Source organism: Desulfonatronum parangueonense (assembly GCF_054656975.1).
In genome coordinates this window covers 1597935-1713277 of record NZ_BAAHXH010000003.1, presented here as the reverse complement: position 1 = coordinate 1713277, position 115343 = coordinate 1597935, and the positions used below count along the sequence as shown (strand labels likewise).

At 56.3% G+C, this 115343-nt stretch carries 98 protein-coding genes and 1 pseudogene (1 of these 99 only partly in view); 37 read left to right on the top strand and 62 right to left on the bottom strand.

Going from position 1 to position 115343, the window contains the following annotated elements; translation table 11 throughout:
- The first annotated feature begins 787 nt into the window (after positions 1–787).
- The 5 genes from ACYQ15_RS07825 (at position 788) to tnpC (ending at position 4274) form a co-directional block, all read left to right on the top strand.
- Positions 788–1147 carry a ParB N-terminal domain-containing protein gene (locus ACYQ15_RS07825; protein ID WP_487247222.1) on the top strand — a complete coding sequence of 120 codons (360 nt, stop codon included), beginning with the start codon at positions 788–790 and terminating at the stop codon, positions 1145–1147.
- A gap of 80 nt (positions 1148–1227) precedes the next feature.
- Positions 1228–1980, top strand: a complete 753-nt coding sequence (locus tag ACYQ15_RS07820) for a hypothetical protein (protein ID WP_459936964.1) — start codon at positions 1228–1230, stop codon at positions 1978–1980.
- Positions 1920–2267 (top strand): IS66 family insertion sequence element accessory protein TnpA, encoded by a 348-nt coding sequence (tnpA, locus tag ACYQ15_RS07815; protein WP_459936963.1) that lies wholly within the window; start codon positions 1920–1922, stop codon positions 2265–2267. Before ACYQ15_RS07820 ends, tnpA begins: the two co-directional genes overlap by 61 nt.
- A complete protein-coding gene (gene tnpB, locus ACYQ15_RS07810; RefSeq protein ID WP_459935681.1) occupies positions 2264–2617 on the top strand; it encodes an IS66 family insertion sequence element accessory protein TnpB in 354 nt (117 codons plus the stop codon). The genes tnpA and tnpB overlap by 4 nt, the downstream gene beginning before the upstream one ends.
- 70 nt (positions 2618–2687) lie before the next feature.
- Positions 2688–4274: an IS66 family transposase gene (gene tnpC / locus ACYQ15_RS07805; RefSeq protein ID WP_459936962.1), complete on the top strand. Its 1587-nt coding sequence runs from the start codon at positions 2688–2690 to the stop codon at positions 4272–4274.
- 41 nt (positions 4275–4315) lie between these two features.
- Here the strand turns inward: tnpC and ACYQ15_RS07800 are convergent, their stop codons facing one another.
- From ACYQ15_RS07800 to ACYQ15_RS07790, 3 genes are all read right to left on the bottom strand, one after another.
- Positions 4316–4912 (bottom strand): nuclease-related domain-containing protein, encoded by a 597-nt coding sequence (locus tag ACYQ15_RS07800; protein ID WP_459936961.1) that lies wholly within the window; start codon positions 4910–4912, stop codon positions 4316–4318.
- 437 nt (positions 4913–5349) lie between these two features.
- Positions 5350–6531: an AAA family ATPase gene (locus ACYQ15_RS07795; protein WP_459936960.1), complete on the bottom strand. Its 1182-nt coding sequence runs from the start codon at positions 6529–6531 to the stop codon at positions 5350–5352.
- Positions 6528–7028, bottom strand: a complete 501-nt coding sequence (locus tag ACYQ15_RS07790; protein WP_459936959.1) for a hypothetical protein — start codon at positions 7026–7028, stop codon at positions 6528–6530. The genes ACYQ15_RS07795 and ACYQ15_RS07790 overlap by 4 nt, the downstream gene beginning before the upstream one ends.
- Positions 7029–7106: 78 nt before the next feature.
- On the opposite strand from ACYQ15_RS07790, the gene ACYQ15_RS07785 reads away from it, so the two are divergent.
- Complete coding sequence (locus ACYQ15_RS07785) at positions 7107–7385, top strand: hypothetical protein (RefSeq protein WP_459936958.1); 279 nt, start codon at positions 7107–7109, stop codon at positions 7383–7385.
- Between the two features lie 49 nt (positions 7386–7434).
- Here ACYQ15_RS07785 and ACYQ15_RS07780 read toward each other — a convergent pair whose 3' ends face one another.
- The 10 genes and pseudogenes from ACYQ15_RS07780 to ACYQ15_RS07735 all read right to left on the bottom strand — a co-directional run bounded on the left by ACYQ15_RS07780 (position 7435) and on the right by ACYQ15_RS07735 (position 12230).
- Positions 7435–7734, bottom strand: coding sequence for an AbrB/MazE/SpoVT family DNA-binding domain-containing protein (locus tag ACYQ15_RS07780; RefSeq protein WP_459936957.1), 300 nt, complete (start codon positions 7732–7734; stop codon positions 7435–7437).
- Positions 7735–7859: 125 nt separating this feature from the next.
- Entirely contained in the window at positions 7860–8141 is a 282-nt protein-coding gene (locus ACYQ15_RS07775; protein WP_459936956.1) for a hypothetical protein, read from the bottom strand.
- Between the two features lie 40 nt (positions 8142–8181).
- The gene (locus tag ACYQ15_RS07770; RefSeq protein ID WP_459936955.1) at positions 8182–8610 is read right to left on the bottom strand and encodes a PIN domain-containing protein; all 429 of its coding nucleotides are present in this window, start codon (positions 8608–8610) and stop codon (positions 8182–8184) included.
- A complete protein-coding gene (locus ACYQ15_RS07765; RefSeq protein ID WP_459936954.1) occupies positions 8600–8812 on the bottom strand; it encodes a hypothetical protein in 213 nt (70 codons plus the stop codon). The genes ACYQ15_RS07770 and ACYQ15_RS07765 overlap by 11 nt, the downstream gene beginning before the upstream one ends.
- 15 nt (positions 8813–8827) lie before the next feature.
- The gene (locus ACYQ15_RS07760) at positions 8828–9082 is read right to left on the bottom strand and encodes a hypothetical protein (RefSeq protein WP_459936953.1); all 255 of its coding nucleotides are present in this window, start codon (positions 9080–9082) and stop codon (positions 8828–8830) included.
- A 59-nt stretch (positions 9083–9141) separates the two neighbouring features.
- Positions 9142–9375, bottom strand: a complete 234-nt coding sequence (locus tag ACYQ15_RS07755; RefSeq protein ID WP_459936952.1) for a DUF2442 domain-containing protein — start codon at positions 9373–9375, stop codon at positions 9142–9144.
- A gap of 139 nt (positions 9376–9514) precedes the next feature.
- A pseudogene (locus tag ACYQ15_RS07750) lies at positions 9515–10768 on the bottom strand (restriction endonuclease); the annotation flags it as partial.
- Between the two features lie 152 nt (positions 10769–10920).
- The gene (locus tag ACYQ15_RS07745; protein WP_459936951.1) at positions 10921–11232 is read right to left on the bottom strand and encodes a hypothetical protein; all 312 of its coding nucleotides are present in this window, start codon (positions 11230–11232) and stop codon (positions 10921–10923) included.
- Between the two features lie 180 nt (positions 11233–11412).
- Positions 11413–11763: an Lcl C-terminal domain-containing protein gene (locus ACYQ15_RS07740; protein ID WP_487247219.1), complete on the bottom strand. Its 351-nt coding sequence runs from the start codon at positions 11761–11763 to the stop codon at positions 11413–11415.
- 107 nt (positions 11764–11870) lie between these two features.
- Entirely contained in the window at positions 11871–12230 is a 360-nt protein-coding gene (locus ACYQ15_RS07735; RefSeq protein WP_459936949.1) for a hypothetical protein, read from the bottom strand.
- Between the two features lie 1257 nt (positions 12231–13487).
- Here ACYQ15_RS07735 and ACYQ15_RS07730 point away from each other — a divergent pair.
- On the top strand, positions 13488–13739 hold the full coding sequence (locus tag ACYQ15_RS07730) for a LexA family protein (protein WP_459936948.1): 252 nt from the start codon (positions 13488–13490) through the stop codon (positions 13737–13739).
- 573 nt (positions 13740–14312) lie between these two features.
- Here the strand turns inward: ACYQ15_RS07730 and ACYQ15_RS07725 are convergent.
- A complete protein-coding gene (locus ACYQ15_RS07725) occupies positions 14313–14696 on the bottom strand; it encodes a hypothetical protein (RefSeq protein ID WP_459936947.1) in 384 nt (127 codons plus the stop codon).
- Between the two features lie 399 nt (positions 14697–15095).
- On the opposite strand from ACYQ15_RS07725, the gene ACYQ15_RS07720 reads away from it, so the two are divergent.
- From ACYQ15_RS07720 to mtgA, 4 genes are all read left to right on the top strand, one after another.
- Positions 15096–15476, top strand: coding sequence for a LexA family protein (locus tag ACYQ15_RS07720; protein WP_459936946.1), 381 nt, complete (start codon positions 15096–15098; stop codon positions 15474–15476).
- A gap of 120 nt (positions 15477–15596) precedes the next feature.
- Positions 15597–16337 (top strand): imidazole glycerol phosphate synthase subunit HisF, encoded by a 741-nt coding sequence (gene hisF / locus ACYQ15_RS07715; RefSeq protein WP_459939556.1) that lies wholly within the window; start codon positions 15597–15599, stop codon positions 16335–16337.
- Between the two features lie 1403 nt (positions 16338–17740).
- Positions 17741–20140 (top strand): PAS domain S-box protein, encoded by a 2400-nt coding sequence (locus tag ACYQ15_RS07710; RefSeq protein ID WP_459936945.1) that lies wholly within the window; start codon positions 17741–17743, stop codon positions 20138–20140.
- A 599-nt stretch (positions 20141–20739) separates the two neighbouring features.
- On the top strand, positions 20740–21516 hold the full coding sequence (gene mtgA / locus ACYQ15_RS07705; protein WP_459936944.1) for a monofunctional biosynthetic peptidoglycan transglycosylase: 777 nt from the start codon (positions 20740–20742) through the stop codon (positions 21514–21516).
- Positions 21517–21591: 75 nt separating this feature from the next.
- Here the strand turns inward: mtgA and ACYQ15_RS07700 are convergent, their stop codons facing one another.
- Positions 21592–22053, bottom strand: a complete 462-nt coding sequence (locus ACYQ15_RS07700; RefSeq protein ID WP_459936943.1) for a peptidoglycan-binding domain-containing protein — start codon at positions 22051–22053, stop codon at positions 21592–21594.
- A gap of 387 nt (positions 22054–22440) precedes the next feature.
- Here ACYQ15_RS07700 and ACYQ15_RS07695 point away from each other — a divergent pair, with 387 nt between their 5' ends.
- Complete coding sequence (locus tag ACYQ15_RS07695) at positions 22441–23490, top strand: GNAT family N-acetyltransferase (RefSeq protein WP_459936942.1); 1050 nt, start codon at positions 22441–22443, stop codon at positions 23488–23490.
- A gap of 56 nt (positions 23491–23546) precedes the next feature.
- Here the strand turns inward: ACYQ15_RS07695 and ACYQ15_RS07690 are convergent, their stop codons facing one another.
- From ACYQ15_RS07690 to nifH, 13 genes are all read right to left on the bottom strand, one after another.
- The gene (locus ACYQ15_RS07690) at positions 23547–23735 is read right to left on the bottom strand and encodes a hypothetical protein (protein WP_459936941.1); all 189 of its coding nucleotides are present in this window, start codon (positions 23733–23735) and stop codon (positions 23547–23549) included.
- A gap of 515 nt (positions 23736–24250) precedes the next feature.
- Positions 24251–24718: a hypothetical protein gene (locus tag ACYQ15_RS07685; protein ID WP_459936940.1), complete on the bottom strand. Its 468-nt coding sequence runs from the start codon at positions 24716–24718 to the stop codon at positions 24251–24253.
- A 638-nt stretch (positions 24719–25356) separates the two neighbouring features.
- Positions 25357–25626, bottom strand: coding sequence for a HipA domain-containing protein (locus ACYQ15_RS07680; protein WP_459939555.1), 270 nt, complete (start codon positions 25624–25626; stop codon positions 25357–25359).
- 318 nt (positions 25627–25944) lie between these two features.
- On the bottom strand, positions 25945–27222 hold the full coding sequence (locus ACYQ15_RS07675; RefSeq protein WP_459936939.1) for a radical SAM protein: 1278 nt from the start codon (positions 27220–27222) through the stop codon (positions 25945–25947).
- 319 nt (positions 27223–27541) lie between these two features.
- Positions 27542–28912 (bottom strand): nitrogenase component 1, encoded by a 1371-nt coding sequence (locus ACYQ15_RS07670; protein ID WP_459936938.1) that lies wholly within the window; start codon positions 28910–28912, stop codon positions 27542–27544.
- Complete coding sequence (gene nifE, locus ACYQ15_RS07665) at positions 28909–30300, bottom strand: nitrogenase iron-molybdenum cofactor biosynthesis protein NifE (protein WP_459936937.1); 1392 nt, start codon at positions 30298–30300, stop codon at positions 28909–28911. Before nifE ends, ACYQ15_RS07670 begins: the two co-directional genes overlap by 4 nt.
- A 33-nt stretch (positions 30301–30333) precedes the next feature.
- Entirely contained in the window at positions 30334–30789 is a 456-nt protein-coding gene (locus ACYQ15_RS07660; protein ID WP_459936936.1) for a GNAT family N-acetyltransferase, read from the bottom strand.
- A gap of 27 nt (positions 30790–30816) precedes the next feature.
- A complete protein-coding gene (locus ACYQ15_RS07655) occupies positions 30817–31116 on the bottom strand; it encodes a (2Fe-2S) ferredoxin domain-containing protein (protein ID WP_459936935.1) in 300 nt (99 codons plus the stop codon).
- Positions 31117–31198: 82 nt separating this feature from the next.
- Positions 31199–32578 carry a nitrogenase molybdenum-iron protein subunit beta gene (nifK, locus tag ACYQ15_RS07650; RefSeq protein ID WP_459936934.1) on the bottom strand — a complete coding sequence of 460 codons (1380 nt, stop codon included), beginning with the start codon at positions 32576–32578 and terminating at the stop codon, positions 31199–31201.
- A gap of 122 nt (positions 32579–32700) precedes the next feature.
- The gene (gene nifD / locus ACYQ15_RS07645) at positions 32701–34308 is read right to left on the bottom strand and encodes a nitrogenase molybdenum-iron protein alpha chain (RefSeq protein WP_459939554.1); all 1608 of its coding nucleotides are present in this window, start codon (positions 34306–34308) and stop codon (positions 32701–32703) included.
- 58 nt (positions 34309–34366) lie between these two features.
- Complete coding sequence (locus ACYQ15_RS07640) at positions 34367–34741, bottom strand: P-II family nitrogen regulator (protein ID WP_459936933.1); 375 nt, start codon at positions 34739–34741, stop codon at positions 34367–34369.
- Entirely contained in the window at positions 34738–35097 is a 360-nt protein-coding gene (locus tag ACYQ15_RS07635; protein WP_459936932.1) for a P-II family nitrogen regulator, read from the bottom strand. Before ACYQ15_RS07635 ends, ACYQ15_RS07640 begins: the two co-directional genes overlap by 4 nt.
- A gap of 56 nt (positions 35098–35153) precedes the next feature.
- Positions 35154–35978, bottom strand: a complete 825-nt coding sequence (gene nifH / locus ACYQ15_RS07630) for a nitrogenase iron protein (RefSeq protein ID WP_459936931.1) — start codon at positions 35976–35978, stop codon at positions 35154–35156.
- Between the two features lie 582 nt (positions 35979–36560).
- On the opposite strand from nifH, the gene ACYQ15_RS07625 reads away from it, so the two are divergent.
- Entirely contained in the window at positions 36561–37700 is a 1140-nt protein-coding gene (locus tag ACYQ15_RS07625) for a LeuA family protein (protein ID WP_459936930.1), read from the top strand.
- Between the two features lie 789 nt (positions 37701–38489).
- Complete coding sequence (locus ACYQ15_RS07620; RefSeq protein ID WP_459936929.1) at positions 38490–40061, top strand: sigma 54-interacting transcriptional regulator; 1572 nt, start codon at positions 38490–38492, stop codon at positions 40059–40061.
- Between the two features lie 344 nt (positions 40062–40405).
- Here ACYQ15_RS07620 and ACYQ15_RS07615 read toward each other — a convergent pair whose 3' ends face one another.
- A complete protein-coding gene (locus ACYQ15_RS07615; RefSeq protein ID WP_459936928.1) occupies positions 40406–40786 on the bottom strand; it encodes a hypothetical protein in 381 nt (126 codons plus the stop codon).
- 17 nt (positions 40787–40803) lie between these two features.
- Here ACYQ15_RS07615 and ACYQ15_RS07610 point away from each other — a divergent pair, with 17 nt between their 5' ends.
- Positions 40804–42129, top strand: coding sequence for a glutamine synthetase family protein (locus tag ACYQ15_RS07610; RefSeq protein ID WP_459936927.1), 1326 nt, complete (start codon positions 40804–40806; stop codon positions 42127–42129).
- A gap of 724 nt (positions 42130–42853) precedes the next feature.
- Here ACYQ15_RS07610 and ACYQ15_RS07605 read toward each other — a convergent pair.
- Positions 42854–43927: a KamA family radical SAM protein gene (locus ACYQ15_RS07605; RefSeq protein ID WP_459936926.1), complete on the bottom strand. Its 1074-nt coding sequence runs from the start codon at positions 43925–43927 to the stop codon at positions 42854–42856.
- A gap of 1189 nt (positions 43928–45116) precedes the next feature.
- Between ACYQ15_RS07605 and kaiC the strand changes: the two genes are divergently transcribed.
- The 6 genes from kaiC (at position 45117) to ACYQ15_RS07575 (ending at position 53412) form a co-directional block, all read left to right on the top strand.
- Complete coding sequence (gene kaiC, locus ACYQ15_RS07600) at positions 45117–46832, top strand: circadian clock protein KaiC (RefSeq protein ID WP_459936925.1); 1716 nt, start codon at positions 45117–45119, stop codon at positions 46830–46832.
- Positions 46829–47137 (top strand): circadian clock protein KaiB, encoded by a 309-nt coding sequence (gene kaiB / locus ACYQ15_RS07595; protein ID WP_459936924.1) that lies wholly within the window; start codon positions 46829–46831, stop codon positions 47135–47137. Before kaiC ends, kaiB begins: the two co-directional genes overlap by 4 nt.
- 5 nt (positions 47138–47142) lie before the next feature.
- Positions 47143–47496 carry a circadian clock KaiB family protein gene (locus ACYQ15_RS07590; RefSeq protein ID WP_459936923.1) on the top strand — a complete coding sequence of 118 codons (354 nt, stop codon included), beginning with the start codon at positions 47143–47145 and terminating at the stop codon, positions 47494–47496.
- 843 nt (positions 47497–48339) lie between these two features.
- Positions 48340–49647 carry a PAS domain-containing sensor histidine kinase gene (locus ACYQ15_RS07585; RefSeq protein ID WP_459936922.1) on the top strand — a complete coding sequence of 436 codons (1308 nt, stop codon included), beginning with the start codon at positions 48340–48342 and terminating at the stop codon, positions 49645–49647.
- Between the two features lie 36 nt (positions 49648–49683).
- On the top strand, positions 49684–50580 hold the full coding sequence (locus ACYQ15_RS07580; RefSeq protein ID WP_459936921.1) for an alpha/beta fold hydrolase: 897 nt from the start codon (positions 49684–49686) through the stop codon (positions 50578–50580).
- 81 nt (positions 50581–50661) lie between these two features.
- Positions 50662–53412, top strand: a complete 2751-nt coding sequence (locus ACYQ15_RS07575) for a PAS domain S-box protein (RefSeq protein ID WP_459936920.1) — start codon at positions 50662–50664, stop codon at positions 53410–53412.
- Positions 53413–53486: 74 nt separating this feature from the next.
- On the opposite strand, the gene ACYQ15_RS07570 is transcribed toward ACYQ15_RS07575, so the two are convergent.
- From ACYQ15_RS07570 to ACYQ15_RS07520, 11 genes are all read right to left on the bottom strand, one after another.
- Positions 53487–54623: a sensor histidine kinase gene (locus tag ACYQ15_RS07570; RefSeq protein ID WP_459936919.1), complete on the bottom strand. Its 1137-nt coding sequence runs from the start codon at positions 54621–54623 to the stop codon at positions 53487–53489.
- Positions 54624–54626: 3 nt separating this feature from the next.
- Complete coding sequence (locus ACYQ15_RS07565) at positions 54627–55262, bottom strand: cobalamin B12-binding domain-containing protein (protein ID WP_459936918.1); 636 nt, start codon at positions 55260–55262, stop codon at positions 54627–54629.
- A 121-nt stretch (positions 55263–55383) separates the two neighbouring features.
- Positions 55384–57447 (bottom strand): sensor histidine kinase, encoded by a 2064-nt coding sequence (locus tag ACYQ15_RS07560; RefSeq protein ID WP_459936917.1) that lies wholly within the window; start codon positions 57445–57447, stop codon positions 55384–55386.
- 536 nt (positions 57448–57983) lie between these two features.
- Complete coding sequence (locus ACYQ15_RS07555) at positions 57984–58277, bottom strand: hypothetical protein (RefSeq protein ID WP_459936916.1); 294 nt, start codon at positions 58275–58277, stop codon at positions 57984–57986.
- 186 nt (positions 58278–58463) lie between these two features.
- Positions 58464–60074: a citramalate synthase gene (cimA, locus tag ACYQ15_RS07550; RefSeq protein ID WP_459936915.1), complete on the bottom strand. Its 1611-nt coding sequence runs from the start codon at positions 60072–60074 to the stop codon at positions 58464–58466.
- A 16-nt stretch (positions 60075–60090) separates the two neighbouring features.
- Positions 60091–61308: an aspartate kinase gene (locus ACYQ15_RS07545; RefSeq protein ID WP_459936914.1), complete on the bottom strand. Its 1218-nt coding sequence runs from the start codon at positions 61306–61308 to the stop codon at positions 60091–60093.
- Positions 61296–61844, bottom strand: a complete 549-nt coding sequence (tsaE, locus tag ACYQ15_RS07540; protein ID WP_459936913.1) for a tRNA (adenosine(37)-N6)-threonylcarbamoyltransferase complex ATPase subunit type 1 TsaE — start codon at positions 61842–61844, stop codon at positions 61296–61298. The genes ACYQ15_RS07545 and tsaE overlap by 13 nt, the downstream gene beginning before the upstream one ends.
- Positions 61845–62009: 165 nt before the next feature.
- A complete protein-coding gene (locus ACYQ15_RS07535) occupies positions 62010–62480 on the bottom strand; it encodes a CBS domain-containing protein (protein ID WP_459936912.1) in 471 nt (156 codons plus the stop codon).
- 66 nt (positions 62481–62546) lie between these two features.
- Complete coding sequence (locus ACYQ15_RS07530) at positions 62547–64091, bottom strand: NAD(P)H-hydrate dehydratase (RefSeq protein WP_459936911.1); 1545 nt, start codon at positions 64089–64091, stop codon at positions 62547–62549.
- Positions 64092–64105: 14 nt separating this feature from the next.
- The gene (locus ACYQ15_RS07525; protein ID WP_459936910.1) at positions 64106–64480 is read right to left on the bottom strand and encodes a holo-[acyl-carrier-protein] synthase; all 375 of its coding nucleotides are present in this window, start codon (positions 64478–64480) and stop codon (positions 64106–64108) included.
- Positions 64481–64489: 9 nt separating this feature from the next.
- Entirely contained in the window at positions 64490–65215 is a 726-nt protein-coding gene (locus ACYQ15_RS07520) for a pyridoxine 5'-phosphate synthase (RefSeq protein WP_459936909.1), read from the bottom strand.
- Between the two features lie 428 nt (positions 65216–65643).
- Here ACYQ15_RS07520 and ACYQ15_RS07515 point away from each other — a divergent pair, with 428 nt between their 5' ends.
- The 3 genes from ACYQ15_RS07515 (at position 65644) to ACYQ15_RS07505 (ending at position 69830) form a co-directional block, all read left to right on the top strand.
- On the top strand, positions 65644–67506 hold the full coding sequence (locus ACYQ15_RS07515; protein WP_459936908.1) for an SLC13 family permease: 1863 nt from the start codon (positions 65644–65646) through the stop codon (positions 67504–67506).
- A gap of 18 nt (positions 67507–67524) precedes the next feature.
- Positions 67525–68736 (top strand): response regulator, encoded by a 1212-nt coding sequence (locus ACYQ15_RS07510; RefSeq protein ID WP_459936907.1) that lies wholly within the window; start codon positions 67525–67527, stop codon positions 68734–68736.
- Positions 68737–68963: 227 nt separating this feature from the next.
- Entirely contained in the window at positions 68964–69830 is an 867-nt protein-coding gene (locus ACYQ15_RS07505) for a competence/damage-inducible protein A (protein ID WP_459936906.1), read from the top strand.
- A gap of 382 nt (positions 69831–70212) precedes the next feature.
- Here the strand turns inward: ACYQ15_RS07505 and ACYQ15_RS07500 are convergent, their stop codons facing one another.
- The 17 genes from ACYQ15_RS07500 to ACYQ15_RS07420 all read right to left on the bottom strand — a co-directional run bounded on the left by ACYQ15_RS07500 (position 70213) and on the right by ACYQ15_RS07420 (position 92803).
- Complete coding sequence (locus tag ACYQ15_RS07500; protein WP_459936905.1) at positions 70213–70764, bottom strand: ferritin-like domain-containing protein; 552 nt, start codon at positions 70762–70764, stop codon at positions 70213–70215.
- Between the two features lie 504 nt (positions 70765–71268).
- Complete coding sequence (locus ACYQ15_RS07495; protein ID WP_459936904.1) at positions 71269–73509, bottom strand: chemotaxis protein CheA; 2241 nt, start codon at positions 73507–73509, stop codon at positions 71269–71271.
- Positions 73506–74654 (bottom strand): Hpt domain-containing protein, encoded by a 1149-nt coding sequence (locus ACYQ15_RS07490; RefSeq protein ID WP_459936903.1) that lies wholly within the window; start codon positions 74652–74654, stop codon positions 73506–73508. The genes ACYQ15_RS07495 and ACYQ15_RS07490 overlap by 4 nt, the downstream gene beginning before the upstream one ends.
- Positions 74655–74676: 22 nt before the next feature.
- Complete coding sequence (locus ACYQ15_RS07485) at positions 74677–75414, bottom strand: ATP-binding protein (protein WP_459936902.1); 738 nt, start codon at positions 75412–75414, stop codon at positions 74677–74679.
- 2 nt (positions 75415–75416) lie between these two features.
- Positions 75417–76541, bottom strand: coding sequence for a PP2C family protein-serine/threonine phosphatase (locus ACYQ15_RS07480; protein WP_459936901.1), 1125 nt, complete (start codon positions 76539–76541; stop codon positions 75417–75419).
- A gap of 309 nt (positions 76542–76850) precedes the next feature.
- A complete protein-coding gene (locus ACYQ15_RS07475) occupies positions 76851–78095 on the bottom strand; it encodes a DUF1015 family protein (protein ID WP_459936900.1) in 1245 nt (414 codons plus the stop codon).
- A gap of 54 nt (positions 78096–78149) precedes the next feature.
- Positions 78150–79709 (bottom strand): murein biosynthesis integral membrane protein MurJ, encoded by a 1560-nt coding sequence (gene murJ / locus ACYQ15_RS07470; RefSeq protein ID WP_459936899.1) that lies wholly within the window; start codon positions 79707–79709, stop codon positions 78150–78152.
- A 42-nt stretch (positions 79710–79751) separates the two neighbouring features.
- The gene (locus ACYQ15_RS07465; protein ID WP_459936898.1) at positions 79752–81005 is read right to left on the bottom strand and encodes an amidohydrolase; all 1254 of its coding nucleotides are present in this window, start codon (positions 81003–81005) and stop codon (positions 79752–79754) included.
- 308 nt (positions 81006–81313) lie between these two features.
- Positions 81314–82234, bottom strand: coding sequence for an AAA family ATPase (locus ACYQ15_RS07460; protein WP_459936897.1), 921 nt, complete (start codon positions 82232–82234; stop codon positions 81314–81316).
- Between the two features lie 265 nt (positions 82235–82499).
- The gene (locus tag ACYQ15_RS07455; RefSeq protein ID WP_459936896.1) at positions 82500–84197 is read right to left on the bottom strand and encodes an NAD+ synthase; all 1698 of its coding nucleotides are present in this window, start codon (positions 84195–84197) and stop codon (positions 82500–82502) included.
- Between the two features lie 190 nt (positions 84198–84387).
- The gene (gene ybeY / locus ACYQ15_RS07450; protein WP_459936895.1) at positions 84388–84792 is read right to left on the bottom strand and encodes an rRNA maturation RNase YbeY; all 405 of its coding nucleotides are present in this window, start codon (positions 84790–84792) and stop codon (positions 84388–84390) included.
- 28 nt (positions 84793–84820) lie between these two features.
- Positions 84821–87145, bottom strand: coding sequence for an HD family phosphohydrolase (locus tag ACYQ15_RS07445; RefSeq protein WP_459936894.1), 2325 nt, complete (start codon positions 87143–87145; stop codon positions 84821–84823).
- The gene (locus ACYQ15_RS07440) at positions 87099–88076 is read right to left on the bottom strand and encodes a PhoH family protein (RefSeq protein ID WP_459936893.1); all 978 of its coding nucleotides are present in this window, start codon (positions 88074–88076) and stop codon (positions 87099–87101) included. Before ACYQ15_RS07440 ends, ACYQ15_RS07445 begins: the two co-directional genes overlap by 47 nt.
- Before the next feature lie 350 nt (positions 88077–88426).
- Positions 88427–89470, bottom strand: a complete 1044-nt coding sequence (gene moaA / locus ACYQ15_RS07435) for a GTP 3',8-cyclase MoaA (protein WP_459936892.1) — start codon at positions 89468–89470, stop codon at positions 88427–88429.
- A 46-nt stretch (positions 89471–89516) separates the two neighbouring features.
- Positions 89517–91046, bottom strand: a complete 1530-nt coding sequence (locus tag ACYQ15_RS07430; protein WP_459936891.1) for an NFACT RNA binding domain-containing protein — start codon at positions 91044–91046, stop codon at positions 89517–89519.
- A 165-nt stretch (positions 91047–91211) separates the two neighbouring features.
- Positions 91212–91574, bottom strand: coding sequence for an RNA polymerase-binding protein DksA (gene dksA / locus ACYQ15_RS07425; RefSeq protein ID WP_459936890.1), 363 nt, complete (start codon positions 91572–91574; stop codon positions 91212–91214).
- A gap of 245 nt (positions 91575–91819) precedes the next feature.
- Entirely contained in the window at positions 91820–92803 is a 984-nt protein-coding gene (locus tag ACYQ15_RS07420) for a Tim44 domain-containing protein (protein WP_459936889.1), read from the bottom strand.
- Positions 92804–93002: 199 nt separating this feature from the next.
- Here ACYQ15_RS07420 and ACYQ15_RS07415 point away from each other — a divergent pair, with 199 nt between their 5' ends.
- The 3 genes from ACYQ15_RS07415 to ACYQ15_RS07405 all read left to right on the top strand — a co-directional run bounded on the left by ACYQ15_RS07415 (position 93003) and on the right by ACYQ15_RS07405 (position 97612).
- Positions 93003–94697, top strand: coding sequence for an FAD-dependent oxidoreductase (locus ACYQ15_RS07415; RefSeq protein ID WP_459936888.1), 1695 nt, complete (start codon positions 93003–93005; stop codon positions 94695–94697).
- A gap of 355 nt (positions 94698–95052) precedes the next feature.
- Positions 95053–96513: a threonine synthase gene (gene thrC, locus ACYQ15_RS07410; protein ID WP_459936887.1), complete on the top strand. Its 1461-nt coding sequence runs from the start codon at positions 95053–95055 to the stop codon at positions 96511–96513.
- A gap of 118 nt (positions 96514–96631) precedes the next feature.
- Complete coding sequence (locus ACYQ15_RS07405) at positions 96632–97612, top strand: HD-GYP domain-containing protein (RefSeq protein WP_459936886.1); 981 nt, start codon at positions 96632–96634, stop codon at positions 97610–97612.
- Positions 97613–97960: 348 nt separating this feature from the next.
- Here the strand turns inward: ACYQ15_RS07405 and ACYQ15_RS07400 are convergent, their stop codons facing one another.
- The 4 genes from ACYQ15_RS07400 to ACYQ15_RS07385 form a co-directional block, all read right to left on the bottom strand.
- Positions 97961–99742, bottom strand: a complete 1782-nt coding sequence (locus ACYQ15_RS07400) for an aldehyde ferredoxin oxidoreductase C-terminal domain-containing protein (RefSeq protein WP_459936885.1) — start codon at positions 99740–99742, stop codon at positions 97961–97963.
- Positions 99735–100169, bottom strand: coding sequence for a 4Fe-4S dicluster domain-containing protein (locus tag ACYQ15_RS07395; RefSeq protein WP_459936884.1), 435 nt, complete (start codon positions 100167–100169; stop codon positions 99735–99737). The genes ACYQ15_RS07400 and ACYQ15_RS07395 overlap by 8 nt, the downstream gene beginning before the upstream one ends.
- A gap of 410 nt (positions 100170–100579) precedes the next feature.
- Positions 100580–101107: a DUF6691 family protein gene (locus tag ACYQ15_RS07390; RefSeq protein WP_459936883.1), complete on the bottom strand. Its 528-nt coding sequence runs from the start codon at positions 101105–101107 to the stop codon at positions 100580–100582.
- Entirely contained in the window at positions 101104–101619 is a 516-nt protein-coding gene (locus ACYQ15_RS07385; protein WP_459936882.1) for a YeeE/YedE thiosulfate transporter family protein, read from the bottom strand. Before ACYQ15_RS07385 ends, ACYQ15_RS07390 begins: the two co-directional genes overlap by 4 nt.
- A gap of 945 nt (positions 101620–102564) precedes the next feature.
- On the opposite strand from ACYQ15_RS07385, the gene ACYQ15_RS07380 reads away from it, so the two are divergent.
- The 10 genes from ACYQ15_RS07380 to ACYQ15_RS07335 all read left to right on the top strand — a co-directional run.
- Positions 102565–103365 (top strand): FadR/GntR family transcriptional regulator, encoded by an 801-nt coding sequence (locus ACYQ15_RS07380; RefSeq protein ID WP_459936881.1) that lies wholly within the window; start codon positions 102565–102567, stop codon positions 103363–103365.
- A gap of 217 nt (positions 103366–103582) precedes the next feature.
- Positions 103583–105244: a choline dehydrogenase gene (betA, locus tag ACYQ15_RS07375; RefSeq protein ID WP_459936880.1), complete on the top strand. Its 1662-nt coding sequence runs from the start codon at positions 103583–103585 to the stop codon at positions 105242–105244.
- Between the two features lie 196 nt (positions 105245–105440).
- On the top strand, positions 105441–106385 hold the full coding sequence (locus ACYQ15_RS07370) for an ABC transporter substrate-binding protein (RefSeq protein ID WP_459936879.1): 945 nt from the start codon (positions 105441–105443) through the stop codon (positions 106383–106385).
- A gap of 337 nt (positions 106386–106722) precedes the next feature.
- Positions 106723–107178 carry a 4Fe-4S dicluster domain-containing protein gene (locus ACYQ15_RS07365; protein ID WP_459936878.1) on the top strand — a complete coding sequence of 152 codons (456 nt, stop codon included), beginning with the start codon at positions 106723–106725 and terminating at the stop codon, positions 107176–107178.
- Positions 107171–109030 carry an aldehyde ferredoxin oxidoreductase family protein gene (locus tag ACYQ15_RS07360; protein ID WP_459936877.1) on the top strand — a complete coding sequence of 620 codons (1860 nt, stop codon included), beginning with the start codon at positions 107171–107173 and terminating at the stop codon, positions 109028–109030. The genes ACYQ15_RS07365 and ACYQ15_RS07360 overlap by 8 nt, the downstream gene beginning before the upstream one ends.
- A gap of 100 nt (positions 109031–109130) precedes the next feature.
- Positions 109131–111446, top strand: a complete 2316-nt coding sequence (locus tag ACYQ15_RS07355; RefSeq protein WP_459936876.1) for a CehA/McbA family metallohydrolase — start codon at positions 109131–109133, stop codon at positions 111444–111446.
- Between the two features lie 392 nt (positions 111447–111838).
- Positions 111839–112432: a four helix bundle suffix domain-containing protein gene (locus tag ACYQ15_RS07350; RefSeq protein ID WP_459936875.1), complete on the top strand. Its 594-nt coding sequence runs from the start codon at positions 111839–111841 to the stop codon at positions 112430–112432.
- 145 nt (positions 112433–112577) lie between these two features.
- Complete coding sequence (locus tag ACYQ15_RS07345; RefSeq protein WP_459936874.1) at positions 112578–114023, top strand: DUF3375 domain-containing protein; 1446 nt, start codon at positions 112578–112580, stop codon at positions 114021–114023.
- A 40-nt stretch (positions 114024–114063) separates the two neighbouring features.
- Complete coding sequence (locus tag ACYQ15_RS07340) at positions 114064–114714, top strand: DUF4194 domain-containing protein (protein WP_459936873.1); 651 nt, start codon at positions 114064–114066, stop codon at positions 114712–114714.
- Positions 114704–115343, top strand: the 5' portion of a protein-coding gene (locus tag ACYQ15_RS07335) for an ATP-binding protein (protein ID WP_459936872.1). Its footprint extends 2801 nt past the window's final position; the window shows 640 of its 3441 coding nt (coding positions 1–640); the start codon lies at positions 114704–114706; its stop codon lies beyond the right edge, outside the window. Before ACYQ15_RS07340 ends, ACYQ15_RS07335 begins: the two co-directional genes overlap by 11 nt.

Sequence of the window (115343 nt, the reverse complement as noted above, 5' to 3'; positions counted from 1 at the left end):
AAACTTCAACGCTCAGAGATTTGACCCACCTACCTTCAACTACCTTATAATTGACCCACCCTTTCTGCCGCTGTCCGGCATCGCTCTGCCTCTTTTCCCTTGGCCGATCTCGCAGTTCGCATCGTTTCATCCTTCCTGTCAGATTGTAATTTCCTGTCGTCCTGATCATTTATATTTCATAAGCCACCAGCATCGTCCTTTTCAAAGAAGATGGCCATGAGACAGAGGCATTCGTGCAAGGAATGCCTACGACTATTCACGCCCTCGCCCCGGCGTCCTGACCAACGGTATTGTTCCCGGGAGCGATGCCAGAATGCCGCAAACGGTACTGGCAGCGGGAAAGGCTCAAGACTCACGAAAAGTATCGAACAATCAGCAAGCGTCTCAGAACGCGTGGCATTAGAAGAACCCTAACTACTGGGCCAAGTACAGCCAGAAACATCCAGGGTATGCTCAGCCCAACGGGAAAAGCAGCGGGAGCGCGGCATCTGGCGGCGGATTGCAAAGATGGATGTCTTACCCCCCCCAGAAAGATTATTTGAATCAGGCACATACATAATTATTCCTGCCCAGGGGGCGATTGCAAAGATGGACGTGATATTCGCTAAAATCGAATTGGTTTCAGCATGTTGCGGATGATGCGATGATGATTGCAAAGATGGACGTTATAGGCATCGACGCATTTGTTCTGCTATGACCTACACATGTCCACCAAAATCATCGAACGCTTCCAGATCATCCCCCGTTACGCGCATACGCGCATGGCCAGGGCTAGGCGTTGAACGCGATGGTCGCCTCCATGAGCCGGTTTGGGCAGAAATCTCCGGTCCTGGTGACCAAGGAGAAACAGGGTTTCGTGCTCATCGACGGCTATTTGCGCCTGCAAGCCGTCAGAATAATCGGGATGGACGTCGTGCGCGCCGATATCCGGGAGGAAAGCGAAGCCGACATGCTGGCCATGGTCTTGAACAAAAGCCAGGAGCGGCAGTGGGAGTCCGTGGAACAGGGGTTTCTGATCAGAGACCTGACGAACCGCTTCGAGTGGAGCATCCTGGATTCCCAAACATACATAACTATGAATTCTTTAAATCGTTTATTTATAAAGCTTTTTGCAAACGGAGGTAGCCTGAATGCTCGTTATGTGTGAAAACACCTAACGAGCAAGATTCACTGTTAAATCAGATGGTTAATGTTGTCTCGTCATGTGTTTCCGGGAATCCAGGGAGCATGGCTCAGGTGGCCCGGAAATTGGGATGCGATCCCAGTTGGATCAGCAGACGCTTGGCATTGGTCAACGTCCTGCCCGAAGAAGACCTGTACGCCTTGTGTAAGGCCCATGTCTCCACATGGGCGGCTGGTCGGATCCTGGCACCCTTGGCACGCGCCAACAAGGACCATGCCGTCAGGTTGACCGGCGCCTTGGTCGAACAGCCTCTGTCCGCAAGAGATCTGAACGTGATTTGGCAACATTACGCGAAATCCAACGCCAAGGTCAGAGACAATCTTGTGGACAATCCGCACCTGTTCATCAAGGCTCACAAGGCTCAGGCTGACAGTGAACAGGACCAGGCTCTGGCCAAAGGGCCGGAAGGCGAATGGGGCAAGGATCTACGTATCATTTGTAGTATTCTTCGGCGTCTGAAACGCAATGCCGGCGTCGTTCTTTACGGAGGCCAGGAGCAGCGAAAGCCGCATCTGCAGGCATTGGAGCAAGCACGCACATTATTTGATGAACTGCAAGCCGCGGTCATGGAGGTTACAAATGGCCAAGCACGAACAATGCACGGCGGTACTGGAAATGCACAAGGCCGGAATGACGATTCGAGAAATCGGAGTAAGCGTCAAAACAACTACTTCTTACAGCATGCCTCCATTTCTGCCATAGGATTCTTCTCATCAACCTTTGAGGAGGAATCAAAATGGCAATCAGCAATCGTAGGTCAGATCCCGAGAAGGCCAATTTCTGGCGCGAGCATGTAGCCAAGTGGCGGGCAAGCGGTTTTTCTCAGGCGGAGTACTGTCGGCAGAACTGCGTTTCCATCAAATCAATGGGATATTGGAAGCGCCGGTTCGAACGTGACCGACAGCCTTCTTTGCCTCCTGTCATAGTTCCCGTCCCACGGCAGCACCTCGTCCCGCCCAGCCCTCGGCAAGATGAGGGGGCTTTGCGTGTCCACCTTGGTCATCGCTTCACGGTGGAGATCTGCGGAGACTTTAGCGTGCCAGTACTGGAAAAGCTTGTTCGCACCTTGGAGCAGCTCCGATGACGCTTCTGGGATCGGCAACCACGGTCAACCTGGTCCTGGGAGCGACGGACATGCGCAAGTCCATCAACGGCCTCTCGCTAATAGTGGCAGACCACTTGGAGCGAGACGTCTTCTCCGGGCATCTCTTCGTTTTTTGCAATCAGTCCAGAACCATCATCAAAATCTTGTATTGGGACCGCAACGGGTTTTGTCTCTGGCAGAAACGACTGGAGATGCACCGTTTCCACTGGCCCAATTCCGAACAAGACGTCCTGGAGATGGAACCTCGCCAACTTCAATGGCTGCTGGACGGACTCGATCTGAAGCAGATTTCTGGCCATCCAGAGCTGAAATATTCAAATTTAAGCTAATTTCTGAATTATATAATAGTTAGCATAAATTTATTGACATTTATAGAGATTTTATCTATTTATCTAGGCCATGGACGCAGTTTCATTGCCAGATAACCTTGATTCACTCAAGGCCATCATCGCGGACAAGGACTCCTACATCTCCCAACTCGAGGAGCAAGTCCGCCTGCTCAAATCGCTGCATTACCAATTCAAATCCGAAAAAGCCAAACTCCGCAACAGACAGGGCCAGCTCAGCTTGTTCAATGAAGCGGAGCTGGTCGCATTGGAACTCGAAAAGCAGGCCGAGGAAAGCTCAGCTGCTGAAGAATTGGAAACGGTCGATGCGCATACCCGCAGAAAAAGAGGGCGCCGTCCTCTCTCCCCTGACTTGCCTCGGCTCGACCGGGTTCACGACATTGCTGATGATGCGAAAATCTGCCCCTGCGGCTGTGCCCTGAAAAAGATCGGTGAAGAGGTCAGTGAAAAGCTGGACGTCATCCCCCAGAAAATCCAGGTCATCCGTCATATCCGACTCAAATACGCCTGCCCGGCCTGTGAAGGAGTCGAAGACGACGGTCCCACCGTAAAAATAGCTCCCATGCCCCCGCAGATCATCAATCAGGGCATCGTCACCGCAGGGCTGTTGGCCTACATCTGCGTGAACAAATTCGTGGACGGCCTGCCTCTGTATCGCCAGGAACAAATATTCGCCCGGATCGGCGCGGCGATTTCCAGAGCTACCATGTCGGGATGGATGATCCTTGCCGCGAATGCCTGCAAGGTGCTTATGGACATGATGATCGAAGAGCTCCGATATGGCGACATCCTTAACATGGACGAGACCACCGTGCAGGTGTTGCGCGAACCGGAACGGGAAAACACCGCCAAATCCTTCATGTGGGTGGCCAGGGGAGGGCCGCCGGGAAGCCCAATTGTCACCTTTCACTATGACCCAAGTCGAGGCGGAAAAGTCGCCGAGTACATCCTGGGTGACTTCAAAGGCTATCTGCAGACCGACGGCTACGCCGGCTACAATGCCGTGGGGGCCAGACCCGGCATCATTCATGTTGGCTGCATGTTCCACGTGCGCAGCAAGTTCATGGACGTGATCAAGGCAGGAGCCAAAAACAAAAATGGAACCGCTGTCACGATCATCAACCTGATCGGCAAGATCTATAAGATCGAAAAGCAGGCCCGGATAGACAAGTTGAACCCGGATCAGATCAAGGCCTTGCGTCAGGAGCACACCAAGCCGATCATGGATAAAATCAAGGCCATCCTGGATGAACGGGTCCTGACTACCCCGCCCAAAGGCCTGCTGGGGAAAGCCATTACTTACGCCCTCGGCCAGTGGAGTCGCGTCGTGGTTTTCCTCGAAGACGGACGCCTGCGGCCTGACAACAACCTTGCGGAAAACGCCATCCGGCCCTTTGCCGTAGGCAGAAAAAATTGGCTCTTCGCCGGATCCCCTACAGGTGCACATGCCAGTGCGACCATCTATTCCCTCATCGAAACCGCAAAAGCCAACGGGCTCAATCCCTACCTCTACCTCCTGCACGTCTTCACCTCCCTGCCCCAAGCCAAAACCAACACTGAAATCAGACAGCTACTCCCACAAAATCTTACACCTCAAAAACTTGAAGAATTGACTGCTGGAAATTCTGTCCCTTCATAGTCCGCATGACTTGGCAGGAAAAGATGTAGGCGTTCTGACGCTTACTTTTCTCCAGCCGGGACGTACGACGGGATAGCAAGTCGTTCTACGATGAATTCAATATCTTTAACTGAAAGGTCTATCGCTCGGCTGGTAATCTGCGATAGCCTTTCCGCAACATGAGCTAGATCTACCACGTGGAACCACGGCGAGATCGTCCTTGGAATCTGAGTATCGTTGAACTCGATCGTTTTGTGGAATACCGTAATCCCTGATATGTGTCCGTAGTTCGGGTTTCTCCCCGACGGAAGCGTGTCGAGCGCTTTTAGGAAATCGAGCAATGAGAATTTGTTATCACGGATTTGTAGATACGGATTGCGCTTATTGCCGCCCTTGATCTCAACGTCATTCGCGTACCAGCGTCCGTTCTCCGAGAACAAAACCTTTCCTTCGTAGTCTTTGAGATCAAGAACTGAGATGCTGTCATGCTTCAACACGGCAGCGTCAATTTCTGAACCCTGGCAGTAGAAATTCCCGAGTAACACTACCAATTCTTCGGATTCTTGCCAGACTCGCTTGAGTTCCCCATATAACTCATCGAAAGCACGATTTTCATGCGTAGTCTGGAATGGAAGTGTTCGATAAGCTCTTACTGGCATGATTGGGCCTAAACTGCCACCTGTTGAATGCAGGTGGGTTTAAGTCAGCGGACTGAATGTCCAGATAAAAACGGCAGGCTTCACAACTGGTAATGACTTACTTTTATACGGCTCCACCTTGTATGGCTCTCGGCATGGTAAATTTCGTAAAGTAAACGGTGCTTTGTCGTATCCAATCACATTGAAAACTAATCTAACCAAACCGAAAAAAAGGATGGCTCAGCATAAGTGAATGATCTTAAATAATTGCATCATTCCGTATTGAGGAGAAAGGTTCTTAAGTTCAAGCCATGATTGGTGTCACTTTTTTTCATACTATGACAAGTTTTCCCTTCATCCCTATCTTTGGCAATAAGGTCAAGTACGAGTGGTGGATTAGAACTTAAACCACGGGAAGCCCTCCAACATTTAAGGGCTTCCCCTGGCCAGCTTCTCGCTTACGCCGCCTTCCGGAAATTCTCCAACGCCGCGAAGTAACCAGTCAACTGCTTGAGCATTTTCGCATCCCTCTTGCACCGGCTCAATGTGATGAACTGCTCACTGATCTCGCCGGGCGTCAAATCCTTCGAACCGTGACCGTACTTCTTCACGAGGTACATCTCGTACAGCTCAACCTGATCTCCGAGACCCAAGGTCCGCAGAACACCGTACAGATCTACGACCGTCGTGCCGCTGTCCGTCCTCGGGATAGGCTTTGATGGCGGGGGGATCTGGACCACCGTTGGCTTGGACTGCGCATTGACGGGCTGATCACTCCCGTTTCCGTTGGCAGACTCGCCTGTCAGCCAGGCCATCAGACGCTCGCCGGTGGCCTTGCCAGGGGTAAAGTAGGAACCGTCGAACAGACCCGTTCGGTCCTTCGTCGCCGTGGCGATATGCCCGTCCACCGACAGTTCCAGGACCGTCGTGAATTCGTACTCGAGCCCGTCTCGCTGGACAGGAGCCAGACCGATCTTGACAGGCCGGGTCTTGCCGGTCCGCTCGTCTTTCTGGACATCCCAAGCCGTCTTTGACCTGATCGTCGCGATGATGTGTAGGGGCGCTCCGAGCATGGCGTCCACAAGCTGGTTGTGCTTCGGGCTGGCTTCCCTCCATGCGGCGAAATTGTTCTTCACTGCCTGCGTCGCCCGATCCACGAATTCCAGGATACCGCCTTCGCCGGCCCAGGCGTGTGTCAGGGAGTCGATGATCAGCATCTCGTATCCGGCCTCTGCCGCGCCCTGAATGGCTGGACGTAGCGGCCGGGGTCGTATGGGGGTGTGAGTTCGGCCACTCACCACTTCCACATCAGGTTCGCCGAAGACCACGAACAGGTTGCCCTTGCCGGTATTTTTCAGGTCGTCGGCCATGTGCAGGTCCGCGTTCATTCGGGCCTTGAGAACGGGGATGCGGCCCAGCTTGGTGAAGTCCGCGGAGTGGGCGTCGTAGTTGAAGGCGCAGGCGATCAGGGCGTCGAACCCGGCGTCTCCGGCCTCGCGGGCCGCGGCCACCAGATCGGGTCTGGAGACGGTTCCGAATTCCGGGCCTATGAATACCGCTGCGCGTTGAGTGGTGGTTTGTGGTTGGTGACTTGTGTCTTGTGAATGTGATTTGTGACTTGTGGATTGTGGATTGTTCAAACCACCAGCCACTGAACACAACTGTCCAGTGATTTGTGACTTGTGCCTTGTGTCTTGTTCAAACCACCAGCCACCAGCCACTGATCACTGGCCTCAAAGAGGCCCTCCGCGTGCTGGTAGAACTCGGTCTTGGCCGCTTCGTCGGCAATGCCGTTGAAGTCCGCGAACAGGCTGAATTGGGTCTGTTTTGGAGGGCGTCGTCCTTCGCGTTCCCGGACCAGATCGTCGATAAGCACCTTGGGGTGGACCTTCTCCTGGATGTACAGGGGCGGAGCGTGGACCACCAGGTCGGACCAGTCCTGTTCATCCTTGCCCCGCCAGACCAGCTGTGGGTCCAGGTCACGGTTGCGGCGCTCGTATGCCAGACGGATGGGACTCTGCTCATCCTTGCGCATGATGGACTGGTATTCCGCCGTGGGGATGTTCACCCGATTGGCGTCCGGATGGGTGATGGTCTCAATGGTCTTGTAGGCTGGTTCGGTGTTCTTTTTGGGCATTTATCCTTTCCTCGAAAGATATTCCCTGGCAGTGCAGATGGTAACGCCCAAGACAGTGTGTCCATAATAGGCGCTAAAATGTCTGAAATCACCGGCCAGAAAGAAATCAGCCCGGGCTGTCGCCGCGGCCATGAAAACCGGTTTGTCCTTGGGTGGCAGGGCAATGGGACAGGAGAGTTCCGGATCTGGTTCGGATACAATCCGCAGGTGAACGAGGATGTCTTGCAATACGGCGAGATGTCCGGGATGGGTGAGGTTTCTCCTGGCTTCCTCGATAACGTACCGCGAAGCCAGCAGACGGCACAGGCCAGCCGCGTCACGATCAAGAAGCCGCCACAAAGCCCCTTGCTGCCATAACTGATGGAAAAGAGGATATTGGCATCTAAAAAGACACTTTCCCGGCCTTTCATGCGCTGAGCCGCTGGTGGGGGATCAACTCCGGATCAAGACCCATTTCGCGGATCTGCTTAACTGCCTCGATATAATCTTCGTGGGTAACGGCGTTGTTCAGTAAAAACTCAGCCTTTCGTTCGGGGGTGTACACCTCTACCGGCAAGGTGACCACCGGTTGCAGAAAAACACCTTGCTCGGTGGGTTGCACAAGAATCCGGGTTCCTTCCGAAAAACCATACTGCTGCCGAATGGCCGCCGGGATAATGATCGCCCCGCGTTTGCCAATTTTTATTGTTTCTGGCTGATGAGGCATGACACAACTCCTTGAAAGTAAAAATCGGAATATCTGATATTCAGATTAGGGCGTGCATGACGCGTGGTCAAGCATAACCCTATCAGCAGGTTGGCGCCCATTCTTCGGCCCTTCGGTCACGATTTTCATGGAATCAGTAGATTTTGGGCATGCTGAGGTCGGTGCAAAAAGTCCCTGGGCCGAAGCCAACGCCCCAAGACCTTCCGGCAACCTCCTGTTTTACAAACCACAAGCCACACGTCATTGACTACTGCCGAGTGCAAAAAGCACTTTTTGCACTCGGTTTCTTGCTCATCCTTGCGCATGATGGACTGATATTCCGCCGTGGGGATGTTCACCCGGTTGGCGTCCGGAAGGGTGATGGTCTCAACGGTCTTGTAGGCTGGTTCGGTTTTCTTTTTAGGCATTGGAGATTGTCCAGTTTGGCATACGCGGAATCATGATGCTTCATGAAAATGGATTGACAATTTTTGTGTTTTTGATCCTGAAGTTGTTTTGCATATCTTCAGAGTAAAGAATATCTGCCTTTGCGTAGACTGCACAAGACGCAACGATACTATCCCAAAAAGAAAATGAATGATTCTCTCTCAATATTGAGGCATTTGAAAGGACTTTATTTTCAATGTCAATTACTTCATATTTTTTATAAAAATTGTCAATCAGCCTTCTTATGCTGTCCTCAGAAAAATTAGCCTTCCTTATTAGGTTTATGCAAACTTCATTGATTATTTGACTGCTAATCAAAATAGAGTAGCTGTCATTTGTGATAATTGATTTTGCAATTTCGCTTTTTCTTGGTTCTTGTGCTTTAATAAATGCGTATAACCAAACATTGGAGTCAATGAAACAGGATATTATTGTATTTTTATCTTTCATATATTGCATCCCTTTTGAGCGGAACAAAGCTATTCAGCTTGATTGGATTTTTGATAATTTCATCTATAAAATCCATATCATCATCCATGGTTTGTTCTGTCAGCAATATGACTTTTACATTTGAACTGATTTTATTTTTGTATCTTTCAGGAATATATATACAGCCATCTTTTATTTTTGTCTTAAATTCAATTGCTTGCATATTAATCTCCTTTTCTCAAAGCATAATGGACAAAACCTTACTCGTTCTTATTCCAAACCACCAGCCACGCATCACCGTCTGACACCGCCACAACCATTTCAATGAATCTTCCCGCACTTTGGCGCGAAAATAAACCCGCTCTTGATGAGGCCACTGCAAAAGTTTGTGGACTGAATCCACAACTCTGTGAGCTTCACGCAACATGTTGATTTTACTGACCACTAACCACTGATCACTGACCACTGCTTGGTGCGAAAAGACTTTTTGCACCAGCTCCTTGACCGGCTTTTTCTTTTGCTAGCAGCAGAAAAAACAATACTTGTATGCAATCAACAGGGGATACTCTCATGATATACGGTTTCCGGCGCGATATCGATGCCGTCCGGCCATGTGACGGTTCCATAGGCCACTTTTGCCAGGGAGAAAAAGCCGGGGTTCTCCAGTCGACGATAAACCGGATAGCCAAGGTAGGGTCGCATGTCGAAACGTCTGGTCTCGCCAGTGTTGAATCCAACAACAAGCTCAAACCCATGAGATGCTTGGACAGATGTAATTTCGATCATGTGAATTACCTCTTAACGTAAAGGCTCAATGGGGAATATGGGCTCGCCGTTCACGGCCAGTGTCCAGTTGGCCATAAGTTCTTCTTCATGGATGGTAAATAGTCTTTCTCAACTATCTTTACAAACCACCAGTCGCCCATTACCGCCCACCAACCACAGCCACGATCATCTCGTTAAACCTTTCTCGGACCTTGGCCGCGAAATCCGTTTCGATCTTGTATACCTCGGTGAACTCGGCGCTGGTCCAGCGGCCAAAGCGGCCGTCGTTGTTCACGCCGGGCACCCAGAAGGTGTCCAGGGCCAGCTTCTTGTTCTTGGCGTCTTCCCCGCGTCGGCCCTTGATCTCCACGATCAGGTGCAGCGGGTCTTCCTGCCCATCGTCCACCAGCACGATGAAGTCGGGCCGGTAGCGGTGGGCTGTGGAGCCCTTGCGGTAGGGTACCTCGAAGCCCAGGTTGTGGTTCTTGACGTAGGCCCGGATCTGAGGATGCTCCTCAACGACCCGGCAGAACTCCGCCTCCCAATCGCTGTCCAGGATCATCCAGTTGACGTGACAGCGCCGGGCGTCGGTCTGCCAGCGGTCACGTTTGGAGGTGTTGAAATTGACGTGCATGGTGGAGCCGATGGGCGTGAACGGGTCCAGCGTGACCTTGATTGGGCGGTCGCCGATGTGGGCCAAGGTGATGGCCGCGGTGATCCGCTCGCAGGCCATGTCCGACAGCTCCTGGTACATCAACTGGCCTGGATAGGTACCGCCGGAGCAGTTCAGGCAGGTGTCCAGCCACTGCTTGGCAATGCGCTTGAGTTGCCCGAAGAGGTAGAGTTTGGGCTGCTCGTCCGGATCTCGCCATTTGGTCTCCACCAGACGCTGGGTGAGATGATAAAGCAGTGTGGATCGGCGCATGTCCTGGAGGTGTTCCAGGGTCAAATTCACGCCCTCGCCGATAATGCCCTGGTTCTTGGTAATGGACGGGCCGACCAGTTCCGGGGTCAGCTCCAGGATGGAGTCGTCGGTGAAATGGGCGGTCAGGCGCTCTTCGGGCAGCTCGATGCGGTAGCCCTGGACCCGGGGGAAGCGGATTTCCAGGTGATCGCGGTCCGGTTTGACGGCCTTGACCTGGATGGTTTCCCGGGGCGGCTGGGGCGGGGCGATGACCGGCTTGGCCGTGAAGTCGAAGGGAATGCCCAGAACGTCGGCGTATTCGACATTGAACAGGCCCTGTTCGTTGAGGTCGTAGGACTGACGGCGCAGGGCGCGGCCAATGACCTGTTCGCAGAGCAGTTGGGAGCCAAAGGCCCGCACGCCCAAGACATGGGTTACAGTGTTGGCGTCCCAGCCCTCGGTGAGCATGGACACGGAAACCACGCAGCGGATGCTTTCCCCCAGCCCGACACTTAACCCCTCCCTATCCACTCTCTCCCTAAGGCCCGCCTTCACCGGCGGGCTTTTTTTGCGTCCATGCCGCAGCCTCAAAAAAACGCTTCAACGAGTGGTGGCCAGGAGGCTAAAACAGTGCACAAAAGGGACTTTTCAGCGGGAAGGGATCAGCCGGTTGTCAGTGTACGGCACCGTTGTTCGGCGGCGGCTTCCAGCCGTGCAAGGCGTTTTCTGAAGCTGGTTCTTGCACGGCTTTTCAGGTTGGACAAGTCCTTGCCGGTCTTCCCCGGCCACAGCTCGGCGTCTTCGTCCGTTCGATTGTCGAAGGCGGCCAGTTCGCGGCGGAAGGTCAGCGGGTCCAGGTGGCGACGTTCGTTCCAGGTTTTGACGGTTGGCAGGTCGGTTCCGGCGGCATTGGCAACAATGCGGATGACCCTTTTACAAATATCAGGAAACTTGGTCAGCGTTACCTCTGTCACATGGCTGCCGTTTTGAGTTGTACCGGTCGACTTTCAGCAAGGTTGTGTTCATGTCCGCATATTCCAGTGGATTCCCTGGCAGGTCAGCGAGTAATTCCTGGCTTCCGAAGCCACAGAGAGAGGAGTCGGCCAGTTCCAGAAACATGGCTTTTTCCCCGTCGACCAGACGAAAGTGGATTTTCATTCACCATCCTCGGCGGCTTTGCTCTGGTCAAAGGGGATCACTTTACCTGCTGTCTTCGCTGCCTTTGCGGCAGCTTCCAGTCTTTGAACAGCTTTTTGCGCAGCTCCAGGCACAAGATGGCTGTACCTTTGAGTCATGACCATAGTTTTGTGACCCATAAGTTTGCTCGGCAGACGCCAACCGCCAATTCCGGAGATGCTGAAAGAGCTGCATCTCGCCATGGCATCATGCCAGTTCAACTTTCCAAACGGATTGGCATCCTTGGTCCACATCAGCCCCCTCACCGTATCCGTCACCGTACCGTTCCCATTGTCCACGAACCTTTGGGCCTGGGCTTCTCCGGACATGACCACCCGGTCAGGCAGAGCATGAAGGCCAGGGCTGCTATTGTGGAAAGCTTTCTCCACGTTTTCCGCATGACGTTCTTCCTTTTCGGATGGTTGATGGCAAAAGCCTAATAAACGTGGCAATCAAGGCCACAGCTTAGGGACTTTGTCAGACCCGGTTGCGGGCCGCCGGCCTTCCAGTTCGGGCAGTCGAAATGCCGCGTGTCCTTCATGAGGCAATCGTTTCTGTTCATCACGCACACATCGAGACAGTCCATGTTCCCCGGAGGGCACAGGGCCTCGCACTGGTTCCATTTCGCGTTGCAGGACTCCAGGATGCTCATGAAGTGTGAGTTGCAGCAGTTGGTGCAGTCGATCAGGTCGGGGCAGCCGTGGATGCAGTCGATATAGGTGCCGATTGCGGCGTGAAGGTTGGGGGTTGCCATGAACAACAGAGCCAGGGAAGCGGACAGGATGAGTTTTCGCACTTTCAATCTCCTCTTGTGAGTTGAAGGTCTAATTTCGATGATGTTTCCTTGTGAGCACGATACATGCCATGACAAAAACAACACAATACCAGCATGTTATTAAATCATCTCAACCAATCAAGCCTCTGCTGTTTGCGCCAATTCCGTTGGCACTGCCAACACTTTTGGCAAAAAGTAAGCTGCCCCCATGCCGTTTGCCGGCCGCACCGGGGTGGTGTGACTTTTGGGATGGATGTGAATATCAGTGTACAGATGGTGGGGCAATGCGGTGAGGCTGGCTTGTTCCCGCAACTGCTTCCAGCTATCAGTAGATCAAGGATTTCCACATGACATATCATCCAGCGAAATATCGACCGGCTCATCCAGGACGCCTCACCAAGAGAACAGTCAGTCTGCCTCTCTACCTCTGTCCGGTAGCAGCGGGCTTCCCATCTCCTGCCGACGATTATCTGGATAAGCGGGGAGCATTACGCGTTTCTGTAAATCGGGATGCGCAGCATTACGCATTTTTTGATGAGCTTCACCCATTTAGATCACCCCTTCAGGGCTGGATAAACTAACTCATTGATATACAAGGCGTTGCCCTGGGCTATATTTGCCCCTCCTTCGGAGGGGTGCCCGTAGGGCGGGGTGGTTTAGGTTGAAAAGTAAGGACATGTAGCGTTTTTGCACTTCTCTTCGGCACCACCCCGTCAGGCTTCGCCTGCCACCCCTCCAAAGGAGGGGAATTCTTGACCCCGTGCCCGTAGGGCGGGGTGGTTTTAAATTCCCCTCCTTCGGAGGGGTGCCCGTAGGGCGGGGTGGTTTAGGTTGAAAAGTAAGGACATGTAGCGTTTTTGCACTTCTCTTCGGCACCACCCCGTCAGGCTTCGCCTGCCACCCCTCCAAAGGAGGGGAATTCTTGACCCCGTGCCCGTAGGGCGGGGTGGTTTTAAATTCCCCTCCTTCGGAGGGGTGCCCGTAGGGCGGGGTGGTTTAGGTTGAAAAGTAAGGACATGTAGCGTTTTTGCACTTCTCTTCGGCACCACCCCGTCAGGCTTCGCCTGCCACCCCTCCAAAGGAGGGGAATTCTTGACCCCGTGCCCGAAGGGCGGGGTGGTATTAAATTCTGTTTCGCCCTTTCAGGGCTTGATTTCAGCCCCAAAGGGGCGACATGTTATAGCCCAGGGCAACGCCCTGGGACAACGATGGGAAAGCGAAAGAGCCCTGTAAGGGCGACATACCTCAGCGAACGTAGAATTGTGTCATAAACGCGTAATGCTCCCAGATAAGCGCCTGGACATCAACGAGCACCTGGTCCGGAACCCGGCGGCGACGTTCCTGGTCCGGGCTGCTGTCGACTCGATGAAAGATGCCGGGATTTTGGACGGGGATATGCTGGTGGTGGACAAATCGCTCCAGGCCATCGACGGCAAGATCGTGATCGCTTTGATCCACGGTGAGTTCACGTTGAAGACGCTGAAGCAGCGTGACGGAAGCACGTATCTGGATCCGGCCAATGCCAGCTAACCAGTGATAGAGGTGACTCCCGAGATGGAGTGCGAGGTGTGGGGGGGTGGTGAGCGTGATTAGGGAGTTGGGGTGTGGAGTAGCGGGAATAGGAGTTTCGGGAGGATCAACCCAAACATGCCAAAAATGTAATTGTCCCTCCCGTGTCGTGGATTCTACCTTAGAATACTGTCCAGTTTTTGGTGACTTCATATCGGCCTATGTAATAGGATGCAATCCTGTCGATGACATTCAGTTCAAGGTTGAAAAAGAAGGTAACTACTCAGCACACGTTCTTTCTGCGGTAATCGGTATCGGGGTGGGGTCGGAATCGGTTCAAAAACACGGAATGCCCCTGTACATGGCTTCCGATACCGACCCCGATACCGAATCCGATTCCGAGCCAAACTCGGCAACGGCATTAGGTTGCTGAGTAGTTATTCAGCACATCCGTGTTTAATCATTCACCTGTACTGGATTCCGGCTTTCGCCGGAATGACATATCGTACCAAATCCTTTCCAAGTTCAGTCATGCCGGCGAAGGCCGGTATCCAGTCCGATTTTGCTCAGATGAGCTGAGTAGTTACCTTCCAATTAGATTTCAAAACACACGTCTTTAAAGTAAATGAAAGGACAGATTAAAACACTTTTGCTCAACCTCGACCGCGGAGCGACCTCCGTCCACTCTGGGCAATCGAAATCCCGCATGTCCTGCATGAGGCACTCGCTTATGGCAAATATGCATTCGTCGAGACAGCCCATGTTTCCTGGAGGGCACAGGCTATCACACTGGTCCCACTTCGCTTTGCAGGTCGCCAGGATGCTGCTGAACGTCTCGTTGCAGCAGTTGGTGCAGACGATCAGATCCGGGCAGCCGTGCATGCAATCGATATAAGTACCGCTGGCGGCGTGAAGGTTCAGCGTTGCCATGAGCAGCAGGGCCAGTGACAGAGTGGCGGACAGGATGATTTTTCGCATTTTCAATCTCCTCTTGTGGGTTGAAGGTTTGATGTTGTGGGTGTTAACCTGCTACGAAGCACGATACGTGCCATGACACAAATACAATAATCCAGCGTGTCGCAAGTAATTGCCAAACAGTAAAACCTCCACTGTTTGCGCCCATTTTGTTGGCACTGCCAACACTTCTGGCAATCATCAAACGCCCCATGCCGTCTGCTGACGCGCTGGTGGTATTACTTGTCGGCTGGATGTGGATATCAGGATGCAGATACTGAGACAATGGGGGCGCATGGTGACGCTGGCTTGTTCCCGCAGTCGTTTCCGGCTATCGGTTTAATCAAGGATTTCCACATTACATATCATCCAGCGAAATACCGACCTGCCCACCCAGGACGCCAAACCAAGAGAACAGTCAGTTTGCCTCTATACCTCAGTCCGGTAGCAGCGGGTTTCCCATCACCTGCCGACGATTATCTGGATAAGCGCCTGGTCATCAACGAGCACCTGGTCCGGAACCCGGCGGCAACGTTCCTGGTCCGGGCGTCCGGCGACTCGATGAAGGATGTCGGGATTTTCGACGGGGATATGCTGGTGCTGGACCGGTCGCTCCAGGTAGCCGACGGCAAGAACGTGATCGCTCAGATCCACGGCGAGTTCACGGTGAAGACGCTGAAAATGCGAGACGGAAGGACGTATCTGGTCCCGGCCAATGCCGTCTACCCGGTGATAGAGGTGACGTCCGAGATGGGGTGCGAGGTCTGGGGTGTGGTGGTGAGTGGTAAGGGAGTTGAGGGTTAAGGTTGCTGGAGGGGGCGTTAAAGGAATGAAGTCGATCTCCTTTTTGGAGCATCTGCTGAAAATTGACGTTCCCAACACGATATTGAAACAAAATAGGAGGTTGTGGTGAGCGTTAGGATCATGCCTTGCTTGGACATGCGTAATGGGCGCGTGGTTAAGGGAGTTCATTTTGTGGACATCAAAGATGCCGGGGACCCGGTTGAGTGTGCACGAGCCTACTGTGCAAATGGGGCGGACGAGCTTGCATTGCTGGATATCACTGCAACGGTAGAGGGCAGGGCCACAATGCTGGATGTAGTGAGGCGTGTGGCTGAAGTCACGTCCGTCCCCTTCACTGTGGGCGGCGGCATCGCTGATGTGTCCTCTGCTGCAGCCGTGCTTGAGGCAGGTGCTGACAAGATTTCCATAAGCAGTGCAGCATTTCGTAAACCTGAATTGATTCCGGAGCTTTCCAAGGCTTTCGGTCCGGAAAAGCTGACAGTTGCTATTGATGTGGATCGCAATCAGGCCATGCCTTCCGGCTATGAGGTGTACGTCGACGGCGGGCGCACGGCCACGAATCAGGACGCTGTGGAGTGGGCAAAACGGGTGGATGGATACGGTGTGCCGGTCATTCTGCCAACCAGTAAGGCTGGAGACGGGGCACAAACAGGTTATGACCTTCCGGTAATCCGTGCTATCAAGGCAGCTGTTTCAGCGGAAGTCGTCGCTTCTGGTGGAGCCGGGAAGCTGGAGCATTTCTTCGACGCCGTCCAGGCAGGAGCATCAATTTTGCTTGCCGCTTCCGTGTTTCATTTTGGAATGATCCGCATCAGCGACCTGAAACACTATCTTCGGGTCCAAGGGGTAAAGATTACCTGATCAATGGAATCGTCCGTCAGGCTGCCGTCTTTCTGGAACTCTTCATCCCTGTGCGACATGATAAACACGGTCCGTCTCGATCGTCTTCGCCCTGTTGGACTGAAACAATTTCTATGCCTCCTGCTCCAACTTCGCCCCAGGGTTTTTCGGTGGTGATGGTCGATTTAAGGGTGGACTTGGGCGGTAGTCATTGCCGCCTTGCGGTAAGGCTTCAGGCCGTGGCTCCTCTTTCGTCAAATCTGCCTGTTCCGCTGCAGGCAGATATACCTTGAAGATCGTCAGTACGATGGGGAGATAGGATTGGGAGCAATGCAGAGAAATGGGGATTTACTGGCACAGTATTAGGTCAACATGCATACGGATTGTTCATATTGAGATAAACTTTCTCCCTTTCCCCCATAGCTGGCTACAAGGTCAAGCATCAGTTTCAACCAAGCCCATAGCCGGAGAAACCCTCAAGCTTTCAGGATTTTCCCGGCCAACTCACTCGCCTATGTTTTTATTGGCACTGCCGACACTTCTGGCAATCATCACAGCGCCTCATGTCGCAGGGCTGTCTGTGCTTCGGCAATCCTGGCCTGGAGTGGCATTGTCGGGAGCAAGGCATTCAGACTGTCCTGTATTCATTTGGGGACTTCGCCGAAGGAACGGGCGCGGAACAAGACCGTGATGAACATTATGGGCCGGGTGAACGGCAAACAAGGCGCATGTGGATATTTGGTTTCCCGAAAAGGATATCGCCAAGAGGGACATGTATGATTCCTTCCGAAATACGTTGATGCATTCCGTCAAGGCATCAGGGATGTCTTGCCAGTGGGCTGCAGTATTTCACCGAAGAACAGATGCCCAATGCAGCAGGGGAGTCACGACTGCCGTCCATCAGCACAACGTCATGATTTGTGGTTAAAGACGATGTTGAGTATGTTGTTTGCACTGTCGAGGATATCACGGAACGCAGGTGTGCTGAAGAGGAACTCAGGAGTAAGACTGTCCCTCTCGAGGCTGTCCTGCACGACGCCCCGGATATCAGTGCGTTAAGCGTCCTGACCTGAGACTTGGTGCGCTACAATAAGGATGTTACGCTCGTCCCGGACAAATCTCAGGAACAGATTGAAGGTTGCAAGTAATGTCGGCTCATTAACCCTCCGCGAATCCACACCCCCTGGAGCCAAGAAGGACATCCCGATCATGACGCATAGCGCAAAAGACAAGATGTTTCCATGACATCAAGTTCTGGCCAACCCAAACGCTGTCGGTTCAATGGCAACACTGTCACGCAGAATGCAGACAGCAAGCTGTCCAGCTTCAGCAGGACATGCTGCCTCCTTGTTTTTCTGCTTACATTCATCCCTTTGCATGCGCGAGGCGCCGATGAATCAGCGGCAAACGGGACAATGAGGCAGTTGGGGACCGAACAAGTGCTGGCCAACATCCTCAAGACCGCCCCGACCGGCATCGGCTGGGTGCAAAACCGCACCATTGTCGAAGTCAACGACTACATTCTGAACCTGACAGGTTACAGCCGGGAGGAACTCATCGGACAGAATGCAAGGATGCTCTACCCGGCAGAAGAGGATTTCGAATTTGTGGGCCGGGAAAAGTATCGCCAAATAGCTGAAACCGGGACAGGGTCAGTGGAAACCCGCTTCCAAACCAGGGACGGAGCCATTCGGCATGTTGTTCTCTCTTCCACGCCGCTCGACCCCGACGACCTCTCCATCGGCGTCACCTTCACGGTGCAGGACGTTACGGAACGAAAACATTCCGAGGAACACTTTGCCAAGGCGTTTGGTGCAAGTCCCGCCCCTTTGGTGATTTCTGAAATCGAAACGGGCCGCTTCATTGATGTCAACGATCGCTGGGTGGAAATGCTCGGCTACACCAGGGAAGAACAGATCGGACGGACTTCCAAGGAGATCGGTATCTGGTCCGATCCTGATGTCCGGGACCGGTTGATTGGCAAGATCAAGGGGCAAGGTTTTTTCAAGGACGAGCCGATTCGCTTTCTGAACAAATCCGGCGAGAACAGGTTTGCCTTGTGGTCTGCCGAAGTCATCACGCTGGAAGGGCGAGACGTGCTGCTGTCCCTTCTGCTCGACGAGACCGATCGCAGGCAGGCTGAAGCAGCTTTGGCATCCCGATCCCAAAAATTCCTGATCGCACTGACAGGTTTCATTGTCGTGCTCCTGATGTTGATCACATGGCTGTTCGCCATCCTGCGACAACGGAACAAAGGGGCAGCGGCCTTGCGGGAGAGCGAGAAAAAATATCGGGAACTTTTTGAAAATGCTCCTGTTGGTGTTTTTCAGGTTACTCCCGAAGGACGTTACCTCTCGCTGAATCCGGAATACGCTCGAACCTTCGGGTATGCCACGCCTGGTGAGATGATCGATCAGAAGAAGACAAGCGCCACGCAGCTCTATGCCCGCCCAGAGGAACGTGAGCACTATAAGGACCATCTGCACCGACACGGGTATGCGAGGAATTATGAGGTTGAGCTGAAACGTGGCAACGGCGAGACCGTTTGGGTGTCCATGAATACCAGTGTTGAAAAAGGACCTGGTGGCGAGATCGTATACAGTGGTTTTCTTGTTGATATCACCGAACGGAAGCAGGCGGAACAGGTGCGGGAAAAGCTTCAAGGCCAGTTGCTCCAAGCCCAGAAAATGGAGTCCATGGGCATCCTGGCCGGGGGCGTGGCCCATGACTTCAACAACCTGCTCCAGGTCATGGGCGGCAACATCGAACTGCTCCTGCATGACAAGCCGTCGGATCATCCTGACGCTTCCCGGCTGCGGAACGTGGCCAAGTCCATTGACCGCGCGGCCCAATTGGTGCGCCAGCTGCTACTCTTTGGCCGCAAGGCCGAGTCGCGCAGGGTGCGGTTTGACCTGAACCATGAAGTGCAAGAAGCGGTTCGCATTCTTGAGCGGACCACCCCGAAGATGATCGCCCTGGAACTGCATCTTGATCCTTCAGCTTGGCCGCTCTTGGCCGACCCGGTGCAGATCGAGCAGATCGTGCTCAACCTGGCGGGCAATGCCGTGGATGCCATGCCGGATGGGGGAAAGCTCGTCATGGAGACAAGCAACGCGCTTCTGGACGAGGCTTTCACAAGGCTCCATCCGGGCGCTTTCGCAGGACGTCATGTGCTCTTGACTGTCACGGACACTGGTTATGGCATGGACAAGGAGGTGATGAAACATGTTTTCGACCCATTTTTCACCACCAAGGATGTGGGCAAGGGAACCGGCCTGGGACTGGCCTCGGTTTACGGGATCGTCAAGGCCCATGGCGGGCATATTCAGTGCTACAGCGAACCGGGCCTGGGTACGACGTTCAAAATATACCTGCCGGCCGCTGAACAGGAAGAAGGCTCCATGAATGAAGATACCCAGGAAACAGCTCTTCAGGGCGGCAACGAGACTGTTCTGGTGGTGGACGACGAACCGGAAATTCGGGAACTGACCAGGGAAGCACTTCAATCTTTCGGATACACGGTTTACAGCGCCTCCAACGGGGAAGAGGCCTTGGCGTTCTACCAGGAAAACAGTCAGAGTATCGACCTGATTTTGCTGGATTTGAACATGCCCGGCATGGGGGGACACCAATGTCTGCGGGAACTGTTGCAGATCAACCCTTCAGCCAAGGTGATCATCGCCAGTGGCTACTCGGCCAACGGTCATGGCAAGGATACCCTGGCTTCCGGGGCCGTGGGCTTCATCGGCAAGCCGTATCAATTGAAGGAATTGGCGGCTGGAGTCAGGCACGCACTGGATAATGGCGAAACGTCAAGCACCTGATGATGGTTCGGCCCCCTGGATGACAGAAGATACAGTATACGCAACCATTCAGCGCGTCCGGATTGTCTCGTTTTTCGTCATCGCAACAGCCTTCGCGGATATGACTGACTCGGTGACGGCATTAAAAAGTCATTCCCGCGAAGGCGGGAATCCAGATCATGCTTGCCACAATTTTCAATAAGTAACCTTTTCCGTAACTGCTCAATAACTCCGGGCCACTGACCCACACCAAAACACCTGGACCCCGGCATGCGCCGGGGTGACGACCGAGAGAACTCGCTATCGAGGCACTCCATTCCGTCATACCGGCGCAGGCCGGTATCCAGCAGAACGGATCCGCGGTGGTTGGTGCCCTGCCTTATTGAGCAGTTATCCTTTTCCTGCCTTGAAGCTGAGTAACGAAGGTTTCAAAGTAACTACTCAGCAGAGCCAGAAAAGACCCGGATACCGGCCTTCGCCGGTATGACTAGCGTGGTAAAGGCTTGCCCTGATACGTCATTCCGACGAAAGCCGGAATCCAATGCTGGAGAATGATCATGCACCGTATGTGCTGAGTAGTTACGTTTCAAAAAGCATTTAGACAATCAACAGGTAACCTCTTGATTTTCAGAAAAAAGAACGCAGTTAAAAAGAAGATTTCATCAAAACCAGGGAAACGATCATCTAACTTTATAAGAACCATCGCAAAAATATTTATCTTTGCGATGCTCTCTTTTGTTGTTGCCACCGTGCTCCTGGTAGGAATTCTTCGTTTTGTCTCCCCACCAACAAGTGCGTTCATGGTCAAAAGACAATTGGAGGGCTTATTTCAGAAGGACAAATCGGCAAGAATCCAGTATCAATGGATAGACTGGGAGTTCATATCGCCATACATGGCCCTTGCCGTTGTCGCGGCTGAGGACCAGAAATTTTTAGACCACAGGGGCTTCGATTTTCAATCTATCAGTGAAGCTCTGGAAGAGAGGCGCACCAAGGGGCGGGTGCGTGGCGCCAGCACCATAACACAGCAGACAGCCAAAAACCTCTTTCTCTGGGAAAGCAGAAGTTTTGTGCGCAAAGGCTTTGAAGCCTGGTTTACGGTTTGGATGGAGACGCTCTTGCCCAAGAGACGGATCTTGGAAATATATCTCAACATCGTGGAGTTTGGGGACGGTGTTTACGGAGTACAATCAGCGGCAAGGATATTCTTGAACAAAGAGCCTTCTCAACTGACCAGAAGGGAGGCCGCACTGATGGCCGCCGTCTTGCCAAGTCCTAAACGTTTCAGCGTCGTTGCCCCTTCCGATTACATCCAAAAACGAACCTTGCAGATTGAAAGACAGATGAACAATCTCGGCGCGTCCCACTTGAAAAATTTGGGGCCAGGCAATTTTTGACGCCGAACATTGATGGCACCAGGGTCTCATGCCTGCTGGATCCTGGCATTTCGGGCTTGGCAGGTGAACGCCGCATTACTCTTTCATCAATTCTTCTCGAGTTGCGGAGTCTATCTGGCCTGTTACGGGAATACCCCGGTCTTGCTGGAAGTTCCGCAAGGCTTCCCGGGTCTTTGCGCCCATGATCCCATCAGCTATGCCGACTTCGTGATAACCGAGGTGCAAAAGTATCAACTGAGCCTGCTTGGTGGTCATGCCCGACGAGGATAAAGAAGGGTTGATCGCTCGATGTGCGGGTGAGGGGGGGCTTGAAACCTCCACTGACGGCCTGTCACCGGTAACAGCGTCAGTATCTCCCTTGATGTCGCACCGCTCAAGTTCATGATTGACATCGGTGACTGAAGCCTCTTCCGCTGTGTCGATTGCGATGGTACTTGCACCCGGAGTTCTGGCTTGAAAGGTAGCGCATCCGGAAACAGAGAAGACTGTCAATGGCAATAGCAGCATGATAGAGCACAAAAAACAGGCACGCCTCATGAAATATCCTCCGAAGTCGACCTATGTAAATTAGCAGTTTTTTTCACCAAGAACATTTGATGCCGTTATACCGAGATTGTAGATAATGCAACAGATCTTTTGACCGGGTGACCGAATTGTTACGGCCCTGACGAAATATCCGGCCAAGCCCAGGGACCCGGCCCTGTAACATCAAGCCGTTGCGCAGGAATAACCAGAGAAAGGGTTTATCCGGCCATCCAAAAGTCATGGTATCTATTCAGCAAAATCCGCGAAAAAGATCTGGATACCGGCGTTCGCCGGTATGACTGTATAGATGCAGCTTGCCACGATAAGTCATTCCGGCGAAAGCCGGAATCCAGTGCAGGTGAATGACCACCCTCCGGATGAACTGAATAGTTACAAGCCATGAAGACATCAGCTTCCGCGGACGATCACTTCCGTGATCCATCACGAGAATATACGGTGCATCGATTCCGGCCGGAGAACGCGGACGGGGTGGCGGAGTGTTTTCGTGAAACCTATGGTGACAGCTATCCGTTGACGGACTGTTATGATCCGCGGCGGATCATTGAGTTGAACCGTTCCGGCAATCAAATTGCGGCGGTGGCGGTGGAGGACCGAACCGGGGAAGTGGTTGGTCACTGTTCGGTGCAGCGGCGGTATCCCTGGGCTGCAGGTGAATGCGGACAGATCGTGGTCAAGCGCGGACACCAGGGACGTTCCCTGGCAGTGCGCATGGGCCGCTTTCTGGAGATGGAGGCCCTGGAGGCCGGCCTTGTCTGCCTGGTATCCTATGAAGTCACCAGCCACCATGCCACGCAATTGATTGCGCATCGAGCAAAGTTCAGCCCTTGCGGTCTGATTCTGGGAGCCATGCCCGCGACCTTGAATTTTCAGGCCATGGCCGGATTGGTCTGCCAACGGGAAAGCTGCATGGTCAGCTTGAAGTACCTCGTTCCCCCGAAGCCGGTCGCGATCCGTGTTCCTGACCGGCACAAGGATATGATCGCCAAAATCTATGCCGGACTTGGAAAACCTGTTGTTTTCCAAAGTCCGGCAATGTGTTCCGGTCCGGGTGAGACCATGGCCCGGATCAGCCAAACCTGGGGAACCGCGGACATTTTGGTTCGCCGCATCGGGGACAATACTCCAAGAGAGATCAATGCCCACCTGCGCGACATCCTGGCTCAGGGGATCGCTGAAGTGATTTACCTGGAAATTCCCCTGGACCAGAGCGGAGGGGAAATGGTGTGCCGGGAAGCGGAACTGGCTGGTTTCTTTTTTGCTGGCCTCGGTCCCAGTTCAACTGGTGCAGGTGAGGCGCTGATTCTCCAGTACCTGAACACGCAACTGGATTTGTCCCGCCCAAAAGTGGTTACTCCTTTGGGCAAGGAGATTCTTGTTTATGTTGCCCAGCAGCGTTGGCGGGTACATGAGCAGGGCATTTCCGGTTGATCCTCGGCCCGGATGTCCTGCTCGCGGAGCTTTCGCCTCGTGTTTTGCGCTTGCCGTCACTTCCGGTATTTCCAGAAGTCATACTTCCGGGCCAGCACCTCCTGTTCTTCTTCCGGAAGGCTCTGAAAATGCTTTTTCCAGCCCGGACAAAAATTGATGTGCCAACGCCAGAATCGGCCCAGCCAGGATTCGCGGTTCCGGTCATACTTCGCCCTGAACGAGCATTTTACACATCCTTCACTCATAGTCGTTCCTCTTATGCCTCTGCTGTTGATGATCCCAGTCAACGCCTTGGCCCAATGTCGCACCGGGCGTTTGGAAATTCAAGCTTCCATGTGGGATTCAGCAGTGCCGGAGAAAAGATTTGGGTAGCGATAGCGCCGGCCTTCGCGGGTGACTAGCGAGGACAGGGTTTGCTCCGGTTGGTCATTCCGGTGAAAGCCGGAATCCAATGCTGAAGAATGGTCATGTCTCGTATGTGCAGAAGTAGTTGCGTTTCCCTTGCAACTACGCGGCTCGATAAAGCGGGATAAGGCAGCTTTCAAAGTTTGTGGCAAGCATGATCTGGATTCCCGTCTTCGCTGGGATGACTTTCTTTCATCCGTAGCGAGTCAGTCTTACCCGCGAAGTGAGTATCCAGCCCGCTCATATTCGGGGTGTGCCGAGTAGTTGCTTTCTTGTATGGTTTGCCCTCATGGTTTTCATGGTTGGTCCATCAATGCGTGCGATCTGACATGAATGTGCCAACTGCATGACGTCGCTATCGGATCAATATTGTCCTGGTTCTCTGGGCAGCGGGAAGACCGAGGGTGGTTCCCAGTTCCGTCGCTGTTGCCTTGGCCTTGGCCAGGCCCGGATACAAGCCGGGCAAGACCAGGCGAGAGGAACCCCGCAACTCGATGACATGCGCTAGATGAACAGGACGCAGATCCCCACCGAGAACCGCCGCCACGCCGATTTCGCGAAACGAGCTGAACAAAAATCCTCTGTGTCGTTCCCAGAACAGAATCCGACGGTACTGTTCCACCACGTCGCTTTCGGCATCGATATGAACTTCATGCCGATAGGTGATGCAGGCCCCGCCAAAAAGAAGCAAAAAGCAGCCCAGCACCGCGCTGTACATTCCCGCCGGCCATAACCAGCCCCAAACCAAAAACAAGATCAGGGACAAAAATAGGGCAAACCAGCCCATTGATTTGCTCAACTTCCGGTCCGAGCGAATATCCATGCCGTGATCCACCTTGGCGCCTGAAAGGCTTATGCAGGAATTCAGGTGACTATTCAGCACACATTGTGCGATCTGCCTCCGACAATCGGGGTCGGAATCGGTATCGGGGTCGGAATCGGTTTCAAAATTTTGAGGAGTCTTTTCATAGCTTGCTTTCGATACCGATCCCGATACCGACGCCGACCCCGATATCAATGCGGCAACAGCAGTAGCATACTGAATGGTTACGAATTCAGGTGACTATTCAGCACACATTGTGCGTACCCGAACTGCCTACCCGAACGCCCCAGAGTTGTCGCGGCTTCGAATGAACTTGTCCCGGGCATTGAGCAATCCCTGGAAAATTGGTTCAGCCACATTGCTTGGAAATTCGGGTGGAAGTCGCTGCGTGACGTTTGCTATCACGCCATCCAGTTGTTGGAGTATTTCTTCGAGGATTGCCTCCATCTCATCCATGGGAAAATGGCAGGCTTTTGCTGTGCTGATCCAATGTCTGCGCAGAATTTTGAACCAATGATAAGGCGATTTGCTCCGCGCACAGCCATGGCCATTTCAATTTTGTGAATTTCCAGATTTCGTTTGGCGAGGCAGGGATACGCGTAAAGGATGTCGTAGAGAGGAGTGAGGTGGTAGTTTCCTCACGCCTGGTGAAAGATGCTGAAATTTTTGGCATGTCCATCGATAGCGGCCAACAACCAGAAAAGAAAATGCGTTGTGAGGAATGCTTTTCTGTCCTCGAAACTTCTGGATGATCCGAGCAACAACTTCATGATTTTTTCAATACCCGGCCCGCCGTCGCTTTCGTATTTCAGGGCTGGAGAGACGCCCAGAGCCTGACACATGTCTTCCTGGGGCGACCGGATGATCCAGGTCTGATCCTCTGACATCCTCCTATCGAACCGTTTGATTTGTTCTCAGGCATCACTACAACGACATTTTGATGTACCAATCAACGCCCTTTGATGGTTTAACCACGGGGACCACGGGGGGGCACGGGGGGGCACGGGGGGGCACGGGGGGCACGGGGACATATTCCGTTCGTAACGATTCAGCACATACGGTGCATGACCATTCCCCAGCACTGGATGCCGGCTACTTCCGTTAAACCAAAACTCTTTTTCCCTATGTTCCCCGTGTGCCCCGTGGTTAATCAAACCTTGTCAGACGATGGGAATGGAAGTTTCGCTGTAGTGCCGACTGCCTGAGCTGCCGCATGGCGGCCGACTTCATCCGCATCCGCCGCCGTCGCCGGTGCAGCCCATGGCCTTGCAGCTTTTGCCTTCCCGGCGGTGCTTGAAGGCATTGACGTTCCCGCCCCGGTACACCGCTGCCAGTCCTTCCTGGATGAATCCGCTCATTTCCAGGGGCTTGATGCCTTCCTCGCCGAGAATGGCCATGGGCGTGTCCCCAACTCCGGACACAAGGACGGCCCGGCAGTCCTTGAGAGTTCGCGCGAGGTCGTACCAGCGCTTGGCTCCGCCGCCTTTGGGAGGAGCTTCGCGAACCTCGACCATGGTGAAGGTGCCGTCCTGCTCCGCCCAGATCTGGAAGGAAGACGCCTCCCCCAGGTGCTGATTGATGAGCACCCCCTCCATGGAGGCCACGGCAACATAGGGCCTGTCTCTGGTCTGCATCGGGGGCAGGGTCTTGGAGCAGGCGCTCAGACAGGAGGCGAACTCACCGGACTTGTCCTGGTCCAGAAGCCCCACGGCATCCGCCCGGCAGCGCTTGCAGTGCCGCATCTGCGGCAGGTATTTCTCGGCACTGGAACGAATCCGCTCGATTTCTTCCTTGCCCGGCTCCGGGATGTCTTCGAAAATCGTTTCCGCGGCGGGGAAGAGCGGCATGCAGTTCAGCAGATCCACGCCCAAATCGCGCATCTTGGCCGCAATGGCCTCCACATGATGGTCGTTGATGCCGGGAGTGACGATGGTGTTCACCTTGACGATGATGCCTCGTTCCTTGAGTCCCGCGATGACCGCCTGCTGGCGTTCCCACATTACCTTGGCCGCCTCAAGCCCGCGATAGAGCACCTTGCCGTCCCTGACCCAGGCATAGAAATTTCGGCCGATTTCCGGATCCACCGCATTCACGGTGATGGTCATGTGGGTGACGCCGTATTTTTTCAAATCGTCCAGGTAGGGCAGCACCCCCAGGCCGTTGCTGGACAGGCAGAACAGCATCCGTGGAAAACGCTCCCGGATCAGGCGCAGTGTTTCCAGGGTTTCCTTGGGATTGGCAAAGGGATCGCCCGGCCCTGCAATGCCGACCACGGTGATGCGCGGGTCCTTCTCTAGGATGCGGGTCAGATAGTCCAGAGCCTGATGCGGCTTGAGCACCCCGGAGGTGACGCCGGGGCGGGATTCGTTCACGCAGTCATATTTTCGGTTGCAGTAGTTGCACATGATGTTGCACTTGGGCGCGACAGGCAGATGCACGCGGCCGCATTCGCCCTTGGCCTTGACGTTGAAGCATGGATGCTTTGCGGTATCTGGAGCGCTCATGATTGATATCCTTATCAATTTAAAAGAAATCAGGCGGGTAACTATTCAACAAATTCTAATGCAGACTTTGTTATTCTGATTTCATGTCGTTTTATCACCACGAAGGGCACGAAGAGCATGAAGGAAGAAAGGGGATGAAACCCTGATGACGCACTTCGCACTGACAATTGACAGCACAGATATTCATCCTCCGTATCCTTCGTGTCCTTCGTGCTCTTCGTGGTTGATTATCTTGAACATGGTTTAGCCGAGTAGTACCCAGGAGTCAGAATCTGACGATGACGCAAATCCTTGAATCTGGATAATATCTCATTTCATCTCAGATATATCCCCATGCCACCGGGGAATCGTCCTGTTTTTTCTCGATCATCGCGTTCACGATCATGTCGTAAATGTTGAGTGCGCCCCGGTAGCCCAGGTGCAGGATTCGCTGGGAGCCGAAGCGGTCGTGGATGGGAAAGCCCACGCGGATCAGCGGGATGTTGCGGGCTCTGGCCAGTTCCCGGTAGCCTTTGCTGTTGCCGATCACCAGATCCGGCTCCAGGGACTGGGCCTGCTCCACGATCTGGTAGAAATCGACGCCGTCGCGAACCAGGGGCGGCTCACCGGGAAATTCCTCGGTTACGGCGTGCACCGCGCCCTTGAGCAGGCCGGATTCGCCGCCGGAGGCCGCCAGGACCGGCTTGACGCCGATTTCACTCAGGAAGGAGGTCAGGCCGACAACCAGATCTTCCTCGCCGTAGATTACGGCTTTCTTGCCGGCAATGTACTTGTGGCCGTCCACCATGGCGTCCAGAAGTCGGCCGCGTTCCAGGACATGCCTTTTCGGGGTGGCGCAACCGGTCAGTTTTTCCAGGGTGGTGAACAGGGCGTCGCTTTCCCGCAGGCCGATGGGCAGGCCCAAGGAATGCAGCGCAACGCCGTATTTTTCTTCCAGAAGACGTCCGGCGCTGAGTTCGGGTCTGATGGTTCGGCCGAACTCGATGCTCGCCGCGGCGCCAGGCATGTTGCGAACCCTTTCCACCGGCGTCCCGCCGCCGGGAATGTTCTGGTAGTCTTCCAGGGCAGGGCCATCCAGGGTCTCGGAATAGTCCGGCAAAATGGTCGCGCAAAGCCCTGCATGCACGAAGATGTCCTGCAAGTAGCGGATGTCCTCCGGGGAAATGAAACCGGAAAAAATGTTGATCGAGGGATGCCGTTCCGCTTTCGGATCTGCCAACTGATCGACCATGGCCCGAACCGTGGCATGAAAACCTTCCATATGCGATCCTCCGTAGGAGGGGGTGCTGACGTGAACCAGGGAGGGCATGCTGCCGTTGCACCCGGCCTGATATTCCTTCTTGAATTCGTGGAGTATTGTCGGCACGTCGTCGCCGATGGTCTCGGTCAGGCAGGTGGTGGCAATACCCACGGCCGGGGCCTGATACTTTCGAATGACGTTCAGGATGCCCTGCATCAGATTCGCCTTGCCGCCGTACACGGCGTCCTTCTCGCCCAGACTGGAGGAAGCGATGTCCATGGGCTCGCGGAAGTGGCTGATGATGTAGCGCCGCATATAGGTTGCGCAGCCCTGGGAGCCGTGCAGAAACGGAACGCATCCTTCCAGGCCCTTGAAGGCCACGGCCGCGCCCAGCGGAGTGCAGAGCTTGCAGGCATTGGTGGTGGAAACAAACGATTCGGTGGTTTTCATGATACGCATTCCTCTTTGTTGTCTCCCATGCTGATGGGGGCCTTGCTCCTTCTGGGAGTGAATCTCCAAACCGGACTGGTCACTGTGGCGTGGACTTCTTTGGCAAAGTTGTACATGCCCAGAAAACCTTCCAGTGCTTCCTTGCGCTCGTGGTTGTGATCGCAGAACCCCACTCCCAGCTTGTAGGCGATGGGCCGTTCCTTGACGCCGCCCACGAAGATGTCCACGTCCTTTTCCTTGATGAACGCCGAGAGCTCCAGGGGATTGGTGTCGTCCACGATGATCGTGCCCTCGTCCGTGATTTCGGCCAGTTCCTGGTAGTCCTCCTGGGTCCCGGTCTGGGAGCCGACCATGACCACCTGCATGCCCAGATGGCGGAAGGATTTGATCAGCGAAAAAGCCTTGAACGCTCCGCCGACGTAAATGGCTGCCTTCTTGCCTTCGAGATCCTTGCGGAATTCCTGCAGGCGCGGATACAGCGCACTCAGTTCCTCACGGACCAGTTCTCTTGTCCGGGCCATGATGTGCGGGTCCTTGTCCTCGAAGAACTTGGCCACGTCGTACAGGGCGTCGGACATGTCCTCGATGCCGAAATAGGATACCCGCTGGAACGGCGTGCCGTATTTCTCCTTCATCATCCTGGCTAGATCCATGGTCGCGCCGGAACACTGGACCAGGTTCAGGGCCGCCCCGTGCGCCCGGCGCACATCAGCCACCCGGCCGTCCCCGGTGATGTTGGCCACCACCTCCACGCCCATCCGCTTCAGGTAGTCCTGAATGATCCAGATCTCGCCGGCCAGGTTGAAGTCGCCGAGGATGTTCACGCTCAAGGGGGAGATGGTCGACGTGTCGCCGGTGCCCACCAGCCGGAACATGGCCTCGCAGGCGGCCAGATAGCCTTCGCGCTTGTTGCCCTTGAAGCCCTCGGACTGCACCGGAATGATCGGAATGCCCTTTTCCGCCTCCACCTTCTTGCACACGGCCTTCAAATCGTCGCCGATGATGCCTACGATGCAGGTGGAGTAGACAAACGCCGCATTGGGCTGGTGCAGGTCGATCAGCTCGATCAAGGCCTGATAGAGTTTTTTTTCGCCGCCGAAGATGACGTCCTTTTCCCGGAGGTCCGTGGAAAAGCTGAGCCGGTGCAACTCGGGCCCCGAAGACAGGGCGCCGCGAATGTCCCAGGTATAGACCGCGCAGCCGATGGGCCCGTGCACCAAATGCAGGGCATCGGCTATGGGATAGAGCACGACCCGGGATCCGCAGAAGACGCACGCTCTCTGGCTCACGGCTCCGGCCAGACTGCTCTTGTTGCAGGAAATGGAAAACGGTTCCGCTCCCTTGCGATGGATCTGTTCTTTTCGTTCTTCAAAGATCACGGGTTCCATGGTTTCAACCTTTTTGATTCGGTTCAGGAGACGTCACTTTTTTTTACGCAGGCAAATCAGCTGCGTTGCGTTCCAGCCTCTGAGCCGGTAAAAATTCAAGGCAGGGACGTTCTTTGCGTCCGCCAGGAGCTGCAGGCGCGAAAGGCCCATTTCCGCGGCCGATTCTTCCAGAGCCCGCATCAGCATTCCGCCGATGCCGCGCCCTCGCCGGCGGGCGGCCACCACCACATCCTCCACCAGGCCGACCCGGCCGCCTTCGGCCGTGGAGACGAGGGTCTGGAATGAGCACATGCCGATGGCCTGGTTGTTCTCTACGGCCACGAGGATTCGGCGAGAGGTCGGATCCTGCAGCATCAGGGCGAGCCCCTGATGCTGCAGGGCGGGGTCGGGCTGAAAATCCGCTTCAATGGCGAACAATTCACTGAGCAAAGCAACCATTTCCGGAATATCTCCAGAGGTCGCGGTTCTGATGGTCACTGATGCGGACATGGCTTCTGTTTTTCGGGCTGCTACAGGCTACAGCAAGAATTCTTCCGCCGGCCGGCCTTCTTCCAGGCCGTCCAGAATGGCGTCCACGGCGTCTTCACTGTCGATTTTGCCGAACCACCAACCTTCCGGATAGACCACCATGACCGGGCCGTTTTCGCACTGTTTCAGGCAACCGGTGCTGGTCACCAGCACGTCCAGGTTGCGGTCCAGAATCTCCTCGTCAATATAGGGCAGCAGGCCGATGGTACTTTTGTGGCAGACGCCCTTGGGTTCGCCTTTGGTCCGGAAACTGGCGCAGACGAACAGGTGATGTTTCGGTTTTTCCACGGATTATTCTCCTTTATCACGACAAATGCGGAACCAGGTCGCAGGGGCGAGCGCGAGGATTGCCCCTGCGATGACAAGATTGTTAGAACGCAAGTTCAAATTTTTCCTCGTCTGCATCCCGGTCGATGCGGGTCAGCAGGGCGTCCAGGATTTTTTCCAGCAGCCGCAGGCCGCCCTTGTAGCCAACCGTGGGAAAGTACTGGTGACCCACCCGGTCCAGGATCGGGAATCCGTGGCGGATCAGCGGGATGTCCTCGTCCCGGGCAATGTACTTGCAGTAGGTGTTGCCGATGAGCAGGTCCACGGGATCGTTCTTGATCCACTGGTGCAGCATGAACATGTCGCCGTGGGCCTTGATATTGACCGGAAACGGGCTGTCGGCCGTGATTTCCTTGATCCGGCTCTCGAACTTCTTGCCCGGCGTGCCGGTGACGATGTGCACCGGGCACATGTCGATGGACGTCAGGAATTCGGTCAGGGCGATGATCTGGTCCGGATCCCCGGTCAGGGCCACCTTTTTGTGATAGAAGTACTGGTGCATGTCCGAGATCATATCCACCAGCTGGCCGCGTTCGTGGGTGATCAGGTCCGTGACGTGGCGGCCGGAAATCAGGCGCAGGGCGTCAATGAACCGATCCGTGGCCTTCAGGCCGATGGGCAAATCCAGAATCTTGCAAGGCACCTTGAATTCGGTGTCCAGAAATTTTGCCCCGTCGGCGGAAGCCCACTCACCAAGAGCCAGGGTGCCCACGGAGTCCGCGGTAGATCGCAGTTCCTCGGTGGTCGTGCCGCCCTCCGGAAACATTTTGTATTCTCCGGTCAAAGGGCCGTTGAGCACTCCCGAGGTGTCCGGAACAACGATGGTCTTGACCCCCATGGCGCCGGCCAGGCGTTTGATTTCCTCCATGTCCGAAGGTTCCACGAAGCCGGGAATGATGTTCACCTTGCCGTTCTTCTTGCCGGTCTTGGCGGCAAAACCTTTCAGGATTCCCTTGACCATGTTCGAGAAGCCCGTGACGTGGGACCCCACGTAACTGGGGGTGGAGGCGCTGACGACATGTTTGCCTTCGGGAATCTTTCCGTCCTGGCGGGCTTTTTCCGTAATCTGCGGCACGTCGTCGCCGATGGTCTCGGACAGACAGGTGGTGTGCACGGCTATGACGTCCGGCTCGTACACCGTGAAAATATTGTTGATGGCCTGGACCAGGTTGGCCTGGCCGCCGAATACGGAAGCACCTTCCGTGAACGAGCTTGTGGCCGCGGAAACCGGCTCCTTGTAGTGCCGGGTCAGGGCGCTGCGGTGATAGGCGCAGCAGCCCTGGGAACCGTGACTGTGGGGCAGGCAGCCGTGAACCCCCAAGGCCGCGTACATGGCCCCCACCGGCTGGCAGGTCTTGGCCGGGTTGATGGACAGCGCGGAGCGCTCCTTGATTTCAGTCGGCGTATGTCGAAGCAGCGTCATAGTATTCCTCTCTTTATCCTTTCGCTGTCATGCCACGGATAACAATTGATTGATTCTCCAACTCCCAAATCCAACTACCGATTTCCAACTCCATGTGTTCGACCTCTGGCCACTGGCCCCTGTCACTCCCAGACATACGTCGCGGACAGTTCCGGCTTTTCCTGCCAGGGCGCCTTCAGGTAGGACCAGACCTTGCTGTTCACCATGCGGTCGATGTCCTGGTAGAAGTTCACCGCGCCCTTGAATCCGGCATAGGGCCCGCCGATATCGTAGTTGTGGAGCTGCTTCAGCGGGATGCCCAGCTTCTGGACGGAATACTTTTCCTTGATCCCGGCGCAGAAGATGTCCGGTTTCATGATCTCGATCAGCTTCTCGGCCTCGTACTGGTTCAGGTCGTCGATCACCAGGGACTTGTTTTCCATGTCCGGAATCATCCCGGCATATTCCTTGAATTTGAAACCCGCTTCCTCCAGTCTCTTCAGCTCTTCAGGGGTCTTGCGCGGATTGTAGTTCTCGGTGCACGGCTCGATTTCCAGTTCCTCGATGTTCCGGCTGTCCGCGTCGATCTTGATGTCCGGGATGACGTGCCGGCCTTCGTAGTCGTCGCGGTGGGCGAACTCGTAGCCCGCGGAGATGGTCCGCATTCCGATCTCGTTGAACAGCTCCTGGTAATGATGGGCCCGTGATCCGCCCACGAAGAGCATGGCCGTCTTGCCTTCGGTCCGGGAGCGCACATCCGCCATGACCTGCTTCACCTCGGGCATTTCCTCGGCGATCACGGCTTCCACGCGCTGGGTCAGCTTCGGCGAATCGAAGTACTGGGCGATCTTGCGCAGGGATTTGGCCGTGGCCTCGGCGCCGATGAAGTTCACCTTGATCCAGGGAATCCCGTATTTGGTCTCCATCATTTCGGCCACGTAGTTGATGGAGCGGTGGCACATGACCGTGTTCAGGTCCGCGGTGTGGGACGTGGCGAACTGATCGTAGGTGGAGTTGCCGCTGAAGGTGGAGACAACGGTGATCCCGCACTTGTCGAAAATCCGGTCGATCTCGAAGCCGTCCCCGCCGATGTTGTATTCCCCCAGCAGGTTGATCTTGAACTCGCCGACCTTGATCTCTTCCTTGGTGCCCACCACATGCTTGAAGATCTGGTTGTTGGCGATGTGGTGGCCCGCGGACTGGCTGACGCCCTTGTATCCCTCGCAGCTGAACCCGAAGACGTTGATGCCCAGTTCCTCTTTCATTTCCTTGGCCACGGCATGGACGTCGTCGCCGATCAGACCCACGGGACAGGTGGAGAAGATGGCGATGGCCTTGGGATGGAACAGCTCGTAGGCTTCCTTGATGGCCTGCTTGAGCTTCTTTTCTCCGCCGAAGACGATGTCGTTCTCGTTCATGTCCGTGGAAAAGGCGTAGGGCATGAAGTTTTCATCGGCATCCGTCTCGGCGTGGGTCTGATTGCGCCGGGTCAACCAGGAATAGAATCCGCAGCCGATGGGGCCATGGGTGATGTTCACGATGTCCCGGGTCGGGCCGAGAATGACGCCCTTGCAGCCGGCGTAGGTGCAGCCGCGCATGGTGATGATGCCGGGAATGGTGCGGATGTTGGCGCCCATTTCCGGAGTGGACGCGCCTTCGGCTTCCTTGACCATGATCTGCTTGGCCCGCTTCTTGGCAACCTTGGTCGGGTATTTTTTCAACAGATCCTGCACTAGGTCGGCGGGATCCATCTGAACAACTTTTTTCTTTTTCGTAATGGTGCTCATGCTTCCTCCAGCTTGACCGAACTTAGTCGATGGATTTTGCGCCTCGCTCGCCGGTGCGGACTCGGACGGAGTCGAACACCGGAGCGACGAATATTTTGCCGTCACCGGGTTTGCCGGTCCTGTTCACTTCCATGATCGTATTCACCACGTCTTCCACTTGATTGTCCTCGACAACCACGGTGAAGACCCGCTTGGGATACAATCTGCCTTTCTCGCCCAGCAGCTCGGCGGCTTCCTCGTAGCCTTTTGCCGCGCCCTGGAGCAGGGCCGAGTTGATCAACCCCTTGCCCCGGCCCTGGGCCTCCAGGGCGAAGAATGCCGGGACTCCCGCTTCGGCCAGGGCTTCCTTGGTCTTGTTGACCATGTTCATCCGAATGACCGCGGTTATTTCCTTCATACTCCGACCCCCTTCAGGTCCGCTCCTTCGGTCTCCTTGACTCCGGAGCTGATGGTGTACATTTCCTCCACCGGACTGAGAAAAATCTTGCCGTCCCCGAAGGCGCCCTTTTCACCGGAGCGGGCGGCTTCCATGATCGTCTTGACCACGAAATCCTTGTCGTTCTCGCCCACCACGCTCAACAGCAGCACCTTGGGAATCTCGTCGTAGGTGATCTCGCCGATCTTGATGCCGCGCTGCTTGCCGCGGCCGGCCACGGAGAACTTGGTCACCGCCGGGTACCCGGCATCCATCAACGACTTCAATACGCCATCCGCCTTCTCGGGCCGCACTATGGCTCTGACCATGATCAACATTGTTGCTTCTCCTTTGAATTGCGTGTTGTTCGGCTTGCAGTGCCCAAAATCAACCGTTAGTTGGCGATGCCGTAATCGATGAGCAGCTTTTCCAGTTCATCGATCTCGAGGGGTTTGGGCACGACGAACATGTCGTTGCCGTCGATTTTTTTGGCCAGGGTGCGGTATTCGTCGGCCTGGGCGTGCTCGGGGTCGAAGTCGATGACTGTCTTGCGGTTGATCTCGGCCCGCTGGACCATGTTGTCCCGGGGTACGAAGTGGATCATCTGGGATCCTAGCCGCTTGGCTAGCTGCAAGATCATCTCCCGCTCATTGTCCACATTACGGCTGTTGCAGATCAGTCCACCCAACCGCACGCCGCCTGCCTCGGCAAACTTGACGATGCCCTTGCAGATGTTGTTGGCCGCGTACATGGCCATCATTTCACCGGAAACCACGATGTAGATTTCCTGGGCCTTGCCTTCACGGATGGGCATGGCGAATCCGCCGCAGACCACGTCGCCCAGAACGTCGTAGAAAACGTAGTCCAGGTTCTTGTCTTCCTTGTAGGCGCCAAGCTGCTCCAGGAGGTTGATGCTGGTGATGATTCCCCGTCCGGCACATCCCACGCCGGGCTCCGGACCGCCGGATTCCGTGCAGACCGTCCCGGCATAGCCGCCCAGAAGCACGTCATCGAGTTCCACGTCCTCGCCTTCCTCCCGCAGAGTGTCCAACACCGTGCGCTGATGCAGTCCGTGCAGCAGCAGACGGGTTGAGTCGGCTTTGGGATCGCAGCCGACGATCATCACCTTGCGACCCATCTCTCCCAATGCCGCCACGGTATTCTGCGTAGTGGTGGATTTTCCGATCCCGCCCTTTCCATAAATGGCAACCTTGCGCATGCGTTCCTCCCGATTGAAGTGTTGAGATGGAAGGCATAGGGCAAGGAGCGTGCCAGGGGTGGATTTGTGCTCAAAAAATTGAAATTTAACTTCATTATTTCAATAGATTGATTTCATGCTGAAGGGGTTTCCCATCTTCAAGAAAACTCGACAAGAACGAATGACATATTTGTATGCTGGTACAAAAAGGAATGTATGAATGTCGGAAGCGAGGAGATGCGAAACGCGCCGAGGGGAGATGAACAGCAGGTCAATCTTTGGGGAGATGCAGCATCATGTGGCTCATGAATGCCCTGGGCGATCCATGATTTGCGGGTGTACAGAGGTCCGGGGTGGAAGCGTGTACCGGCTAGAGAATCTCTGTTGGCACCGAAGATGCTCTCAACTCCTCAAAGACTGTGATATAAGTAAAGGGTAACTACCCAGCTCATCCGAGAAAAAACGGACTGGATACCGGCCTTCGCCGGTATGACTGAACCTGGAAAGACATTGGTACAATACGTCATCCCGGCGTAGGCCGGAATCCAGCGCTGGCAAGTGAGCACGGGGTATGTGCTGAATATTGCCATAAAGGAAGGAACAATGCTCATCGACAGCACCTTGCGCGAGGGAGCGCAGATGTTTGGAGTGTACTTCACGGACGAACTGCGGCGGCGCATCCTGACAGAACTTGTGCGGGCGCGGATCGAGGAAGTCGAAATCGGTTGGGTCGGCCAGGAAGGGCTGCCGGAGTTGCTGCGGCATGGCCGCTTGGTGGACCCTGAGGGGCGAACGTCCTTGACGGTCTGGTCGCCGCTGCGTTCCCGGGACCTGCGGGCATTGGCCGAGCAGGGCGTGCGGAGAGTCCATTTCGGGGTTCCAGTATCGGATGCACATATCGAAAAGCGGCTGCACCTGGACCGGGCCGGGCTTCTTGAACGTCTGCGGCGAGTCCTTGAGGACGCGGCCTCCTTGCAATTCGACTTCCTGAGCATCGGCCTGGAAGACATCTCCCGCGCGGACCGGGAGTTTGCCCTGGAAGCGGCGAAATTGGTGCGGGAGTGCGGCGGACATCGAGTTCGGCTTTCCGATACCGTCGGTGTGCTCACGCCCCTCGAAACAGCGGAACTCGTGCGGTTGTTCGTCGAACAGGCCGGGCTGATGGTGGGCTTTCATGGTCACAACGATTTCGGAATGGCCACGGCCAATGCGATCACCGCATTGGCCGCCGGGGCGCATTGCGTGGATGTTTCGGCTCTGGGCATCGGGGAGCGGGCTGGAATCGCGGCCCTGGAGGAAGTCAGCGCTCACCTGAATGTCCGGAAAATGGTCGGATATGATCAAGCGGGAATTCTCAACCTTGCCCGGATGGTCGGCGAAGCGGCCTGCATTCCCGTTGCCCGCAACAAGGTCCTCCTGGGACAGGATCTTTTCGCCTGTGAATCCGGCCTGCATCTGCACGGTCTGGCCGCGGACCCCGCACTGTTCGAGCCATTTGCCCCGGAGGGCATCGGTGCTCATCGAAAAACAGCCGTGGGAATGAAATCCGGAACCGCGGCTGTGGCCGAGGCTATCCGTGGGCTCGGCATCATCCTGCCTCGCCGGGATATCGAGGATCTTGGCAAGCATGTCCGGGAGCTTTCCGGTCAGCTCGCCAGGCCGCTGCGGGACGACGAACTGCTGTTGCTGGCATCTTCAAGGCATGAACATCAAGATGATCAGTTCACAATCACCATCAACTAAAGCAGCATGGCCCGCAAACTGAACAGAAGAAATCTGAACCGCCCGCTTCGGTCGAGGCGCAAAGGTCGTCAAGAGGACATCACCCAGACAATACGAATTTCTACGTATCGAAGAACGTTTCGGGGGGGCATGGGCGTTTTTTGCCGGGAACGCGCGGCTCTGCACTCGCAGTTCTTGAGGAGCGGGTACGGAGCCCCGCGTTCCCGGGACTTCTGAACCACCCGCTTCGCTCGAGCGCAAAGGTCGTCAAGAAGACATCACCCAGACAATACGAATTTCTACGTATCGAAGAACGTTTCGGGGGGGCATGGGCGGTTTTTGCCGGGAACGCGAGGCTCTGCACTCGCAGTTCTTGAGGAGCGGGTACGGAGCCCCGCGTTCCCGGGGCTTCTGAACCACCCGCTTCGCTCGAGGCGCAAAGGTCGTCAAGAAGACATTACTCAGACAATACGAATTTCTACGTATCGAAGAACGTTTCGTGGGGCATGGGCGGTTTTTGCCAGGAACGCGCGGCTCTGCACTCGCAGTTCTTGAGGAGCGGGTACGGAGCCCCGCGTTCCCGGGACTTTGCCCGGAGCCCCGCGTTCCCGGGGCTTTGCCCGGATGATCGAAAAGAAATTTCGCTGTAGATTTAAGACTGATGTTTGACAAATTAGTAAATATTATTTTTTGTTTTGCTCATTTTGTCGGAAATATCTCAGGATATGATGACCAAGATAATAATTAACTATTAAAAATAAGGTAGTTAATAGGTATACATAATGGAATGGTTCTTGCGTTAAGCACGACATGACCCCAGACACCAGAGATCTCAAACTGCATGTCCTTTCCAGCATCTGTGAGATAATCGCGCACCTGCCGGATCTGGAAAACATCTTGTTGGAAGTCTTGCGCATCATGTCGGACAACCTGAGCATGAAACGGGCAACCGTCACCCTCCTGGACCGCAAGACCGGAATGCTCTTCATTACCGCGTCCCATGGGCTGACCCCGGAAGAAATGCGGCGCGGGGTCTATCGCCTGGACGAGGGCGTCACCGGGCGGATCTTTCAGACGGGCAAGCCCTATGCCGTCCCGGACATTCGCAATGAACCCCTGTTCCTGAACAAGACCCAGTCCCGAACCCTGGAAAAACAGCACCTGACTTTCATCGGTGTGCCCATCACCCTTCAGGGCATTCCCATCGGCGTCCTGAACGTGGACCGGCTTTTCGGGGACCATGTTTCCACTCAGGAGGACATCGAGTTCCTGCAGGTGGTGGCCGTGCTGATCGCCCAGTTTGTCAGCCTGAACGAACAGTTTCAGAATCTGCGGGCGGAGAATGCTTCGCTGCGGTACAAGGTTTCCAAGGGAACGGACGGCCCGTACATTGTCGGGCGCAGTTCGGCGATGCAGGAAGTTCAGCGGCAAATCGAACGTGTAGCGCCGACCAGGGCCACTGTCCTGTTGCAGGGTGAATCCGGAACCGGAAAGACGTTGATCGGCAGGATCATTCACGATCTTTCGGAGCGCAAGAAGTTCCCCTTCATCAAGGTCAACTGCGCCTCGATTCCGGAAAACCTGTTGGAATCGGAACTCTTCGGGTATGAAAAAGGAGCCTTCACCGGCGCCATGGGCGCCAAGCCCGGCAAATTCGAAGAGGCTGACAACGGGAGCATCTTTCTGGATGAAATCGGCGAGCTGCCCCTGGGGCTGCAGGCCAAGCTTTTGCGTTTCATCCAGGAGAAGGAATTCGAGCGGCTGGGCAGCAACAAGACTCGCCGGGTGGATGTGCGCATTCTGGCCGCTACGAACAAGGATCTGGAAGCCTTGTCCAACCAGGGGGCCTTTCGGCCGGATCTGTTCTACCGGTTGAACGTCTTTCCGATCCATACGCCTGCCCTGCGGGAGCGCAAGGAGGATATCGAAGGTCTGCTGATCCACTTTCTGCGCAAGGTCAGCCGGGAGTACAACCGGGAAATCCACTTTTCCATCGAGGCCCTTGAACTGCTCAAGGCCCATGACTGGCCCGGAAATGTTCGGGAGATGGAGAACCTGATCGAACGTCTGGTGATCCTCAGCGAGCAGGACCGCATCCAGCCGGAGCTGATCGAGCCCTTTCTCGGTTCCCGGTCACCGATGCGGACGGACAGCCATTCAGCTCCCGAGCCTGCCAAGGGCGAGGATAAGCCTGCCCTGCTTCGAGAAATGGAAAAGCGCGAAATCATTGCCGCACTGGGTCGCAATGGCTGGGTCCAGGCCAGAGCGGCCAAGGAGCTTGGTCTGAGCCAGCGCCAGATGGGCTACAAGATCAGCAAGTTCGATCTGGATGCCATGGTTTCGGTCCAGAGAGTCAGGTCCAGAAAGAAAAAATATGAGTAACTACTCGGCCCATTCGAGTAAAACGGGCTGGGTGCCCGCCTTCACGGGTGAGCTTGTTCTGGAGATGTCATAAAACAAGTCATTCCCGTGAAGGCGGGATCCAGGCCATGCTTGCCGCAAGTCATCCTCCGTTTAGTAAGTTATTCCTGATAGTAAGTTATTCCTGATAGTCTGCAAAAAAAATACAAGAAGTTTTGAACCGCCCGCTACGCTCAAGGAGCAGGGAACGCCAAGAAGATTTTTTGTCTTCCGCTGGAAAGATGCGGCAGGCAAAAGGTTTCACGCCTGACGGCGAAGTGACATCACCCCGACAGGGGGTGAGGCATCCTTTTGGAAAGCAGCTCTTACTCCGAAGCAAACATTGACAGCATCGAATGCAGCCGGTCAATATTGATCCAGGCGCTCAGACCATGTGTTTCGGCTCGGCTGGGCATGGAAAATTTGTTCAGCATGGTTTGATCGGTGTTTTGCCATGATTGCACCGCATGATCGCTGCAATCTGATTTGAAATTTTCGTAACTAATCAGCACATACTCTAATGCTGACTTGCCAGCGCTGGATTCCGACTTTCGCCGGAATGCCATATCGTGCCACGTCCTTCCCAGTTCAGTCATGCCGGCGAAGGCCGGCTCTATTGCTATCCAGCCCGTTTTTCTCGGATGAGCTGAGTAGTTACACATTTTCATTCTTTGGGCAGAACGCCATTTGCAATCGTCGATCATCATCGTTTCAGGAGGGGAGTGTGAAGCAGGAAGATACCATTGTCATTGCCAATTCGGGTGAGAGGTACACCGAGGTTGAGTTCATCAAGATTTTCTTTACGGACCTGAACGGTCGGCTCAGGACACTGATTATCAACCCGGAATTCATGGAGCGGATTATCGAGAAAGGGGTGGGTTTCGACGGCAGTTCCATCGCCGGCATTACCACTGTGGACGACAGCGACCGGCTGCTCCTCCCGGTTCCGGAAAGTTACCGCGTTCTCGAATTTGCCAATGATCGAATCGGCTTTTGCATCGCCAGGATCATGAATCTCCTGGGAGGTCGTGCGCAGTCCGATCCCCGGGCTGTTCTGGAACGAACCCTGGAAAAGGCCAAGAATGAATTCGGCGTGCGGTTTCAGGTTGCTCCGGAGCATGAGTTTTTTCTCCTGCAAAGCGACGACTTCACCAAGAACATCCATTCGGACAAGGCGGGCTATTTTCACTCCGATCCGCACGACAAGGGCGGCGAAGTGCGCAACGAGATCATCAGGACCCTGAAACGTTGCGGTATCCGGCATGAAAAGACCCATCACGAGGTCACGGCTTCCCAGCACGAAATCAACCTGGAACATGCCGACGCCCTGGCAGCGGCCGACCGGACCATCCTGTTCAACTACGTCGCCGAGCGGGTCGCCGCGGAGCACGGCATGTACATGACCCTGATGCCCAAGCCTTTCGACGGTCAGAACCGCAGCGCCTTTCACATGCATATTTCCATGTGGGACACGGAGGGGGCGAACCTGTTTTACGACGCCGACGGCGAGTACATGCTCAGTCGCCAGGCGCGGCAATTTGTCGCGGGGATCCTGAAGTACGCCCGGCAGACCTCGATCATCATGGCGTCGACCTACAACTCATACAAGGCGTATGTCGCGGAGCGGGAAGCTCCCATGGTCGTGGGCTGGGGAATCAAGAACCGGAGTTCCATGGTCCGATTGCCGTACTGTACGGACGCGCAAAGCATGCGCTTGGAACTGCGCAGTCCGGATCCCTCAGGCAACGTCTACCTGCAGATGGCCGCCTTGATCGAAATGGGCATCCAGGGAATTCGGGAAGGGATCGAGTGCGGAGCGCCGGATATTGGTTGCGTGTATCGCAATTACAAGGAATGTCGAGTCTGGGATGAACGATACCTGCCCAGAAGCATGTACGAGGCTCTGGTTGAGGCGGAGCGGAGTGATTTCTTACGCAACCTGCTGGGGGAGAGCATCTACAAGCACTACATGTGTCTGAAAACCACGAGCTGGGAGGAGCACCGCACCCATGTCACGCCGCGGGAACTGGGAAATTACCTGATGATTTGATCCAGTCTGTCAGGTCAGCTTTCGAAAAACCTGTGGCAAGCATGGCCTGGATTCCCGCCTTCGCGGGAAAGACTTTGTTGATGCCGCCGCCAGACCAGTCATACCCGCGAAGGTGGTATCCAGTGCTCTTTTTCTCGGATGAGCTGAATAGTTATGTTTTCGGTAACAACTCAGCGGTAGTAATACTGTTGACGGTTTTGGCTCGGAATCGGGGTCGGTATCGGTATCGGGATCGGTATCGAAGCGAATCCATGTGGAAGGCATTCAATTGTGTAACTACTCAGCAGAGCCAGAAAAAGACCTGGATAGCGATAGCGCCGGCCTTCGCCGGTATGACAAGAGTGGTAAAGCTTGCCAGATAAGTCATTCCGGCGAAAGCCGGAATCCAGTGCTGGAGAATGATCATGCTCCTTATGTGCTGAATAGTTACTCAATTGTTTTCGAAACCGATTCCGATTCCGACCCCGACCGATACTGATAATCGAAGGGAGATCGCAAAACAGAACGTGTACTGAGTAGTTACGACTTTTTTCAATGCCATCCCAGACCAGTCATACCCGCGAAGGCGGGTATCCAGGCCTTTATTTATCGGATGAACTGCTGATTAACAAAAAAACAGGGGCGCCCTCGAGGGGCGCCCCTGCTCTGTTCGAAGCCATGAATGGCCTACCTATTGGCCTATCTAATGGCCAAATTTTGGGCGGCTTGCTGCTTCCGGAGCGGACTACTCGGGAATGGTCGGCCAGGTGGTTGTCTTGCCCTGGTAATTGCGCAGGGTGTATTCGGTTTCGTTCTTGTCCTGGATGTAGTAGTCGGGCATGAGGGGGATTTTGCCGATTCGGGTGGCGATCACGTACATGGGTTGGGCCAGGCCGGTGGTGTGTCCGCGAAGGGCGTCCCGAATCAGTTCCGCGCCTTTTTCTACGGGCGTCCGGAAATGGTCGATTCCCGGCGTGGGTTCGCAATAAAACACATAGTAGGGCCTGATCCGGATGGTCAGCAGCTTTTGATGCAGTTCGCGGAAGGTATCGACATCATCGTTGATGCCCTTGAGCAGCACTGCCTGATTGCCGACATTCACGCCGCAGGTCAGGAGGTCGTAAATCCCCTGTGCGGTCAGGTCCGTAATTTCACGAGGATGATTGCACTGGGTGTTGATCCAGATGGGAACCTGATGACGTCCGGAGAGCACCTTCTTCAACCCATCGGTAATGCGTTGGGGCAGGACAATGGGAGTGCGGGTGCCAAAGCGGATCATTTGCAGGTGCGGCATCTCCCTCAGCTTGCGAATCAGATAGTCCAGCTTGTCGTCGGAGAGCAGAAAGGGGTCACCACCAGTGATCAAAACGTCCCGGACCTCGGGATGTTCCCGGATCCAGTCCAGCCCTTCCTCGACGTCGAAACGCAGTTTCAATTCCCGATCCACCACCAGTTCCTTGCGGAAGCAGTGCCGGCAGTAGTTGGCGCAGACGTCCGTGACCGTAAAGGCCACCCGGTCCGTGTATTGCCTGGCAATGGAATCCGGCCGGACTTCATCCGTATCCCTGTTTTCCTTCCAGATCAGATAGTTGGGAATGCCGTACTTGTTTTGCTGCTCCTGGGTGTTTGGAACGACTTGTCGACGAACCGGGCAATTGGGGTTGTCCCGGTCCATGAGGTCGGCAAAATACGGGGTCGTGCCCCAGCGGGTCGGCATGTCCGTGATGGCCCGCTCCTCCTGCTCCGTCACGTTGATATGCAGTTTAAGTCTTTCAAGGGTGTTGACAAAGTTTTGAAGTTGTTCCTGCCAGTGCTCCATTCCATCTCCGCTTTGATCTGAGTTCTTGCCCTCATGGGTCATTCATTGCGGCTGTTGCCGTTGTCCACGCGACTCCTCAAATACTTTGCCGCAAATCAAGCCGCTCATCAACCTCAATAATTGTAAATGCTCAAAGGTCTTGCGGCAATCAACGTGATAAATCCCGGGAGCACCGCATCCCGGTGCGGCAGCGGCGGAGGAACGCACTCAGAACCGAGTCCCGGCTGGAGCGAGGCCCCGGTACATGGATCATGAAACCCCGCGCGACGGCAACCCTTGCACAGGAAACATCAACGCCCGACCTTTTTGAGACAGTTGTCCCAAATCCGGCGTCCGTCCCAACGGCGGAGTTGGGAAGGGTGCCTGCTCGAATCGTACTCTCTGCCAAGAAGAAGCGTCACGTCCCGCTCCTATCCAAGCTGCCGCTGAATGAAAAGGATTGCCTTGCGAGGCTCATTGGAATAAGCGCATACAATCATGCCCTCACCTTGCTATCCGTTGGTCGATGTCCCAAATTGGGAATCCAAAGAATCCCGGCAATGGGGCTTTTTCTGGTTCACCAGCTCGTTTCTGGCCAGAATATACAAATTATCTTCACACTAGAGAAAAAAATGCTTATGTTTGTTCACAAGTTCACAATCCGGTCCTGTAGTTGCTGGAAGAAAAAATGCCGGCTAACCCAAATGTAAAAAAATATCAAAAAATCAAGGATTTGTTCGCGATGGAGCTGAAGAATGCTTCAGTGTCTGATAACTGCCATTGCAACTATTTTGGTTGGTATGTTCTTTGCCCGCAGTTATCTGTCTTCTTGCTCCTGCGATGCTCTCCGCAGGAGCACTTTGTATCAGGTCAGATCAATTGTTATTTGTGTTCAATTTCACATATCCAAAAAGTAACTACTCAACACTTTTCATGACAAACTTGGATTGTTCCGGCTTGTCTCGATTTTTTGGACTCGCCTTTCTGACTGAGCCAGGATTCGTTCATCGAACCATTGCCCAACGCCTGAAGCGCTCATGAATGTTTATTCGAGCAATGGTTCGATGTTATGAAGCCGGCGAAGGTGGTACGCCACGTCGGACATTGACAAGACTTCTCAGTGAAGGAGTTGCGAGGCCGAAAATCGAGACAACCCGGAACGAAGCTGAATAGTTACTCCAAAAAATGCTTAGGCGAAGGAAAGGATTCAATGAAAAGTAGTTTTCAAGCACTGGGATCGCTGGCCAAGGTCCAGTCCGGCATCAATGGATTCGATGACATCACCTACGGCGGACTGCCGCAGGGGCGGCCGACGCTGGTGTGCGGCGGCGCCGGCAGCGGCAAGACTCTTTTTGCGATGGAATTTCTGGTGCGAGGGGCGACCGAGTTCGGCGAGCCGGGCCTTTTCGTCAGCTTCGAAGAGGGTGAAGAGGATCTGGTCAACAACTTTCTCTCCCTCGGATTCGATCTGGAAAAGCTGCAGAGCGAAAAAAAAATCCTGCTCGATTATGTGCACATTGAGCGTTCCGAGATCGAGGAAACCGGCGAGTACAACCTGGAGGGATTGTTCGTGCGCCTGGGCTTTGCCATCGAAGCGATCGGCGCCAAGCGCGTGGTGCTCGACACGCTCGAAGCCCTCTTTGCTGGATTCAGCAACCATTTCGTGCTGCGCAGCGAGATTCGGCGCCTGTTCCGCTGGCTCAAGGACAGGGGCATCACGGCCGTGATCACGGCCGAGCGTGGTGATCGCCAGGGCGCCCTGACGCGCCACGGTCTGGAAGAGTATGTCTCGGACTGCGTGGTCGAGCTCGATCACCGCATCAAGGATCAAATCTCCACGCGCTACCTGCGTGTGCTCAAATACCGCGGCACCACCCACGGCACCAATTTGTATCCATTCTTGATCGACGAGGGCGGTTTTTCCGTTCTGCCGATCACCTCGGTGGGCCTTGACTACGCCGTATCCTCGGAGCGCATCTCCACCGGCGTTCCCCGGCTGGACACCATGCTCGGCGACAAGGGGTTGTACCGGGGCAGCAGCGTGCTTATTTCGGGCAGCGCGGGCACCGGCAAAACCAGCTTTGTCGCGCACCTGGCCGATGCCGCCTGCCGCCGGGGAGAACGCTGTCTTTACTACGCTTTTGAAGAATCAAGCAGCCAGATCATCCGCAACATGCGTTCGATCGGCCTGGACCTGCAGCAGTGGGTGGACGCGGACCTGCTGCGTTTTCGCGCCGTGCGTCCCACCTATCACGGCCTGGAGATGCACGTGGCCGAAATCCATAAAAACATCGAAAAATTCAAGCCTTCGGTGGTCGTGCTCGATCCGATCTCGAACCTGATCAGCATCGCCGGCGAAGAGGAGGTCAAGACAGCCCTGATGCGTCTGGTGGACATCTTCAAGGCCAAATTGATCACCTCGGCATTTACCACGCTTTTGCACGGCGCCACGCCTGTTGACGATGCCGTGGTCGGCGTGTCCTCGCTGACCGACACCTGGATCTTTCTGCGGGCGTTGGAAAGCGGAGGCGAGCACAACCGCATCCTGCACGTCATCAAGTCGCGCGGCATGTCGCATTCCAATCAGGTGCGCGAGTTTTTGCTGACCGGAAACGGAATGGAGCTGGTGGATGTCTATATCGGCCCGGCAGGGGTCCTGACCGGCGCGGCCCGCCTGGTCCAGGAAGACCTGGAAAAAGACGAAACCAGCCAGTTGGAACAGGAAATCTTGCGCAAAAAGCGCGAGATCGAGCGCAAACGCGAGATCATGGAAGCCGAAGCGGCCTTGCTGCATGCTCAGTTGGAAAGCGAACAAGAAGAGCTGAAAAAGCGCATCGATGAACTTGAACTGCAGCGAAAGGCCCGGCTGCAGAGCCGGGAGCAGATGGCGCGCCTGCGAGCAGCGGACCAGGAGAAAAGAGTATGACTGAAAACACGGCTAATACCGGTGAAGAGCATTACAATCTGCGACTTTATGTGGCCGGGCAGACGCCCAAATCACTGCAGGCTTTCGAGAACCTGAAAAAGATTTGTGAGGAGCACCTGAAGGGCCGATACAGCATCGAGGTGATCGATCTGATGATCAACCCGCAACTGGCCAAGGGAGATCAGATCCTGGCCATCCCGACCCTGGTGCGGCGGCTTCCCGAGCCGCTGCGCAAAATCATCGGAGATCTTTCGGACACCGAACGGGTGCTGGTCGGTCTCGACCTGCGTTCACGCGGGAATTGATGCGTATGACTGAACAATCCAAACCGCTCGATTCAACCGAAGCTTTTGAAGCGGCACTGCTGCAGATGCAAAAAGGCCAACCGTATCGTCTGCGTCTTTTCGTCAGTGGCATGACGCCGACTTCTTTGAGAGCGATCACGACCATACAGGAGATCTGCGATCAGCACCTGCAGGGAATCTGCGATCTGGAGGTGATCGATATTCATCAGAACCCTGAAAGAGGCCGGCAGGATCAGATCGTGGCGGCGCCCACCCTGGTCAAGCAGCTTCCGGAGCCGCTGCGCAAGTTCGTCGGCGACTTGTCCGATAAGGATAAGATCCTGGTCGGACTCGATCTTGTCCCCCAAGGAAGGCCTTGATCACGAACAAGTGTAACTATTCAGTTCATACGAGTAAAAGCGGACTGGATACCCGCCTTCGCGGGCATGATTGACTCGGTGACGGCATTGAAAAACAAGTCATTCCCGCGAAGGCGGGAATCCAGATCATGCTTGCCACAAGTTTTAAAAAGTAATCCTTTCCTGCTTGTGAAGCTGAATAGATACGAACATGTTCGGGTGAAAGACATATTGAATCGAGAGCCCAATGGAGCACGTCGACACCTCAACAGAACCGGTCGTTTTGAGAATGAAATTGGGGCTCTAATGCAAAAAGGTAACTGCTCAAAAAGGTCGGACAATGAGGTTTACCGTGCAAGGAGTTTCTCCGGGATGAAGTTTCGTGATTCAGCTACTGGGGCCACGCTCCAGCCGGAATTTTGTCCTGAGTGCGTTACACCGCTGCCGCACTGGGGTGCGGCGCTCCCTGGATTTAACCGTTGCTTGCCACAAGTTTTTGAGCAGTTACAAAAAAGTAACTGCTCAATAAACCGAGGCAAGCGTGGTCTGGATGCCCGCCTTCGCGGGCATGACGTGTCTGGAAAAACGTTCGCATTGAAGTCATTCCCGCGAAGGCGGGCATCCAGCTTCAATATATCACGCAATCAGTGCCCGACATTTGAGCAGTTACAAAAAAAACAGTGTATCTATTCAGCAAATCCACGAAAATGATCTGGATACCGGCGTTCGCCGGTATGACTGTTGTAGATGCAGCTTGCCTTGATAAGTCAGTCCCGGCGAAAGCCGGAATCCAGTGCAGGTGAATGACCATCCGCCGGATGAACTGATAGATACAAAACAGTCTGTTTGGAACGAGTTGAAATCATGACCGAAGATGTTGAAAGTCTGCGCAGGAAGCTGGCCGATGCAGAGGCCGTTCTGGAAGCCATCCGGAACGAGGAAGTGGACGCGCTGGTCGGGAGTGACAAAATCTTTCTTTTGAAAGAGCTTCAAGAAACGAAGAAGGAACTCCTCGATACCGAAAGGCGGCTTCGCCTCGTCATGGAGTCGGCTAAAGTCGCTACCTGGGAGATCGACCTGAACACGGGAAGCCTCACTTCCTGTGCAAAGCTGGGCTTGATGTTCAGGTTGCCGGACCTGGCATGTCCACAATCACGAGAAGAGTATCTCAGCCTTTTTTCCAAGGAAGACCAGCAAAGAATACAAGTCGCCGATGAACACGCGATCAGATCCGGTGAACAGTATGAAATGGATTATCGCATCCGCCTTCCGGACGGTGAGACACGCTGGTTACGCAACCTGGTTGTCCCCGTTGCCGACAATCGGGGCCTGTTTGTCAGACTCGTAGGCATCATCACGGACATCACCAAGCATGTTCATGATGAAGAGGAAATCATCCTGAAAAATGAGAAACTCGAAGAGGCTCTGGCGGAACGGGACAGGTTCTTTTCCATCATCGCCCATGACCTCAGGTCGCCCTTCATGGGATTTCTTGTGTTCATCAAGATGTTGACGGAACGAGTCGACAGTTTAAATGTGCAGCAGATTCAACGGCTATCCCATGACATGCAGGAATCCGCGCAGAACCTGTATCGCCTTCTCGAGAACCTGTTGGAATGGGCTTTGGCGCAACGTGGTGAAATAGCTTTCGAGCCGGTCCGGTGCGATCTGGCTGACACGGTCGGTCGCAATATCGAGTTGATCAAGATGCCCGCTCTGCAGAAGGCTGTTGAATTCCATTCCGACATCCCAGCGGGATTGGAAGTCCTGGCCGACAAATCCATGCTGAACACGATCCTGCGCAACCTGTTCACCAATGCCATCAAGTTCAGCAATTCGGGAACGGTGCGTGTTCGCGCCGTCCGGGACGATTCTTTCGTCACGATTTCCGTGAAGGACGAAGGCATCGGGATGGATCAGGAAGCTCTGTCCAGCCTCCTGAGACTGGACAAGATGCGCTCCCGGAAAGGGACCGGCGGCGAAAAAGGAACGGGTCTGGGCCTGCTGTTGTGCAAGGAACTCATTGATAAGCAAGGCGGGAAATTATGGGCCAACAGCAAAGCCGGCAAAGGGACGACCATTTATTTCACCTTGCCGGCATACGACGATGATCCGGTGGCGGATGCGGTCGCGCACAATCCGGACAAGAACAACGCTATGCTTCAGATCTAATGGCCAAATCTGTTCATCATTCACTTGGAGGACAAAATGAAGATCAAGAATTTGCTGGTTGGTGCTGTTGCTTTCTGCTTTCTGATTTTCATGCTCAGCGCGCAGGTACTGGCGGATTCGGTTTGGCCGCGCATGGTCGGATCAGCCGACGGGGTGCCGATCTCCTACGAGGTGCATGGAACAGGCGAGCCGACTCTGGTGTTCGTGCACGGCTGGAGTTGCGATGGGCGTTACTGGCGGATGCAGGCGCCGTACTTCTCGAATAATCATCGCGTGGTGGTGATCGACCTGGCCGGACACGGGCATTCCGGGCTGGGACGCGAAGAATATACAATGGACGCCTTTGGCAAGGATGTCCAGGCCGTGGTCGAGGAAGTGGGGGCCGAGCAGGTGATCCTGGTCGGGCATTCCATGGGCGGGCCCGTGAGCGTGGCGGCGGCGCGGCTGATGCCGGGCCGGGTGATCGGCGTCATCGGAGTGGATACCTTTCACGACGTCTCCCACCCCATGACACGGGAGGAATTCGATTCCTGGATGGCATTGCTGCGGCCCGATTTCGCCACCGGGGCGGCCCGATTCGTGGGGCAGATGTTCATCGAGAAGACGGACCCAGCCCTGCGTGACTGGGTGGTGGCGGACATGTCGGCCGCGCCGCCGAAAGCGGCTCTCAGCGCCATGGAACACATGCTTTCGGCTGTGGTCAGCGGTGAAGCGCTTTCTGCCTTCGACGGGCTCGAGACGCCCATCGTGGCGATCAACGCGGACCTCTGGCCGACCAACGTGGAGGCCAACCAGCGCCATATGCATTCCTTCGATGTGGTGATCATGGAAGGAACCGACCACTTTCTGCACATGGCCGTGCCGGAATCGTTCAACCGGAAGCTGGAAGACGTGATTGCGGGTCTCGTCGAGATGAAAAGGAGAGCGGAGTAGAGTGAGAATCAATAACAGACAACTACGAACATGGTTGCGGGCAAAGCCCGCTTTAGCATAGATTTCAGCTATCCATTCAATATGCCGAACCTTCTTCCGCCAAGCATAGCCCCTCGCTTGGGCCTGCTCACCGCGATCACGCTGCCGGTCCTGATGGTGTTGCTTGCGCTCCAGGATTCTCAGACCCGCTACGAATGGCCATTTTTCTTCCCGACAGCCACTCTTCTGTTCCTTATCGTCCCATGCGCGCTCATGGCCTTTCTTTCGGCCAGAATCTATCTGCGCCAGGAACTGCCCAGCGCTCTTGCGCTGGGCGGCGGCATGGCGGCCTTCGGCATTGCCAACCTGCTGATAAGCTTTGATGCGTCGTTGGGACTTGGAGCCGACAACATCGTCAAAGTGCACAATATCAGCACCCTTGTCCTGGCCGCGAGTCTCGCCGCAAGCACGCACCAAGGCCTTCGGCCCCCCAGGCGCTCTCTTCAAGCGAGGGCAAAGATCATTTTGCTGGTACTGGTCTATGCAGGCATGTTGCTGCTCCCCGTGCTGGTCTACTGGGCAAGCTACAGCGGCAACCTGCCAACCTTCTTTGTCCAGGGAGAAGGGCCGACACGCATTCGCCAACTCGTGCTCACTGCTGCCCTGGTCCTTTTCGTTTTCGCGTTCAAAGACCAGTTATCCGTGTACCGGCGCATTCAATCCGCTTTCGGCTACTGGTTCCTGCTGGGTCTCGTTCTCGTGATGACCGCTTTGATCTGCTTCAGCCTTGTCATTACCGTGGGCAGTCCAATTACCTGGCTTGGCAGAACCAGCCAAATGCTCGGTTTCGGCTTCATCCTCGCGGGCGTTGTCGCGGCCTATCGGGAATCCAGGCAGGGTCGCCAAAGCGTTGAGGACGCCCTGCAATCCTTCATCTACGCCGATACCGGTTACAGACTTCTTGTGGAGAACTCGTCCGATCTCATCGCAAGGCTCGATCCCGACCTGCGGCTGACATACGTCAACCCGGCCTTGGAACGCCTGACGGGCCTGCCGGCGAGCCGTCTGCTGCATCGGACACCGGCCGAGGCAGGGCTTCAGGGGGAAAGCCTGAGGAAACTGGAAAGCGCCGCCCGCAAGGCATTGTCAGAGAGTGTGGAGCAGACCGCGGAGATCAGATTCAGCACACGGGACGGAACCTCTGTTCATCACTGCCGCTTCATGCCCGAACGGGATGACCATGGTCGCGATAACAGGGTGCCCATCAGGGGCGTCATGCTCGTCTGCCGCGACATAACTCAGCGAGTGAGACTGGAGCAGGAGCTGCAGGAGGCGAAGACCAAGGCCGAGCTGAGGGCGAGCGAACTCGATGCCGCATTCGACGCCCTTGCCGAGGGCGTTGTCATCTATGGTCTTGATGCAAAGATCAATCGCATGAACCCTGCCGCCGAGCATATCCTCCAGTACGATTCCCACGCTCGTGAGGCGGACCTGGCGTTGCGGTTGGCGAAGCTGCGCGTGACCCTGCCGGGAGGAGGCCTGGTAACGTCCGCGGACGCGCCTGTCATGCGGGCCGCACGCGGTGAGACAGTACGAGCTCAAGAGCTTTTGCTGTACCTTTCCGAGCATGACCATCCGCGCATTGTCTCGTCAAACGCCGCGCCCATTCGCATGCCGGACGGCGAACAGATCGGGATCATTACCACATTCACTGACATTACCGAGCGGAAGCGCATTGAACAGACCCTGCGCGAGAGCGAGGATCGTTTCCGCACCCTTGCCGACAACATGAGCCAGTTCGCCTGGATGACCGACGAGCAGGGCTGGATCTTCTGGTACAATCGACGCTGGTACGACTACACCGGTACCACCTTTGAGGAGATGCAGGGTATGGGCTGGCGCAAGGTCCACCATCCCGAGCACGTGGACCGCGTCATGGAGAAGATCAATTATAGCTTATCCACCGGCGAGGTATGGGAGGACACCTTCCCACTGCGGGGCAAGGACAACCAGTACCGCTGGTTCCTGTCGCGGGCCGTCCCCATCCGTGACGACCAGGGCCGGATCGTGCGCTGGTTCGGCACGAACACCGACATCACCGATCTGCTTGAGAAGGAGCGTCAGCTTGAGACAGCCCTGGCGGAACGGGACAGATTCTTTTCCATCATCGCCCACGACCTCAGGTCGCCCTTCATGGGTTTTCTCGTGTTCATCAAGATGTTGACGGAACGTATCGACAACTTGTCTCTGGATAAGATCCAACGGCTGTCCCATGACATGCAGGAATCCGCGCAGAACCTGCATCGTCTCCTCGAGAACCTCTTGGAATGGGCCCTGGCGCAACGTGGTGAAATTGCATACGAGCCGGTCCGATGCGACCTGACGGAAATGGTCGGTCGCAATATCGAGTTCATCAAGATGGTCGCTTTGCAAAAGGGTGTCGAATTCCACTCCGACATCCCGGAGGGATTGAACGTCCTGGCCGACAGACACATGTTGAACACGATCCTGCGCAACATGTTCACCAATGCCGTCAAGTTCTCGAGCAATGAAGGAAAGGTGCGCGTTCGCGCAGTCCGGGGCGATTCCTTCGTCACGATCTCCGTGAAGGACGATGGCATCGGGATGGATCAGGAAACCTTGTCCAGCCTCCTGAGACTGGACAAGATGCGCTCCCGAAAAGGGACCGGCGGCGAAAAAGGAACCGGACTGGGCCTGCTGTTGTGCAAGGAATTCATTGAAAAGCATGACGGAAAAATATGGGCGAACAGCACGGTCGGTAAAGGGACGACCATTTATTTCACCTTGCCGGCGGATGACGATGACCTGGTGGCGGATGCAGCCGCCATATGACGAAAGACGTTTCGGTCTCGAGCCTTAGCACCCGACTTTACTGTCGCGCTCCAGGAGCTGAGCCGGGCTTCGGATCAGGACTGGTATGGCTTGTTGCAATCCCGCGGCAGCGGCAGGGAAAAGAAGAAGGTCGATCCCTTGCCCACTTCGCTTTGGATCCAGATCTTTCCCAGATGCCCGAGAATGATCTTGCGGACGATGGCCAATCCCAGTCCCGTGCATTTTTCACCGTCGGTGCTGCGAACGCTGGTCTTGGAGAAGGGCTGGAAAAGCTTGTGCAGTTCCGCGTCCGGAATGCCCGGGCCCTGGTCGGCTACGGACACCGTGGCGTGATCCCCGCTTTGCAGCACGTTGACCATGATCGTCGTTCCTGGCGCGGAGAATTTTGTGGCGTTGGAGATCAGGTTGCTGAGGACCTGCTCGATTTTCATGGCGTCCATGACCACCAGGGGCAGTTTCTCGTAATGATGGAACTGGATTTTGATATTTTTCTTGTCCGCCAGAACCTGGTTCAGGGCCACGTTTTTCCTGATCAGGTCAATGAGATCCGTGGGCTGCAGGTGCAGGTCCAGCTTGCCGGCCTCGATTTTGGCCAGATCCAGCAGGTCGTCCAGCAGGGAGAGCATGAATCGGCTGGAGGAATGAATCAAGGTCAGGAACTGCAAGTGTTCCGGGCTGAGTTCCTGACCGGTTTCATCCAACAGGAAGCAGCTCAGATTCAGGATCGCGCCGATGGGGTTGCGCAGGTCGTGGGCGGCCATGCCCAGGAGCTGGTTTTTGAGGTCGTTGAGTCTCGCCAGTTCGGCATTGGATTTTTGGAGTTGTCTGTTCAGGTTGGTGAAGTCGTTGTTCAGCCGGACCATGTTCTGCTGCAGATGCTCTACTTCCCGGCTGTTCTGCTCGCCCAGAGCCAGAAATGCGTCCCCCAAATCCTTGAATCGGAAGTAGAAGGTCTGGGGCAGGCCCGTATGGGAGGGCAGGTTGAGCCGATGGGGCGCGTTGGATTTCACCGCCTCCGGCACCGAGAAGGAATTCGTGAAGTTCACCAGCAGATCGGTGAACCGCAGACCGGTGAGAGGCCGTCCGACCAGGTTTTCCGTATAGACATTGGTCCTGAGAATGCGTTCTTCCCGGTCCAGGACCATCATGATGATGGAGGAGTCCTGGAAGATAAAATCCGCCAATGCATGTTCCATGAGCAGGTCAGCCATCCATCAAGCCTCTGCGATATAGTCTTGAAGATGTGTCAGTGACGAGACGAGCTTCACGCGATCGTACTGTTTTTCGATGTCCATTCCCTGCCAGCGGAAGGCCTGGCCGCCGACTATCACCGGCTGATCCGGGAAATCCTTCCGGATCCGGTCCAGGATGGCATGAAGGTTGGGCATGTTGTGGGAGATGCTCAAGGACAATCCCACCAGATCGGGCTGCTTGTCGTCAATCATTTTCAGCAGCGCTTCCACCGGCGTGTTCGCGCCCAGGAAGTATCCGTCCCAGCCGTGCAGTTCAAGAATATCAGCGACCATCTTGCCGCCGATTTGATGGTATTCGTTGGCCACGCAGGAAATGATCGCCTTCTTGCCGTTGTGCTCCGCGGAGAAGATGATCGGATAGACCAGGGACAGAAGGCTCTCCGTGACGGATGTTGCCAAATGTTCCACGGCCACGGAAATCTTGTTTTCTTCCCACAACCTGCCCACATCATACATGGAGCGCTGGAACAGATCGAGATACAAGTCCTTTACGGGAATGTTCCGCTCCAGCAGATCTTCCACCATGCCGCTGCAATGCTGTCTGTTTCCAGCCAGCAGTCCTTGCAGGTAGTTGTCGTAGAATTCATTGGTGATCATGTCGTACTCCACTGCCGAAGGGCGGTTGCGTGTCGGTCTGCATCAGGTCAATTGCGAGAACCTCTCTGGTAACTGCTCAAAAAGGTCGGGCACGGACTGCGCGTTCCCTTCTCTGAGGGCGTCATGCGAGAGGCAGGGTAAAGCGAAAGGTGCTGCCTTTTCCGGGAGCGCTTTCCACCCAGATGCCTCCGCCGTGCCTCTCAACAAACTCCTTGCACAGAAACAGTCCCAGGCCTGTTCCGAGTTCGCCTTCCGTGCCCGGCAAGGAACTCTTGCGATCCAGGACAAAAAGGTTGTCCAAAAAAGACTGCTCCATGCCGATACCGTCGTCCTGGACGGCAACAATGGCCATCATGTCGTTTTTCGTGGCGCTGAGCAGAACGTTTCCTTCTCGCTTTCCGTATTTGATCGCATTGGAAAGCAGATTGCGCAGGATGGTGTCCAGCATTTGCGTGTCAGCGGTGACGATCATGGAATCAATGGTGCTGTGCAATGTGATTTCCTTTTGCCGCGCAGCGTCTCGCAACTGACGAAAATTCTGTTCGATTGTTTCCGCCAGCAGACAGGCATCGGGATTGAACGTCAACAGGCCTCTCTTCATCAGCGACCATTGCAGCAGATTATCCAGCAGGTTGTACATGATCCGGGTTGCCCGAGTCATGTCTTGAATCACTGTTCGCAAATTCCTGATGGGCATTGTTGCGAACTCGTCGTTCAACATGCTGGTGAGATCGAGAAAATCGGATAACGGTTTTTTGAGATCGTGGGCAATGATGGAAAAAAATCTGTCCTTTTCCGTCAGGGCCTTTTCAAGCTGCGCATTCTTTTGGGAGAGCGCCTCCCTGGCCCGGACACGCTCGGTGATGTCGATGCCGATGCAGCGTAATTTTGTCATGCGGCCCTGACGGTTGAAAATTGCTCGAACATGCCATTCCTGCCACAGCATCTTTTCCCCGAAACTCATGTGGTGCGTCACAACCTGATCCGGTTTTCGCGGCGTGAGGTGCATGTAGGTGTTCTTTGCATTTTGCCGGGAATCTTCAGACATGAAATCCAGAAACGATTGTCCGATCAATTGATCGGACGACATCCCGTGAAACTCACAAAAAGCCTTGTTCACGAAGGTCAGCGTACTGTCCGGCAAGAATTCAAAAAAGAACGCCGGAAGGTCGTCGGCCAGTTCACGAAAGCGTTGCTCGCTTTTACGCAGCATCTTCTCCACCTGTTTACGCTCGGTGATGTTCGCGAAGGAAATGGCGACGGCATGGGGTTGTTCACTTTCCTCCTTGAAAATGGGACGAGTATTGATCTGAATCCAGCTGGTACCCCGCTTTCCCTCCTGTTTGACGCCCATGACGATTCCGCTGCAGGGCTCGCCGGTGCGAAGTGTATGCATGGAAGGATGATCCTGACCTGGAAATGGTGAGCCGTCCTCGTGGATTGTGTGCCAATTCGTATCAAGAGACGTATGTCCCAGAGCTTCGTCGGCCGTAATGCCAAAAATGTCACCGGCGCTTTTGTTCCAATGCGTGATGCGCCCCGATGCATCCTGAAAAACGATTCCCTCTCCAACCGCTTCCACCAGGGTCCGAAATTGTGCCTCGCTGTCTCGAAGAGCTTCCTCCATTTGCTTGCGTTCAGTGATATCGGTAAACACAATGCGGTATGATCGCTCTCCGTTCATATCCTGATCAACAGCCCCTTCAAGCTGGACCCAGAAAAAAGACCCGTCCCCTTTGATCATGCGCAGTTCACACGCGATCTTTTCGCCGATGTTCATGGAAACGCAACTGTGGAGCAGATTATGGTCTTGGGGCAGGGTGAAACATGTCAGGGGCTGATTGAGCAATGCATATTTCGGGACCTTGAACAGTCTGATCGCGGCAAGGTTGGCCTCGATGACCAGATGGTCCTTGTTGAGGGTGAGAAATCCCACCGGGACGAAGTCGTACAGGTCACGATAGCGTCGATGCTGCTCCTTCAGTTCCTCCTGAGTCCGGCGCAATTCCTTGTTCCGCTTTCGCTGCTCGGTCTGACACGGACATTGTACGTTGCACTCCAGACATGCCTGTCTTTGCTGCGCTTCCATGTCATGGATTACAGCCAGTTTGGGAATTTCCGGCATCAATCGGCTGACGTTATTGTTCAATCCGCCGCTACGACCATCACCTGTATTGTTGTTCACGGGAAACTCCAATCGGTCTCGGGTTAATGCATCGTTGAAATCATGGCCGATTCTCGTAAAATACGCAATCGATGTTACGCAAAAAATCGAAAATCGGTCACTGTTCCGCAATCGTACCACATGGGCGTTGCATGAACGAGATTTCGGAATGAATACGATGGAGTCGAGGTGCTGGTGCCGACAACGTGGGGCAGAGCAGTGCATGTACTTTGCTGTAACTACTCAGCAAATTGCGGTTGTCGAGTTTGGCATGGGAATCGGATTCAGGGGTGGGTATCGGAAACGAAGCCACATGGAGTGTAACCATTCAGCACATCATCCGTATGGTCATAAATCCGCACTGGATTCCGGCTTTCGCCGGAATGACATATTGGAGGACCCGTTTCCACGTCAGTCATGCCGGCGAAAGCCGGTATCCAGGTCTTTGACTTTGCTGAATCGTTACCTTGGAGTTTTCGAAACCGATTCCGATACCGACCCTGATGCCGATTCCGATAACAGAAGGAGGATCGCAAAACAGAACGTCTGCCGAGTAGTTACTCTTTGCTGACGTTTCCACGGATGTCCGGCATGATTGCCGCAACCCCGTCTTTTTTGTCTGGTGTTTTGTAACTGCTCAGCTCATCCGAAGAAAAGCGGACTGGATACCCGCCTTCGCGGGTATGAGTGATCCGGAGACAGCATTGAAAACAGGTCATTCCCGCGAAGGCGGGAATCCAGGTCATGCTTGCTCCAGGGTAACTACTCAGCGTTACTAATGCTGTTGCCGGGTTTGACTCGGAATCGGGGTCGGAATCGGTATCGGGATCGGGATCGGTAAGCCAAGCCATGTGGAAGGGTATTCCATTGTTTTTCGATACCGATTCCGACCCCGACCCCGATTCCGATTGCCGGAGAAAGAACGTGTGCTGAATAGTTACGCTCCAGGTTTTGAAAAGCGTAACTACTCAGTAGAGCTGGAAAAAGATCTGGAAATCACTTACGCAGCACGTGATGTCTGACCGGAACATGAACAATCACTTGTCCGTGGTGATGCGCTCCAGTTTGTGCTGATCGTCCTTGAACAGCTTGTAGTTCATGGAGTCTTCCAGGGCCTGCCAGCTGGCTTCGATGATGTTGTGGGACACGCCCACGGTGATCCAGCGGGACTGGGCGTCGCCGGATTCGATGAGCACCCGGACGTTGGACGCGGTGCCGGACTTGCCGTTCTGGGCGGACAGGACGCGAACCTTGAAGTCCAGCAGGCGCATTTCCTTGAGGTTGGGATAGAACCGCTCCAGGGCCTTGCGCAGAGCATGGTCCAGGGCGTTGACCGGTCCGTGACCGGCGGCGGCCGTGTGTTCCACCACGCCGCCCACCTTGATCATCACCGTGGCTTCGGCCCAGGGCTGGGCCTGGTCCTCGTGGCGGGCGTCGATGACCCGGAAGCTGAGCAGGGAGAAATAGCGGCGCATCCGGCCAAGGGTCTGGTTCAGGAGCAGTTCAAAGGACGCCTCGGCCGCGGCGTATTCATACCCCTTGCTTTCGCGGGTCTTGATTTCGGCCAGCAGTTCCGAGACGAACGGATCGTCCTTTTCCAGGTGAAAGCCGAACTGCTTGGCCTTGAACAGGATGTTGCTCCGTCCGGCCAGGTCTGAAAGCAGGACGCGCTGCTTGTTGCCCACCAGTTCCGGCTCGATGTGCTCGTAGGTCCGGGGGTTGCGGGTCACCGCGCTGACGTGGATGCCGCCCTTGTGGGCAAAGGCCGAGTTGCCCACGAAGGGCTGGCGCAGAAACGGCTTCAGGTTGGCCACTTCGGATACGAAGTGGGAGGTGGATGCCAGCAGGGCCAAGCGGCCCTCGGGCAGGCAGGTGCAGTTCATCTTCAGTTGGAGATTGGGAATCACGGAGCAGAGGTTGGCATTGCCGCAGCGTTCGCCGTAGCCGTTCATGGTGCCCTGGACCTGCACTGCGCCGTTGCGCACCGCGATCAGGGAACTGGCCACGGCGGTTTCCGAGTCGTTGTGGGTATGGATGCCCAGTTTGGCGCCAGGCAGTTCCTTCTGGACCTGGGCCGTGATCTCGCCCACTTCATGGGGCAGGCAGCCGCCGTTGGTGTCGCAAAGCACCAGCACGTCCGCCCCGGCTTCCCAGGCCTTGCGCAGGCAGAGCAGGGCGTAGTCGGGCTGGGCCTTGAAGCCGTCGAAAAAGTGCTCGGCATCGAAGAACAGTTCGCGCACTTCGGGACGAACAAAGGCCATGGACCCGGAAATGATCTCCAGGTTGTGCTCCAGGGTGGTCCGCAAGGCCTCCTTGACGTGAATGTCCCAGGTCTTGCCGAACAGGGTGACCACCTCGGTTCTTGCCTGGAGCACCGACTTCAGGTTGGGGTCCTTGTCCGGGGTCAGTTTTGGATTGTGCGTGCTGCCGAAACAGGTCACCCGGGCGTGCTTCAGGTCGTAGTTCTTGATTTCCTTGAAAAACTGCTGGTCCGTGGGGTTGGAAACGGGCCATCCGCCCTCGATGTAGGCAATGCCGAGATCGTCGAGTTTCTGGGCGATGCGGACCTTGTCTTCGGTGGAAAGGTGCAGGTCTTCCGCCTGGGTGCCGTCCCGCAACGTGGTGTCGTAGATTTGAATATGCGTCATACTGTTCACAGGCGGTCTAGGTTCTGTCCAGACCAAAGGTTTCGTGCAACGTGCGCACCGCGAGTTCCGTGTACTTTTCGTCCAGGAGGATGGAAATCTTGATTTCAGAGGTACTGATCATCAGGATGTTGATGCCTTCGTTCTTCAGGGAAGTAAAGGCCATGGCCGCCACTCCGGAGTGATTGCGCATGCCCACGCCGATGATCGAGACCTTGCTGACATTGGCGTCGTGGACCACGGCCGGAGCGCCGATTTCCGTTTTGATGCGCTCCAGGATTTTCAGGGTCGGCTCCAGGTCGCCCCGGGGCACGGTGAAGGTCAGGTCCGTGCGTCCTTCCCGACTCGGATTCTGGACAATCATGTCCACGACAATGTCCGCGTCCGAGATGGGCGCGAAGATGTTCGCCGCCACTCCGGGTTCGTCGTACACGTCCATCAGCGTGACCCGGGCCTGATCCTTGTCGTAGGCAATGCTGGAAACCATTGCTTCTTCCATGCCTTCCTCCTCCTTGGTAACGATGGTTCCCGGCTCGTCCGAAAACGTGGATCGGACATGCACCGGAACCTGGTATTTTTTAGCGAATTGAACGGAACGGATCTGCAGCACCTTGGCGCCCATGCTGGCCATTTCCAGCATCTCGTCATAGGTGATGCGGTCGATCTTGCGCGCCTTGGGGCAGATGTTTGGATCAGTGGTGTACACGCCGTCCACATCCGTGAAGATTTCACACAGTTCGGCCTTGATTGCCGCGGCCATGGCCACGGCGGAAGTGTCCGAGCCGCCGCGGCCCAGGGTGGTAATGCGCTGGCGGATGTCGCAACCCTGAAAACCGGCCACCACCAGGACGTCGTACTTTTCCAGGTATTCCATGATCCGTTCGGAATTGATGCCCAGAATCCGGGCCCGGCCCGCGGAGCAGTCCGTGAGGATCTCGGCCTGATGGCCGAGCAGGGATCTGGCCCGGATGCCGTTGTCCTTGAGCAGCATGGCGAAGAGGGCCACGGAGACCTGTTCGCCGGTGGCCACCAGGGCGTCCGTTTCCCAGGGGTCGGGATTCTTGCTCCACTGTCTTGCCAAACCCAGAAGGCGGTTCGTCTCCCCGGACATGGCCGAGAGCACGACCACCAGCTTGATGCCCTGGTCCAGGACTTTCTTGTTCTTTTCCAGAACTTTCCGCATGCACTCCAGGTTGGCCACGGAAGTGCCGCCAAATTTTTGGACTACGATCCGCATGAGGGAAATTCTCCTTGCATTGCTTCGGGGTATTGAAATTTTGAGGGAAGAGTTTCAGCCAACCGTCCCATGATTCGTTCGGTGTTCCTGCCCCTGGACACGACATCCACGCGACGGCCCGCCGCAACGGGGGTGAACAGCATTGCCAGATGATCCCGTGGAAGATGGCGCTCAGGACAATAGGCGGCCCATTCCACGATCACGAGGCTGGTGGGATCGTGCAGCGCGTTCACGAGATCGTCGTCGGGGCCGTGATCCCGAAGCCGGTAGAAATCAAAGTGCAACGTCTCGGGGCTGGTGGGATAGTTGTTCAGGTAGTTGAAACTCGGGCTGGCCACCTCGGCCTGATCGCCTCCCGGCAACGCATGCACCAATCCGCGCACGAACGTCGTTTTTCCCGCTCCCAGTTCCCCATCCAGCAGCAATGCCGGAAAGTGCTGCTCAGCCAGCAACACGTCGGCCAGAAACGCACCCAGAGCAGTGGTTGCGTCATGGTCTTGCAAAAAAAGGTGGAGAGAAGAGGAAAGGGGCTGCATGGTCTGCTCAGGTTACGTCCCGGGAAAGATCCTGAAGGCCTGTCGGTGGTGCCGTATTTGAACGAGCGAGGCTGTTATCGGACATGCGACGCTTTCATCAATGTATGGGCGCCGATTCATCTTGAACGGATCAAGGAAGGCAAGGAAGGCATGATGATGTTCCGGTTAACTCTTGTCAGCCTTCCCTTCACCGGCCAGCAACCGGAGGATGTCCTTCTTGCCCACCACGCCCACGAGCTTGTTGTTTTCCAGTACCGGAACAGTGTGAAATTTCCTGTCCACCATCAATTCCGCCACCTTGTTCACGGGCGTGTCCGGAGTGACGCTGACCGGATCGAGCGTCATGGCCTGGCTGACCTTTGTGGCGGCCATCTTGTCCACGGCGCGCTGGAGCTTTTCCAGGGAAGTCAGGGCGACGAACCCGCCAAGCAGTGTAAAAAAGGATGGCAGGGGAAATTCCCGCTGCTGGACCACAAGATCGCTTTGGCACAAAATTCCAACCATCTTGCCCTGTTCATCCACCACGGGCAGCCCATTGAAATCCTTTTCCAGCAGAATCGCGGCGGCCGCGTTGATATCCGTGTCCGGGGTCACGGTGACCACGTCCCTGGTCATGATGTTTCTGACAACCTGCATATTTCAAGCACTCCTTTTATTCGTAAAAAAACGGCGTGGTGAAGATTCAACTTTTCGATTGATCGATCAGTGAATATGTTCGCGGCTCACCACATGGGGCAGCATGTCCGCGATCTCCCGGGCCAGATTGCCTCTGGCCGGGAATCGTTTTTCCAGGGCCTTTCCGGCCAGGCCATGCCAGAAAACAGCTATATTCGCCGCGACGAGAGGTTCCCGGCCGGCGGCCATCAACGCCCCCAGAACGCCGCAAAGCACGTCCCCGGAGCCGCCCACGGCCAGATTGGCGCAGGCAAACGGTGATACATACACGGCCCCATCCCCGGAAGCAATGACCGTTCCCGCTCCCTTGAGCACTAAAATGACATTCCATTTACGGGCGTGCTCCCGGGCCACCTCTATTCGATTCTCCTGGACCTGGGCAATGGAAAGTCCCGTCAACGCGGCCATTTCGCCGGGATGCGGCGTCAGAACGGCATGTTTCGGCAGCAGGGCAAAGAGTTCGGGATCGCGGGACAATGCAAACAGGAAATCCGCGTCTCCAACCAGAGGCGGCAGTTCGAGCTGCAGTACGGCCCGGCAGAAAGCGGCTGTGTCCGTGGAGCGACCCAAGCCGGGGCCCAGGATCAACGCATCGCACCGTTCCAGAGGCGCACGCAGTTTCCGGGCGCACTCCTCGCTCCAGCAATCGCCCTGCCCCAGGGGCGAAAGCATGACCTCTGGCCAGCCGGTCTTGATCTCGGCGCCCAGCCCGGAAGGGCAGGCCACGGAGGCCAATCCGGCTCCGCTGCGCAGGGCGCCCAGCGCAGCCAGAAGCGGGGCCCCGGTCAGCCCGGGTGATCCGCCCGCCACCAGCACATGGCCCGCGCGACCCTTGTGGAGCAGGTTGTCCGAGGATGTCTTGAGCTGGTCCAGAAGGCTTGCCTCGAGCAGGTGCTGCCGGGCGGGCATGGTACGTTTCACCTTGGCCGGTATGCCGATGGGACGCGCAACTTCCCTGCCCACGAAGGCCGCGGCTTCCGGGAAAGCCAGGCCGATCTTGGTGGCCTCGAAACTGACCGTGGCCGTGGCCCGCACGGCTTCGGGTGAAGGACGGCCCGTGAGTCCGTTCAAACCGGTGGGGATGTCCAGGGCCAGGATGAAGACATGCCTGGGCAGGCGGTTGACGTAGGCGATCCATTGCCGGTAGTCGGGGCGCAATTCTCCCTGGAAGCCGGTGCCCAGCAAGCCGTCCACCAGAATATCCGGCGGCGGCAAATGATCGATGTGCGTATCGGGAAGCGGGACCAGAGGCAGTTGCAGTTTCATCAGCAGCCCGAGGTGGTAGGCGGCCGCTCCGGAATAGCTTTCCGCGGGCTTGGCGTGGAACGTGCTCACCAGCGCCCCGTGATCGGCCAGATGCCTGGCCAGGGCAAAGGCGTCGCCGCCGTTGTTGCCCGGGCCGGCCAGCAGGACGATCTGCCTGTCGCGGACCGGACCATATTCCCGCAGCAGCACGGCCAGGGCTTCCCGAGCGGCGTTCTCCATGAGGATCTCCTGAAGGAGACCGTATTCTTTCTGGGCCGCTGTATCCCAATGACTCATTTCCTCGGGGGTGGGCAGGGGGCGGTACATGATGATTTTCCTCCTCAGCTTTCCAGGATGACCACGGCCGCGGCCGTGTCCCGGCCATGGGTCAGGCTGACGTGGGTGCGGGTGGCGCCCAGACGTTGGGCCTGGGTCGCGGCGTGGGCATGCAGCACCAGGGTTGGTTGGCCTGAAGGCAGGGCCACGATCTCCACCTGCTGGAAGGTGATGCCCTGGCTGAATCCGGTGCCCAGAGCCTTGACCCCGGCTTCCTTGGCCGCAAAGCGCGAGGCCAAATAGGGCACGGCCAGGTTCGGCAGGTGCAGGAGTTCTTGCTCCGTGAGAATGCGCCTGGCAAAGCCCCGGCCGAAGCGGTCCCAGATTCGTCGAATCCGTTCCAACTCCACCACGTCCAGTCCCAGGCCCAGAATTGCCATTGACAAGTCTCAGCGGACAAAGGTCTGGATGATGTCCGCCATGTCGCGTACAGCCCTGTGCAGGCCGACATGGATGGCTCTGGCCATGATGGCGTGGCCGATGGAGTATTCCCGGATGCCGGGAACTTCGGCAAAGGCAAGGATGTTCGTATAGTTCAGCCCATGCCCGAGGTTGACCTTCAACCCCAGTTCCTGGGCCTGACGGATGCCGGCCAGGATCTTTTCCAGTTCGCTTTCCCGATCTTCCCGTTTTTCCGCGGCAGCGAAATGACCGGTGTGGATCTCGATGTACTCCGCGCCGATGGCCCTGGCAGCATTGATCTGTTCCGGATCCGCGTCGATGAACAGGCTGGAGATGGTTCCGGCTGCATGAAAATCCGCGAGATAGTCCTTGAGTTCGGACTCCCGACCCACCAGGTTCAGGCCGCCCTCGGTGGTCAACTCTTCGCGTTTCTCGGGAACCAGGCAGACCATGTGCGGCCGTGTGGCCAGGGCAATGGCGTGCATTTCCCCGGTTGCGCCCATTTCCAGGTGCAGATTGGTCTGCACGGTCTCTTTGAGCAGGGCGAGATCGCGGTCCTGGATGTGACGTCGGTCCTCCCGCAAGTGAACGATGATTCCATGGGCTCCGCCCAGTTCGGCCAGGTGGGCCGCGGTGACCGGATCGGGCTCCCGGCCCATGCGGGCCTGACGCAAGGTGGCGACATGATCGACGTTGACGACGAGAACGGGCATCGAGGATCTCCTGGTAGGTTTCGTGATGCTGCAGGAATGCGCTGGAACAAGGACGAGGTTTGCCGCTGAAGGCGACAGTTGCAATGAAGATAATTTTGGGACTATCACCGATGTAACTACTCAATAACTCCGGGCAGTGAACCATAGAAAAACACCTGGACCCCGGCCTGCGCCGGGGTGACGACCGAGAGAACTCGCTTTCGAGGTACTCCACTCCGTCATACCGGCGCAGGCCGGCGCGTTCCGCTATCCAGGCAGCACGGATCCGCGGTGGTTGGTTGCCCTGCCTTATTGAGCAGTTACTCACCGATCAGTTAAAGCGGCCTCAGGCTAGATGTTGCACAAGGTAATCGAAAACAATGCCATCGGTAAAGTGGACGGTGTGTTGCTGAATGGTCTGCGCCGATGACAGCGCACAGGATGGTATTATGCATGAACTCGTTCCTTTGACGCCGGAGATGCTTTGGGTGCTCGGCATCCTTGGGTTGACCGTGGTCTTGTTCATCACCGAGATCGTCCGTGTGGACGTGGCCGCGGTTTCCGTGATGATGATTCTGGGACTCATGGGATTGGTGCCGGGGGTGCCGACCCTGATACCCGGAGAATTGTTGTTCAGCGGATTCGCCAGCAACGCGGTGATCGCGATCATCGCCGTAATCATTCTGGGCAAGGCCCTGGAAAAGACGGGACTGATGAACAAGCTGGCCTCGGTCATCCTGCGTTTCGGCGGCCAGACCGAAGGACGCGTCATGCCCATCATCTCCGGGACGGTGGGAGTGGTCTCCGGTTTCATGCAGAACATCGGCGCGACCGCCCTGTTCATGTCCGTGATCAAGCGCATTTCCCTGCGTACCGGATTGCCCATGTCCCGTCTGCTGATGCCCATGGGCTTTTGCGCCATTCTGGGCGGCACCCTGACCATGATCGGTTCCAGTCCGCTGATCCTGCTCAACGACCTGATCATCAACGCCAACCCCATGCTGCCCGAAGGCGTGCCGCCCATGGGCACCTTCGGGCTCTTCGCCGTCATGCCCGTGGGTATTGCCCTGATCATGGCCGGAATCGCGTATTTTGCCCTTTTGGGAAGATACGTTCTGCCGTCCAAGAAAGGCGGCCGCGACCAGGACTTCACAACCGTCGAATATTTCCGTCGACTCTACGGTCTGGAAGGGGACATCTTTGAGGTGCACGTCTATCCCGGCAGCCTGATGGACGGCAAAACCGTGGCCGAGGCGGAAAGCCTTTTCGGAAACAACGTCGTGGTGATCGGTCTGTACCAGGATCGGGATCTGCGCATCTCTCCGGCCAGCGACATCGTCATCCAGGCCGGGGCGGAACTGGGCTTGCTCGGCAGCAGGAAAGACATTGGGGACGCATGCCAGGAACTGGATCTGCAATGTTCCGGCATGCTCCGGCATTTTGCGGATGTGCTCTCCGCGTCCCAGGCCGGCGTTTCGGAAGTGGTCATCCCGCCGCGCTCGAACATCATCGGCAAGACCCTGCTGGACATCCGGATGCGCAAGACCCATGGGGCAAGCGTTCTTGCCGTCAACAGGGCGGGCCAGGTCATCCGCGGCAATCTGCGGGATCTGCCCCTGCAGTCCGGAGACACGCTCGTCCTGCACAGCCTTTGGGAAGACCTGGCCGCGTTGGAGAAGAATCAGGATTTCGTGGTGGTCACGTCGAATTTCCCGCATGAGGTTATCCTGCACGAAAAGCTTCCCCATGCCGTGGTTATTTCTCTGATCACCGTGATGCTGGTGTTGTTCAGCGATCTGCGCCTCGCCGTCTCCCTGATGGGCGGAGCCATAGCCATGATTGTCAGCGGTGTGTTGACCATGGATGAAGCCTATAAAAGCGTCAGCTGGCAGTCCGTCTTTCTGCTGGCCAGCCTGATCCCCCTGGGCATGGCCGTGGAAACCACGGGCACAGCCGCCTGGATCGCCTTGCAGACCCTGAATCTGCTGGGTGATGTGCCGGTCTGGGTGCTGCAGGCGGCCATCGCGGTTCTGGGCACGGTATTCACGCTGCTGATGTCCAATGTGGGAGCGACGGTTCTGCTGGTTCCTCTGGCCATCAATATTGCGGTATTGTCCGGGGCTGATCCGGCCATGTTCGCCCTGACCGTGGCCATCAGCACCTCCAACTCCTTCCTGATTCCAACCCATCAGGTCAACGCCCTGATCATGGGGCCCGGCGGGTATCGCAACGCCGACTTCTTGCGTGCCGGATCGATCATGACCATACTCTTTCTCGTCGTGTCTCTGGTAATGCTCAACCTTGTCTTTTAACCGCGGAGGAAGGCGCTCATGCCGATCATCACACTTGTCAGCGTCGCTTATTGTGGTGAAGAGGAAGTCGCCAGGGCCTTGGCTGCCGAGCTGTCCCTGCGAATCGTTGAGGACAAGGAAATCATTGCCGAAGCCTCCGCGAAATACGCCATCAAGGAAAACAAGTTCTATCAGGCCTTGTTCGGCAAGCCTTCGGTCTTCAACGTGTTCACCAGAGACCGGGAGCGCTGTATCAGCTGCTACAAGGCTGTCCTGGCCACCCGCCTGCTTGAGGACGATCAACTCATCCTGGGGCTGGGCGGGTACCTCATGCCCAGGGCCGTCACCCATGTCCTCAAGGTTGGTTTGACCGCGGACAGGCCCTTTCGCATGAACAAGGCCCGACAGGTCCATGATCTTGAACCCAAGGCTTTGTCCAAACTTCTGGACCAGGAGGACGCGTCCGTCACCCGCTGGACAGAGTATTTGAACTGGAAAAACCCAACGCAAAGTTCGCCCAGCGATATCCTGATCTCCATGGACAACATCACCGTGGATCACGCCGTGAAGTTGATCCAGGACCGTGCCCGGCGGTCCGTGACATTGCCCACGGTGGAGTCGATGCGGGCTGTCGAGGAATTTGTCCTGATCGCACGGATTGAAGCAGCCCTGGCGGTCAAGGGCCATGTGCTCAAGTTGGAGATGAAATCGGGAAAGATCCTGCTGCGCGTGGAAAAGAACATCGTGCGTGCGGAGCGTCTGGAAGAGGAACTGCTGGGAATCGTGCGCGACATCGCTCCAGAATGGGAAATTGAGATCAAGCTGGGTGCGGACATGTTCCAGACCGACGTCTATCGGCCCTATGACTTTGAGAATCCATCCAAGATCCTGGTCGTGGACGATGAGATGGAATTTGCCGCACAACTTTCGGAACGATTGAAAATGCGGGAAATGGGCGTGGCCGTGGTCACCAGCGGCGAGGAAGCCCTGGAGTTGGTGGAGGAGGATGAGCCGGAAGTGGTGATTCTGGATTTGAAAATGCCCGAGATAACCGGCGAGGAAGTCCTGCGCATGATCCACAAGGGCCACCCGAAAATTCCGGTGATCATCCTATCCGGGATGGGGGATCCGACAAAATTTCAAGCCTGCATGGACATGGGTGCTTTTGCCTGTCTCCAGAAACCCGCCGACTTCAAGGAACTGACCGAAACCATCAGACGGGCGTACGCCTCGCTGGAACGGCAGCCATAGCCACTTGAAATACAATCTGTCTCATTCAAAAGGATACAGACACAGCGCCGACACAAAGCTCCGAAATCGAAATCGCAATCGAAATCGCAATCGAAATCGCAATCGAAATCGAGTTGAATTCGCAATCGAACCGAAGTCGATCACAAGCTGACGGAATCCGGAGATGACGAAGACTTACCGATTTCGATTGCGATACAGAACTGTGAAATAATATAGTGGAGGATTTCATGATCGATGATGCCAATGCCGACAAACCGGGAGTCGCGGAAATTCTGTCCATCGGCAATGAACTCCTCGACGGATCCATCCAGGACGGCAACAGCTACTGGCTGATATCACGCGTGATGAAGCTGGGAGGCGTGGTGGCCAGGGTGGGCATCCTGCCGGACGATATGGACGTCATCGCCCGGGAAGTCCAAAACGCAATGGGCAGAACCGTGGGCAAGGCTGCGGATGTCTTGTTCATCAGCGGCGGCCTTGGGCCGACCATGGACGACCTGACCCTGGCCGCCGTGGCCAAGGGCCTCGGCCTGCCGCTGGAAATGCATGCCAGGGCCAGGGAGATGGTCCGCGAAGGTTTTGACGCCCTTGCGGCCCGAGGAACCGTGGAGCAGGGCGGACTGAACCCGGCCCGGGAAAAGATGGCCATGCTTCCCCGAGGAGCCATAGCCTTGCGAAATCCCGTCGGCACGGCTCCCGGGGTTCTGGTGGAACACGAGGGCAAGAGCATAGTTTGTTTTCCGGGTGTTCCCGGCGAACTCCAACAAATCTTCAAAACTTCGCTGCAGCCTTTCCTGGCCGGAATCTTTCCGGAGCAGGTCTTTGCCCAGCAGGCTCTTTGGATCGGTTGCAACGACGAATCCATCCTGGCGCCGCACCTGGAGTGGTTCCAGAAACGATACCCTGATATTCACGTCAAAGCCCGTTCCGGCCTTTTCGATGAAAATCCGAAGCTGAAGTTCGTCTTTTCCCTGGGCGGGCAAGACAGGGGGGAAGTGGAAAAGGTGCTGGACCGGGCGTTGCAAGATCTGACGGTTCGCCTGGAGGAGAATTCCTACCACGTCTCGGCCGCGACCAATAATTCCGAGTCATGAAAAAGTGTAACTACTCATTTCATCAGAGAAAATACGGACTGGATACCGGCCTTCGCCGGTATGACTTAATCTGGAAAGGCCGTGGTGTGACACGTCATTCCGGCGAAAGCCGGAATCCAGCTCTGGCGAGTGATCATAGAGTATGTGCTGAATAGCTACTATTTTTGTAACTACTCAGGCGATACGAATGTTGTTGCCGGGTTTGGCTCGGAATCGGGGTCGGTATCGGAATCGGGGTCGGTATCGGGATCGGTATCGAAGCCATGTGGAAGGGCATTCCATTTTTTTCGATACCGATTCCGACCCCGACCCCGATTATCGGAGAAAGAACGTGTGCTGAGTAGTTACAAAAAAAAAAGCGGCCTGAGCCGCTTTGGAAGAATCAGACCGAACTCTGGTTCAGGCTGAATCCCTTTCCATAACCCCCTGTGGAGGCGGAAGTTCCGGCGAGTTTTGAGAGGTAGACGTCGCCCAGGTTCTTGATGTGGTCGGCCACGTTGTCAAAGTGGTTGAAGTGGACCTGTTCCTCGTCGATGATCTGTTCGAAGAGCTTCACGCTGACGCTGTCGCCGTTCTCCCGACATACCAGGAGAAACTGGTTGTAGACATCCACGGTATTGTCCTCGAGATTGGCATCAAAGGTGAACATGGTCGCCACGTCCTGGTTCAACTGAGGTTTTTCAGCCAAATCCGTGGTCGGTTCTCCTCCCAGTTCCTTGATGCGTTCCGCGAACATTTCAGCGTGGCGCATTTCATCAATGGCGATCAATTTCTGGTTGGCCGCCAGTTCGCCGTAGTCCATGTCGTCCAGCCCGTAATGCTGATTCATGTACTGGGAAATGGCATGCAGTTCCATGGACCGGGCCTTGTTCAAAACCTCGATCACCTTTGCCCTTCGTTCTTCCTTGCTGCCGGTAAGTTTGCTGGTTTCCACGGTCAATCCTCCTTGAGTGATCTGTTGCCGTTGATTCGACGATTGCTCAGGAAACGGTAGGATTGATCACGCTGAAGTCAACGGATAAGACCTGAAACAAAGTTGTGTTGATCGTGCTCCCAGTCGAAATCGCAATCAAAATCAAAATCAAAATCGAAATCGAAATCGAAATCGAAATCGCAATTGGAATCGGAATCCCCAATCCCAATCGGTATCGCAGAGGTTTCATTATCTGTTTGTTTATTCGATTTGTAACTATTCAGTACATGATGTGCGATCTGCCTCCGACATCGGGGTCGGTGTCGGGGGTCGGAATCGGTTTCGAAAAATGTTGAGAAGACCTATGCATGGCTCCGCCTGCGATCCCGATACCGACCCCGACTGCGATGCCAAAGTCCGCAGGGCAGTAGCATGCTGAACAGTTACTTCGATTTCGATTGGGAGAACAGTTAAAATGCCGGGTTTGATCACGTCCTGCTTTCTGATCTGAATGACAGTCGCGTATCAGGACGCAAGAGCCATGCCGCGGGATCTGGATGCGAACGAATCCGTGGAGTGTTTTTCCAACTCGTTCACCAGGGAGTTGATGTCCAAAATCAGGGCCATGTCGCCATTGCCCATGATCGTGGCTCCGGAAAGGCCTTTCATGCCGCTGAAAACGCGTCCCAGGCCCTTGATCACGGTTTGCAGCTGTCCGACGATACTGTCCACCACCAGTCCCACCCGGCGGTTCCCGGCCTGAACCACGACAACCTGTTCGATTTCCGGCGCCTTTGATTCGAAGTGATACCAGTTGCGCAAAATCAGACAGGGCAGCAATTCCCCCCGGATATCAAAAGCTTTGGCGATGCGGTCCCGTTCATCATCGCCGCGCTGGATTTCCACGCACTCCAGAACATCGGACAGCGGAATCACGTAGTACTCGTCGGCCATCAGCACCAGGAGGCCTTCAATGATGGCCAGAGTCAGCGGGAGGCCGATGGTGATGGTCGTGCCGGCTCCCGGGCGGCTGTCGATCTCAACGGTGCCCTTCAGGGATTCCAGGGAGCGCTTGACCACGTCCATGCCCACGCCGCGTCCGGAAACCGCGGTGACCTTCTCGGCCGTGGAGAACCCCGGAGCAAAGATGAGCTGCAGGATGTCCCGGTTCGAAGGACGGACGTCCGCTCGAACCAGGCCGCGTTCCACGGCCTTGGCGTAGATTTTCTCAGGGTCGATGCCTCCTCCGTCGTCCTGAATGACGATCCGGACCTGCCCGGCGCTTTGCATGGCGGACAGGGTGATGACTCCTCTGGAAGGCTTGCCCTGGGCCTGACGGACCTCAGCGGATTCGATGCCGTGGTCGATGCTGTTGCGCAGGATATGCACCAGGGGATCGCTGAGCTTTTCAATGACCGTCTTGTCCAACTCGGTTTCCGCGCCAAAGGTTTTCAGCTCGATGTCCTTGCCCAGCTCCGAGGAAAGATCACGGACCAGGCGACGAAACCGGTTGAAGGTCGAGCCGATGGGCAGCATGCGCAGGGAAAGGGTCCGCTCGCGCAGGTCGCTGCTCAGACGTTCGATTTCCTCGCTGACCGAGGTGAGCAGCGGGTTGTGCAGGTCGTTTTCGATCTGTTTCAATCGGGCCTGGACAATCACCAGCTGGCCCACCAGATCGACCATGTCGTCCAGTTTGTTGGCGCTGACCCGGATGGATGCGATTTCCTCGGTTCTGGTCCCGCCGGCGGGTGCGCCCGGTGTCATGCCCTTGGCTTGCGGATCTTTGCCTGTCTGGATTGGCGTCTGGGCCGGTTGCGTAGCCGTGGGCCTTGATTCGGTTTGGAGTGAGGTCGATGTGCTGTCGCTGGATGAGGGGGCACTGGGTGAGGGAGCACTGGACGCGGGGGCGCTGGATACGGGGGGGGCGGAGTCAGTGGGCGGGGATGCGGAGGACGCAGCCTCGGGCTGTTCCGGAGTTTCCATGGACGCGGATTGAAGGGCGCTGGATTCGCGAGCAAATTCCTGGCGGAGCATGGCCGCTTCGGCTTCGTCGATCAGCCCGAAACGGGAGATCTCATCGGGGTTGTCCAAAAACAGGAACAGATCGCGGATGGATTCCTCATCAGCGTCTGTGTGCAGAATCACATCCCAGCAGGTGCTGCATGCCACGGGGTCCAGGGCATCCAGAAGCGGAATGTGCGCGGGCGACGCATGGATTTCGCAGTTGCCCAGGGTTTGCAGCTGTCCGAGAAAATCCAAGGGATCCAGGGACGCAAACGGTTTGTTCAACGGGAAATAGCGCAGATGAAACAAGCGCGAAACCGCGGCGGATTGATCGTCACGGGGCCGTGATTCGTCCCCGGAGCCGCAGGAGCGGCATTCATGAGGACGACTTGTGGTTTCCATCATGTTGCTTAAATTTTGCAGGACTATTGCGGCCTTGTCCGCGGGCAGCCCGTTTTCCGGATTGCCAAGATACTCGGTCAGGAGGTCCTTGTACGCAAAGGAAAGCGTGGCCAGTTCCGGAGTACACGCCATCTGACCTGAACGGACCAGGTCAAACAGGGTTTCCAGGTCGTTGGTCAGTTCGCGAACGTCTTCCAAACCGAGCATTGCCGCGGAGCCCTTGATGGTGTGCAGGGCCCGAAAGATCCGGTGCACCATGTCAATGTTGTCCGAGGCCGCCTCCAGTTCCAGCAATGCGCTTTCCAGTTCCGCCAAAAGTTCCTGGCATTCTTCAATAAAAATTTGGAATTTCTTGTTCATGCGGCATGCTCCAGCAGCCAGGCGAAACCCAGGTTTTGGAATTGTTCCCGCAGCTTTTCGGAAGGAGGCGGCGTCAGGCGCAAACTGCCGTTCCGGGATACGCACGTCTTCAGTGCGGAGGCGACAATCTGAACAGCCGCCGCGTCCATGTGCCTCGTTGCGCTCATGTTCAGACACAGATGCGGGCACAAATGCGGGTACAGATGCGTGGATTGGTTCAGGGCGTTGATCAGGGATTCACGGAAGCCTTCCACCTGGGAAACATCGAATGTTTCCGCGGCGACAAGCACGGTGCAATTCGTTTCAGGACACGCTGCCGGGGAAGGCGCCGGGGAGGCGCCGGGTTGGGATGTCGCCGCGCCGGCCTGATCAGGATCGGCGGCGTCAGGGCTGCGATGAAACATGGACTTGTCCAGTTCCCTGATCTTTTCCCCCGGCATGTCGATGAGCATGCCGATGACATCCGGATCAATGATGGATGCAAAAAGAACGTTCAAGGGAATCATCTGGGCAAAGCCGTCCTCTAATGTCCCCGTGGCTTCGAAATCAACCTTGCAGTCCAGGATCAGTCCGCTGTCCTGCAAGGTCTTGATGATCTCGTAGGGCGTTCTGTCCTTGCGATGAATGTCGTGGATGAGATCAAACTCAAGGTGATACAGGTATTTTCCGCCCTTGAGCCCTTGTTCAAGAGTAAACATGTCCACATCGAAAATGGAATGTCCCTGAGGGGAGGGCAGGGTCAGGGTGGTTTCCGTGCTGACCTTGGTTTCCGGAGTGAGCAAGGTCTGGATGTTCATCAAAATCGGTTCGATGTCCATGCTTTTGCTTTGCTCGGGATCGTTGATCATGGCGCTGAGCTGATCAAACCCTTCCAGCAGGATCTGACAAGTCTGCCGGTCCGTCCGCAGCTTCTGGTCGCGCATCAGATGCAGGGCGTTTTCCAGTTTGTGCGCCAGGGATCCGATGGCGTCAAGCCCGAAAAAGCCGGCCGCGCCCTTGATGGAATGCGCTGTCCGGAAGATGCGGTTGATCAATTCCTCGTCATACGCGCCTGCCAGATTCTCAAGCGCCATGATGTCCGCTTCGATGCTTTCCAGATGTTCCTTGGAATCCTCGATGAATGCGGCCATGAGATCGTCGGACATGGGCAACTCCTCGTCGTGGTTCTTACACGGCCTTGTGAATGGAAAAGTGTTTGTCCAGGCGCATGATGGTCAAAATATTGTAGATGTTCGGACTGACGTTGATGAGGGTCAGACTGCCGTCCTTGGTCTTGAGGGAGTTGTGGGTAGCCACGAGCAACCCCATGCCCAGGGAATCGACGATCTGCACGTCCTGAAGGTCGATGACCAGTTCAATTCCGCCGGCCTTGATGATTTCCTGAAGTTGCATCCGCAAGTCGTCGATCCGGGATCCAACCATGTTTTCGGTAATTCGGATCAGGGTTTTCGAGCCGTCCCTGGTTGTCTGCAGCATGTCCGTGGCTCCTGATGATTCAAGTTGCTTGCGTAAGGTGATTTCGTTTCCGGACGTATTAAACTCGATATTTTCGAAACAGCTTCGAATGATGGCCAGACCTCTTCCGGATTCACTTTTGGGGTTGGGCAGTTCCCATGTCAGCGAGCGCCAGGCGAATCCGCCTCCCTGGTCCCTGATAACCGCCACCAACTGATCGTCGTGGATCTCCACGATGGCGGTGACCAGCAATTCAGGATTTTTTCCATTTCCATGGATGACTGCATTGGTAAGCGCTTCGCGCAGGGCGAGGAGAATCAGGAACAGGTCGGGGATGTTTTTTCTTTTGTCCAGAAATCCCTGGAGCAGGTCGCAGGCCTGATTAACCTCGCAAAGGTTGGAGGGAAAGGAAACCTGGATGCCGTCAACGGTTTGTTTCTGAATCTGCACGGTTATGCCTCCACGGCCAGGAGCAGGGTATCGTCCAGGCTTTTCGCTCCCTTGGATATCCTGTCCCGGATATGACGGGGGCATTGATCCAGAGCAAGTGAGCGGCACTCTTCACAGGCCTGGATCAGCAAACGTCTGTCGTCGCTGGTAGTGTTGTTCTTGCTGCCGGAAATGTCGGACAGCCCGTCCGTGTACAAAAAAATCCGGTCGCCCGTGGCCAGCTTTCGTGAAACCTGGGAAAGATGAATGTGTGGAAAAGGACCGAGGATGTCTCCTTCCGCCCGCAGGATTTCAACTTCTCCGTCGGCGCCGAGAAAAATGGGCGGCGGATGTCCGGCGGAAAGCACAGTGAGATGATTGCGCTTGCTGTTGATCACGGCATAGGCGGCTGTCAGAAATTTTCCCGCCGGGAGAACGCTGTGCAGAACATTGTTGATGTTGGTCAACGTTTCCGTGGGAGTGAAGAGTGGTCCGGAATTCTGGCGCAACAGCGCCTTGAAGCCGGAAGTGACGAAGGAGGCTTTCAGGTCATGTCCGCTGATGTCCGCGACCACGTAGCCGAATCCGCCGCTGACCGGGAAAACGTCATAGTAGTCGCCTCCGGCTTCCAGGATGGGTTCGAAAAGTACGGCAAATTTCGCGTCGGGAAGTTCTTCCGGACGGATGAGCATGGATTGCTGGGCCTCTTTGACTTGGCGTAACCGTTCCGCCTGCTCAGCAATGACGATCCGGTAGGCTTGAACGACTTTCAGGTTGGTGCGCACCCTGGCCAGGATTTCCAGCGGCTCAAAGGGTTTGGTCACGTAATCCACCGCGCCCAGCTCGAATCCCTTGACCTTGGAGTTGATATCGTCCAGCGCGGACAGAAAAATGACCGGAATTGCGGCTGTCAGCGGGTCTTTCTTGAGTTTGCAAAGGGTATCGAAGCCGCTTTCGCCGGGCATCATGATGTCCAGAAGGATGATGTCCGGTTTCCGTTCCAGGGCCTTGGCCCTGCCCACGTCCCCGGCCTCGGCCTGGATTGTCGCAAAGCCTGAAGTGGACAGAATCCGCTCAAGCACCAGGCGATTGGTGGCATCATCGTCGATGATCAGTACCAGGGGGATATCGGATTGTATGTCGGCCATGTCTGATGTCGCGGCTCCAGGGTTTGCCGAACAGATTGCACCACCAGGGGATTATCCGAAAACCGGCAATGGAATCAACCTAAAAGATGGAGTAACTACTCAGCTGCGTTCCGGATTGTCTCGATTTTTCGGCATCGCAACTTCTTCTCCGGCTTCGTAACATCGAACCATTGCTCGAATAAACCTCATTTGGCGCTTCGGGCGTTTGGCAATGGTTTGATGAACGAATCCTGGCTCAGTCAAACAGGCGATGCCGAAAAAACAAGACAATCCGGAACACTCCGGTCCTATCCTGAAAGTGCTGAGTAGTTACCCTAAAAGATGGAACAATAAACCTCCGGGAAGCTTCGGATAAAAGAAGGTCGATTTGCGGGGCATGACCCGGCCTGATTCGGAAACCCGGCGCAGGACGTTCATGTCGACGGCCTTGAGCAGCAGGGCTGCCTGGGATTCTCCGTAAACGACGCTGGCAACAGCCTGATCGATGAACGGCGTGTAGGCCAGATGGCCGCCGCCGCTCAAATCCGCCTCCGTCAACCCCAAGGATTTACGAAAAAGAAACGTGTCCAGAACATAGGCTCCGACATCCTGAAACAACGGATCGCATTGGGAGATGAATTCAGGTTTCAATTCCAACAACCACATCTTGTCGGGCAGCGTCAACAGGCTGGCCGAGGGCAGGGCGGACTGCACCAGATCGCTCGAAGAGCCGGCCTGATGGATATGAAACCATGTTTCGGCTTGCTGCAGAACATCCGGCCAGGAATGGTTTCGCGAACCGCGCACCATGCGGTGGTAGGGCAGAATTTCCACTCCCGGCGTGGCGATGTTGCACAAACAGGCGAAGACGTAATCCGCCGGACGATGTGCCGTGGTTCCCGGTTCAAGCGCCGGCCCGGCATGGTGCTGGGCATAATGCAGGGCCGTTTCGTAGCGGTGATGGCCGTCCGCGACATAGACCGGCGTGTCCTTGAGGGCATGGCGGATGACGTCGTTGTATTCACCGGGCACGGACCAGAGACGGTGCTCCACGTTCTCGTCGGTGACCATCATGGCCTCAGGCGGCTGGTCGTTCAACAGGTCGCAGATGTTTTGCAATTGGCTGTCCTGGTGGTCGAAAATGCCGAAGATGGGGCTGAGCTGGGCGTTGGTGGCGCGCATCAGTTCCAGGCGGTCGGTTTTGGCCTTGGGATATGTCTGTTCGTGCGGGTAGACGCCTTCCCGGCCCCAGGGAGCCAGGCGCAGTCCGCCCATGAAACCCCAGCGGACATACTCCCGGTCCTGGAGAACGTACCGTGAAGCCAAAGCGGCGAACTCCGGCTGATCCTTCGTGCGGATCACACCCTGGCTCACCCACTGCGCCAGGAGTTCTCCGGCCTGGGCATAGCTGCCGGGCAGATCGAGATGGACCAGGTTATAGGGGCTTTTCGCGGCCAGCTCTGCGCGTTGTTCCGGGGACAGCACGTCGTATGGCGGAGCGGTGACCAGGTCAGGGCGGAGTTCCGGGCGGCGCCAGTCATAGCCGGCAAAGGACAAGGGAATGAATTCGGGCATGGTTTTCGTGTCGGTCTGGTTAAGGTTCAGAAACGTTACGGGAAGTGCCGGATCTCACCGGCGGTACTTTTGCCGGAGCGTGAACAGAAGGTCCCGGGTCATCCGGGCCTCGGCGATGTTCCATTTCAGGGCGGCCAGAGCGTAAAGGCCCGCCAGGATCGGGATGCCCAGCAGGGCGGTTTTGCCCAACGTGGAGGCAGCCGCCGCGGCCAGGCCCACCCCGGCGCTGAGCATGGTCATGCGGAAGGTTTGCGGTCCGATGTCCAGCCAGGCGCCGATCTTGCGGCGCAGAATGATTCCCAGCAAGAGGACGTTGGCCCAGGAGGAAAGCCCGGCGGCCACGGCCAACCCCACGTGAGCCATATACTGCATCAGGATCAAGCTCAAGACCACGTTGATCACCAGGCAGACCGCGGCCACGAGAACCGGCGAGCGGGTGTCCTCCATGGCATAGAACGCTGAAATCAGAGGGCGCACGCAGGCAAAGGCGGGCAGCCCGCTGCTGTAGCCCACCAGGGCCCAGGCCGTGGCCCTGACGGCTTCCTCGCCAAAGGCGCCCCGGCCAAAGACCGTATCGATGATCGGAAAGCTCATCCCGGCCAGTCCGGCGGCGGCCGGCAGACAAATGAACAGGGTCATGCTCAGGGTCGTATTCAGGGTCTGGCGAAACCCCGTCATGTCCTTGGCAGCAACGAGCATGGACATGCTGGGCAGGGCCGCCGTACTCAGAGCCACGGCAAAAATGCCCAGGGGCAGTTGCACCAGACGGTCCGCGTAATAGAGGTAGGAGATGCTGCCCGTGGCCAGCAAGGAAGCCAGCAGGGTTCCGATGAGGATGTTCACCTGGTAGACCGCGGCGCCGAAAACCGTGGGGGCCATGAGAATGCCGATGCGTTTCGCGCCGGGATGGTTCATGACCACCCGGCCGCGCCAGGAGAGTCCGAAGCGGCGCAGATAGGGCTGTTGCAGGATCCATTGTCCCAGCCCGGACAGGCAGACGCCCCAAGCCATGGCCAGGGCCACGTCCCAGCCCATGAACATGGCCAGCAAGGCGGAAATGATCAGGCCGAGGTTCAGAATGCATGGCGCGACGGCGGGAGCCCAGAAATGGCCAAGGGAGTTGAGCACGCCCATGCACAAGGCCACCGCGGAAATGAAGAGGATGTAAGGAAAGCAGATCCGGACCAGGGTCACGGTGCCGGCCAGGATCTCGGGATCTCTTGCAAATCCCGGTGCGATCAGCTTTGTAAGCGGTTCGGCCCAGATGATGGCCACAGCGCAGATCACCAGCAGGATCAGTACCAGCCAGACCAGAACGGACCGGGCCAGGGTGAACGCCTCGGCCAACCCCTTTTCCTGCCTGGTCCGGGAAAAGACCGGGATGAAGGCCAAGGTCAGGGAACCTTCGGCGAACAATCGGCGCAGCAGGTTGGGCAGGCGGAAGGCCACGAAGAACGCATCGGCCCAGATGCCCGCGCCCAAGGTGAAGGCGATGGTCATGTCCCGCAGAAAACCCAGGATACGACTGGCGGTGGTACCGGCGGCGACAACGGATGCATGGCGGGCGATGCGTCCTGTCGGAGTGGGAGTTGTGGAAGCGACGGGCTCGGTCAAGATGGAAAACCTTGGGAGGGCAATAACGATGAAAGCAACTCGTCAGCGCTGCAGCAAGGCGGCGATCCGGTTCTTGAATTCACGAATGATTTCCTGTTCGCCGGGGACAATTCGTCCCTGCATCAGAATTTTGCCGGCGCAGATGGTGGTGTCTACGCAGTCGCCGTTGGCGGAGTACACGATGTTGGAAACAAGATTGTAGTTGGGCACGAGCTGAGGGTGGTTGAGATCCAACAGAAGGCAGTCCGCGATCTTTCCGACGGCAATGCGCCCTCCGTTCAAGTCGAATATCCGGGCGCCGTTGGCCGTGGCGCATTGCCAGGCGTCGACCGCCGGCATGGCCGTGGGGTTTGCGGTCAGGCCTTTGCGGGCCAGGGCCGCGAACTTCATTTCCTCGAACATGTCCAGGTTGTTGTTGGACGAGCATCCGTCCGTGCCCAGGCCGATGCATACGCCGCGAGCGGCCAGACGGCGGTAGGGGAATGAGCCGGAACTCAATTTCAGGTTCGACGTGGGCAGGTGCGCGATCTTCACGTCATGCTCGGCCAGGATTTCCACTTCCTCGTCGTCCAGCCAGACGGCGTGCGCCGCCAGGACGTGGGGACCGAGAAAATTCAGGTCACGCAGATAACGGACCGGGCTTTGGCCATGGGCTGCCAGGCAGTCGTCCACTTCGCGGCTGGTTTCGGAAAGATGGGTGTGGACCATGATATTTTTCTCCCTGGCAAACATGGCCAGCCAGACCAGGGAATCCTTGGAAACCGTGTATATTGCGTGGGGACCCAGCGCGAAGTGGATCCGATGGCTGGACGTATGCCCGTTGCTGAAAAAATCAATGGCCCGCTGCTTGAAGCGATTAGCCTTCTTGGGATCACCGAAATCGATGAACGGCAAGGAAAGCATGGCCCGCAACCCCATTTCCTCCACGGCCTGGATGACGGCGGGCATGTGCCAGTACATGTCGCAGAAAAAGGTGGTTCCGGTCCTGATCATCTCCAGACATGCCAATCGGGCTCCCCAGTACACGTCCTCGCGGGTCAGTTTGTGTTCCATGGGCCAGATGTGGTCGTTCAACCAGGTATGCAGCTCCATGTCGTCGGCGTAACCGCGCAGCAGGGTCATGGCGGCATGGGTGTGGGAGTTGATCAGCGAGGGGACAATGGCCTTGTCCGTGCCGTCGATGACGGTTTCGGCCTCAACGTTCAATTCCTGGCCGATTTCAGCAATATTCTCGCCCTGAATCAAAACATCCACGATGGATTCGTCCAGCAGCACATTTTTGATCAGAATGCTCATCCAATACCTGCTTCGAAAAAAGAACACCGAACTCAATGCAAAATTGTCAACGCAAGTGCGAGGTAAACAAAAGCCCGGAACTGGTCAATGCTGCATTCAACGGGTCACGCACGCATCCAGAAAGGCCCAGCTTGCAACCCGCCCCGAAGACTGGCCCTGGAGCAGAGCCGGAAATGCAAACCCCGGGAACGCGGGGCTCCGGACCCGCTCTTCAAGAACTGCGAGTGCAGAGCCTCGCGTTCCCAGCAAAAAGCGCCATGACCCTGACTGGATCACGGGCAAAGCCCGCTTCAGGCAGAGCAGTGCGATCATGGGTGGGGCAAAGGGGTGCGCAGCAGGGCGAGGGCGGGTTCTTCGGCGGATTCCTGGGTGGCGTCAAAGGATGGTCGCAAACGGTGATTGGTGATGGATGGCAGTACGGCCTGGACGTGTTCCGGAAGAACCATGTCCCGGCCGTCCAAAAAGGCCCAGGCCTGAGCGCCACGGAGCAGGGAGCGGCCGGCCCGGGGGGAGAGCCCGGTGGAAAAATTGTCGGATCTCCGGGATGCGAGGAGCAAGGCCTGGATGTAGTCCAGCAGAGCGTCGGATACATGGACTTTCATCACCTCCTGCTGCAGCTCCAGCAGACGTTCGAACTGGAGCAGGGCCGAAGACTTGCGCAAGGCTTCGCGAGTGTCTCCGATGCGCAGGAGTTCGCGTTCGGTTCGCGAGTCGGGATAACCCAGGCGCAGGCGCATCAGGAAGCGGTCCAGCTGGGACTCGGGCAAAGGATAGGTGCCGATCTGGTGCATCGGGTTTTGCGTGGCAATCACGAAAAACGGGCGGGGCAGGCTTCTGGTTTGGCCGTCCGTGGTCACCTGGCCTTCTTCCATGGCCTCCAACAGGGCGCTTTGGGTTTTCGGCGTGGCTCGGTTGATTTCATCGGCCAGAATGACTTGCGAAAAGATGGGGCCGGGCAAGAAATTGAAGCTCTGGTCCTTGGGGTCGTACACTGATACCCCGAGAATGTCCGCGGGCAGCAGGTCGCTTGTGAACTGGATCCGCTGCATGTTCAGTCCGAGGATGCGGGCCATGGCCTCGGCCAGAGTGGTTTTGCCCACTCCGGGAACATCCTCGATCAGCAAGTGGCCCTTGGCCAGCAGACAGGACAATGCCAATTTGATTTCCGTATCCTTGCCCAGCAGATGTCGGCCGATGCCCTCGATAACGGGCTGCAGTTCCGTGTTCACGTCGCTCCTTGATGATAGGCGGTGGTATTTGATGCGTCGGCTTTCGGCAACATGCTCTCTTTCCAAAGCGGACTTTGCCCGCACCCCAGTTATCAGTTATCAGTTATCAGTTATCAGTTATCAGTTATTTGTTGTTTGCTATTTGGATTTTCCTGATAACTGATAACTGATAACTGATAACAAGTTCTCGTTTTCTGTGACAGGCTTGAAGCAGTAAGTCACTCACCACCAACCACTGACCACTGCCTGAGGTGCCCAGGCTCTGTCATACCGGCCATCGTGCGGCAATGGGCATGCGCCAGCCGGAACCGAAGGCCACGTCGGTGATTTTCAAGCCGGGAGCGGCCTGACGCCGCTTGAACTCCGCACCTTTGATCAGGCTGACGACCCGGTGCACCACAGCCGGGTCGAAGCCCTCCTGGACAATCTCTTCCACCGAACGATGCTGCTGGACAAAGCGTTCCAGAACGGCGTCCAGGATGTCGTACTCCGGCAGACTGTCCTGGTCCGTCTGATTGGGGCGCAATTCCGCCGTGGGCGGGCGGGTCAGAATCCGCTCCGGGATGACCTGGCCGTGCACGGAGTTCAGCCAGCGGGAGGTGCTGTAGACCAGGGTCTTCGGCACGTCCGCGATGACGCCCAGCCCGCCGGCCATGTCGCCGTACATGGTGCAATAGCCCACGGCCAGCTCGGACTTGTTGCCCGTGGTCAGAAGCATGCCCCGGAATTTGTTGGACAAGGCCATGAGCAGATTGCCACGGATCCTGGCCTGGATGTTTTCCTCGGTCACGTCCCGGTCATGTCCGGCAAAGGGCGCGGCAAGGGATTCATCGAAGGCGATCATCAGAGGTTCGATGGGCAGGGTCAAATGTTGGATGCCCAGATTGGCGGCAAGTTCCAGCGCGTCGTCGATGCTGGCCTGGCTCGTGTACGGTGAAGGCAACAGCACGCCCAGGACATTGTCCGCTCCCAGGGCCTCGGCGGCAATGGCCGCGGTCAGGGCCGAGTCGATCCCCCCGGAAACACCCAGCAGGGCCTTGGCAAAGCCCAGCTTGTGCAGATAATCCCGCAGGCCCAGAACCAGGGCGTTCCAGATCTCTTCCTCGCGGCAGGACGAGGGAACGGAATACAGTTCGACGGTGTGTGCGGTGTGGTGGGGCGGACTGTTGTCTGATGTGGAAGAAGCTGCCGGATTCTCGGCCATGTCGACCACGACCAGGTCTTCGGCAAAGGCGGCGGCCGCGGCGATCATTCTGCCCCGGGAATCAAAGGCGCAACTGCGACCGTCGAAAATCAGGTCGTCGTTCCCGCCCACCTGGTTGACGTAAACCAGGGGCAGACAGTGCTTTCTGGCCATGTCCTCGAGCATGCGCAGCCGGATTGCATGTTTGTCCAGATGAAACGGGGAAGCCGAGAGATTGATGATGCATTGCACGTTCTGCCGGGCCAGGTGTTCCACGGGATCGGATCGGTAGCGCCTGGATTTCCAGAAATCCTTGTCGTTCCAGATATCCTCGCAAATGGTCACGCCGATGCGCCAGTCCTGCAGTTGGAACCAACCCGGCGCGTCGAAGGGCTCGAAGTAGCGGTCTTCATCAAAAACATCATACGTCGGCAGCAGGGTCTTGTGAAAGGTGGCCTCGACCACGCCGTCCCGCAGCAAAGCCGCGCAGTTCCACAGAGCGCGGCCCTGGGACAGGGTGTTGTGCTCGGCCAGTCCTGCCAGAACCGGCGGCGCATCTCGCAGTTCCAGGCTGAGTTTGCGCAGAACGGCCCAGCTTTTGTCGATGAAACTTTTGTTCAGCAGCAGGTCCCGGGGCGGGTACCCCAGCAGGGACAACTCGGAACAGACGCACAGATCCGCGCCCTGTTCAGCCGCCTTGCGCGCTGCATCCAGGATTTTACGGGAATTCCCTTCAAGATCGCCCACAAGGTAGTTGTTTTGAAGCAATGCAATGCGCATAGGAGGACTCGATGTGGCTTGACCTGATGGAGGCCGGTTTGTCGGGCTGTTACAACAGGTTGTAACGACTCAGCTGCAGAGCGGGAAGATGTTCGTTTCAAAAACTCGTGGCAAGCATGACCTGGATTCCCGGCTTCGCGGGAATCCAGGTGCAAGGCAGCTCTCTGGCTGTGCCCGATCTTTTGGGCAATTACAATCTCTCGCTTTCCATCATGACCACGGTATTCTCCGTCATTGCCTCCATGATCTCGCCGTGCTCGTATCCGGCCAGATGGAGCAGAGCGTGGGTCAGGAGACGGATGAAATGACTGAGGGGATCCTGTTGATAAAGAAAGGCTTCCCGAAGGACCGTATCAGCACTGACAACAACGGACCCTAAATTGGCGTACGGAGCGGGCGCCGAGTCCTCCACGGGGAAGCTGAGCACGTTGGTCGGCCCCGTCCCGCCCATGTGCCGGCGGTGCAGATCCGTGATCACCTGATCCGAAGTGACGCGCAGCTCAACGCCCGCACCCTGAAGCTGGTTCGCTGCCATGATTCGTTCCAGAATCTGCCGCAATTCCCGCCGGTTCAGCGGCAATACGGGATGGCGCAAGGCCTCCGGGTCGATCAGCAGGCTGATATCAGCGGGCCGTGGCGATGCGCAGGGCCGGGACCTTGGCTGTTTCGACCTTGACCGGCGTCGTGGTTGCGGCATTGGCTCGGGGTTGGGGGTAGTCGATGCGTTGATGAAAAATGCCCGTCAGGATGCGCTGAAACGTTTCGCTGAGAATGTTCAGATCCTTCAGACTGAGATCCGAGTCGTCGAGCTGACCTTCGTTGAAGACCGTGCGCACCAGGTTCTGGATATGATTGCGGACCCGGCTCGGCGTGGGATCCACCAGTGTGCGGCTGGAAGCCTCGATGGCGTCGGCCAGCAGGATTATCCCGGCTTCCTTGGATTGCGGCTTGGGTCCGGGATAGCAGAAGTCCGCTTCCCGAACAGTGTCGGTCCCCCGTTCCTCTTTTTGGGAGAGCGCTTTCTGGTAGAAGTAGGAAATCAGCCGGGTACCGTGGTGCTGCTGGATCAGGTCCACAATTTCCGGTCCCAGCTTGTGCCTGGTTGCCAGCTCCGCGCCTTTTTTGACGTGGGAGATGAGAATCAGGGCGCTCATGGACGGCGCCAGCTTGTCGTGCTTGTTTTCGCGGCCGAACTGGTTTTCAATGAAATAATGCGGATTCTTGACCTTGCCGATGTCGTGATACAGGGCCGCCACCTTGGCTAGAAGCGGATTCGCGCCGATGGCCTTGGCTCCGGCTTCGGCCATGTTGGCCACGATGAGGCAGTGATGGTACGTGCCGGGGGCGTTGACCATCAGGTCCTGGAGCAGGGGTTGTTCCAGGCTCATCATTTCCAGGAGCTTGAACCGGGAGGTGTAGCCGAACAGATATTCCACCACCGGGCTGAAAGCCAGCAGGAGCAGAATGGAAAGCACGGCGCCGGTGGCGCTGAACATGGCTCCGGCGGCAAACCAGCTCACGCCTTGGAAATCGAGGAGATTGAGGGCCGCCCAGGTTCCCAGGATCAGAGCCAGCAGCGGCAGGCCGGTCCGCAGAATATCGGTTCTGGTCTGGGCTCCGCGCAGCAACATGGCGCACCCCACCGCACCCATGAGGTAGAACAGGAACACGTCAAAGCCGGCATGGAGCATCTGGGTGCAAAGAAAGGCCAGCAATGCTCCTGAAAAAATGCAGATCAGCAACGGGAAAAACAAGGCCAGAACACCGGCTGCTCCGGCAATGGGCAGGCTGTACACAAAGACGTCCGGTGTCAAATACAGCAGTTCGTGGCTCAGGGGAAAGCGGGAAAACGCCACGAATTTGGCCATGGCGGCAAAGGTAAGGATTACCGAAGCCAGAAGCAGGGTGTCCTTGGGGGTCAGGCGTTTGTTGATGCTGGTGGCGGCCTGAAAAATGGCCAGGGTGAAGAGCAAGGAGATGACCAGCACGCCGCTGAAGCGATCCCAGTTGTACCTGCCGGTCTGGTCCTGGAAGAAGGCCTGCATTTTGCGCTGCTGGTCCGCGGAAACACGCTCGGACTTGCGCACGATGATCTCACCCTTCTTGATCTGATAGAAAACGGGCTCCACGGCCAGCTTGGCGCTTGCCAGGCGGGTCTGCGTGGCTTCCTGGTTCAACGTCAGATTCGGCCGCAGCAGGGGGGACAGGAGTTCCTCGGCCGCCCTGCGGACCGACACGGGCAGGTTCATGGTGTCGCGCAGGTGCCGGTCCAGGTTGCGCATCAGGAATTCCAGGTCCGGAAAATCCATGGCGTTGAGGTGGAGCTGTTCGGTTTCCGTGGACAGTTCCCGGACAATCAGGCCCGTGGAGATATCCGAGACAAACCTGCGTTCCGAGAGTACCCCTTTGCTGTAGGCTTCCTCAAGCCATGGAACAACCTCCGTGATCATCAAATCATGGAAGGATGATTTCTGCCATTCGTTCCATACTCCGGCCGGGATGCGGATATTCAACTCCTCGGCGACCAGATTCTGGATATCGGCCAGGTTCTCCGGGGTGGAGGAGTGAATGACGTCCAGCAGATTGACGGTTTTCCTGGCCATCTGGGCAAAGGGTATCTGGGCCAGATCGAAAACCGGAGGCTGGGTTTGGGCCACCATTTCCCGGCGCGTGCGTGTGGAGATGTCGTCCTCGATGAGCAAATCCCTGGGGGCGGTGACATCGTGGGTGGCAATCTCCCCCTGGACGAAGATCCGTCCTCCGGGTTCGATGCTCACCCCCGAGAGCGCTGCCGCGAGAACCATGCAGGCCATGAACACCAAAAGGCTTCCGGCACTGTTTTCCAGGGGCCGGGCGGTTTTCGGGGAAAGCAGGACGTCAGCCTTGACGGCTCCTTTGGCACTATTCTTTTTGGGTGAAGTCTTGCTGTGCGTATCGGTCATAGGCATTGACAATGCGACCAACGAGTGGATGTCGAATGACGTCTTTATCGTTAAAATGAATGAATTGAAGTCCGGAGAGCTTCGAAAGAACCCGTTCAGCCTGAATCAAGCCGGATCTGGCGTGGATCGGCAGATCGATCTGGGTAATGTCTCCGGTGACCACTGCCTTGGAGCCGAAACCAAGCCTGGTCAGGAACATTTTCATCTGTTCCGGGGTCGTGTTCTGGGCCTCGTCCAGGATGATGAAGGAGTCGTTGAGGGTTCGGCCGCGCATGAACGCCAGAGGCGCGATCTCGATCATGCCGTCTTCCAGCATTTCCTGAACCTTGCGAAACTCGACCATGTCGTGCAGGGCGTCATACAGTGGTCTGAGATATGGGTTGATCTTTTCGGCCAGATCACCGGGCAGAAAGCCGAGTTTTTCCCCGGCTTCCACCGCGGGCCTGGTGAGAACCAGTCGTTTGACTTCTTTCTTGATCAGTGCCGACACCGCCATGGCAACGGCCAGGTACGTCTTGCCCGTACCGGCCGGGCCGATGCCGAAAACCAGATCCTTCTTGCGAATTGCCTGGAGGTAATGGCGCTGGTTGACGGTTCTTGGGGTGATGGTCCGTTTCGGGGAAACGGCATACACGACGTCCTTGAAGACGCTCTTGATGTCGGCCTTGGGATCCTGGCTCAGAATGCGCCAGGCATGGTCCACATCCTGGGTGGTGATGGTTTGATTGGTCCGCTGCAATCCGTGGAGCTGAACCAGGCAGTTCGCGACCAGATCCACGGTTTCAGGATCCTGCCCGTTGAGGACGGCAACCGAGCCGTGACTGTCCGCGGCAACTCCGCTCAACTCAGCCAATTGCAGCAGGTGCGCATTGTGCGGTCCGAATAGTTTTTGCGCCTCCGCGGCGCTCTGGAATTCCAGACGACGTTCAATGGTCATTATTTTGCGAAAAACCTCATCTCGTTTTGGTGGAAAAAGAGTGCTGAAAGTATGTTGCCCGAAGGTTCACGTCGATACAATTTATGGATTGAGTATGACATCTATTCAGCTCATTCGAGAAAAACGGACTGGATACCGGCCTTCGCCGGTATGACTGATCCGGAGACAGCATTGGAAACAAAGTCATTCCCGCGAAGGCGGGAATCCAGGTCATGCTTGCTACAAGTTGCTTAATCTTTCCGCTTTGAGCTGAGGAGTTACTGAGTATATACAAAAAATGCACCAGTGTGGGCGCACCATGTCGTGCCCACACCTGTGTGCACAGGGCTCAGGTTGAAATAAGATGATGCTCAGCCCCCGATAGCCGACATGATCTTGCGGCAGACGGAGCCCTTGCGGTTTTGAGCTGCGAGGAGTTCGTGACCCATGGGCTTGATCCTGCCGGCCCGGATGATCACTTGGCGCAGGTGTTCCCGCCCCAGCTTGGGAGAACGCAGGATCGGCCGGAGCCGGTATTCCTTGTCCGAGAACAGGCAGGTGCGCAAACGGCCGTCGGGAGTGATGCGCAACCGGTTGCATTGCCCGCAGAAGTGGGAACTCATGGGGGATATCACTCCGATTCGGCCTTTGCCGCCGACAATCTCAAACATTTTCGCCGGCCCGTGGCGTTTGCTCAATTCCGTGACGGGCTGCAGCTGAACGAATTCCTGGGCCTGTTGGAGTATTTCCTTGGATGTCCAGACCTGATCGGGACGCCAGACGGTTTTTTCACCCACGGGCATGAACTCGATGAAGCGCAGGTCCAGGGGATGGGTTTCGGCCAAACGGACAAACGCCTCCAGTTCGTCGTCATTGATTCCTTTCAGAGCCACGACATTGATCTTGATCCGCAATCCGTGCTCCAGGCATTGATCGATGGCGCCGCGGACCGGCAGAAAAAAATCCCGCCCGGTGATGCGTTGGAATTTGGCCCTGTCCAGGGTGTCCAGAGAGATGTTCAGCCCCTGGATGCCGATTTCCTTGAGCGCGGGAACCTTGCCGCTGAGCAGGGTCGCGTTGGTGGTCAGGCGCATGTCCAGTTGCGGGTGAGCTGTCAGGATCCGTTCCAGGAAATGCAGAAAGTTCTTGCGAATGAATGGTTCACCGCCGGTCAGCCGGACCTTGGAAATGTTCAGCGTTGAAGCCACGGCAATCAATTCCAGACATTCCTCGTAGCTGAGCATCTGGTCGTGGGGAAGCATTTTCAGCCCGTCGCAGGAACGGCAGTACAGGCAACGCAGGTTGCATCGATCCGTGATGCTCAGGCGCAGGTAGTTGATGGCGCGGCCATGCTGGTCGGTCATGATTTCCGGTTGCGCGGAAGAAACGGGAACGCGTTCTAAGGGCAGTGTCATCGGCTCTGGCCTGGATGGAATGAGTAAAAATCGTGAAAAAGGAGGATCAATGGGACGGTCCGTCGTCCACGATCCGCAATTTGTTTTCCAGATTCGGGTCCAGGGTGACATGAAGCGTCCGGTGGACTCGGTCCACCCTGGCCAGACCAGGAGTCCCCTTGACGGCCCGGACGTATTTGACCTGTGCGCAGATGATCGTTGCGCGGTCGGCGCTGGAAAAGTGGCTGGCCAGTCCAGCCAGGCCCGCTGCCTCGATCATGGTTTGTTCGGGAACGTCCTGTTCGGGAAAGTTGCGTTTCAAGATCAAATGGGCCCCGGGACCATCAGCCGCGTGAAACCAGAAGTCAAAAGAGCTTGCCGTTTTGGTGAGCAGGGCGTGGTTGGCTTTCTGGTTCTTGCCGCGCAACATCATAAATCCGTCGCTACTCAAAAAGCGGTGCAGGGGCAAGGATGTGCTCTTGTTTAGCTTGCGGCCGGGTGCATTCGTCGGCTTGGACGCGGGTCGCGGCGCCGTGTCATGGGCCGGAGAGGCTTGGGCCGTGATCGCTTCCCGGCGGCGTTGCACATGGACCAGACCGCGTCGGCCCTTGTCGGCGAGCCGGAACCAGCGTTCCATGTTTTCCAGGATTGTCAACCTTGCATCCAGTACGAGATCCACCAGGGTACCGTCTTCTTCCGGCAGCGTGATGCGCTCGAGGCGGGAACGTCCGCTGACCTGGTCTGGAAGCTGGTAAAGGTTGCGACGGATCAGCTGAGCCTGTTCCGCCATTCGGACAAAATCCAAGAGGCGCTGTTCATCGGAATCCAGGTTTTTCAGCAAGCGTTTCTTGCGCTTGTGCGCCCGCGCCGCGGACAGGTCGGCCACGGATGCTTTTTCCTGAAAGAATATCTCCTCGGCGATCGCCTTTGTCGCCGCAAAAGCGGTTTCGCAACGAGTTTGCGTGAGGTTGCCCCGGATCGGTTCCGGAAGAATCCAGGGGCAGGCGATACTCTGGCTTGAAGGAGATTGATAGATGTAAAAGTTTTTCGGCGGCAGCCCGGAAGCGAACTCGTTCAGCAATGCGATACCTAAGTCTTCGGGCAGGGTTTGCAAGGTCTGGCGCAGCAATGGAGAAATTTGGGGGTACCGATGCCATATCCGTGAATCCACCCGAATCTGGTCCAGCGAAGGCCAGTCAGGGGAATCCGGTTGCCATTCCGGGGCCTGGTTTTCCAGGGCAACACCTTTTTTCGCATCCAGGATCAACCATGATGTCGATTCATGCAATCCCATGCCCAAAGCCAGGCGGCGTTTCACCCAGTTCGAGCGGACGCCCAGGATGCGCTTGCCCTGGATTCTTTTACGCAGCCCCATCACCTGGGAAGTGGGGGCTGCCGGATTCTCCGGTGAATGCGAGGAGAGGGTTATGGAGACGCTTTCGGGGTGGTGGGAAAAAAGAAAATGCCGGGGATATTCACCGGGTTGGAGGCGAAACGTCCACCACCCCAGTCGCGGAGCGTAAATTCGTTCCAGACGTCGGCCGATAAGCATAGGTTGCAGTTCTTGGACCAGATGACGATAAAGAAGAGCCTCCATTAGCGGTAAAGATCAAGAAAGGATTGGGGCAATGGTCGCAAAACAGCCGGTGTGCAAGGATGTGAACGAAGGTGGCCGAGGAGACTGAACAGCGTCGAAACCCGGGTCAGCCTGCCCGATACGAGAGGATCGACGATTTCGAGCAAGCATCATGCACTGATCCGGCTACTCGCCGCGCAGGCTTTCTTCCTCTTCCCGAATGCTCTTGCATTTGATGCACAAGGTCGTCACCGGCCTGGCCTTGAGTCGTTCGATGCTGATGTCTTCGCCGCAATCTTCGCACATGCCGAAGTTGCCGCTCTGGATACGGCCGAGAGCCTCTTGAATTTTGGGGATGAGCTTGCGTTCGCGATCCCGGAGGCGCAACATGAAGGATCGATCCGTTTCCATGGTCGCTCGATCCGCCGGATCGGCATGAACCTCACGATTATCGGTCATTTCATCCAGGGATTCTGATCCGCGCTGGCTGAGATCCTGCAGAGTTTCCTTGAGCAGCTTGTCAAAATAATCCAGGTCGATTTGTTTCATATTTTACTCCATGAAATCGGCAAAGTTGGTGTTTTTACGAGGTCGAAAAAATCAACGCACGCGGACCTCGGCCGGATGGTTGCATCTTTCGTCATTATCCAGCTGCTGCGAATCGGATATTATAAAAGTGGACAGGAGTAATTGCAATATCCTGGACGACAAGGCTAGGGGCTAGGGTCGATGGGCGGAGACCATCGACCCGTCGCCTATCGCCCAAAGCCCATCACCCCTTGCCCTCGCCTGCGTCAGTTGACCTGCTGAATGCCTTCCAGCAGCCACATGCCGGTTCCTTCGGAAGGACGGCTGAAATGCCAGATCTCCTGAGTTTGCTTGGCTTCCTCGAGGGGATCTTCCCGAAGCGTCACGTCGAACAAAACGCTGCACACGGTATCCCCGTCCTCCTCTCGGACTTCCAGCAATGACGCTTCCACATGCAGCAGTTCCGTCTGACCCATCATGGGAGCGGTATTCTGCTGGCGCTTGATCTCCGCGAAGACTTCCTTGGTGGTGAAGTTGCGAATGTCTTCCATGTCCCGATTGTTCCACGATGTCTGCAAACGGGTGTAGGCAGCCTTGGCTCCAATGAGAAAATCAGCGGTATCAAAGCCTTCGGGAACCTGAATGCCGCTGGAGGGTGTATTTGCCGGTTCGGTATTCAAGGCGTCCCAGGCGCTTTTCTCCTTGCTGCCGGGTGTTATTGTTGCTGCTGGTGCTGGTGTTGGTGGGGTCGATTGCCGGTGATGAATGTATTCCGGTTGTACCGACGGGCTTTGATCAAGGTTGGGCCCGGCAGTCTGGGCCGCCATGCGGCGGGAGCGAATGAAGCGATACAGCAGATAAAGAATCCCGCCGAAAAGCAGGATGTCGAGGAAGTTGAGACCGGAGAAGGCGCCCAGTCCTCCGGTGAGCAGGGAACCGATCAAGCCGCCCAGAAGCAGGCCGCCGAGCATGCCGCCGAGCATGCCGCCAAAACCGGATCTGGCCGGAGTCTGCTGTGCGGCTTGCTGTTGAGTTTGCCTGTTTTGCTGGGTCTGCTGCTGGGTTTGCTGTTGGGTCGGCGCTTCCCGCTGGGGCTGGGCGGGTTGTTGGGCCGGACGCTGCTGGCTGGGTCGGGAACCGAAGGATCTGCTTCCGCCAAGGCGCTGGGCTTCGGCGATTTCCGCGAGGACAAATCCCCCGATGGCCAAAAAGCAGATCAAGAAACCAAGAATGATCTTTACACGTGACACGCAATACCTCCTGAAAAATTTTGCGAACCATAATGCAGTCAGGCATGGTGTCAAGTTCCGGCAGTGGTTTCCCGTTCTTTTGCCGTCGAGCATCCTTGAACCTTTCCGGCTTCGGGTCTATTCAGGGTATTGCCGGTGCTGATGCACCGATGATCGTCAACAAGTTGATAAGCATATCCGATTGAGGAGGTTGAGAATCATGCATGTAGTTATAATCGGCGCCGTGGCGCTTGGTCCAAAGGCGGCGTGTCGTTTGAAACGTTTGGCGCCGGATGTCCGGGTGACGATGATCGACCAGGGATCACGAGTTTCCTACGGCGGGTGCGGAATTCCGTACTATGTTTCCGGGGACATCAGCGACGTAAAGGAATTGCAGTCCACCAGCTTTCACATGGTTCGCGATCCCCATTTTTTTCATGAGGCCAAAGGGGTGGAGGTTCTGACCCGGAAGCGGGCGGAAAGCATCGATCGTCAGGCCAGAGTTGTGCATGCCATGGATCTGGAATCCGGGGAAGCCATGCAGTTTTCCTACGACAAACTGGTATTGGCCATGGGAAGCAGGCCCCGCAAGCTTGATCTGCCGGGCAAAGACCTTGACGGCGTGTTTGCCGTGTCCAACCTGGAGGAAGCCGAAGGCATCCGGGCCCGTGTCGAAGCAGGCAAGGTGAGCAAGGCCGTTGTTGTCGGCGCGGGTTTCATCGGGTTGGAGATAGCCGAAGCCTTGACGGACATGTGGGGCGTGGAAACCACCGTGGTGGAAATCGCCGATCAGGTGCTGCCCGGATTCGTCAGTGCGGATCTGGCCCGCATGGCCCAGAAACATATGCAGGAGCACGATGTCTCTTTTCGACTTGCCGCCAATGTGCTTGGCTTTGCCGGTGACGGCCGGGTGGAGCGCGTGCTGCTGGAAGGCGAGGAACTGGACGCGGATCTGGTGATCATGTCCGCGGGCGTGATACCCAATTCCGAGCTGGCCGTTCAGGCCGGACTGGATGTTTCCCCCAAGGGCGCGATCATCGTCAACAGCCGGATGCAGACTTCGGATCCGGATATTTACGCAGGCGGCAATTGCGTGCAGGTGACCAACCTGGTCACGGGGCAGCCCGGCTACTATCCCCTGGGTTCCCTGGCCAATCGTCAGGGCCGGGTGATCGGCACGAACCTGGCCGGCGGAGAGGCCGAATTTCCCGGCGCCGTGGGCAGCTTTGCGGTCAAGCTGTTCGAGATTTCCGTTGCCGGAACCGGTTTGAGCCCTGAAACGGCCAAAAGATCCGGGTTTGACGTGATTCATTCCCATGTGGTCCAGGCGGACAGGGCCCATTTTTTTCCGGAAAATGAGCTGATGCACCTGGAGATGGTGGTGGAGAAAAACGGCCGAGTTTTAGGCGCCCAGGGGCTTTGCGCCAAGGGAGACGGCCTGGTGGGACGGATTGGGGCCGTGGCCGCGGTATTGGGTGATCATCCCCATGTTTCGGTGATCAGCAATCTGGAATATCCCTATTCTCCACCATTCTCGTCCGCCATGGACATCATCAATGCCGCGGCCAATGCCGCTGAGAACATTCTCGAAGGCCGCACCTCGCCGCTGAGCGTTGCGGAGTTTTCAACTCTATGGAATGATCCGCGACGCGAATTCCAGGTCCTGGATTGTCGTGGCCAGGCGAATGCCCAGCCGTTTCTGGAGAAGTATCCCGATGTGTGGATGAACATTCCCCAGGATGAACTCCGGAACAGGCTGGAAGAAATACCCAAAGACAAGAACCTGATCCTGGTCTGCAATGCCGGCGGCCGTTCCTATGAATCTCAAATCACACTCGAGGAAGCCGGCATCTCCGGTTCCCGGAATCTCCAGGGCGGCGTGGCCGCGATCCGCAGGAGCGGGATGGATATTTAGGATTTCGATAACTATTCAGTACATGATGTGCGATCTGCCTCCGACATCGGGATCGGTGTCGGGGTCGGAATCGGTTTCGAAAAATGTTGAGAAGACCTATGCATGGCTCCGCCTGCGATACCGATACCGACCCCGACTGCGATGCCAAAGTCCGCAGGGCAGTAGCATGCTGAACAGTTACGGATTTCGATGTGACCGCCACGATACTGTGATCGCAGTCGATTCGTTTTCGACTGCGATTTCGTTTTGATTTTGTTTTAGATTGCGATTGCGTTTCGATTTGGATTTCGATTGCGATTTTTTTTATTGAGGAATGTTCTTTCTGAGACACCATCAACTTTTTTTAGAGTTACCCATGACCACTTCATTTTACGATCAGTTTCCGTCCCATCGCGGGCGGATGGAATATGTTTGCCTGGGGTGCCGGGCCAGGCTGGATATTGACGAGCTGTACTACACCTGTCCGCAGTGCAACGAGGTTCTGCTGCTGGAGGATACGCAGTTTGACGAGCTGCGGCGTACCAGTCCGGAGCAGTGGCGGGAGGCCTTTGATCTGCGGGCCGCGACGCGCCGGTCTGATCTCAAGGGAATTTTCCGTTTTTACGAATTGACAGCTCCTGTTCTGGAGCCGGAGGACATCGTCTGGCTGGGCGAGGGCAACACCCCGATCATTCCGGCTTCCACAGCGCTTGCCGAACATATTGGACAGGATATGGCTTTCAAGAACGACGGCCAGAATCCCAGCGCCTCGTTCAAGGACCGGGGCATGGCCTGCGCCTTCAGCTACCTGAAGGCCTTGATTCGGCGTCACGGCTGGGATCAGGTGCTCACGGTCTGCGCATCCACCGGAGACACCTCGGCCGCCGCGGCCCTCTACGCGGCCTATGTTGGGGGCGCCATCAAGAGCGTGGTGTTGTTGCCCCAGGGCAAGGTCACACCGCAGCAACTGGCCCAGCCTTTGGGCAGCGGGGCCGTGGTTCTGGAGTTGCCCGGCGTCTTTGACGACTGCATGAAGGTGGTGGAGCACCTGGCCGAGAATTACAGAGTGGCCTTGCTGAACTCAAAAAATGCCTGGCGTATTCTGGGGCAGGAGTCGTATGCTTTCGAAGTGGCCCAGCATTACGCCTGGAATGTCGCGGACAAGGCCGTATTCGTGCCCATTGGCAACGCGGGCAATGTCACGGCGATCATGAGCGGCTTTTTGAAGCTGCACCGCCTTGGGATCATCGAGCAACTGCCCAGGATCTTCGGCGTCCAATCAGTCCATGCCGACCCGGTCTACCAGTACTACGACGAGCGCGATCCCGCCAAGCGTGTTTATCATCCGGTTCGCGTCCAATCCAGCGTGGCCCAGGCAGCCATGATCGGCAACCCGGTCTCCTTTCCGCGGGTCAAGCATCTGGCGGATCAGTACGAGCAGGCCGGTGGTTCCGGATTGTTTCATGTGGTTCAGGTGCAGGAGCAGGCCATCATCGAGGGCATGCTCCTGGCCAATCGCCATGGACATATCGCCTGCACCCAGGGCGGGGAATGTCTGGCCGGCCTGCTGCGGGCCCGGGAACTGGGCCTGATGCAGACCGGCGAAACCGCGGTGCTGGATGCCACGGCCCATAGCCTGAAATTCATCGGATTCCAGGAAATGTATTTCGAAAACAGCTTTCCGCCGGAGTACGGCATCACGCCCCGGGAAGAACTGATGAACGCTCCCCAACGGATATTGTCGCCTGATGTCAAAACTCGCCTTTCATCTTCTGAATACACCCTGGAAGCAGGCAGGGCCGTAGCTGAGGTGCTGGGGCTGCAGGCCATAAAATAGAGGTGACGAGTCGGGTTCGAAAGACGTTTCGACTCGGCTCGGTTAAGAATGACACAAATGGCTGAACAGTCATTATGCGGCTGCGATAAACACACCTTTTAATCTTCATGCGTGAACAATGGATTCAAATTATCTCCAGATTCAGCCCCTGCTGTTGATGCTGACCGACAAGCCTTTTGATTTCAATATCTACCTCTATCAAAACAACAACTATATCCTTTACGCGACCCCGGAAAACTTCACGGCAGAGCATCGCTCCAGGCTGATTCGGAATGGAATCGAGAATCTGTACATTGATAACAGCGACAAGCTGACTTATGAGTTGTTTATAGAGAAAAACTTACCGGACATCCTGAACAGTTCCAAAGTTCCTTTGCAAGCGAAATCAAAGATTCTGTACAGCCATTCTTTGGATGTCATTGAGTCGTTTTTCGTTCAATCGGGCAAGGAGTATCTGGGGAAGAAGAGTTACCAGAAGATGGTTGCTCTGGTTGATAACATTTACGGATTTTTCGAAAAGAATCCCAATGCCATTCAATCGGTTCGCAGTCTGATAGCAACTCACTACAAAGAGTACATCCACTGCATCAATACGGCCCTGTATGCCATATCTCTGCTGATCCACCATGCTGAAGACACGGGAAGGACGCTTCGCAAATCTTTTATCCGTCAGGTGGGAGTGGGGGCGTTGCTGCATGACTTCGGTAAATCCAAGATTCATCATTCAACTCTGTCGAAACCCTCCGCCCTGAATGCGAGCGAGTTCGAGGAAGTCAAAAAGCATCCGATTTATGGCCTGGAAATGTGCCAGCACATGAAGTTGTCGCAATCCGTCACCCAGTGCGTTCTGTTTCACCACGAGAAATTGGACGGCTCCGGATATCCCACCGGTACAAAAAATATTCCGGAGCACGTGCGGATCGTCACCATCGCGGACATGTTCGACGCCATCACCTGCGACAGACCCTACCGCAAACACAAGGTAACCGGTTTCGAGGCCTTGAAGATCATTTCCAAGGATGTTGAACGGGGCAAGCTTGATCGAGACATGGTAGCCTCATTCATCAAGATGATCAGCCAGGGCATGATCCAGCTCTGAAGCTTTCACTGGACGCACCGTCACAATGACTGTGGCGTGGCGAGATGTATTGGCAACCGGTAACCTACTCAGCTCATCGGAATAAAGGTGGGCTGGATACCCGCCTTCGCGGGTATGAGTGACTCAAAGACCGCATAAAAACAGAGTCATTCCCGCGAAGGCGGGAATCCAGGTCATGCTTGCCACAATGTTTGAAAGCCACCCTTATTCTCCTCTCTCAAGCTGAGTAGTTACGGCAATCGTTTGTAAGCGTGAGGGAGAAAAAAAACGCCCTCACGCTTTTGTTTTGCCAAAGCAGTGAGGGCGCGGTGGAACTCGGATGAGAAGTTCCTCGGGGTCAACTGGGGGTTATGACTCCGACTCCGACTCCGACGTCGGTTTCGGCTCTTCCTTGCCCAGTTCACGAATGGCATTGATGTAGCCCTGGCGCACGGCGTCCAGATAGCCGGGATCCATCTTGCCGGCCCAGGTTTCGACTTCCATGCAACGTTTGGGAACCGTGGACTGTTCCGGCTGGTAGCCAGTGGCCAGGCGCATCCGCCAGCGCAGGCGCTGCATTTCATCCGCGGCCTGGTCCATGTTCGCGGCCAGGTCCGGAAGGCCGACCGCCTCCAGGCATTCCGCCAGCAACTCCTTCTTGTAGACCCCGCGGGCAAAAAGACAGGAAACCAGGGAGGTCAGCAGAACCCGTTCCCGCTCGTCATCCACGAGATACTTCACGGCCTTTTCCGGATTCTTGTCATGTTCCTTCTGGTCGTACCCGTACGCTCCGGTATCCAGATGGGAATGGCGGAAGGAGAGCGATTGGGACGCGTAAAAGGTTTCGCCGACGTAACCGGCCATTTCCTGGCCCAGGACACAGGCAAAATCCTCGCCGCCGTACTTTGCCGCGGCATGTTTCACGCCCTTGGCCAGATCGGCATAGAATTCGTTCTTGGCGTGGCCCAGGCTCCAGATGGCTTCCTTGTAGGCCTCGACGTTGCCGAAGGCCAGGTCGTATTCCACCTGTTCCCTGGTCAACAATCCCTTTTGATAGGCTTCCGTGGCCCAGGCCAGTGCCACGCCCGTGCTCATGGCGTCCAGACCTTCCTTTTCCACGTCGTCCATCAGGGCCAGACAGGCCGAGGCGTCCATCACGCCGATCATGGAGCCCAGACCGAAGATCAGTTCGTAGTCATAGGCCACCTGGCGGATCTGGAAGCGATGTTCCTCCTGGAACTGTTCCCGCAGCAGCCCCACATGGATGCAGCCCACTGGACATCCGGCGCAGGCCGTGTTGCGGATCAGCAGATCCTTGGCAAAGGCTTCCCCGGATATCTTCTCCACCTCCGGGTCCGTGGTCTGCTTCAGGTTGCGGATGGGCAGGGACTTCAGCTCGTTGAGCGGGATGACGTTCCCCGGAGTGCCGAGGTCATGGTACTTGCTCATCATCTCCGTGGCGGTCATGTCCTTGTAGACCTTTTTGAACAGCTTGGCATAGGCCTTGGAGTCGGTTCCTGGCAAATCCTGGTCTCCGTCGCCGGACACCACAATGGCCTTCACCTTTTTCACGCCCATGACCGAGCCCGCGCCCATCCGGCCGAAATGGCGGTACGTGTCCACGTTGATGCAGGCATAGGCGGACAATGTTTCGCCGGCCGGGCCGATGCGGATGATGCTCCGATGTCCCGAAGCGCCGGGAAAGGCGCGGCGCATGACCCTTCCGGTGGTCAGAGCGTTGGCGCCCCAAAGGTAGTTGGCGTCCGCGGTCTCGATGTTTTTGGAAGCCACGTGCACTGCCACGGGTAAGGGGGCTTTTCCCCGCAGGACAATGGCGTCGTATCCGGCAAATCGCATGGCCAGGGCCAGACGCCCTCCGGCATGGGATTCGGAGTACTGGTCATGGTGCGGAGACTTGAATCCGCAGACCACCTTGGACATCAAGGGGAAATAACCCGTCAGACAGCCGATGGCGAAAATCAAAGGCTGATCCGGGTGGGACCAGGGTTCTTCCGGAAGGCCGAATTTCTCGAACAGCGCCGCGGCCAGCCCGCTGCCGCCAATATGAACATTCTTGTCGCCAAAGGAAATGATTTCGCCTTTGTCCCTGTCCAGATGGACAATGCAGACACGAAATGCGGTATCAGTCATTTTCGATTCCTCCCCGGCGGACGTGTTCCTGTTTCTTGCGCAGTTCCAGACAATCGTGGGGACAGAATTCCACGCATTGGCCGCAATGAATACAGACGTACGGCTTGTCTTTTTCATCCAGATAGATGGCGTCCACGGGGCAGGCCTCGGCGCATTTTCCACACTGGATGCAGAGTTTCATCTTGACGATGACGCCGCCCCCCTTGCGCTGGGAATAGGCGCCCGTGGGGCAGGCCTTGGCGCAGGGCGCCGGATCGCAAGCCAGACAAACCCGCGCCTCGAAGCCCGTTGTGATTCCGCCGCTGGAGCTGATGCGGATCCCGGCGGTGCTCCAGGAGAATTTTTTATGTACCTGCCGTGCGCAGGCCATGGAGCAGGAATGGCAACCGATGCAACGGTCCATGCGTGAAGCACGCAATATCTTCATCGTGTTCCTCGATGGCTGAAGGTTGAAAAAAGAAATGTACCCCAAAAAAAGGAATACTACCTTTTTTTCGCATGGGGTGCAAAAAACGTGATCCTGAGCTTTCCGGCCAGATCGGCTTACCGAAATCGTAACTACTCAGTACATGATGTGCGATCTGCTTGCGACATCGGGGTCGGTGTCGGGGTCGGAATCGGTTTCGAACAATGTTGAGAAGATCCACGCATGGCTCCGTCTGCGATCCCGATACCGATACCGACGCCGACTGCGATGCCAAAGTCCTCGGGGCAGTAGCATGCTGAACAGTTACCCGAAATCTTCAGCAAATTGTGGATGGCGGCCAGAAGGGACCCGGCTTGCCTTGTTTGCTTCTCTCAAACGAGGCAAGCCGGGTCTCAAATGAGGATATGCGTCTACAATCCCTTTTTCTCAAACCAGCGGAAAAGCAGGATTGCCCCGACGATGAACACCGGGATGACCAACCAGTGGTTGACGCCAATCAGTTGGGGAAGGGTGGGCTTGCCCAGGTCGCCCCAGGTGTACACGGTGGTCGTGAGCCAGGGGTAGGCCTCGGCGAAAATGCCGGCCCCCACCACCATGCCCAGGATGCCCCAAAACGCATCGTAGCGGCCTTCACCCAGGGCGCCCATGGCCGTTCCGGGACAATAGCCCAGAAGCCCCCAGCCAAGGCCGAAGATCAGACCTCCGATAACCACCGGTCCGAGGATCAGGGACTTTACGGAAAGCTTGGCCACGCCGAGATCCTGGAGCAGATACACGCCGACCATGCCCACAATGACGCTGGAGAGCATGAATTTGACAATGGTCATGTCCATCAGTCTGAGCGCGCCCAGCTGCTTGTCGTAGCGCAGCACGCGCCCTTTCTGCAGCAGGAAGCCGAAGAGAAATCCGGTGATCAGTCCATAGATCAGGGTGCTCATGACTTTTTCCCTCCATAGACGATGCGGGCCATGATCATCCCGCCGACAAAAAAGCACACCAGAGCCACAAATCCGCTGACAGCCAGTTGAAGCGAACCGCTCAACCCATGACCGCTGGGTCAGCCGTCCGCGAGACGGGCGCCGAACATGGCCACCACGCCTCCGGAAAAAGCAAGCACGGCCCGCTTGACCGGAGTGTGTCCAAACCGTTTGTGCCACATGTCCGGCACCGACTGCCAGCGGAACGAGCCGGAAGTCGCCGCAGAGACCAAGGAGCCGAGCACTATGCCGACCACGAACATCCACTGCCAGTCGATCCGGGGCACGACCCTGGTGAAATACTCCAGTTGCGCAACCCGTTCCGGGCCGAACCATTGTTCGATCATTCCCGCGGTACGCACAAAGGACGTGGACGCACCAAAAAATTGTCCGGTCAGCCAGACCGACATCACTCCAAGCAGGCCGCTCAGGCCGCCCGCCACGTAAGGACTCCAACCGCCATCATTCTTCATGCTCTTCCTCCTTGAAAGCAGTTCTGTTTGTGCCGCAACCACATCTTCAGTCTTCAGCCGAGGTGATCTATCTGTACCACTTTTTCACTGAAGGTCCAGGCAAGAAGCATAAATCTGCTTGTGACGCAGTGCACAATCATTCTCTTGGTTCGGTGGCATTTGGATCGAGAAATGCGAACCTGCTATAGAGCCGCAACATCCGGAGAGAATGGATAGGAATTCTTCGGCAATTTCCGTGCTGGAGCAGACAAAAGGAAATCGTAACTATTCAGTTCATCCGGAGGGTGGTCATTCACCTGCACTGGATTCCGGCATTCGCCGGAATGACTTATCGTGGCAAGCCACATCTATACAGTCATACCGGCGAACGCCGGCGCTATCGCTATCCAGATCTTTTTCGCGGATTTGCTGTATAGATACAGAAAATCATGCTTTTTCCGATCGTTCCCACGCTCCAGCGTGGGAACGCAGCCTTGGGCGCTCCAGCGCCCCGTTTCAGATTGGAGTGAACAGTCATTTCCCATCAGCCAAGGCTGCTCGGAAGCAGTTCCACATGGTGCAATGTGCCCAATGCTCGAGATTATCATCGAGCCTCGTTTCACCGAAGTTGAATCCGCGACCCCGAACGTCGGGAGTTGCATTCCCACGCTGGAGCGAGGGAACGATAATTCGCGCTCCCTTTGGGACAGCTTGTACTCAAGTGTCAACCAGTTCTGAACCATCCCAAAAAGGCTATGGATTTCCTGTCATTGCGATGATGGCGCAGACAAATAATGAAATTCTGTGCCTTGATTTTTGCCGTTTGAGGTTGACAATTCATGGTTGATCTGTAGATTGGTCCTTCCATTGGCTGTCGGAAGTCGTTTCTTTTCGAAGCCGTTATTGATTTTATCCTTTGAATTATTTATTAATTTTTTACAAAGCATGTTGGCTTGAGGCGATGAAATGGACCGTCCATTCGTTTCGGGTAAAACAGAAATACTCCAGGGAATCTGCACCGCACCGGGAAAAACCGGGCGAGCGGGAGAAGATATCGCCCTCCAAATCCAGGCCGCGGTCATCGAAGGCAAGATCAAGCCCGGCGAAAGACTGCCCAGTGAACGAGAGTTGCAGACCCTGTTCAAGACAGGACGCGGCGTGATCCGTGAAGCCCTGCAGGTCTTGAAACACAAGGGGTTGATCGAAATCCACAAGGGGGCCAAGGGCGGGGCGCACGTCAAGAATATCGAAGTGATCAGCATCAGCGAATCCTTTGCCCTTTTCCTGAAGCAGAACAATACCGATCCCATGCGACTCATCGAATTTCGGGAAAGCATGGATTACATCATCACGGATTTGGCCATTGCCAGAGGTCATGCCGAGCAGAAGCAACTGCTGGTGGACAAGGCTGATCAGCTGGCTGTCGCGGCGGGCATCGGCGCTACATCACTGGAAGCACTGACGGATTTGGATCGGGAATTGAACCTGCTTTTTGCAAGAATGACCGGTAATCCAATTTTCGAGTGGATCATGCAGGCTATTCAGCTCGGGTTCAGCTCCATGGATAATGCCCTGTACGAAGACGACGAGTACCGACGTTGTGCGGTCGAAAACTGGCAACATACCGCTCGGGAGATCGCTGCTCATGACCCCATAAAGGCCAATTCCTACATCAGTTTTCACTACATGCTCCTGCGCAAGAAAATCGATCGGATCCGCCGGCTGCAATCATCCGATGTGGTCAAGCCCGCCGCTGCTGAACAGTGAGATTGATTAATTTGGTGAAGGTGAAACCATAGTAAGCTCAGCCGAGAATAGACGGTCTGGATGCCGGTGTTCACCGGCATGACTTGCATGGAAATAGTTTGCTGCACGAAGTCATTCCGGCGAAAGCCGGAATCCAGGGCAGGTAAATGCCCAGACACTGGATATGCTGAAAAGTTGCAGCCATAAGAATAACAGACTCGAAAACATGGAGAGATACATGGCAAAGAACACCTATGACGTGATCATTATCGGAGCCGGAACAGCCGGCAGCATTCTGGCGAATCGATTGAGCGCAGATCCGGATCGCAAGGTTCTGGTGCTGGAAGCCGGACGATGGGATCACAAGATGGATTTCCGCATCCATATGCCCTCGGCGCTGTCCTTCAACCTGACCAATGAATTCTATAACTGGGCGTACGAATCCGAGCCGGAGCATTTCATGTACAACCGGCGCATTGCCCAGCCGCGCGGCAAGGTGCTGGGCGGCTCGAGTTCCATCAACGGCATGATCCACATTCGCGGCAATGCCATGGATTATGAGAAGTGGGGGGCCATGGAAGGATTGGAGACCTGGGACTACGCCCACTGCCTGCCCTATTTCCAGAAGATGGAGTACCGCCTGAAAGGCGCGGACGAATATCAGGGCCGGACGGGCGGCCAGTATTTGACCACGCCCAGGAACGACAATCCGCTGTTCAACGCCTTTTTCTCGGCGGTCCAGCAGGCCGGCTACCCCCTGACCAAGGACGTGAACGGTTTCCAGCAGGAAGGTTTCGGCAAGTTCGAAAGCACGACCTACCGCGGCAACCGGTGGAGCACGGCCAGGGGCTATCTGCATCCGGCCCTGCACCGGTCCAACCTGAAGCTGGTCTGCAAGGCCTTGACCACCAAAATCCTGTTCAGCGGCAAAAAGGCCATTGGCGTGGAGTACCGGATCGGCAAGAAGGTGCACCAGGTCTTTGGCGGGGAGATCATCTGTTGCGGCGGGGCCATCAACTCGCCGCAACTGCTCCAGCTTTCCGGAGTGGGCAACGGGGGTCATCTCAAGGAGCACGGCATCGCCGTGGTCCGGGACCTGCCCGGCGTGGGAGAACATCTGCGGGATCATCTCGAGGTGTACATCCAGTGCGCTTCGAAAAAGCCGGTCAGTCTGTATCCGGCACTCAAGCCGTGGAACATGCCGAAAATCGGCCTGGAATGGCTGTTCCGGCGCACGGGCATCGGCGCAAGCAACCATTTCGAGGCCGGCGGCTTCGTGCGCAGCAACGACGAGGTAGACTATCCGAACCTGCAGTTCCATTTCCTGCCCATCGCCATTCGCTACGACGGCACCGCGCCCAGCGAGGGCCACGGCTACCAGTTGCATGTCGGGCCGATGTACAGCGACGCCAAGGGGTCAGTGACCTTGAAGTCCAGCGATCCGGCCGCGCACCCCAGGATCAAGTTCAACTATCTGTCCACGGAAAAGGACCGCAAGGAATGGGTCGAAGCCGTGCGTTGCGCCCGAAACATCTTCAACCAGCCGGCCTTTGCCGAGTTCAAGGACAAGGAACTGTCGCCGGGCGAGCACATCGACACGGACGAGCAGATCCTGGATTTCGTGGCCCGGGAAGGGGAGAGCGCCTACCACCCGAGCTGCACTTGCAGGATGGGCTATGACGATATGGCCGTGGTGGACAAGAATCTCAAGGTGCACGGCGTGGAGAACCTGCGTGTGGTGGACGCCTCGGTGATGCCGGAAATCACCAACGGCAATATCTGCGCACCGGTATTGATGATCGCGGAAAAGGCCGCGGACATCATCCTGGGCAACACGCCCCTGCCACCGTCCAATGCGGGATTTTATCGACACCGGAAAGCGAATGAGCAGTCATCATAACAGCTTCAATAGCAGCATTGAAATTGCTTGAACTTCGGGCGATTGAACTGTCTATAACTCCCTGGATTCCGACTTTCGTCGGAAATGACTGAAAGGGCTGTTCCTTTTCAAAGTCATACCGGCGAAAGCCGGTACCAGAATCATTAACCTGAATGAAGCCATGTATTGTTTCAACCATCCAACAAGGAGAGGATTGATGGGTAAGAAATTACGTTTACTGGTTATGGCAACGGCCATGTTCTGCATGGTCGGGTTCGCTGGAAATGCTTTTGCATCCAATGACGTGCGATTCGTTCATGTACCCTGGACCTGCGTCACGGTGAAGACCGAAGTGGCGACGCATTTGTTGAACGCGTTGGGGTACAATGCGTCCAGCATGCTGCTTTCCGTGCCCATTGCCTACCAGGCCATGGCCTCGGATCAGGCGGACATATTCTTGGGCAACTGGATGCCGACCATGCAGAGCATTGCCGAGCCGCATTTCGAGAGCGGCAAGGTGGAGCAGTTCTCCGTGATCATGGACGGCGCCAAGTATACCCTGGCCGTGCCTACCTATGCTTATGAGGCCGGTTTGCGCGACTTTTCGGATATCGCCAGGTTCGCCGACAAGCTGGAACACAGGATCTACGGAATCGAAGAGGGCAACGACGGCAACGAAGTCATCGAACTGATGATCAACGAGAACATGTTCAACCTGGGGGACTTTGAACTGGTTCCCTCCAGCGAGACCGCCATGCTGACCCAGGTCCAGAACTTTGCCCGCAACGAGAACTGGATCGTCTTTCTGGGATGGTCCCCGCACTGGATGAACAAGATCATTGACATGTCCTATCTCACGGGCAGCGATGAGCGGACATTCGGCGAAAACGACGGCACGGCCACGGTGTACATCAATATCCGGACCGGGTTCGATCAGGCCCAGCCCAATGTCGCCGCATTCCTGAACAACTACCTCGTGCCCATTGAAATGATCAACGACGCCATGAACATGCTCCATCAGGACAGCTCCATGGCTGAAATCGATGCCGGCTTGGCCTGGCTGCGCAAAAATCCCGAAGTCTATCGAGGCTGGATGGACGGCGTGACCACGGCCGACGGCCGACCGGCCCTGCCCGTGATCGAAGCCCTGATGGTTCAGTAGCTGCCTCCTCCGCGAACATTTCGCAACAAGTGGGCCGGGATCAATCTCCCGGCCCACTTCATATCTTAGATCTCAACCCTCTCACTCGAAATCCAAATCGAAATCGAAACGTAACTACTCAGCAGTGCCAGAAAAAACTGGATACCGGCCTTCGCCGGTATGACTACTTGGGAAAGGCTTGCCAAGATACGTCATTCCGGCGAAAGCCGGTATCCAGTGCTGGAGAATGATCATGCACCGTATATGTTGAGTGGTTACAATCGAAACAAACCGTTACCGATAAGATAAATCATCGCCGCTATCCGGCAAACCATTTCATCTCCAACCGGATCAAATCATGAATCAGAATCGCCCCCCCGTCTTCATCCGCACCCATTTCGACGCCTGCACGGGTTGCCAGCTTTGCCAGGCCGCCTGTTCGAACCAGAAGTTCGGCGGCTACAATCCCCATAAATCCATGCTCACCATCCGACGGATGTGGGAGAACATGGTCCATATCCCGGTGGTCTGCGAACAATGCGCCAACCCGATGTGCCAGCGGGCCTGTCCGGTGCAGGCCGTCTTCCGGGATGAAACAACAGGAGCCGTGGTCATTGACCGTGAAAAATGCATTTCCTGCGGCCTGTGCGGCAGGTATTGCCCTCTGGGAATGATCCATCTTGATCCGGAGAGCGGCAAGGCCTTCAAATGCGATCTGTGCGACGGAAAGCCGGAATGCGTTTCGGCGTGTCCGGTGCAGGCTTTGGAACTTGTATCGGTTCCCCACAGCCAGGAGGAGGACCGCCATGAATAGCTCAATTATGGGCGTAATGCTCCATGTGGACCTCAGCAGAGGCGAATTCCACGACATCATCGTGCCGGATTGGCTCCAAAGAGATTATGTCGGCGGCAAGGGTTTCGGCGCGAAGATGCTCCTGGATCTGGTGCCGCAAGGAGCCGATCCCTTGGGGCCGGACAACGTGCTGATGTTTCTCGCCGGTCCGCTGACGGCCACCCCGGCTCCAGCCATGCGCGCCTGCGTGGTCACCAAGTCTCCGCTGACCAACCTGTTTCTGGACTCGTATTTCGGGGGCATGTTCGGCCCGGAGATCAAGTATGCCGGCTACGACGCGCTGATCATCACCGGGCGCTCGCCGGAGCCGGTCTATCTGGCCCTGGACCATGCCGGTCCCAAGCTGCATTCGGCCCGGGACGTTTGGGGGCTGGACACCCTCGCGAGCAACCAGCGGATCAAGCAGCAACTCGGTGACGAGGAGTTCAAGATCGCCAACATCGGCCCGGCCGGAGAAAATCTCGTTCCCTACGCCCTGATTTGCTGCGAATTCAACCGCCAGGCTGGGCGGGGCGGGGCGGGCGCGGTGATGGGCTCCAAGAACCTGAAGGCCATCGCCCTCAAGGGCAACAAGCTGGTCCACGTTCACGACCCGGCGGGGTTCCAGCAGGCCCTGGCCCAGGCGAACAAGGAAATCCGGGAAAGCGCTGAGTGCCGTTCCCTGATGGTCTCCGGCACGGCGGCCTCGGTGGAGTTCGCCAACGAGGCCGGCCTGATTCCGGCCAACAATTTCAGCGACGGGTCATCGCCTTTGGCCCAAAAACTTGGCGAGAAAGGCCAGTCCCAAAAGCTCTGGCTGAGCCGGGCCGCCTGTTTCGGCTGCCCCATTGCCTGCACCCAGATGGGCGCGGTGCGCTCGGGCAAGCATGCGTCCTTTGTCACGGACATTGTGGAGTATGAGTCCGCGGCCATGCTGGGCACGAACCTGGGCATCGGCGATCCGCGGGCCGTGGCCCACCTGACCAAGCTGTGCGACCTGTTGGGGCTGGATTCCATGTCCACCGGTGCCTGCCTCGGTTTTGCCATGGAGGCAGCCCAAAGAGGCCTACTCGGACACTATCCGCAAGAGGATCAACCAGCCTTCGGCAACCTTGCCTCGGCCCAGCGCCTGATCGAGATGATTGCTCACAGGCAAGGTGGGATGGGACGTCTGCTGGCCCAAGGCGTCCGCGCCGCGGCCGCTGAGGTGGGACCGGAAGCCGAAAGCCTGGCCCAGCACGTCAAGGGACTGGAAATGCCGGCCTGGGGACCGCGCGGCGCACCGGGTATGGGCCTGGCCTACATGACCGCGGACCGTGGCGCCTGCCACCAGCGCGGATTTCCCGTGGGCTACGAGGCCACGGGTATGGAATGGCGGGGCAAGCCCGTCCAGGCTCTGGCCGTTGAGGGCAAGGCCGAACTGGTGGCCGCCCTGCAGGACTATCTGGCGGGCACGGATTGTCTGGTGAAATGCGATTTCGGCGCCATGGGGGTGCAACCGGAAACCTACGCCCGGCTCCTGAACACGGCCACGGGCATGAACGTGGACGCCGGCTTTTTCGATCGACTCGGCGAACGGATCTGGAACACCACCCGCGCATTCAACCTGCGCGAGGGCATGGACATTACCCAGGAACGCCTGCCCCGGCGGTTCGTCGAAGCCCCCCTGCCCAGCGGCCCGCACAAGGGCCACCGCATCAACGAGGAAGACATGCGCTACCTCCTGCGGGAGTACTACCGGGTCAGAAACTGGGACGATCAGGGCCGTCCAACGTCGGAAACGCTGGAGAGGACGGGTGTTCAAACCTTGAACCGGGTCATCCTGCAAAAATGATGTAGAGAAAGACCCAAAGGAGGTGCTGTCAGGTCAGGGAACAGCGGGTTTGGCTATTTGAACTTCAAAGATGCCATTAACATCAACAAGAGAGGTACCAGTGAAATTTGCAGCAAACATTGCATGGACGTTTTTGTTCATTTTTTTGTTGTCCTTGAATGCGCAAGCTGCTCAGGGCGGCGTGCAGGTGAAAAAAGGGCCGACGGACATCGTGAATGGAATTGCATTGCATGAAGAGGACATCACGATATCCAACGAGTTCTACAAGGTTACTTTTGCCATCGGCACGACGCCTCCCTGGGGAGTTCCGCATGGTTCCATCGTGGACTCGGCAATCATGGTCGATGGCGAATGGACGGACAATCGGACGGCATTGATCGATTTTCTGCCCCATGGCTGGTCAGCATGGCCAAGCTCCTACCAGGAAGTCAGTATCCTGGAACAGAGCAGCGACCGTGTGGTTATTGAAATCAAACGCGATTACGATGAAAGCATCGAGCTGGTGACGACATATACGATAGAATCCGGGAATCAGCTGCTTGCGGTTTCCACCAGCATGACGAACACCGGGTCGAAAACCTATGAGGATCTGCTGGCAGGGTACTCCTTGTGCATGTTGAGCGGATACATGTTCGGCCCATGGGGAACCACCGAGCGTGGCTATGGTCAGGTCGGTGAAGAGTGGTTTGGGGATTATGTGCTGGGATACGATGAAAATTTCGCCATGGCGATTCACTACCCAGGATTTACGGATTTCGCCTGGGGAACTGGATGGCGTGACCTGTACCAGAAGCAAACCTTGCATCCTCAAGACAGTGTTCAGCTTGATGCCTGGATCCAATTCGAAGATGTCGGCAGCACCGCTCAGGTGATGGAGGCGAATCTTCAGATCAAGGAACAGGAATATGGAAAAGTCTCGGGAACCGTGAAGTCCACGGCTGGGGACATTGTTCAGAATCCGGTGGTGATCTTCGAAAAAGCCACGCCTGAAGGTGAGGATTTCCTTTATGCCTGGGCTGCGGGCAAGAACGGTTCGTATGAAATCCCTTTGCCGGAAGGCGAGTACACGGTTCATGCCGCGGCCAAAGGCTACTCGTTGAGCTCGAAGCAGGATGTCGCCGTTAATGCCGGTGAAAACGTTGTTTTGAACTTTGGAGATATTGAAACAGGCGGGAACGTCACAATCAACGTCGTGGACAAGAAAACCCAGCGTCCCATCGACGCCAGGATCGAAGTTGTCGAAGGTCCGGAAATTCTCGTTGAGTATGTCGGAGCAAGGACATTTTTCACCGAATTGAATTCGCCGGGCACAACAAGTTTCCTGCTGGCCCAGGGCGATTATGTATTGTCCGTATCCAACGGAGCCGGATTTACTTCCAGACCCGAGACAGTTGAGGTTTCCGTAATCTCTGAGGGAGATCACAAGCTTTCTCAGGCCATAGAACTGCTCATCGACCTGCCCGGATCCGGGTGGTATGCGTCGGACTTGCATCACCATTCGGATATCCTTGACGGAGTAACACCGCCTGAACTCATGGTTCGTTCCCAGTTGGCCAGCGGACTGGATGTCGTTTTTGTCAGTGATCATGATTCCATTGCAAACAACCAAATAATTCAGGATTATGCCCACTCCCGAAGTGTTCCCTTTATTTCCGGAATTGAAGTATCTCCGAACTGGGGCCACATCAACGTGCTGCCGATTCCATTGGATGGTCAAGATGTAGCCATTGATCCGGCCGGGAGTGCTTCTTCGATCTTTGCCAGGGCCCGGGAAATGGACGCGCTGGTGATCATTGCCCATCCCTACATCACGTATGGCTATTTTCACAGCCATGAACAGGACATGGTTCCCGGTGGCTGGGATGCCGATTTTGACCTGATTGAAATCAACGGAGCCATTTCCACAAGAGACAATCACAAAGCGCTGCAAAGAACCTGGGAGTTCTGGAACAATCAGGAGAAGTACTATCTGGTTGGGGGCAGCGACGTGCATGACGTTCTGCGGTATCCTTCCGGCAATATCCGGACCATTGCCCAGGTGGACGGAGATTTCGCTCTGGACAAGTACCTTGAATCTCTGAAGAAGGGTAATTCCTATGCATCCTACGGTCCTCTCGTCTATCCCGAACACAACTTCGGAGAAACCGTTCAGGCGGCTCCCGGCGACTTTGAACTGAATTTCAGAACCCTCTCGGTCAATGGAATCGCCAAGGTCACCGTTGTCACGGAAGGTTCCAAGTTCAACGATGAATGGGAAATCGAAGGCTATGCCTTTCAGCAGGCATATGACGGGTCAGATGAAGAGTCCATTTCGGTTGCCCTCAGCCCGGAGAAAGACACCTGGTATGCATTGGTCATTGAGGACACGGAAGGCAATTGGGCCATGACCAATCCGATCTGGGTAAATATCATCTAACCCCTGTAATAAACTGGTGGCATTGCATCGATTCGATGCAATGCCACCAGGTCTGTCAATTCATCGCAAGTGACTTGAAATCGACTCTTCTGAACACCTCATCACCATTGTCGACCTGGATTTCCTCCGTGTAATCCCATAAAGTCCTCGCCTGCCGGACGTTTTTCCGGTGAGGACTCACCATGCACCTTCAGGGCCGTTTGACGCCAGAAACTCTGCAGAGGACGGGTGTTCAAACCGTAACCGAGTCGTTTTGCGGTAGTAGCAACAAATGACTTGCCATTTTTGCACTCCCTTCGATAAAGCACCTTGAAAGGACAAATCTCTATGGGTCCAATAGGTCCCATAGTCCTATTATTCCATCGAGCCCAAACTCCCACCAAGGACAGCAAATGTCCGATGCATCCAAAGGCTTCATCCCGGCACACGGCGGTTACCGCGAACTCCTGTCCTACAAGAAAGCGGTCATCATCTACCTTGGAACAGTGCGCTTCTGTGAACGCTTTTTCAGGCAGCACGACCGAACCGTGGGGCAGATGGTTCAGGCGGCCCGTTCGGGCAAGCAGAATATTGTTGAAGGGAGCATGGCTTCAGGCACATCCAAGTCAATGGAGATCAAGCTGATCAATGTCGCTCGGGCAAGTTTGGAAGAGTTGCTGGAGGATTACCTCGATTTTCTGAAAGTGCGAAACGCCGAAATCTGGAGCAAAGAAAGCAAAGAGGCGCTGTTCGTGCGCAGGCTGGGAGCGCGCAAGGACGCCTGCTACGAAACCTTCAGGGAATTCATTGAAACCCGGCCTCCGGAGATCGTGGCGAACATCCTGATTTGTCTGATTCACCAGGCCAACTACCTGATCGACAACCAGCTTCGCCAACTCGAAATGGCCTTTGTCCAGGAAGGAGGTCTCCGGGAGCGCATGACCCGAGCCCGGATCAACGAACGGAATCGACGGAACGGATTGACCGCATTATCCGGCAAGAGGTGAACCTGATCAGTACTTGATCATACAATAGCATTTCGTTCAGGAACTGAAGGTATTGCTCCGGCGACATCCAGTGCCGGCCTGGATTTTCCTGGTGGAATCGCATAAAGTCCTCGCCTGCCGGACGTTTTTCCGGTGAGGACCCACCATGCCCCTCGACTACGTCACTCTCGAGCTGCTGCGCCGCAATCATCCTGCCTGGCGGTTGCTGCGCGCGGATCATGCCTCCTTGACCATCTCGTTTCTGCACCGCGTCTTTCTGTCTTCCAATGTCCGGACCATGTCCCAGGCCGATCTGGTGGAGGCTCTGGAGGACGAGCTGTATGTGCTCCGGGAGCAGCGCGGCGCGGAAGCCTTTCCCCGCTCGGCAAAGGACTACCTCAACGACTGGGCGGACAATGACCGGGGCTGGTTGCGCAAGTTCTATCCCCCGGATTCCGATGAGCCCCATTTCGATCTGACTCCGGCCACGGAGAAGGCCGTTGTCTGGCTGGAGAGCCTGACGGAGCGGGCCTTTGTGGGAACCGAATCCAGGCTGCTGACCCTGTTTGAACTGCTGCGGCAGATGAGCCGGGGCAGCGAGTCCGACCCCGCGGCCCGGATTGCCGAACTGCAGCGCCGCCGGGCCGAGATCGACACGGAAATGGAGCGCATCCTGGCCGGCGACGTGCCCCTGCTGGACGAGACGGGTCTGAAGGACCGCTTCCAGCAGTTTCTGCAACTGGCGCGGGAACTGCTGGGCGACTTTCGGGAAGTGGAGGACAATTTCCGCGTCCTGGACCGGCGGGTGCGCGAACGGATCGCGCTCTGGGACGGAGCCAAGGCCTCCCTGCTGGAGGAGATCATGGGGGAGCGGGACGCCATTGCCGATTCGGACCAGGGCAAAAGCTTCCGGGCGTTCTGGGATTTCCTGATGTCCCAGAGCCGCCAGGAAGAGCTGACCGGGCTGCTGGAACATGTGCTGAGTCTTGCTCCGGTCGCGGAAATGGAGCCCGACCCCCGCCTGCGCCGCGTCCATTACGACTGGCTGGAGGCCGGGGAGCACGCCCAGCGCACCGTGGCCCGCCTGTCCCAGCAGCTGCGCCGTTTCCTGGATGATCAGGCCTGGCTGGAAAATCGCCGGATCATGGACATCCTGCACGGCATCGAGGCCGGCGCCCTGGTTGTCCGCGACAACCAGCCCGCGGGCGGCTTCATGGAACTGCACGAAATGAGCGCGGACATCGAACTGCCCATGGAACGGCCCCTGTTCTCTCCACCCTTCAAGGCCCGCATTGCCGACGTGGAGCTGGAGCAGGGCGAGAGCGACGTTGACGCTGACGCCTTGTTCGCCCAGATCGTGGTGGACCGGGAAGAGCTGCGCCAGAATATCCGCATGGCCTTGCAGGATCGCCCCCAGATCAGTCTCGGCGAATTGACCGTCCAGCGACCTTTGCGTCACGGCCTGGCCGAACTGGTGGCCTATCTCCAACTGGCGGGGGAGCGTCCGCACACGGTGGTTGATGAGACTGCCACGGAAACCGTGCAGTGGAGCGTTGCGGAAGACATCCTGCGCAGGGCGCGTTTGCCTCGAGTGATTTTTGTCCGAGATTGAACGCAACAGCATAATTTCTGTACCCAACATTTGCACATCCATGAACGAACAACTCCATCCATCACCTTCCGAATCCGCCGCCGATCTTTCCTCCGTGGTCGTCCCTCTGCTCAAGGGCGTGGTGTCCAACGAGGAGCAGCCGGTCCTCTGGAATGCCTTGCTGGACCTTCAGGCCCGGGTGCGGGATTATGTGGCGGTGCTGGGATTGGAGCTGGTTCTGGACGAGGCCGAGGGGTATGCGTTTCTGCGATCCCGGCCCGGGATGGACGAGAAGGACGAGGCCAGGACGCCGCGCCTGATTGCCCGGCGGCAACTGTCGTTTCCGGTCAGCCTGCTCCTGGCCCTGCTGCGCAAGAAACTGGCCGAGTTCGATGCCGGGGGCGGGGAAACTCGGCTGATTCTTTCCCGGGACGAGGTGGTGGAAATGATCCGGGTGTTTCTGCCCGCCGGAACCAACGAAACCCGGTTGATCGACCAGGTGGACGCTCATTTGAACAAGATCGTGGATCTGGGCTTTCTGCGCCGGTTGCGCGGACAGGACCGGATGTTCGAGGTGCGGCGGATCATCAAGGCTTTTGTGGACGCCCAGTGGCTGGCCGAGTTCGACCGGCGGCTGGCGGCCTACCGGGAGCACGCCCAGACCGGCGCAACCGCCGGAAAAGCGGCAAAGGAAGCGAAAGATGGCGATTGAACGGCAGATGTTCGAGCTCCTGGCGGACGATCGTCTGGCCGGATTCCGCCTCCAGCGTCTGGAGGTCTACAACTGGGGAACCTTTGACGGCCGCATCTGGACCCTGCGTCTGGATGGCCAAAACGCCCTGCTGACCGGAGACATCGGCTCGGGCAAGTCGACCCTGGTGGACGCCATCACCACCCTGCTGGTCCCGGCGCAGCGCATTTCCTACAACAAGGCGGCCGGAGCCGAGGCCCGGGAACGCAGCCTGCGGTCCTACGTGCTGGGCTTCTACAAGTCCGAGCGCAGCGACACCACGGGCAGCGCCAAACCCGTGCCCCTGCGCGACGAGCATAGCTATGCCGTGGTCCTGGGCGTGTTCCGCAATGCCGGGTACCGGAAGACCGTGACCCTGGCCCAGGTTTTCTGGATCAAGGACGGCCAGGGGCAGCCGGCGCGGTTCTATGCGGCCTGTGAACGCGAGTTGTCCATTGCCGGAGATTTTTCCCGTTTCGGGACGGAAATGGACAAGCTGCGCAAACGGCTGCGAACCTCCGGCGTGGATGTTTTCGACAGTTTCCCGCCTTACGGGGCCTGGTTTCGGCGGCGCTTCGGGATCGACAACGATCAGGCCCTGGAACTCTTCC

Excerpts from the sequence above, each read along its gene's own strand:
- ACYQ15_RS07725 (WP_459936947.1), bottom strand. The coding sequence starts at position 14,696 with ATGCGAAAAATCATCCTGTCCGCCACTCTGTCACTGGCCCTGCTGCTC.
- ACYQ15_RS07365 (WP_459936878.1), top strand. The coding sequence starts at position 106,723 with ATGAATCAGAATCGCCCCCCCGTCTTCATCCGCACCCATTTCGACGCC.
- nifH (WP_459936931.1), bottom strand. The coding sequence starts at position 35,978 with ATGCGCAAGGTTGCCATTTATGGAAAGGGCGGGATCGGAAAATCCACC.
- ACYQ15_RS07465 (WP_459936898.1), bottom strand. The coding sequence starts at position 81,005 with ATGAGCATTCTGATCAAAAATGTGCTGCTGGACGAATCCATCGTGGAT.
- tnpC (WP_459936962.1), top strand. The coding sequence starts at position 2,688 with ATGGACGCAGTTTCATTGCCAGATAACCTTGATTCACTCAAGGCCATC.
- ACYQ15_RS07785 (WP_459936958.1), top strand. The coding sequence starts at position 7,107 with ATGTCTGAAATCACCGGCCAGAAAGAAATCAGCCCGGGCTGTCGCCGC.
- ACYQ15_RS07515 (WP_459936908.1), top strand. The coding sequence starts at position 65,644 with ATGCATGAACTCGTTCCTTTGACGCCGGAGATGCTTTGGGTGCTCGGC.
- ACYQ15_RS07360 (WP_459936877.1), top strand. The coding sequence starts at position 107,171 with ATGAATAGCTCAATTATGGGCGTAATGCTCCATGTGGACCTCAGCAGA.
- ACYQ15_RS07790 (WP_459936959.1), bottom strand. The coding sequence starts at position 7,028 with ATGCCCAAAAAGAACACCGAACCAGCCTACAAGACCATTGAGACCATC.
- ACYQ15_RS07615 (WP_459936928.1), bottom strand. The coding sequence starts at position 40,786 with ATGATGATCGACGATTGCAAATGGCGTTCTGCCCAAAGAATGAAAATG.
- ACYQ15_RS07570 (WP_459936919.1), bottom strand. The coding sequence starts at position 54,623 with ATGGCTGACCTGCTCATGGAACATGCATTGGCGGATTTTATCTTCCAG.
- ACYQ15_RS07510 (WP_459936907.1), top strand. The coding sequence starts at position 67,525 with ATGCCGATCATCACACTTGTCAGCGTCGCTTATTGTGGTGAAGAGGAA.
- ACYQ15_RS07825 (WP_487247222.1), top strand. The coding sequence starts at position 788 with ATGGTCGCCTCCATGAGCCGGTTTGGGCAGAAATCTCCGGTCCTGGTG.
- ACYQ15_RS07400 (WP_459936885.1), bottom strand. The coding sequence starts at position 99,742 with ATGACTGATACCGCATTTCGTGTCTGCATTGTCCATCTGGACAGGGAC.
- tnpB (WP_459935681.1), top strand. The coding sequence starts at position 2,264 with ATGACGCTTCTGGGATCGGCAACCACGGTCAACCTGGTCCTGGGAGCG.
- cimA (WP_459936915.1), bottom strand. The coding sequence starts at position 60,074 with ATGACGCATATTCAAATCTACGACACCACGTTGCGGGACGGCACCCAG.
- ACYQ15_RS07415 (WP_459936888.1), top strand. The coding sequence starts at position 93,003 with ATGCATGTAGTTATAATCGGCGCCGTGGCGCTTGGTCCAAAGGCGGCG.
- ACYQ15_RS07565 (WP_459936918.1), bottom strand. The coding sequence starts at position 55,262 with ATGATCACCAATGAATTCTACGACAACTACCTGCAAGGACTGCTGGCT.
- thrC (WP_459936887.1), top strand. The coding sequence starts at position 95,053 with ATGACCACTTCATTTTACGATCAGTTTCCGTCCCATCGCGGGCGGATG.
- nifE (WP_459936937.1), bottom strand. The coding sequence starts at position 30,300 with ATGGAACCCGTGATCTTTGAAGAACGAAAAGAACAGATCCATCGCAAG.
- ACYQ15_RS07740 (WP_487247219.1), bottom strand. The coding sequence starts at position 11,763 with ATGTCCGGAGAAGCCCAGGCCCAAAGGTTCGTGGACAATGGGAACGGT.
- ACYQ15_RS07820 (WP_459936964.1), top strand. The coding sequence starts at position 1,228 with ATGGCTCAGGTGGCCCGGAAATTGGGATGCGATCCCAGTTGGATCAGC.
- ACYQ15_RS07700 (WP_459936943.1), bottom strand. The coding sequence starts at position 22,053 with ATGAGGCGTGCCTGTTTTTTGTGCTCTATCATGCTGCTATTGCCATTG.
- ACYQ15_RS07395 (WP_459936884.1), bottom strand. The coding sequence starts at position 100,169 with ATGAAGATATTGCGTGCTTCACGCATGGACCGTTGCATCGGTTGCCAT.
- ACYQ15_RS07370 (WP_459936879.1), top strand. The coding sequence starts at position 105,441 with ATGGGTAAGAAATTACGTTTACTGGTTATGGCAACGGCCATGTTCTGC.
- ACYQ15_RS07390 (WP_459936883.1), bottom strand. The coding sequence starts at position 101,107 with ATGAGCACCCTGATCTATGGACTGATCACCGGATTTCTCTTCGGCTTC.
- ACYQ15_RS07590 (WP_459936923.1), top strand. The coding sequence starts at position 47,143 with ATGACTGAACAATCCAAACCGCTCGATTCAACCGAAGCTTTTGAAGCG.
- ACYQ15_RS07730 (WP_459936948.1), top strand. The coding sequence starts at position 13,488 with ATGCTCCCAGATAAGCGCCTGGACATCAACGAGCACCTGGTCCGGAAC.
- ACYQ15_RS07555 (WP_459936916.1), bottom strand. The coding sequence starts at position 58,277 with ATGGCTTGGCTTACCGATCCCGATCCCGATACCGATTCCGACCCCGAT.
- ACYQ15_RS07345 (WP_459936874.1), top strand. The coding sequence starts at position 112,578 with ATGCCCCTCGACTACGTCACTCTCGAGCTGCTGCGCCGCAATCATCCT.
- ACYQ15_RS07660 (WP_459936936.1), bottom strand. The coding sequence starts at position 30,789 with ATGTCCGCATCAGTGACCATCAGAACCGCGACCTCTGGAGATATTCCG.
- ACYQ15_RS07495 (WP_459936904.1), bottom strand. The coding sequence starts at position 73,509 with ATGAACAAGAAATTCCAAATTTTTATTGAAGAATGCCAGGAACTTTTG.
- ACYQ15_RS07505 (WP_459936906.1), top strand. The coding sequence starts at position 68,964 with ATGATCGATGATGCCAATGCCGACAAACCGGGAGTCGCGGAAATTCTG.
- betA (WP_459936880.1), top strand. The coding sequence starts at position 103,583 with ATGGCAAAGAACACCTATGACGTGATCATTATCGGAGCCGGAACAGCC.
- ACYQ15_RS07490 (WP_459936903.1), bottom strand. The coding sequence starts at position 74,654 with ATGTCCGACGATCTCATGGCCGCATTCATCGAGGATTCCAAGGAACAT.
- ACYQ15_RS07535 (WP_459936912.1), bottom strand. The coding sequence starts at position 62,480 with ATGCAGGTTGTCAGAAACATCATGACCAGGGACGTGGTCACCGTGACC.
- ACYQ15_RS07340 (WP_459936873.1), top strand. The coding sequence starts at position 114,064 with ATGAACGAACAACTCCATCCATCACCTTCCGAATCCGCCGCCGATCTT.
- ACYQ15_RS07440 (WP_459936893.1), bottom strand. The coding sequence starts at position 88,076 with ATGACCATTGAACGTCGTCTGGAATTCCAGAGCGCCGCGGAGGCGCAA.
- ACYQ15_RS07475 (WP_459936900.1), bottom strand. The coding sequence starts at position 78,095 with ATGCCCGAATTCATTCCCTTGTCCTTTGCCGGCTATGACTGGCGCCGC.
- nifK (WP_459936934.1), bottom strand. The coding sequence starts at position 32,578 with ATGACGCTGCTTCGACATACGCCGACTGAAATCAAGGAGCGCTCCGCG.
- ACYQ15_RS07580 (WP_459936921.1), top strand. The coding sequence starts at position 49,684 with ATGAAGATCAAGAATTTGCTGGTTGGTGCTGTTGCTTTCTGCTTTCTG.
- ACYQ15_RS07620 (WP_459936929.1), top strand. The coding sequence starts at position 38,490 with ATGACCCCAGACACCAGAGATCTCAAACTGCATGTCCTTTCCAGCATC.
- kaiC (WP_459936925.1), top strand. The coding sequence starts at position 45,117 with ATGAAAAGTAGTTTTCAAGCACTGGGATCGCTGGCCAAGGTCCAGTCC.
- ACYQ15_RS07480 (WP_459936901.1), bottom strand. The coding sequence starts at position 76,541 with ATGGCCGACATACAATCCGATATCCCCCTGGTACTGATCATCGACGAT.
- ACYQ15_RS07530 (WP_459936911.1), bottom strand. The coding sequence starts at position 64,091 with ATGTACCGCCCCCTGCCCACCCCCGAGGAAATGAGTCATTGGGATACA.
- ACYQ15_RS07545 (WP_459936914.1), bottom strand. The coding sequence starts at position 61,308 with ATGCGGATCGTAGTCCAAAAATTTGGCGGCACTTCCGTGGCCAACCTG.
- ACYQ15_RS07775 (WP_459936956.1), bottom strand. The coding sequence starts at position 8,141 with ATGCCTAAAAAGAAAACCGAACCAGCCTACAAGACCGTTGAGACCATC.
- moaA (WP_459936892.1), bottom strand. The coding sequence starts at position 89,470 with ATGACACTGCCCTTAGAACGCGTTCCCGTTTCTTCCGCGCAACCGGAA.
- ACYQ15_RS07635 (WP_459936932.1), bottom strand. The coding sequence starts at position 35,097 with ATGTTGATCATGGTCAGAGCCATAGTGCGGCCCGAGAAGGCGGATGGC.
- ACYQ15_RS07445 (WP_459936894.1), bottom strand. The coding sequence starts at position 87,145 with ATGCCTATGACCGATACGCACAGCAAGACTTCACCCAAAAAGAATAGT.
- ACYQ15_RS07575 (WP_459936920.1), top strand. The coding sequence starts at position 50,662 with ATGCCGAACCTTCTTCCGCCAAGCATAGCCCCTCGCTTGGGCCTGCTC.
- tsaE (WP_459936913.1), bottom strand. The coding sequence starts at position 61,844 with ATGCAGCCCCTTTCCTCTTCTCTCCACCTTTTTTTGCAAGACCATGAC.
- ACYQ15_RS07695 (WP_459936942.1), top strand. The coding sequence starts at position 22,441 with ATGAAGACATCAGCTTCCGCGGACGATCACTTCCGTGATCCATCACGA.
- kaiB (WP_459936924.1), top strand. The coding sequence starts at position 46,829 with ATGACTGAAAACACGGCTAATACCGGTGAAGAGCATTACAATCTGCGA.
- ACYQ15_RS07670 (WP_459936938.1), bottom strand. The coding sequence starts at position 28,912 with ATGAAAACCACCGAATCGTTTGTTTCCACCACCAATGCCTGCAAGCTC.
- ACYQ15_RS07685 (WP_459936940.1), bottom strand. The coding sequence starts at position 24,718 with ATGGATATTCGCTCGGACCGGAAGTTGAGCAAATCAATGGGCTGGTTT.
- ACYQ15_RS07800 (WP_459936961.1), bottom strand. The coding sequence starts at position 4,912 with ATGCCAGTAAGAGCTTATCGAACACTTCCATTCCAGACTACGCATGAA.
- ACYQ15_RS07755 (WP_459936952.1), bottom strand. The coding sequence starts at position 9,375 with ATGATCGAAATTACATCTGTCCAAGCATCTCATGGGTTTGAGCTTGTT.
- ACYQ15_RS07455 (WP_459936896.1), bottom strand. The coding sequence starts at position 84,197 with ATGCGCATTGCATTGCTTCAAAACAACTACCTTGTGGGCGATCTTGAA.
- tnpA (WP_459936963.1), top strand. The coding sequence starts at position 1,920 with ATGGCAATCAGCAATCGTAGGTCAGATCCCGAGAAGGCCAATTTCTGG.
- ACYQ15_RS07780 (WP_459936957.1), bottom strand. The coding sequence starts at position 7,734 with ATGCCTCATCAGCCAGAAACAATAAAAATTGGCAAACGCGGGGCGATC.
- dksA (WP_459936890.1), bottom strand. The coding sequence starts at position 91,574 with ATGAAACAAATCGACCTGGATTATTTTGACAAGCTGCTCAAGGAAACT.
- ACYQ15_RS07605 (WP_459936926.1), bottom strand. The coding sequence starts at position 43,927 with ATGGAGCACTGGCAGGAACAACTTCAAAACTTTGTCAACACCCTTGAA.
- ACYQ15_RS07640 (WP_459936933.1), bottom strand. The coding sequence starts at position 34,741 with ATGAAGGAAATAACCGCGGTCATTCGGATGAACATGGTCAACAAGACC.
- ACYQ15_RS07765 (WP_459936954.1), bottom strand. The coding sequence starts at position 8,812 with ATGCAAGCAATTGAATTTAAGACAAAAATAAAAGATGGCTGTATATAT.
- ACYQ15_RS07690 (WP_459936941.1), bottom strand. The coding sequence starts at position 23,735 with ATGAGTGAAGGATGTGTAAAATGCTCGTTCAGGGCGAAGTATGACCGG.
- ACYQ15_RS07520 (WP_459936909.1), bottom strand. The coding sequence starts at position 65,215 with ATGCCCGTTCTCGTCGTCAACGTCGATCATGTCGCCACCTTGCGTCAG.
- nifD (WP_459939554.1), bottom strand. The coding sequence starts at position 34,308 with ATGGATCCCGCCGACCTAGTGCAGGATCTGTTGAAAAAATACCCGACC.
- ACYQ15_RS07430 (WP_459936891.1), bottom strand. The coding sequence starts at position 91,046 with ATGGAGGCTCTTCTTTATCGTCATCTGGTCCAAGAACTGCAACCTATG.
- ACYQ15_RS07380 (WP_459936881.1), top strand. The coding sequence starts at position 102,565 with ATGGACCGTCCATTCGTTTCGGGTAAAACAGAAATACTCCAGGGAATC.
- ACYQ15_RS07405 (WP_459936886.1), top strand. The coding sequence starts at position 96,632 with ATGGATTCAAATTATCTCCAGATTCAGCCCCTGCTGTTGATGCTGACC.
- hisF (WP_459939556.1), top strand. The coding sequence starts at position 15,597 with ATGCCTTGCTTGGACATGCGTAATGGGCGCGTGGTTAAGGGAGTTCAT.
- ACYQ15_RS07350 (WP_459936875.1), top strand. The coding sequence starts at position 111,839 with ATGTCCGATGCATCCAAAGGCTTCATCCCGGCACACGGCGGTTACCGC.
- ACYQ15_RS07525 (WP_459936910.1), bottom strand. The coding sequence starts at position 64,480 with ATGGCAATTCTGGGCCTGGGACTGGACGTGGTGGAGTTGGAACGGATT.
- ACYQ15_RS07585 (WP_459936922.1), top strand. The coding sequence starts at position 48,340 with ATGACCGAAGATGTTGAAAGTCTGCGCAGGAAGCTGGCCGATGCAGAG.
- ACYQ15_RS07770 (WP_459936955.1), bottom strand. The coding sequence starts at position 8,610 with ATGAAAGATAAAAATACAATAATATCCTGTTTCATTGACTCCAATGTT.
- ACYQ15_RS07625 (WP_459936930.1), top strand. The coding sequence starts at position 36,561 with ATGCTCATCGACAGCACCTTGCGCGAGGGAGCGCAGATGTTTGGAGTG.
- ACYQ15_RS07675 (WP_459936939.1), bottom strand. The coding sequence starts at position 27,222 with ATGAGCGCTCCAGATACCGCAAAGCATCCATGCTTCAACGTCAAGGCC.